Genomic DNA, 115,343 nt, shown 5'->3' on the forward strand with positions numbered 1-115,343 from the left:
CAGGAAGTTGCCAAGAAATTAGAAAAAGAAATTCCTGAATCGGTTTGGGCACAAGTGAGTTTATTCAAAAATTATCTCGATAATAATGATGGTGCCAATGCGGTAAAGTCGATGAATATGGTTTTGGCAAGTTCCAAAATTGATTCAAAAATAAAACATCGAATCTTGAATGAATTCTTGCTTTTTACCAATGTCAATCCACAATACGTACCTGATTTGGATAATGCAATCGATTATTTTAAAAAAGATACATCCGTAAATGTTGCCAAGGAAATAGGCAAGTTTTATCACAATAAAAAGCAATGGGAAAAGGCAATTAAATATTATGACCTATCGCAAAAAAATAGTTCAGAAGTTGATTTGGAGACCAATTTGCTTTGGCTTCAAGCCAATACCGAACTCAAACAGTTTGAACCGGTAGTCAAAAAAGCAATGGCAATGATCGATACCTATCCTGCAGAACCTCAGTTTTATTACTATGCAGGCATGGCCAATAACCAGTTGCAGTTATTCAAGAAAGCCAAAGATATTCTCGAAATGGGTTTAGATTATGTTGTGGAAAATAAAAATTTAGAAATCAATTTCAATATACAACTCGGAGAAGCGTATAACGGTTTAGGAGATGTAACCAAAAAAGAATTATATTTTTATAAAGCCAATCAATTATTAAAAGAAAAAAAATAATGAATCGATTTCTAGTAAGGGTACTTTTTGTTTTTATGGTTTGCTTAAGCAGTTCACTAACATTGGTGTCCTGTAAAGCGAAAGCAAAAGTTGTTAATGAAAATAAAAGTACAGGTATTAATCGTATGAGTGCAGAGCGAATTATAAAAAATCACTATGCCAATAAAAACGATTTTAAAACATTATATATAAAATCAAATGTAAAATATAGTGATGAAAAACAAACTCAAAATTTAACTGCTGAAATTAAGATTAAGAAGAACGAACAAATTTTGGTGAGCATACGTTTTCTTGGAATTACTATGGCCAAAGCCATGATAACTCCAACTACAGTAAGTTATTATGAGAAGCTTAACGCCAGTTATTTCGAAGGCGATTTTAGTACATTGAGTCAATGGTTGGGTACTGATTTGGATTTTAATAAAGTGCAAAATATTTTGATTGGTCAAGCAATGGATGATTTAACCAAGGGGAATTATAAAGATTCATTAGTTGATCAGACTTATCGATTGGAAGATATTTCGAAAAATAATATCAAGAAATATTTCTTTTTTGACAAAGATAAATTTTTGCTAAATAAGCAAGAGATTAGCCAAACTGTTGAAAACAGAAAGATAGAGGTATATTATTCAGATTATAAAATGTATAACGAATCTCCAATTCCATCGGATATTGCTATTAATGCTGAACAGGAAAAAGGTAAAACAGAAATTAATTTAGGATACAGCACAATAACCATAAATGAAGAACTTACTTTTCCATATAGTGTTCCAAATGGTTATAAAAGAATTTTAATTAAGTAAATTTGAACAAATATAATTGTAAGATGCGAAAATTTCTCTTAGGCCTATTTTTTTTATGTACTACCTCAGTAATGTGGGGGCAGGAATCGCAACAAGAAAAATTAGAAAAACGTAAAGCGGAAATTCAACAAGAAATTTTGGATAATGAAAAATTACTGCAAACGGTAAAGAAAAAAGAAAAGTCGGCCGTCAATGTAATTATTTTGCAAAGCAATAAAATAAAGTTGAAAGAAAAATTGATTCATACTACGGAGAAGCAGACAAAGATCCTTGGTAATGATATGTATATCAATCAATTAAAAATTAATAAATTGAACAGAGAATTGGTTATTCTTAAAGAAGATTATGCCAAGATGATTGTCAAGTCTTATAAAAGTAGATCGGAGCAAAGTAGAGCGATGTTTTTATTGTCATCAGAGAACTTTTTGCAAGCCTACAAAAGAGCTCAGTATATGAAACAATATACGAGTTATAGAAAAATGCAGGGTGAAGAAATCAAATCCAAAACAGATGAACTTTTAGGTTATAATGAAAAACTGAATATTCAAAAAGCAGCCAAGAAAAAATTGTTAGCTGAAAATACCAAAGAAAAATTATCTCTTGAAAAAGAAAAAAGAGAACAATTGAAGTTGGTGAATTCAATTAAAAAAGACAAGAAAAAAATCACGGCCGATATTAAGAAAAAACAACAGGAATCAAGAGCGATTGACCGTCAGATTGATCGTTTAATTCGAGAAGCGATTGCTGCGGCCAATAGAAAAGCAGCTAGTGAAAATCCAAATGCTCCAGTAGCAGCCTACACTTCTTCAAAAATTGTATTAACGGCTGAATCCAAAATATTGGCAGATAACTTTAGAGCCAATAGAGGAAAATTGCCTTGGCCAGTAGAAAAAGGCTTTGTTTCACTTCCATTTGGGGATCAACCACACCCCGTTTATCCAAGTCTTGTGGTCCACAATAGTGGAGTGGAAATTACCACAGAACAAGGGGCAAATGCGAGAGCCGTTTTTGGTGGTGAAGTGACCAGTGTTATTGTTCTGTCTCCTGTGAACAAAGCAGTCATGATTCAGCATGGAGATTGCTTCACCGTATATCAAAATTTAAGTTCTGTTTTTGTGAGCAAAGGAGAAAAAGTAAATATTAAACAAAGTTTGGGAAAAATACGAACCAATGGAGAAGGAAAAACTATCTTGAAGTTCACTATTTCACAAAACACAACCTACAACAACCCTGCATCTTGGTTGTATAATATGTAGTTTTTGTAAGTACAAAAGCAGCACTAATTTATTTGCAAAAATAAATTAGTGCTGCTTTTTAATAAAATCATTCATTAAATTTGCACCATATATAATTTGCGATGTTAAAATATTTTCTGAGTTTTATTTTTCTAATAACAACGGCTTCACTTTGGAGTCAAGACAACCAACAAAAAAAATTAGAAGAGCGTAAAGTTAAAATTCAACAAGAGATTCGTGAAAACGAAACTAAACTTCAAACGGTAAAGAAGAAAGAAACAACGGCGACCAAAGCGATTGTTTTACAAAGCAACAAAATCAAACTTAAGGAAGAATTAATTGCTACTACCGAAAAACAAACATCACTATTGGGGAATTCAATTGTTTCCAATCAAGCTCAAATAGCAAAATTAGAAAAGGAATTACAATTGCTTAAAGAAGATTATTCTAAAATGATTGTTCAATCCTATAAAAGCCGTTCTGAAGAAAGTCGGGCGATGTTTTTGTTGTCATCAGAAAGTTTTTTGCAAGCTTATAAAAGGGCACAGTATATGAAACAATATACAAACTATAGACACATGCAAGGACAAGAAATAAAATCCAAAACGAATGTGCTTTATACGTTTAATGCCAAATTGGATGTTCAAAAAAGTGCGAAAGAAGAACTCATAGCCGAAAATGATAAAGAACGATTGTCTCTGGAAAAAGAAAAACAGGAGCAATTAAAATTGGTTGAGTCCTTAAAGAAGGACAAAAAGAAAATTATTGCTGAGATCAAGAAAAAACAGCAAGAGGCTAAAACGATAGATAAAAAAATTGACAAATTAATTCGTGAAGCCATTGCCGAAGCCAATAGAAAAGCGGCTAGGGAAAAAGCAGAAAAATTAGCAAGAGAAAAAGCTAAAGCAGTCGCAATTGCAAAAGCCAAAGCAGAAGCAGCCGCCAAAGCCATTGCCTTAGAAAAAGCCAAAGCATTAGAAAAGAAAAAGGAAATAGAGAAAGCCAATGCATTAGCAGCAGCACAAGCAAAAGCCAATTCGAAACCAAAACCAAAACCGATTCCGATTCCAAAGGAAGTTGAAAAAGCCATTGCACAGGAAGCGCCAGTCGTTGCGAAGGAAACAACGGTCGCTCATCCAGCCGTAGCTGTTTCAAACACAAAGATAGATTTGTCGCCTAAAGACAAAGTAGATTCGGATAATTTTAAAGCGAATAAAGGGAAACTGCCTTGGCCGGTAGAAAGAGGATTTATCTCTTTGGGTTATGGTGATCAATTCCATCCAGTATATAGAGATCTGCAAATTCACAATAGTGGATTGGAATTTACTACTGATTCAGGTGCCAGTGCCAGAGCCGTTTTTGCTGGAGTGGTAACGAGCGTAATTATTATTTCACCCGTAAATAAATTGGTGATGTTACAACATGGAGATTTTTTTACCATATATCAAAACTTGAGTTCGGTTAATGTAACTAAAGGAGACAACGTGAGTATAAAACAAAGTTTAGGAAAAATAAAAACGAACGGAGAAGGGAAAACAATATTGAAATTTGCTATCACACAAAACACGACTTATACCAACCCGAGGTCTTGGCTTACGGGTAAATAGCAGAAATAAATTAATAAAATTTAAACATTCTTCTAAAAAATATAAATTATATTTGATAAAACTTAAATTTGAAAACTATGAATTCGAATAACCCTTTTTTAAATAACAAAACATTTTCAACTGCAGTTTCAAGAAAAGACGATGTGCATCAAGCCACTGTTATTGATGAGAATCAAGACATGACTTTGGCTGGTACAATCAACAGAAGTTTAATTCTTTTTTTATTGCTTATTGCTTCGGCAACGGTAATTTGGTGGGCTACTTTTAATGGGATGAACCCAATAGTTCCTGCATTTGGAGGAGCTATAGTTGGATTGATTTTAGTTGTAATTTCCGCATTCAAACCTCAATATTCTCCATATTTAGCCCCAGGTTACGCACTTTTTGAAGGATTGTTCATCGGTGGAGTTTCAGCTATTTTTGAAGTTCAGTATCCTGGAGTCGTAACACAAGCCGTTGGTGCGACTTTTGTCACTTTTGCTGTTTGTTTAGGTTTGTATAAATATAAAATTGTAAAAGTAACTGAGCAATTCAAATCGGTTGTTGTTGCAGCGACATGCGCAATTGCCACTTATTATTTAATTTCTTGGTTGTTCTCAATGTTTACCAGTTTTACGCCTGTACTTTATGGAAACTCTATGATGAGTATTGGTATTAGTGTATTTGTGATCGTAATTGCAGCATTAAACTTGTTCTTGGATTTTGACAGAATTGAAAAAGGAGTAGAGCAAAAAATGCCAAAATTCATGGAATGGTACGGAGCAATGGGTTTAATGATAACTCTAGTGTGGTTGTATATTGAATTTTTAAGATTGCTATCCAAACTGTCCAAAAAATAATATTCAAAAATTATTTTATATAATGATACCCTTCAGAGATGAAGGGTATTTTTTTTTAAAATAATAATCAGTGTAAATCAGTTAAATCCGTGTCATCTGTGGGCCAATTGATTTTGGAGCAGAAAGATTTGTCCATTTAGGAAATATTGTCCCGCTATCCGTTGCAATCTTATAAGCCGAACACCGGCTTATAAGGATTTTCACTTCTATCGGGGCTAAGGGGAGGTATTTAGCTTTTAAAGGATTATTTTATAACACTATAAAAGGGATTGTAGCCATCAAATCATTAAATTTGCAATCTTATTTAGAGACATGTTAGAAAAAGAAACAATAAATTTCGAAAAAACAGCTATTGTTGGTATTGTTACCCAAAACCAAAGTGAAGAGAAACTCAATGAATATCTTGATGAATTGGAGTTTTTGACGTTTACCGCTGGAGGTGAAGTGGTTAAACGTTTTTCGCAAAAAATGGAACGCCCTAATCCTAAAACTTTTGTTGGAACAGGAAAACTAGAAGAAATTTGTCTTTTTGTAAAAGAAAATGACATCTCGACTTTGGTATTTGATGATGAATTATCACCTTCTCAACAAAAGAATATTTCCAAAATAATAGATTGTAAAATATTAGATAGAACTCATCTTATCCTTGATATTTTTGCTCAAAGAGCCGAAACCTCTTATGCTAGAACACAAGTAGAACTAGCACAATGCCAATATTTATTGCCTAGACTTTCCGGAATGTGGACACACTTGGAACGTCAAAAAGGAGGTATCGGAATGCGTGGACCTGGAGAAACTGAGATTGAAACAGACAGACGTATTGTACGTGATCGTATAGCATTATTGAAAGAGAAGATAAAAACTATCGACAAGCAAATGGGAGTGCAACGTAGTAATCGTGGTGCGATGGTACGTGTAGCTTTGGTAGGATATACGAATGTTGGAAAATCAACTTTGATGAATGCCGTTGGAAAAAGCGATGTATTTGTAGAGAACAAACTTTTTGCGACATTAGATACTACCGTTCGAAAAGTTGTTATCAAAAACTTACCTTTCTTACTATCGGATACCGTAGGGTTTATTAGAAAATTACCAACTCAATTGGTTGACTCGTTCAAGAGTACATTGGATGAAGTTCGTGAAGCCGATTTGTTATTGCATGTTGTCGATATTTCACATCCGGAATTTGAAGATCATATAGAGTCAGTAAACCAAACGTTGTTAGATATTAAGGCGAACGATAAACCTGTTATAATGGTGTTCAATAAAATTGATGCCTACAAACATTTGACGATCGATGAAGCTGACTTAATGACTGAAAAAACACCAAGGCACTTTACGCTTGAGGAGTGGAAACAAACTTGGATGCACCGATTGGGAGAACAGAATGCTTTGTTTATTTCGGCTACCCAAAAAGAGAATTTCGAAGAATTCAGGGAGCGTGTTTATGAAGCTGTTCGACAAATTCACATTACCCGTTTTCCATACAATAAATTTTTATATCCAGATTATAAAGATGCCGTGGAGAAGGAAGAGAAAGATGAAGATAATGAATAAAAAAAAGACCTTTTAGCAATTGTTAAAAGGTCTTTTTTTTGTTCTAAAAATTATAATTCAGGCCGACACCAAATACTTCTTTGGTTTGGAAGCCGGCAAAAGCATCATCATCATAAATGGCTTGAAAATTTAAATTCGCCGATAGTATTTTGTTGATTTTCATCACTATAATCAAATCGTAATTGATGTCAATATTTTGTGGGTCTTTCAAATAATTAGAATATAAATTCAAAAGATTTTCGGCTGTAACGTTTTCCATTATCGTGAATTTATAATATGCAGTGGCATTGAAACCCAGTTGATATAACATGCTTTTATTGGCATCCACCCCAAAATAATCACCATCTACATAACCGAGTATTGAAGTATAACGACTATCCACAAAAGTAAGTTTGGACGTTAATGGTGCCAAATTAATTTTAAAATTATCAGTCTTTTTCCAATACATACCTGGGCCAAATAGTAAGTAACCTGGCGACATGAAGTTGGTGTGTTCTTCTCTTATTTCAGCGCCATTTGCATCTTTGGTATATAAGTATCCTTTGGTAAATTGGGTTCTAAAATTAACCAAAAACGAATAATACCAGTATCCTTTTGTTTTTTTGGCTAGAATGGAATTTATTTCGATCTGATCATCCGTTTTCTTTTCAAAATTGGAGTTTTGTGTTTGCAATAAACCATAGGAAGCTAGAATTCTATTTTCCCAGGAATAATCATCTTTTTTATAATCGATTTTATAATCCAATCCCAAGTTGCCCGAAAAGCTATTTTCACCTCCAGCAATCCAGTTGTTAAAGTTGGCTTGGTTAAAAAGAAATGTAACTTTCCCAGTTGACTTCCAGCCATTCGGGATCGTATCATCTATAGTTTTGGCTGCATCTTCTGTTTTTTTTATTAGATCTTTTTCAGAAGATTGGGCAAGGAGCAGAGTTGAAAGGGGAAGCAGACAGACTAACAATATGATTTTTTTCATTGTAAGAGTATTAGTTCTAATACAAATATAATGAAAAGAATAAATAGCTATAATTCAATAAGTTAAAAAATGATGTTATTTTTTAGCCGATTTGTACAAAGGGACAGCCGAACAAGCTTCTCCATACATTATGCTTCTGGCGTAAGGTTGCAGGTATTGTGCCGCCAAAACATAGGCTCGCATAGGAACTGGTTTTTTCGAACAGCCTTTTATGATAACAGGTTTGTTCTGATATGCACTATAATCGATTTTTGGAAGTAATTCTTCGTACAAAGCAGAATCCAAATCGTCCATATAACCATTTACGATTTTTTTGGCATAGGGAGCCAAATGCATAGTGACTAAGATTATCGCCCATTGAGGGATAATAGCATCCGTACCACATGAAACTGCTACATATTGATCTTGATATTGTAACCAATCTTGATTGTTTAGCTGTTCCCTAAAGTCTTTTTCTTTTAACAAAAAACCCTCAAGAAGCCATTGTGAAATATCGATTTGCACGCGAACTCCTGCTGGATAATAGTCTTCAAGATCGAAAACTTCCAGGACACTATTCGCTACTTTATTGATTATTTCTTCCATACAATGTTTAAAGTTTAAGGTTTAAAGTTTCAAGTTTTCTAACCTGAAACTTTAAACTTGAAACAAATTTTAAAGCATTCCCAATTCTAATTTTGCTTCTTCGCTCATCAAATCTTTGCTCCATGGCGGATCAAAAGTGATTTCTACTTCAGCATCTTTTATGTGTTCGATTGATTTTACTTTTTCCTCTACTTCTCTAGGTAAACTCTCTGCTACCGGACAGTTTGGAGAAGTAAGTGTCATTAATATTTTTACTTCATAATCGGTATTAACCATTACGTCATAAATTAATCCTAATTCGTAAATATCTACTGGAATTTCTGGATCGTAAATGGTTTTTAATTTTTTTACGATTGATTCTCCTAATTCTGCGGTGTTTATTTCTTGTTCCATAATTTTAGTTTTTTTTCTGGGCATCAAATGCCAAAGCATACATTTTAATATTTTTTATCATCGAAACCAAACCATTGGCCCTTGTTGGCGAAAGATGTTCTTTCAAACCTATTTCATCAATAAAATCAGTATCTGCATTTAATATGTCAATTGCCTTTTGGTTCGAAAAAGCACGGATCAAAATAGCTATGATTCCTTTAGTCAAAATGGCGTCACTATCGGCTGTAAAGATGATCTTGTCATCGTTTTGTTCTCCTTGTAGCCATACTTTGGATTGACATCCTTTGATTAAATTATTGTCTGTTTTGAATTCTTCCTTAATTAAAGGAAGATTTTTGCCTAAATCAATAATGTATTCATAACGTTGCATCCAGTCGTCAAACATGGAGAATTCATCTATGATTTCGTTTTGTATTTCTTTTATTGTCATTCTACTTTTTTTGAAAAGGATAGTATTGTGTTTACTAGGTTCTTTATTTTTTCAGGAGGATATCCATTATCGAAAGTCTGACTTTCATAGGTTTTTCCTTTATATGTTATTTTTAAATTTGCCATTGCTGCTCCATCATGAAAACGCTTTTGGGTAGGAGCTTTTAGATTCGGAATTTCCTCCAGATCTACTTTCTGAAATTCATTTATCAAAGCATTCAATTCGGCATCCGTGAGAGAGTTTGAAACAGGTTTTCCATCTCTTGTTTTCGTTACGGACACTGTTTTATTTTCTATAACGGTGTTATTATACAATCCTCTTGAATTGGCCGTGTACTCAATTTTTGCTGTACTTAAATCCATATTATTTTGACTTTGGCAGTTTTTCCCAAGTATTAACGTCAAAAACAAGAGTGTTATAATTTTCATACTTTTTTATTTTAAGATAACATCATTTGTGCTTTTTTTACAGCTTCGACCAATGTATCAATTTCTTCTTTAGTATTGTAAAAAGAAAATGAAGCTCTAATCGTTCCCGGAATACCAAAGAAATTCATAATTGGTTGGGCACAATGGTGACCAGTTCTTACGGCGATTCCCAATTTGTCAATGATGGTTCCAATGTCATAGGGATGAATACCATCAATGTTAAATGAGACCACTGAAGTTTTTGCTTCAGATGTGCCGAAAATTCTCAAACCATCAATTTCTAATAATCGCTTTGTGGCGTGATCCAATAATTCCAGTTCTTGCTTCTGAATGTTTTCAAAACCAATTTCATTCATATAATCAATCGCTGTTCCTAAAACAATTCCGCCAGCAATATTAGGTGTTCCCGCTTCAAATTTATGTGGTAAATCGGCATAGGTTGTTTTTTCAAAAGTAACCTCTTTAATCATTTCACCACCACCTTGATACGGAGGTAATTTATTTAGCCAAGCTTCTTTTCCGTACAAAACTCCTGTTCCTGTTGGACCACACATTTTATGTCCCGAAAAAACATAGAAATCACAATCCAAGGCCTGAACATCAGGTTTTAAATGTGGTACGGCCTGTGCGCCATCAATCAAAATAGCAGCTCCAACATCGTGGGCTTTATCAATCATATACTTGATAGGATTGATAGTTCCCAACGCATTTGAAATATGGTTTACCGTTACGATTTTGGTTTTTGGTGAAAGTAACTTATCGTATTCGCTTATTATCAATTCGCCATTTTCATTCATCGGAATGACTTTGAGTGTGGCTCCTGTTTTTTCACACAACATTTGCCAAGGCACAATATTGCTGTGGTGTTCCAATGCTGAAACCAACACTTCATCACCTGGTTTTAAAATGGAAGCAAATCCATTGGCCACTAAGTTGATGCCAAAAGTAGTCCCCGAAGTAAAAAGTACTTCGTGAAGGAATTTAGCATTGATATGATTTTGGATTTTTGCTCGGGAAACTTCATAGGCATCTGTTGCTAATTGGCTCAATGTATGAACTCCTCTATGAATATTTGCATTTATTTCTTGATAATACTTTTCAATTGCATCAATAACCACTTGCGGTTTTTGTGAAGTGGCTCCGTTATCGAAATATACTAAAGGCTTTCCGTTTACTTTTTGTGAAAGAATAGGAAAGTCGGCTCTTATTTTTTGAATATCTAACATTGCTTTATTTAGAATTTTTCTAAATACAAAAGTAATACAATTGATTTAGTTTTCTAAGAAACAATAGTTAATAATTGTAAAAATAGTATGAAAGTGAAGGGTGTTGTTACTAAAGGGAGAAGGAATTTAGTTGTTTGAAGTTAGTATTACTTTTTTTACTAAATTGGTAGAATTATCTTTCATTATGAAAAAGTATTTTAAAATAGGAGTTTTTATCTTTTTTCTGTTTTTGGTTTATTTTGGTTTTGCCAATTATCCCAAGCTAGAATTGATATCTGGATTTTCGGCTAAAAGCGTTGCTTCTGGACATTTCATTGACAATCGTTCATTGGATGTCATTGAAAAAAGCGACAATGATTTTGATGTGATAGGTTGGGCTACCAATGAAATCAGCGAATCAGGAAAATTTGCAACAGCGAATGTTTTAGGTTTAAAAAATCGAAAAGCAGTTTACAGGGAAGGTTTGGGTGCGACATTAATCGATGATGCTTTTGATGTTACGAAACCGTATGAAATTCCGAAAAGAACTAAATCAAATAATAAACTTCCTTTTCCTTATGGAGATTTAGTACCCAAAGACACGGTTTTTGAAAATGTGAATTATACCAAATTGAATAAGGTTGTTGCCAATGCATTTGATGCGAAAGGGAATAATTATAAAAGAACGCGCTCAGTTTTGGTTATTTATAAAGATAAAATTATTGCGGAGAAATATGCTGATGGTTTTACAAAAAATAGTGTCATTCTCGGTTGGTCCATGACCAAGAGTATTACGGGAACACTTTTTGGAATACTTGAAAAACAAAGAAGATTTGATATTTACAAACCTGCTCCCATTGCCGAATGGCAAAATGATAATCGAAAATACATTACGACCAATGATTTATTGCATATGAATTCCGGTTTGGAATGGGACGAGTATTATGACAGAATCTGTGATGCCACAAAGATGCTTTTTCAAGACAAAGACATGACACAATCGCAATTGATAAAACCAGCAGTATTCAAACCAAACACACATTGGAATTATTCTTCTGGAACAACCAATTTGCTTTCGGGAATTTTGCGGAAGCAGTTCAAGACACACCAAGAATACTTAGATTTTTGGTATTCGGCATTGATTGATAAAATTGGGATGCATTCAATGCTTGTAGAAACAGATATGGCGGGGAATTATGTTGGATCGTCTTATGGTTGGGCAACTACTCGTGATTGGTCAAAGTTGGGTTTGTTGTATTTACACAAAGGCAATTGGAACGGAGAACAATTATTTGATCCCAATTGGGCAAAGTATGTTTCGACTCCCACAGATACTTCACATGGAAGATATGGAGCACAATTTTGGCTCAATGAAGGATACTATTTCCCAAATGCTCCCAGAGATTTGTATTATTGCAGTGGTTTTCAARGCCAAATGGTAGCTATCATTCCGTCGATGGATTTGGTAATTGTACGAATGGGTTTAACAGAAGAACCTCAATTTGATTTTAATGGATTTTTGAGCGGAATTGTGGGGAGTGTGATGAGATAATTTTAACCACAAAGCAAACAAGGTAAAAGTGCAAAGAGCGCAAAGTATTATTTGTACTTTGCGCTCTTTGCGTAAATATTAGCGAACCTTGCGGCTAAATGCTATAAATCAAATCCAATTTTAACGCCCAATTTCATGGCGATGATTTTGGTGATTCGTTGTTTCAATTCAGGTATTTTTATGTTTTCGATTACGGCATTCGAGAAAGCGTACATCAATAATGCTTTGGCTTCTTTTTTAGGAATTCCACGTTGTTGCATATAGAACATAGCAGTTTCATCCAATTGACCAATAGTACAACCGTGTGAACATTTTACGTCATCGGCAAAAATTTCAAGTTGCGGTTTGGCGTTAATTGTTGCTTTATCGCTCAACAGAATGTTGTTGCTTTTTTGGAAAGCATTTGTTTTTTGAGCTTCTCTTTCCACATATACTTTTCCGTTGAAAACTCCTGTCGAGCGGTCATTGAAAATTCCTTTATAATCTTGGAAACTTTCACAATTTGGTGTTGCGTGGTTCACTAATGTATAGTGATCAACGTGTTGATTATCACCAATAATAGTGATTCCGTTCAAGGTACTAGTCAATCTTTCTCCAAAGTGGTAGAAATTCAAATTGTTTCTGGTTAAGTTTCCTCCAAAAGAGAAAGTGTGAACCGAAACGTGACTTTCCTGTTTTTGGGAAACATAAGTGTTGTCAATCAAATTGGCTTCTAGGTTGTCATTTTGAATTTTATAATAATCCACAATGGCCCTTTTTTGAGCAAAAATCTCGGTAACCGAATTGGTTAAAACTGGATTTTCGTTTAAACTTTGATGACGTTCTATGATTTGTACGTGTGAGTTTTCACCAACAATAACCAAGTTTCTAGGCTGAACCAAAAGTGCATTTTCGCCCCCTGTCGAGAAATACATTATCTCGATAGGTTTGTCGGCAACTTTGCTTTTTGGGATGTTGATGTAAGCTCCTTCATTGGCGAAAGCCGTATTCAATGAAGTCAAACTTTCATCTTTACTAGCTATCTGATTGAAGTAAGTGTCAATAATCATTTTGTATTTTGGTTTGTTTAATGCCGATGACATTAAGCAAACATCAATACCGTCGTGAGTAGTTGAAGATAAATGCGAACTAAAAACACCATCTACAAAAACTACTTTGTAGGTGTCTATTTCGTGTAAAAAGTACTTTTTTACATCGCTATATTGAATGGCATTTTCTGTTTTTGGAAAAACGCTAAAATCATTTTTTAAGATAGCGTTTAGCGAAGTGTATTTCCAACTTTCTTCTTTTTTGGTTGGAAATCCTTTATTTTCGAAGTTTTTTATGGCTGCAGTTCGCACATTGTGAAGTTCCGAATGAACATCGACGCGCTCTTCAAAAGCCATAAAAGACGATAGTAATTTTTCTTTTAATTCCATTTTTGTTAGTTTCAGGTTTCAGGTTTAAAGTTTCAGGTTTTGCCTATTGGAACTTATTCCCTTTGAAATCTTTCTTGTTAAGATAAGTGATGAAGTTTTTTATTTTACCACTTAAGTTTTCATAATCCTTTTTTAAAAGTTCAAATTTTTGTTCTGAAATATATTCAAAATCAAAAACTCTATAAAGTTGAGATCGGGTTTCTCCTGCAGAACCTTTTGCTATAGATAAAAATTGTCTAAATTCTATATTGCCATCTCTTTCGAAACCTTCTGCAATATTATCCATTACTGAACCAGATGAAGCTTTTATTTGATCTTTGAACCGATAGTCATTTTTCAATTCAGTTTCAATCGAAATGATATGAATTTCTTTTGTTAGTCTCCTAGCTTCCTGCCAGATTTCTAAATCTTCAAACCGGTTTATTGTAGCCATAGATTTTGTTTTGTTTGTTTCAGGTTTTGTTTGCTTCAGATTTGCAACCTGAAACTAAAAAAACTTGAAACTTGAAACAATTTTTAATTCTCTCCTTTAATCCAATCGTATCCTTTTTCCTCTAACTCATGTGCTAATTCTGCTCCGCCTGATTTTACAATTTTTCCGTTGTGAAGAACGTGAACAAAATCTGGAACGATGTAATCCAATAATCTTTGGTAGTGAGTAATTACAATGACAGCATTTTTATCGCTTTTCAATTTATTTACACCATTGGCAACAATTCTTAAAGCATCGATGTCAAGACCAGAATCGGTTTCATCAAGGATAGCTAGTTTTGGTTCTAGCATTGCCATTTGAAAAATTTCGTTTCTTTTTTTCTCACCACCAGAGAAACCTTCATTAAGTGAACGAGAAAGAAACTTTCTGTCGATTTCCAATAATTCTGATTTTTCACGAATTACTTTTAGCATTTCGTTGGCTGGCATTTCTTCCTGACCGTTTGCTTTACGTGTTTCGTTGATAGCGGTTCTCATGAAGTTCGTTACCGAAACTCCTGGGATTTCCACTGGATATTGAAACGAAAGGAAAACACCTTTGTGTGCTCTTTCTTCTGGAGCAAGATCAGAAAGATCTTCACCGTCCAAAAAGATTTCCCCATCGGTTACTTCGTAATTTTCGTTTCCAGCAATAATAGCCGAAAGTGTACTTTTTCCAGCACCATTTGGTCCCATTATAGCATGAACTTCTCCTGCGTTTACTTGAAGGTTTATCCCTTTTAATATTTCTTTGTCACCTATTGAGGCATGTAAATTTTTTATACTAAGCATGTTTTTTTTGTTTAAAGTTTAAAGTTTAAAGTTCTCATGGTTACTGAAACTTTGTACCTTTAAAATCTTTTTTGTTTAAATATGATATAAAATTATTTATTTTTCCACTCAACTTTTCATATTCAAAAATTAAGCTGTCTAATTTTTCTTGGTTGATATAATCATTATCAAAAACTCTATAAAGTTGAGATCTTGATTCTCCAGCAGATCCTTTTGCTATCGATAAAAACTGTCGAAACTCTAAATTTCCATTTCTTTCAAATCCTTCGGCTATATTATCCATAATAGAACCCGAAGAAGCTTTAATTTGATCTTTTAGCCTAAAGTCTGTTTTTAAATCTGTTTCCTTGGAAATTACAATTACTTCTTTCGATAATTTTCTAGCATCTTGCCAAATTTCTAAATCTTCAAATCTTTTTATTGTAGTCATATGTTTTGTTTAAAGTTATTTTGTTTAAGGTTTTTAAAGTTAAGTGGCTCAACTTTAAACCTTAAACTTTAAACAAATATAATTATCCTACAGAACCTTCTAAACTTATTTCCAACAATTTTTGTGCTTCTACAGCAAATTCCATTGGCAATTTGTTCAACACGTCTTTACTGAAACCATTTACGATAAGCGCAATTGCTTTTTCGGTCGGGATTCCACGTTGGTTGCAATAGAAAACTTGGTCTTCACCAATTTTACTGGTCGTAGCTTCATGTTCTACTTTTGCAGTTGGATTTTTGCTTTCGATATAAGGGAAAGTATGTGCACCACAATGGTTCCCCATTAACAGTGAATCACATTGTGAAAAGTTTCTGGCATTTTCTGCTCTAGCTCCAATTTGAACCAAACCTCTATAACTGTTTTGTGATTTTCCAGCAGAGATACCTTTAGAAATAATGGTTGATTTGGTGTTTTTACCCAAATGAATCATTTTAGTTCCTGTATCGGCTTGTTGGTAATTATTAGTAACAGCAATTGAATAAAATTCTCCAATAGAGTTATCTCCTTTTAAGATAACAGAAGGATATTTCCAAGTAATTGCAGATCCTGTTTCTACTTGTGTCCAAGAGATTTTTGCATTTTTCTCGCAGAATCCTCTTTTGGTTACAAAATTGAAAACCCCACCTTTACCTTCTTTGTTTCCAGGGTACCAGTTTTGAACGGTAGAATATTTAATTTCGGCATCGTCCAAGGCGATCAATTCTACCACAGCGGCATGCAATTGATTTTCGTCTCGAGTTGGAGCAGTACATCCTTCTAAGTATGAAACATAACTGCCTTCATCTGCAACCAATAATGTTCTTTCGAATTGCCCAGTTCCAGCTTGATTGATTCTAAAGTAAGTCGATAGTTCCATTGGGCAACGAACGCCTTTTGGAATATAGCAGAAAGATCCGTCTGAGAAAACAGCCGAATTCAAGGCAGCATAAAAATTGTCTCTTTGAGGAACAACAGTACCAAGATATTTACGAACTAATTCAGGGTGTTCTTTGATGGCTTCAGAAATACTCATAAAGATAATTCCTTTTTCACCTAATGTTTTTTTGAATGTTGTAGCTACAGAAACGGAGTCAACTACAATATCCATGGCAACATTATTCATCTTTTTTTGCTCATCAATAGAGATACCTAACTTTTTGTACATTTCTAAAAGTTCTGGATCAACATCGTCCAATGTTTTGTTTGGATCTGCTTTCTTTGGAGCTGAGTAATAAGAAATGGCTTGGAAGTCGGGTTTTTGATACTTAACGTTTGCCCATTCTGGCTCAATCATTTCTTCCCAAGCTCGGAAAGCCTCAATACGCCAGTCAGTCATCCATTGTGGTTCGTCTTTCTTTTGAGAAATAGCTCGAACAATATCTTCATTTAGACCAATAGGAAACGTCTCCGATTCTAATTCAGTATAAAATCCGTACTCGTATTCTTTGGTCTCTAATTCGATTTTTAAATCGTCTTCGGTGTATTTTGACATATTTTTTTTGTCTTAAAAGTATTAAAGTCTAAAGTGGTAAAGTCATTGTAAGTCTTTCGACTTTATGATTTTGTCCTTTCGACTAAAGTGAAAATGATTCCCCGCAACCGCAAGTTCTATTAGCATTTGGATTGTTAAAAACAAATCCTTTCCCGTTTAATCCTCCAGAAAATTCTAATATAGTTCCTGCTAAATAAAGGAATGATTTTTTTTCGACAGCGATAGTGATATCGTTGTCAACGAATATTTTATCGTCTTCGCCTTTGGTTTTGTCAAATTTTAAATCATAAGACAAACCAGAGCATCCACCGCTTTTCACGCCGACTCTCACGTAGTCAACGGCGGCATCAAAACCATCGTCTTTCATCAAATCGATGATTTTCTTTTTGGCAGTATCAGAAACTTGTATCATGTTTAGGTAATATTTGTTTTATGTTTTGAACATAAATAGCTTAAAATGAATCTCTAAAAAGAGAACATAATTCTGTAAAGCTTTTTTATGTACTATCTTTATTTCGTCTAAATTAACTGCAAAGATACTATATAAAATGCTTTTTCCCATAACTGATAACATTTATATAACTAATGCCAAAATAGAAATTTGTTATATATGGTTAGAATTAAGCCATCGGATTTTGCTAAATTGCAGGTTATTTTCAACTTTAAGACATAACTAATGAAACTTTATCCAATAGAAACAGGCAATTTTAAACTCGATGGCGGAGCTATGTTTGGTGTTGTGCCCAAAACTATTTGGAACAAGACTAACCCTGCCGATGAAAATAATCTGATAGATATTGCCGCCCGCTGCTTGTTGATTGAAGATGGAAACCGATTGATTTTGGTTGACACTGGAATGGGAAATAAACAATCCGACAAGTTTTTTGGATATTACTCGCTTTGGGGTACCCATTCGATGGACAAATCGTTGGCACAATACGGTTTTCATCGCGATGATATTACCGATGTTTTTATGACGCATTTACATTTTGACCATTGTGGAGGAAGTGTACAATGGAACAAAGAAAAAACAGGTTACGAACCAGCTTTTAAAAATGCAAAATTCTGGACAAACAAAAATCATTGGGAATGGGCAACAAAACCTAACGCCAGAGAAAAAGCCTCTTTTTTGTCAGAGAATATTTTGCCGATGCAAGAAAGTGGTCAGTTGCATTTTATTGCAAAACCTGATGGCGATTTTGCAGTTTCAAAAGAATTGGGATTTGGAATTTTTTATGTTGATGGACACACCGAAAAAATGATGATTCCACATATTCAGTATCAAGATACAACAATTGTTTTTTGTGCCGATTTGATTCCAACGGCGGGGCATTTGCCTTTGCCATATGTAATGGGGTATGACACAAGACCCTTATTGACCATGCCTGAAAAATCTAAATTTCTGAATGCCGCTGCTACTGATAACTATTATTTGTTTTTGGAACACGATGCGCATAACGAAATTATAACCGTTGAGCATACGGAGAAAGGCGTGCGATTGAAAGAAGTTTTTACGTGTGACGAAATTCTTTAAAATACTAAAGTTCAATCTAAATAAAAACCCCATTTTCAAATCGATTTGAAAATGGGGTTTTTATTTGTTATTACATTTGTGCAATTACAATACTCAGGATTGAAAACGCCCCAACGCCCCACATCATTGGCGTTACTTCTTTGGTGTTTTTGGTAAATAGGGCCAGGATAATATAACAGGCAAAACCATAAGCTATTCCATTACTGATACTATAAGTTAAGGGCATCATAATCATTGTTAAAAATGCAGGAACACCAATATGTAAATCATCAAAATTGATTCTTGATAAATGTTTGGACATATAAATCCCAACGAGGATCAAAGCCGGCGCTGTTGCATATGCAGGAACGATTCCGATAATAGGAGAAACAAATAAGGCTAAAAAGAAAAACAGAGCCACAAAAACGGAACTTAAGCCCGTTTTCGCTCCATTTGCAATTCCTGTCGCTGATTCTATAAATACCACAGTATTGCTTGTGCCTAAAATTCCGCTGCACATAGTAGCAATACCATCGGCTTCCAATACTTTTTTGAGATGAGGCATTTTACCATTTTTACCAACCAGATTTGCTTCATAAGAACAGGCAATTGCAGTTCCAATTGAATCAAATAAACTCACAAAAAGGAAAGAGAAAATGGCTGAAGCAAAACTTAACTTTAAGACTCCTAAGATATTTAATTGTCCAAAAATTGGAGTAATGGATGGAGGTAACGAAAAAACGTGAGTGGGTAAATGGACATTGGAGTCGAAACCAATTCCCAAACAAGTTCCAACAATGATTCCAATCAAGATAGCGCCTTTTACTTTGTAAATTTCTAAGATTACTGTTATGAACAAAGTGATCAAACCTATAATTACGGCAGGGGTAAATTTGCCCAATGTGACTAAAGTTTCTGGATGGGCAACAATAAGTCCTAATTGTTTGAATCCAATAAAAGCAATAAAAAAACCGACACCACATCCCATAGCTACTTGTAATGAGGGAGGAATTGCTTCAACAATTTTATGCCGAATACCAAAAAAAGATATGATCGTAAAGAATACTCCCGAAAGAAAAACAACACCCAAAGCATCTTGCCAGGAGACTCCTTGACCAAGAACTAAGGTAAATGCAAACATGGCGTTTAGTCCCATCCCGGGAGCCATTGCAAAAGGAACTTTAGCCCAGATTCCAACTAATAAAGTTCCAAAAATTGCAGCAATGCAAGTAACCGAAATCAGCGCTTCCTTTGGCATACCCGTCATCGATAGTATGTTTGGGTTTACAAAAATGATGTAAGACATAGACAAGAAAGTAACGAGACCACCTGAAAGTTCCTGTTTTATTGAAGTTTCACGCTCTTTTATTTTAAAATATTTCAGTATTTTGCCCATTTATTTTTCGAGTTATTGCTGCGGAAATTTAAAATTGACTTTTCGAAGTACTCAAATTTACGATAAAAAATAAAACCCCCATTTTCAAATGAATGAAAATAGGGGGTTTGTTTTTTTGAATTTTTTAGAAATTAATTCGTTTTAAACTTCCAAACTTGACCTATAGTTTCTCCGCTTTTATTGTCTTTCACAACTACTTTCCAAAAGTATTCCTTTGCAGGTTCTAACGTAACGTCAAGGGTTTTTGCTGCTGTGTTTTCGCTTATTTTTGATGTAGGAGGATTAGTGGTTCCAAAATACACATCATAAGAAAGAATATCCGATGCATCAACATCGGAAGCATTCCATTTTAAAGTGGCTGTTGTTGTATTCAATACGGTGTTAATAGCTGGGTCTACTAATTCTGGAGAAAAAGGCAAATGGTTGACTACTGCATCAGCTGCTGTATAAAATTTAAATGTGGCTGAATAATTACTTGACAATCCTTTGCTGTCGGTTGCTTTTATTCTCCAATAATAGGCTATTCCTTTTTCTAATTGAGTACCTTCAGTATTTATAGCATTTTCTATGGTTTTAACAATTTGAGAAAACGTATTGTCTTTTGCTACTTGTATTTGATAGGTTATTGCATCATTATTAGCATCCGTGGAGGGATTCCATTGAAAACCAACTATATTATTAATACATAATTTATTATCCGTTGGAGCAACCAATGAAGGGATTGTGGGTGCCGAGTTTTTAACTGCTGGAGTTGTTACTGGATCATCTCCACCACCGCTACAAGAAATAAATAGTAATCCAACTATTGAGAGGTATATGAAATTCTTCATTTTTTTAATTTTTTATAATTTTTAGATAGTCTGGGGTGTCTAACTCAATTTTCGCAACATAAATTCCTGTAGGTTGATTTTCAAGAGTTAATTGTACTTTTCTGTTCTTGATAGCGTAGGTTTTGTTTGATATTAAATGACCATCGATCGAGTATAATACTATTACGACTTCTTTTTTAGAGGTTGGTATTTCAATCTCAAAACTTCCAGATGTAGGATTTGGGTAAGCAGAAATAGCACCTTCTAATCCTATAATTTTTTTGGCATAAATACCCTCACAGTCTTTGGCTGTTTTCACTTGAAGTAATCCTCCTTTTTTGGTTTCTACAGAAAAGCTTGAATCAGTAGTTTCAAATTGTTCTACGCCATCTACAAAAACGGTATAAGGGGCAGTTCCTTCGGTAATTTCTACAGAAACTTTGTTAGCAACTATACTAGATTTTCCAGTAATGATTGCTCCTTTAGGAATGATTACTGTGAAGTTTTGTTCGAAATTTTCACCAGGAATAGTAATGGAAATAGTATAGGTTCCAGGAGTTAAATTAGGAAGATTTAAACTGTTATTGGTAAAAGAATATAGAGTTCCATTAATGCTAGCTTTATAAGTATATGCTGCTGTTGAACTAATGTTTATTTCACCATTATTTGAGTTAAGGCAGGTTTCACCTTTTGACTCAATAGTAAAATTGTTTGAAGGTAACGATAATGCAATACATTCAACACTATTGAAAGAGGCAGTAGCATCTTTCTTAGTTGACCAATTGGTATTAGAATAAGTAACATCATCAACAAGAATGCAGTATAAGTTTGGATTGTGAGCAATGTTAGTATTGACAGTGGTTAGCAAATTATTAGTGCCGTTTTTTAGGTTTAAAGATTGAAGATTATTATAATAACAATCAAATTTTGTTAAAGCATTATTTTTAGTAACATCTAGAGTGGTTAATTTATTATTGCTACATATCAAAGTTGTCAAAGCAACATTTTTAGAAACATCCAGTGTGATTAATTGGTTGTTGCTACATTTTAAAGCAGTCAAAGACACAAAATCCTGTATTCCTGACAAATCAGTAATCGAACTTGAAGAAACGTCAAGTGAGCTTACAGATGCTATGCTTCCAGTTAAAACTTTACCGTTTTTACCATCAGTGTCAATGCCCAATGCAATCAATTTGTCTTCAAACATAGCATCTGGAATTGCCGTAGAGTAGGCACAGTCAAAACTATAACTCGCTGTAGCGTCTTTATAAAAAGACCAGTTTGTATTAGAATAGTTGACATCATCTACTTCTATGCACTTTAAATCTGGATTATTGGTAAAATTTTTGATGCTTGGACCATTGTTAATTGCGTTATTTCCGTTCTTAAGATTTAATGAAACCAATTTGTTGTTTGGGCAATAGATTTCGGTCAAGCTTGTATTCTTAGAAAAATCAAGTGTTCTAAATAAATTGTCATTACAATGAATAGTTTGTAGTTTAGTATTGTACACTAAATTTAACATAGTTAATTTATTAGCAGCAATGTTTAAACTTTCTAGATAATGATTATAAGAAAGATTTAGCTTTGTTAATGCATTATTGTCACAACTTAAACTCTGTAAAGATGTAAAATCTTCAATTCCTGTTAAATCTGAAATGCCAACATTTGATACATCCAAAGAGGTTAAGGCAGCAATACTTGCAGTGAGAACTTTACCGTTTTTACCATCAGTGTCAATACCCAAAGCTATTAATTTGTCTTCAAACTTAGGGTCTGGAATTAAAGTTGAGTTGCTACAATTATTACTGTAATTAGCACTTGAATCTTTGTAATTTTTCCAATTTGTATTTGAAAAAGTAATATCATCTACTTCAATGCAACTTAAATCAGGATTATTTGTAAAATTTGAATAACCTATTTTAGTATTATTTCCGTTTTTAAGATTCAAACTTTTTAATTGATTGGATTTACAAAATAATTGACTAAGTTTAGTGTGTTTTGATAAATTTAAATCTCTTAATTGATTATAATCAAAATCTAACATGTATAACAATAGGTTATTAGAAACATCTAATTCTGTTAACAGGTTCTCACTGCAACTTAAATATCCTAATAATTTATTATTTGAAACATCTATATTTGTTAATAGATTACCACCACATGATAATGTTTTTAAAGAAACATTTTTCGAAACATTTAGGACTGTTATCGAATTTTCCCAACAATACAAAGCTGTTAAATTTACGTTTTTGGAAACATCCAATACTTTTATTTTATTTTGTTGACAATAAAGTGTTTCTAAGGCTATGTTTTCTGAAATATCGATAGATTCAAATTTTCCTTTCCCTGAGGCTCCTGTTTTAGTAGGGAAGTAAGAAATTGATAAATATATTAAAGCTATGTTTTTTGTAACATTTAAACTAGACAAAAGATTTGCACTACAATCTAATGTTTTTAATAAAATATTATTAGAAACATCAATAGAAGGCAATTGATTTGAATAACAATTAAGTTCTAATAAAGCTACATTTTTAGAAATATCTAAATTGGTTAATTTATTATCGTAACAATTTAATGTTTTCAAACTTACAAAATCTTGAATCCCTGTCAAGTCAGCAATCGAACTATTAGAAACATCTAGTGAGGTTATAGAAGCTATACTTTCTGTAGCCACTTTCCCGTTTTTTCCGTCTTTATCAATTCCAAGAGCGATTAGTTTGTCTTCGAATTTAGCGTCTGGAATAAGCGTATAAATAGTACAATCGAGACTAAAATTAGCTGTTGTATCTTTGGTTGTAGCCCAGTTGGAAGCTGCTGTAACATCAGCTACTTGTATACAAACCAATGTTGGATTATTAGAGCAATTTAGGGTTGTGATTGAAGCGTTTTTAGAAAGGTCTATTTTGGTAAATAAATTTCCAGAACAATTAAGAGTTGTCAATGCAGTAAATCCTTCAATACCTTTCAAATTAGCAATAGCGCTATTAGATACATCTAATATAGTTACGGACATTATACTTGCAGTTACTATAAACCCATTTTTACCGTCAGTATCAATACCTAATGTTATTAATTTATCTTCAAATTTTGGATCTGGAATTAGTGTAACTGTCGAGCAATCATAAGGAGAAAATAAGGCAGAAGCATCTTTCCTATTTGCCCAGTTGGTATTTGAATAAGCAGCATCATCAACAGTTATACACCTTAGGTCAGGATTGGATGAAAGAGTTATATCTGTCAACAAAGTGTTTTTGCCATTTTTTAGATTCAAGCTCAAGAGGTTGTTTGAAGAACAATTAAAATATGTTAAAGCTGCGTTTTTAGAAATATCAAGTGTAGTTAATTGATTGTTGCTACACCCTAAAGAAGTTAAAGCGATATTTTTAGAAACATCCAACGAAGTTATTTGATTATTCCAACATTGTAAATTAACTAAAGCGAGATTTTGAGAAACATCTAGAGTTGTCAACTGATTACTGGAAGGATATAAATTGGTCAACGCTAAGTTTTTAGAAACGTCAAGAGCTGTTAATTTATTATTTCCACAATTTAAATTAGTTAAAGCCACAAAATCCTGAATCCCTGTTAGGTCAGCAATAGAACTATACGAAACATCCAATGAAGTTAATTTGTTAATATTATTTGTTAACACTTTTCCATCAGTGGCCCCAGAATCAATACCTAATGCGATTAATTTATTTTCAAAATTTACATCAGGTATCATAGTGTATTGTGCTCCAATTGTTGCTACATCAATCACAGAAACATTGTCAACTAAAATTTCTGAATTAAGTGTTCCAGTAGTCCATATATCTACCTCGATATTTTCGTTTACAGTTGCAGTATAGTCAAATTCAATTTTTCGCCATTCACTACTAGAAAACGTAGCATCTGTTTTTTTAATGATTTCCTCTTTAAATGTACTTGGCTTGTGATATAAACTAAGATCAATTGCTGAAAAACTTCCCGAAACTAATTTGTGATACAAAGTAATACGGTAGGTTTTGTTGGCTACAACAGGAAAATATTCACTGTTAATATAATTAAATGTCCCATCAGTAATCATCATATTGGTGCTTGATGTGCCATTTTGAGACGAAGTGCTTTGCGAGGCAAAACCGCTGAAGTACCTGAACCAATTATCAGGTTGTGAGGATGAATTCCAATTTTCAAAATCCCCGTTGGGGATTAAATTGGTTTGTGCATTAATGGTAAGTGAGAATAGCAAAAAAAATAAAAGTAATTTTGTTTTCATAGGTTAATATTTATTAAAATATAGCGATGCAAGAGTACGAAATTTAACTTATTTTTACATAATTTTTTTCAGAATATACATATTTTTTTATTTTTATAACAAAATATTTGCAGAAACATTTTATCATAAAAAACCGTTAATGATTGATTAATATCTAATTTACTTCCACTATTTTTGGAGTTCATTATTTTAAATTCAGAAAATCTACATATGAAAAAAATAAATTTAACCTCAATAACGTTAATAGCCGCTTTGTCTTTATGCCTTTCGGCAAATGCTCAAACAGCTACAAAGTCAATTGATTATGTTGGCAAAAAAGGAGAATTGAGTGAACCTGAATTGCAAAGATGGTCGCATCTGGATTTAGCCAAAGACAGTATCCCAGGAATGAGCGTGGATAAAGCTTATGCCGAATTACTTAAAGGTAAAAAAGGAGTCAAAGTGATTGTTGGAATTATAGATTCTGGTGTAGATATTGACCACGAAGATTTGAAATCGGTAATTTGGACTAATAAAAAAGAGATTGCCGGAAACGGAATTGATGACGATAAAAACGGTTATATCGATGATATTCACGGCTGGAATTTTCTAGGGAATGATTTACATGAAACTCTAGAGATGACCCGTATCATAAAAAAGGGTGATGATGGATCGGCGACCTACAAAAGCGCATTGGCTGCTTATGAAGAAAAGTATAATAATGCAATGAAAGAAAAACAGCAAATGGATTTCTTAACTGCCACTGATAAGGCGATTCAAAAGCATTTGAATAAAGAAAACTATACTGTTGAAGATTTGAACGGAATCGTTACTACAGATCCCGATTTGAGCAAAAGTAAAATGATCATGACCCGTATTTTGACTAATGCAGGTCCGACTTTCAGAGCTGAAATTGAAGATTACACAAAATATGTTTACGATCAATTAAACTATAATTTGAACAAAGAGTTAGATGGTAGAAAAGTGGTGGGCGACAATCCAGAAGATATTAAAGATACCAAATACGGAAATAATATCGTTTATGGTCCAGACAAAGAAGAAGCTCTTCATGGAACTCATGTTTCTGGAATTATTGCACAAGTAAGAGGAAATAACATAGGAGGTGACGGAGTTGCCGATAATGTAGAAATTATGGCTGTTAGAGCTGTTCCAGATGGAGATGAATATGACAAAGATATTGCATTGGCAATTCGTTACGCTGTAGATAATGGAGCCAAAGTAATCAATGGAAGTTTTGGAAAAAGTTATTCTCCACACAAACAATGGGTTTTTGACGCTATAAAATATGCCGAAAAGAAAGATGTGTTATTTGTACATGCCGCTGGAAACGATGGAGATAACATTGATTTAGCTGAAAATATTAACTTCCCAAATGACTCCGAAGACAATAAAATAGAATTTGCGTCCAATGTACTTACTGTAGGTGCTTTGAGTAATAAATATGGACAAAATGTAATTGCAGATTTTTCAAATTATGGTACTGTTAACGTAGATGTTTATGCTCCTGGAACAGAAATTTATGCAACTGTTCCAAATAACAAATACAAATATGAGCAAGGGACTTCTATGGCGTCACCAAATGCTGCTGGAGTTGCTGCTTTGATTCGTTCCTATTATCCAAAATTATCTGCCAAACAAGTGAAACAAATCTTGATGGATTCTGGAACACCACTTCCTGCGAATGTACTTTTAGGAGAAAATCAAGAACAAAAAACAGCTGCTGATTCATCAAAATCAGGCAAAATGGTAAATGCTTATAACGCATTATTGATGGCCGAAAAAATGTCTAAGAAATAATTTAACTACTATTAATCCAATGGAAGAGTCAAAAACTCTTCCATTTTTTTATTTTTAATACCATGCGCAAACTCTTTCTATTTGCTTTTTTTTCAGTAAGTCTGGGTAATTTATTCGCCCAAAAAGCGGGTTACTGGCAACAACAGGTTGATTACAAAATGGACGTCACGATGGATGTCAAAAACTATCAGTACAAAGGAAAACAAGAACTGGTTTACACCAATAACTCTTCAGATACATTGAAGAAAGTGTATTATCATTTATATACTAATGCTTTTCAACCGGGAAGCGAAATGGATGCAAGACTACAATCTATCAAGGATCCAGATGGTCGTATGGTAACCAAAATAAAAGTGGATGGCAAAGACATAAAAGAAAGCCGAATTAAAAACCTTAAGCCGAATGAAATTGGGTATTTGAAAATTTCAAATTTCAAACAAGATGGTGTTACGGCTGTTGCCAAAGTGATAGGTACTATTTTAGAAGTGACTTTGGCAAAACCTATTTTACCAAATTCAAAAACAACTTTTACATTGGATTTTGATGGTCAAGTACCTGTGCAAATTCGCCGTATGGGACGAAATAGTGTAGAAGGCATTGAATTGTCGATGGCACAATGGTACCCAAAAATGGCAGAGTTTGACTTCGAAGGTTGGCATGCCGACCCTTATATTGCCAGAGAATTTCATGGTGTTTGGGGAAATTTTGATGTGAACATCACAATTGATAAAGATTATACTTTGGGAGGTTCCGGTTATTTGCAAAACCCAAACGAAATAGGCCATGGTTATCAAGATGCTGGAACTACAGTAGTTTATCCAAAAAAAGAAAAAACCTTGACTTGGCATTTTATAGCTCCAATGGTACATGATTTTACTTGGGCTGCCGATAAAAATTACCAACACGATATAGTAAAAGGACCAAATAATGTCGATTTGCATTTCCTTTTCAAAAACACGACTGAGGTAACCGAAAATTGGAGAAAACTAGAGCCTTTGATGGTAAAGGTGATGGATTATTACAACAAAACTGTTGGAAATTATCCATACAAGCAATACTCGTTTATACAAGGAGGTGATGGCGGAATGGAGTATGCCATGTGTACTTTGATGTTGGGCAACGGAAAACTTGAAGGACTTTTAGGCACAGCAACACACGAAATGGGACACTCTTGGTTCCAACATATTTTGGCATCCAATGAATCTAAGCACCCTTGGATGGACGAAGGTTTTACCACCTATATTGAAGATTCGGCCCTGAATGAATTGAAAGACAAAAAAGAAGAAAACCCATTCAAAGGGAACTATGCTGCTTACTATAAATTAGTAGAATCTGGAAAGGAACAACCACTTTCCACACACGGAGATCGTTATGATGAAAACCGTTCTTATAGTATTGCGTCTTATGTAAAAGGAAGTATATTCCTGTCTCAGTTGGTTTATGTGATTGGACAAGATAATTTGAACAAAACGGTAAAAAAATACTACCAAGATTTCAAATTCAAGCACCCATCGCCAAACGATATCAAGAGAACTGCCGAGCGTGTTTCGGGAGCTAACTTAGATTGGTACTTGGTGGATTGGACAGAAACATTAAACACCATCGATTACGGAATCAAAGAAGTAAAAGAAAACGCAGACAAAACAACTGTAACTCTAGAACGTATTGGTAGAATGCCAATGCCTATTGATTTATTGGTAGAATACACAGATGGTACTCAAGAGATTTTTTACATTCCGTTGCGCATGATGAGTTTCGAAAAAGAAAACCCAACTCCTGCCATTACAAGAACCGTTCTAAACGATTGGGCTTGGGCGTATCCTACTTTTGAGTTTAATATTTCAAAAAATAAGACATCAATCAAGAAAATCACCATCGACCCAAGTGGTTTAATGGCAGATGTTAAACAAAGCAATAATGTTTACGAACTGAAATAATTTTTTGTAAACAAAGCATAAAAGCTCTTTTAAAATGTAAAGTTTTAAAAGAGCTTTTTTAGTTAAAATCATTGGGGCGTGCCACCATAAAGAAAAGGGACCAAATCACTTAACGGTGATTCGGTCCCTTTTCTTTATGCTGTCGGGCTATCCACGCTACTTCGGTAGCTTGCTCCTATCCCTCACGCAAATACTGCTAAGCATCGTCTACTTCCCTTCAATCTTGTCTTCCTGTAAAAGTTAGACACTTCAGCTAAGATTCTAAAAATTAATGCTATGTTTGTCAGACAAGACTACCAAGTTTTGGATAGATATGTGAGACTTTACCATATATGTAAACGAATTATCAACAAACCAGACACACTATAACATCCTAAAATAACACTCAAATATGAAAAAAGTAACGACTCTGTTAACATCAGTTCTCTTAATTTGCTTTGCCTCTACAACTTTTGCTCAAGTAACATCTGAAAAAATTGATTTATTAATGAACGATGCCTTAATGAAATTTAAAGTAGCTGGCGCATCAATTGCGGTTGTTAAGGATGGAAAAGTAATTCACCTAAAAGGATACGGCCTTAGTTCTATTGAAACAAAAAAAGCGGTAAACGAAAGCACCAATTTTCAAATTGCATCCAATAGCAAGGCATTTACGACGACGGCACTTTCTATTTTGGAGGATGAGGGCAAATTGAAGTGGACGGATAAAGTAAAAGACTATATCCCTGAATTCAAAATGTATAATGATTATGTAACAGAGAATTTTAACATACAGGATTTATTAACGCATCGCAGCGGCCTCGGATTAGGTATTGGCGATTTGATGTTTTTTCCTGATGGGTCAAATTTCACCATTAAGGATGTGGTGAGCAGTTTTCAATATTTCAAACCGGTTTCTGCTTTCCGAACCAAATTTGATTATGACAATTTACTCTATGTCGTAGCAGGAGAAGTAATTGCCAGAACAAGCGGTATGAGTTATGAGGCATTCGTGCAAAAACGAATTATTGAGCCTCTGCAAATGAGCAATACTTTTGCAGCAAGCGATTTAATCAAGGACAAAAGTAATTTGGCAGTAGCACACTCATCTGAATCTGGAACTATAAAAACAATTGAAAACTTTGGAGTACAGATGAATAGTGCTGCAGGCGGGGTAATATCAAACGCTTCCGATATGGCAAAATGGATGTTGGTGCGTTTGAATAAAGGTAAATATGGAACTGATTTGAAATCAACACTGTTTTCTGAGAAAAACTACAATGAAATGTGGCGCATACATACCGTTGAAGAAGCAAATCCAAATCCTAGATACTCTTCTCATTTCTGCGGTTATGGATTAGGTTGGGAATTGGAAGATTCAAAAGGAACTCTAAAAGTATCACATACCGGCGGCTTACCTGGAATGCTTTCGGTTGTGACGATGTATCCAGATCTGAACTTAGGTATCGTGATTTTGACCAATACCGAAAATGGTGGTGCTGGACTTTTTTCTGCAGTTTCAAGTACCATTGCTGACAGCTATTTAGGTCTGGACGATTTTGGATGGACAGATAAAATGGTTGAGTGGATGAAGCAAGATAGAAGTAAAGGTGATGAAGTAACCCAAAAAGTTTGGGAAAAAGTAAAATCTGCAACGAAAGTAATCGTAAAAAATGAAGATTTTATAGGCACTTACACAGACAAGTGGTTTGGTGAAATTGAAGTGTTTGAAAAGAACAAACAATTATGGTTTAAATCACTTCGCTCCCCTAAATTGAACGGTCCTATGGCTTTTTATAATGCCAATACATTTGCTATAAAATGGGAATATCAGGCTATGAATTGTGATGCCTTTGCTATGTTTTCGCTTGATGAAACAGGCAAAGCGCAATCCATTAAGATGAAAGGTATTTCGCCAAACATTGATTTTAGTTTTGACTTTCAAGATTTAGACTTAAAAAGAGTCGAAAAATAAAGGCCTGCCCCGAACAAGTATTTACGATAAAAAAGAAGCCACTTCAATAACGAAGTGGCTTTTTGCTTTTATAGTGTCACTAGTGTAATCACAATTATGTTTGTTTGTTTTTACAGCAATAGTTGCTTGGTTCTTGCGAGGCACTAAGCACCCGAGCGAAGCGAACGGAGCGTTAGCTAATCTCATTTGTTATATCCATTCCAATAATTCAACTTCCCACAATTTACAAGTTATTAGTTATAAAAATCCTACAAATAAATAATTATTTCATTTCTGTTTTCTTACATTTGAATATATTAACCAAAAAATGTAACTAGAATGAGTAATTTAAATCCAAACAGGTTAAACCTAACCTATGCTGTTGCCGACATGACCCTGATGAAAAACAATGCCAACGCAACCATTGCCAAAATCCCGGTTGGGGCAACCCTTACCGAAGAAGAACGCGCAAGCGGTGGCGACATCAATGTGGACAACAAAATTTTTGTGGATGGTGCGTTGAATGAACTAAATTCCAATGGAGCAGCTATTATGCCCGCTTGGTTCAGCACTGCTAATTTGGCTAACGATGTCGCTTTTTACGACCAATCTGAGGAATTGATTTCACTGTATCAAAGCATTATCCTAAGACTTAAGGATGCCCAGCGTATTGCAGGCAGGGAAGCCTTGATTAATGCCCGAAAAGCCTACGAACAATACAAATCGGCTGCCGATGGAGGTGTTGCCGGTGCTCAGGCCAGCTATGACAAACTAAAAGTTAGGTTTGAAAAAAATGCTACCAGCGTACCTCAGGAACAGTTGTAATAATACTGTTTAGAATTGATAAAATATTTTTTCGATTTCAGAAACCAACAGCCTCGCTGTTGGTTTTTTTTATCCAATATTATTACAAATATAGATTCATAATTGGTATTTTTTTATAGTACTACTATAAAAATATATAGCAGTACTATGTTTTATTATAGTGTCGCTATATAATTATATAGCTAAGCTATATTTATTTATAGCAACACTATCCGTTTTATATATCGAATCTATATTTTTATATAGCGTGGCTATAGTATTTTATAGTGAAGCTATCTTTTTTTACAACTACACAATATGATTTATACTACAAACAATATTTTTAATTATAAATAAATTCGTATTTTTATCAAAATCATAACAAATAAAAAATTATGCTAACAATTCATATTGGCGAATTACTCTCAGAATACTACAATCGCAAACGCATTTACAAAAGTGTCCTGGCACGAAAAACAGGTATTGGCTATCAAACTATTTTACAACAGTGCAAGGAAAAAACCATGCAGGTTGATGCATTGGTAAAAATATCGGAAGTTTTAGGACACAACTTTTTTATGGACATAGCCGTGCAGTTCCCGAAAACGTTCACTACCAATGCTCCTATTGATGCAACCTCCACCAACGAAATTGAGGCTTTGAAAGAAAGAATAAGACTTCTTGAAAATGAAAATCAAGTTTTATTGAAGGTGATTGGGGTGAAAGGCTGAGTGAGAAAGTACTATTTTCAAGCTCCCGAAGTTTTATAGTTGAAAATAAAAAGATATTTAGTTATATGCAATTTCAAGAAGGACATCATACTTATTATATTTATATAATCACCAATAAAGCAAAAACTGTTTTATACACTGGTGTAACAAATCATTTGAAAATACGTTTAGTACAACACAAAGACAATATTGATTCAAAAAACAAAACATTTGCCTCAAGCTATAATGTTCGCTTTTTACTTTACTACGAAAAATTTACTTGGATTCAAGAAGCTATTGCACGTGAAAAAGAAATAAAGGCTTGGAGAAGAGAAAAGAAGTTGGATCTCATTAAGACGATCAATCCTGAGCTTAATTTTTTGAATCATTTGTTTGAATAGGATTTGTTCCAATTAAGATTGTGAATGTTCGAATAGTATTACAAAGTAATTTCTGCAATTTTATTTCTCAATCCACTTCCCTCAATATTGTCATCCCGAGGAACGAGGGATCTCCACAATACTATTCGGCAAAGCGACTCTTTTTTATTTAGATTACGGAGTTACTAGCGGAGATCTCTCCTCCGTCGAAATGACAATATTGGGTGTAAACGTTGTGAATACTTTAGTTTAGTCCTAAATGTGAACGTCATTTCATATTCCTTTTTTGAAGTTTCATTCCTAACAATGACATTTTTTAAACACCCCAATTATTCCCAAACTTGTCATTTCGACGGAGGAGAAATCCCCGTAAGTAATTCCCCAGTGTAGAGGACTTGCTTTGTGGAAATACTTGTGAAGATCCCTCGTTCCTCGGGATGACAATATTGTGTGTAAACGTTGTGAATACTTTAGTTTAGTCCTAGGAGTGAAAGTATTTATATTCCTTTTTTGGATGATGATAAAAAAGCAAAATCTCTTCCTTTAGCCCCGATTGTAGTGGAAATCCTCCCGATTTTTCTTCGGGAGATTGTAACAGAAAGCGGGACTATATATCCTATTATGCGGAATCTTTCTGCTCCAAAAAATAATAATTAAACTCGGATTTAGTCTTATTTACATCTGCCAGGCCCACAACTACTAAATTTCCCCCAATTTGCATTATAAAATCTCAAAAATTCACTAATTTTGCGCCCGATTTGAGTTCTTCCATTTAGAACTCACCACATATTTTCTCACTTAAACGTTTATAGCATGCAACTGTATAACACCTTAAGCGCAGAAGAAAGAGCCGAGCTTATTGATCAAGCCGGAAAACAACGCCTTACGTTGTCTTTCTATGCGTATGCCAAAATTCAAGATCCAACACAATTTCGTAACGATTTATTTGTAGCCTGGAATGCACTCGATGCGTTGGGTAGAATTTACGTTGCCCATGAAGGCATCAACGCCCAAATGAATGTTCCTGCCGAAAATATTGAGGCTTTTAGAGAGACTCTTGAAGTTTATGATTTTATGAAAGGAATTCGTTTGAATGTGGCCGTAGAACATGACGATCACGCCTTTTTGAAACTAACGATTAAAGTCCGTCACAAGATTGTTGCCGACGGTCTGAACGACGATACATTTGATGTAACGAACAAAGGAATTCACTTAAAAGCCAAGGAATTCAACGACATACTAGATGATCCAAACACAATTGTAGTTGATTTTAGAAATCACTATGAAAGTGAAGTGGGTCACTTTAAAGGTGCCATAACTCCCGATGTTGAAACTTTTAGAGAGAGTTTACCGATAATCAACGAGCAGCTTCAAGACCACAAAGAAGACAAAAATCTGGTTATGTATTGCACCGGTGGAATTCGTTGTGAGAAAGCAAGTGCTTATTTCAAACACCAAGGTTTCAAAAATGTTTTCCAATTGGAAGGCGGAATCATCAATTACGCCAAACAATTAAAAGAAGAAGGCTTGGAAAGCAAGTTCATTGGAAAGAATTTTGTTTTCGATAATCGTTTGGGCGAAAGAATTACAGACGATATTGTTTCTCAATGCCACCAATGCGGAAAACCGTGCGATAATCATACCAACTGTGAAAACGACGCATGCCATTTGTTATTTATTCAATGTGACGAATGCAAAACGGCCATGGACAACTGCTGTTCTACCGAATGTCTGGAAATTATACACATGCCTCTAGTCGATCAAGTAAGATTGAGAACTGGAAAGCAAGTTGGAAATAAAGTTTTTAGAAAAGGAAAATCGGAAAGTTTAAAATTCAAACATTCTGGGGAATTGACAGATACAGCTTTGGCAACTGCTCCAAAAACTACTGATATTCGCAAAAAGATAAAAATCAAAAAAACACTACTAGGCAAAGCGGAACATTACTACGTAAAAGCGCAAGTGGGGCTTTTCACTATCGAAAACCAAGAATTGAATTCGGGTGACAAAATCTTAATCGTTGGGCCAACAACCGGAAACCAAGAAATGGTTTTGGATAAAATGTTGGTCAACGGAATCGAAAGTACTCAAGCTATAACTGGGGATAAAGTGACATTCACAGTTCCTTTCAGAATTAGATTGTCAGACAAATTGTATAAAATTGTAAATTAGCTGAAATTCTAAGCTAATTTCTATGCCACACTCTTTCAATAAATTATGGATTCATGCCATTTGGGCAACCAAAAATCGTCAGGAATTAATAGATTTTTCAATAGAAAAAATAGTATATGATTGCATCCGAGAGGAATTAATAGAACTTGGATGTCCTGTTAGAATTATTAACGGTATGCCGGATCATATTCACGCATTGTTTTTGTTGAATCCTCAAAAATCAATTACTGACGTTATAAAGCAAATAAAAGGAAGTTCTTCGCATTCTATTAATGGCGGAAATCTTATTCTTGAAAAATTTGCATGGCAAACAGGTTTTGCATCATTTTCTGTCAGCGAATCCCAATTGGAAATTGTTTATAATTATATCAAAAATCAGAAACAACACCATCTAAAGAAAAATGGTCAAGACGAATTTGATGAATTTATAAAATTACATGGATTGAATAATTCTGATGATTGACTATCCAGTTTCCCACGGTTGAAACCGTGGGCGATGGTTGGAAAACGTAAACGAGCGTAATACCATAGCCAACGGTTTCAACCGTTGGAGACAATGCAGAGAAATATCAATATAAAAACAACAATACATTTCCCACGGTTGAAACCATGGGCGATAGTTAGAAAACGTAAACGAGCATAATACCATAGCCAACGGTTTCAACCGTTGGAGACGAACGAAATAAAAAACACATGGCAACAAACAACAAAATTGAACTTATGGCTCCCGCAGGGAACTTTGAGTCGCTTCAGGCTGGACTAGATAATGGTGCGGATTCTGTTTATTTTGGCGTAGAGCAATTGAACATGCGCGCTCGTGCCACGGTAAATTTCACAATGGAGGATCTCCCGGAAATTGCCCGTCGTTGCGAAGCCAAGAACGTTAGAAGTTATTTGACGTTGAACACCATCATTTACGACCACGACTTATCGGTAGTAAAAACATTGTTGAACAAAGCCAAAGAAGCCAACATCACCGCAGTAATTGCCTCCGACCAAGCCGTAATCTCGATGGCGAGGGGAATTGGGATGGAAGTTCATATTTCGACACAACTGAACGTAACTAATATCGAAACCATTAAATTCTACAGCTTATTTGCGGATACTATGGTTTTGAGCCGTGAATTGAGTTTACGCCAAGTAAAAAAAATCACGGAACAAATCGTAAAAGAACAAATCAAGGGACCAAACGGCAAATTGGTGGAAATCGAAATCTTTGGTCACGGTGCATTGTGCATGGCGGTTTCGGGGAAATGCTATTTGAGTTTACATTCGAATAACTCATCGGCAAACCGTGGTGCCTGCAAACAAAATTGCCGCAAAAAATATACTGTTATCGACCAGGAAACTGGTTTTGAAATAGAATTGGACAACGAATACATGATGTCCCCAAAAGATTTGTGCACGCTTGATTTTCTGGATCAAGTAATTGATTCGGGTATTCAAGTTTTGAAAATTGAAGGTCGAGGCCGTGCTCCAGAATATGTTGCAACCGTAATAAAAACCTATCGTGAGGCTATTGACAGTTATAATGAAGGCACTTTTACCAAAGAAAAAATCGCTGTTTGGATGGAAGCCTTGAACACCGTTTACAATCGTGGTTTTTGGTCGGGTTATTATCTTGGACAGGAATTGGGAGAATGGAGCGATGTTTCGGGATCGATGGCAACACAGAAGAAAGTATATGTTGGGAAAGGAACCCATTTTTTCCCAAAAGCCGAAATTGGTCAATTCAAAATCGAAGCTTACGACATTAAAATCGGAGACAAAATATTGGTTACCGGCCCAAGCACAGGTGCACAGGAAATGGTTATTGAAGAAATGTTCGTAAATGACGTAACAGCTGAAAAAGCAACCAAAGGAGACGATTGTACTTTCAAATTGCCTTTCAGAATCCGTATGTCTGACAAATTATACAAAATAGTCGAAGCCTAATGGTTATTGTAACGCTACAAAGGGACAAGTGCATTGGGTGCAATTACTGTGTGGAAATGGCGCCAGTCCAGTTTCAGATGTCCAAAAAAGACGGAAAATCGGTGTTGATCAAAAGCGTAAACGCCAAAGGTTTTTACACTTTGAAATCACCCGACCACACCATAACCGAAAGCTGTGAATTGGCGGCAAAAGCCTGTCCGGTGAAGATTATTTCGGTGAAGGAAACGTAGACGATAAAGAGTTACTCATTTTACAAAAAATCATTGTAGCTTTGGCAGAAACCATCGATTGATGAAAGCAATTGACACAATGGAAATAGAGTAATTATGGATGAAGATTTAAAAAAGTTTGTATTATATACTGCGCCTAGCGGAGAAATACGCGTTGACGTTTTGTTGCAAAATGAAATGTTATGGCTTTCACAAAAAGCAATGGCGTTATTGTTTGACTGTAGTACGGACAATGTTTCATTACACTTAAAAAACATTTTTGAAAGTAATGAATTAGAAGAAAATTCAGTTACCGAGGTTTTCTCGGCAACTGCATCAGATGGCAAAACATACAAAGTAAAGCATTATAGTCTCGATGCCATAATTTCTGTTGGTTATCGAGTAAACTCTTCCAAAGCCACACAATTTCGTATTTGGGCAACCCAAACCTTAAAAGAATATATCATAAAGGGTTTTGTTTTAGATGACAATCGTTTAAAACAAGGTCAGGCTATTTTTGGTAAAGATTACTTTAAAGAATTACTGCAAAGAGTTCGTTCGATTCGAGCGAGCGAAAGGAGGATTTACCAGCAAGTAACCGATATTTTTGCTGAGTGCAGCATTGACTATGACAACAATGCCGATATAACTAAAAATTTCTATGCCACCGTTCAGAATAAATTCCATTTTGCAATAACAGGTAAGACTGCAGCCGAAATAATATATAAAACCGCCGATGCCGATAAGGAAAATATGGGATTAACCACTTGGAAAAATAGTCCAACCGGAAGGGTTTTGAAATCTGATGTGGTTGTTGCCAAAAATTATTTGCAAGAAAAAGAAATTAAGCAACTGGAACGTACCGTAACAGGTTATTTTGATTACATAGAAGGATTGATTGAAAGAGAAAACACTTTTACTATGATTCAATTGGCCGAAAGTGTAAATAAATTTCTAGACTTCAACGATTATAAAGTTTTGGACGGTAAGGGAAAGATTTCTAAACTACAAGCTGATAAAAAAGCAATTGCTGCATATGATACTTTTAATAAAACACAGAAAATAATTTCTGATTTTGATAAAGAAATAAAAAAACTAAAGTAAAAAACCCTATTTCATTTATGTCGAAATAGATTTTTACACTTTGAAATCACTCTACCAAACCATAGCCGAAAGTTACGAACTGGTGGCAAAGGCCTGTCCTGTGAAAATCATTTCGGTGAAAGAGACTTAGAAAAATTAAGGTTTTGGATAAATCCAAAGGGAATTTAAGCGATTCAATAAAATTGTATCTTTGATTATAACAAACTGTATAAATCAATGATTAATATGTTAAAAAACAGTTTCAATACCACAAAAAACCTCAAATCATTTGCAACGTATTGGTTGTGTTTATTGTCTTATTGTTCATTTTCTCAATCGGTGGAAAAACAAACCATTCGGGTCGAAAAAATGGAGTATGCTTACAATCCCACTTTTGAAGAATCAAGTGATGGGTCTAATCCTTTTACTAATTCTCGGGTTGTTTTGGCAACCAATTCCGAAATAGCTGACAAATTGAAGCAAAGTATACTGACTGCAATAAACAATCGTTGGAATGCTGATGTTTTTAATCCTCAATGGAGCATAAAAGAAATACCCTACTATGGCAAGGCTCCAAAATTTAAAACCAATTTAAAAAAAGGAATACCCGGCAGCTGGCATTTGTTTCTTCAAGTAATTGATAATGGTCCTTATCCAATAACTTATAAAAACAGTTCGCCTTTTGAAACAAAGCCAGTTATTGAAACTTTAGATAATACTCCATTTTACATGCAGTTCAAAGTATTGATTGTTGATGGAAGTAATCAGTCCGTGATTTTTTCAAATGAAATGACGGTCGAAATGCAACGGACACCTACGCCCGCTGATCAAATTTTACTGCAAAAACTCCCTGCTTTTACGCCATCTTTTCTTGAAGCTTTTGATAAAGCCGTTCAAACATTATTTGCCGTTACTTCTCAAAGTGAATTAAAATTGGAGGTAGCTCCAGCTTGCTTATTTTTAGATACTGATAAAACATTGGCGAATGCCCAAAAACTAAATTTCGTCACAAAAGATGATTCCATTATTGAACTGATTCAACTCAAACAAGAATGGATCATTCAGAATAGCAGAACCCGAAAAACGAAAAGAAAAAATAATTTTGGCAACAATTTATTCAACTCAACATTGACCACTTTAACGGGTATAGGCACTGATAAAATAAGAGCAATGGGGTTTGCTACAAAATTTGGTTTCATCGACAAGAAAGATAACGCACATTATTTTTGTGAAGTTCCTTTTATTGAAGAAACTCGAGAAGAGAAAGAGCGTGAAGTATCAAGAGATGCTAATGGAACCAAAGAATACAGCAACTATCTCAATGGCAACTCAACTGTAAGTCGATCTTTGGACTCCAACAAAATCTGTTATTTGATTCGTGAAAAAGACACCATTGGACATTTTAAAATTACAGTCGGAGATCGTGCTGATTCCAAAAATCACTTCTCACAATATTGGGATGGCAAAAACGAATCCACTATCAGTAAGATGCCTGAATTTTGGAATAATACATTTTCGGGACAAAATGGACATACAACACCATTCAGCCTTGAAGGAGAATTAAACAAGGTGCCTTTTATCATTGAAAACAGCAAAGCAGGGAACCAAATGGACATTGAAATCAGGGGCCAAGAAATCATGACATTGAAAATTTACAACGGCAAGCCCGTTTTTGGATTATTGTATGCCAATCTTGTTGATGAAAAAACGTTTAATCTTTTAATGATGCTTTCGACTATGCCTTTTGGTTCCATACTTTAAAAAACATTTTATAAAACATACTTTCCGCATTATACTTATGCTTTTCTTTAGTATAACTTTATGATTTTTTGCCTTTTTTACCCCTTGTAACATAAAGCAAAAAAATAGTACCTTTACAGATTAAACGTAATTCGAACTTAAATTGCTTTAATAGCAATACTACATATATTATTATGGCATGTACAAGTTGTTCAACTTCAGACGGTGGTGCACCAAAGGGTTGTAAAAATAATGGGACTTGCGGCACCGATAGCTGCAATAAATTAACGGTTTTTGACTGGCTTTCGAACATGAGTTTGCCAAATGGCGAAGCTCCTTTTGACTGTGTGGAAGTTCGTTTTAAGAACGGTAGAAAAGAGTTTTATCGCAATACCGAGAATTTAACATTGAGTATGGGTGATATAGTGGCGACTGTCGCTTCACCAGGACATGATATTGGAATAGTGACACTTACAGGAGAATTGGTAAAAATTCAAATGAAGAAAAAAGGAGTCAATCCTTCGAGTAATGAAGTTCCAAAAGTATATAGAAAAGCTTCCCAAAAAGATATTGATATTTGGACCACAGCCCGAAATAAAGAAGAACCTATGAAAGTTCGTGCTCGCGAATTGGCGATTGCACAAAAACTGGAAATGAAAATTTCGGATATTGAATTTCAAGGTGATGGTTCCAAAGCCACTTTCTATTATACAGCCAATGACAGAGTCGATTTTAGACTTTTAATCAAAGACTTTACTAAAGAATTTAGCACAAGAGTCGAGATGAAACAAGTAGGTTTCCGTCAAGAAGCAGCTCGTTTGGGAGGAATCGGTTCTTGTGGTAGAGAATTGTGTTGTTCTACTTGGTTAACGGATTTCAGAAGTGTAAACACTTCGGCAGCTCGTTACCAACAACTGTCTTTAAATCCACAAAAACTGGCAGGTCAATGTGGGAAATTGAAGTGTTGTTTGAACTACGAACTAGACACTTATATGGATGCCTTAAAAGATTTTCCAGAGTTTGACACCAAATTGGTTACCGAAAAAGGAGATGCTATTTGCCAAAAACAAGATATTTTCAAAGGATTAATGTGGTTTGCCTACACCAATAATTTTGCCAACTGGCACATCCTAAAAATTGACCAAGTCAAAGAAATTATTGCTGAAAACAAACTGAAAAACAAAGTTTCTTCTCTTGAAGATTATGCTATTGAAGTTGTTACAGAACCGGAACAAAATTTCAATAACGCAATGGGGCAAGAAAGTTTAACGCGTTTTGACCAACCTAAGAAAAAGAAAAAACCAAACAAAAAACCTAGAGTTGCCGGTGAAAATGTTATTGTTCCTAACAATGCCAACAAACCAACTGTTCAAAAAAACAATCCACCGAGCAATACAAATGCTAATGCAAACGTTGCAAACAAAGAGAATCCAACTAAGGAAAATCCGAACGGCAATAACGGCAATAGAAATCGCAATAAAAACAATCGTAAGAAACCAAATAACAACAATAATCGTCCTGCTCCTAGTGCCGAAAACAAGCCAGAGCAGCCTAGAAAACCAATAATTATTAAAAAAAATGAGAATAAAGAATAGTCTTTTGCTGCTTTTGGTAGCAGTACTCCTTTTTTCATGTGATAAAAAAAGGGTTTTTGATGAGTATAAATCTGTGGGAAGTGCTTGGCATAAAGACAGTATAGTCACTTTTGACCTACCCGTTTTGGATTCGACAAAAAGATATAATTTGTTTGTAAATTTGAGAGACAACAACAATTACAAATACAACAATCTCTTTCTAATTGTGTCCTTGGAAAGTCCAAACGGCTACACTAAAGTTGATACTTTGGAATACCAGATGGCAGAGCCAGACGGAACATTGTTGGGCGATGGTTTCACTGATATCAAGGAAAGTAAGCTCTATTACAAAGAGAATGTTCGTTTTAGAGGAAAATATAAAGTACATATCAAACAAGCAGTAAGAGAAAACGGAAAAGTGCCTGGAGTTACTTTTTTAGACGGAATTACCGAAGTAGGTTTTAGAATAGAAAATAAAGATTAGAACACGATTATGGCTATCAAAAAAAGTAACACTCAGGCAAAAAGCGTCGTTAAAGATGTTAAATATTATTCCAGAAAATTTTGGAAAATTTACTTTTATGGATTGGGAATCATTGCTTTGTTTTTCCTGTTTGCCTCATGGGGTTTATTCGGATCCATGCCTTCATTTGAAGATCTGGAAAATCCAGATTCCAATCTTGCCACCGAAATCATCTCTTCAGATGGAGTGGTTCTTGGTAAATATTTCAAACAAAACCGTTCTGCATTAAAATATTCTGATTTACCAAAAAATCTTGTTCAAGCTCTAGTGGCAACCGAAGATGCCCGTTTTTACGAGCATTCCGGTATCGACGGAAGAGGAACACTAAGAGCCATTGCCAGTTTGGGAACCAGTGGAGGAGCCAGTACATTGACCCAACAATTGGCCAAACAATTATTTCACGGTGAAGGATCAAAATTTTTACCTTTTAGAATTGTACAAAAAGCCAAAGAATGGATTATCGCCATTCGTTTAGAAAGACAATACACCAAAAATGAAATCATCGCAATGTATTGCAATGTGTATGATTTTGGGAACTATTCCGTAGGGGTTAGCTCTGCTGCAAAAACCTATTTTTCAAAGGAACCTAAAGATTTAACCATTGACGAATCGGCTATTTTAGTGGGTATGTTCAAAAACTCAGGACTTTATAATCCTGTAAAAAATCCAGTTGGGGTAAAAAACCGTAGAAATGTGGTGCTTTCTCAAATGGAAAAAGCAAACCTCATCACTGAAGACCAAAAACATCAATTGCAAAGCCTTCCAATCACATTGCATTTCAAATTGGAAAGTCATAGAGAAGGGACTGCAACTTATTTTAGAGAATTCCTTCGTGATTACATGAAGAAATGGGTGGACGAAAACAAAAAACCTGATGGTTCTGATTATGACATTTACAAAGATGGTCTTAAAATCTACACCACTATTGATTCAAGAATGCAGGCTTATGCCGAAGAAGCAGTTGCTGCCCACATGGCCAATATGCAAGAAGAGTTTTTTATTCAAAATAAAGACAATAAAAATGCTCCCTTCATAAACATTTCAGAAGCAGAAACCCAACGTATTATCAATCAAGCCATGAAATCGTCCAGTAGATGGTCCACTTTAAAGGATCAGGATAAAAGTGACGAAGAAATCATAAAATCCTTTAATGAGAAGACAAAAATGACGGTTTTCACCTGGAAAGGAGAAAGGGACACCATCATGACACCAATGGATTCCATCCGTTATTACAAACACTTTTTACAAGCAGGAGTGATGTCCATGGAACCACAAACGGGTAATATAAAAGTTTGGGTTGGAGGTATCAATTACAAATATTTCCAATATGACCACGTAGGACAAGGAGCCAGACAAGTAGGTTCTACATTCAAACCTTTTGTGTATGCAACAGCGATAGAACAATTAAACATGTCTCCTTGTGATTCCATACTCGATGGTCCTTTTATAATTCGAAAAGGCCGTCACCATGTAACCGAAGATTGGGAACCTAGAAACTCAGATAACAACTACCGCGGAATGGTTACCTTAAAACAGGCATTGGCATATTCCATCAATACGGTATCCGCAAAATTAATTGACAAGGTAAGCCCAGAAGCCGTAATTGAACTAACCCATAAATTGGGTGTAAAATCAGAAATCGTTACTCAACCTTCTATCGCTTTGGGAGCTGTGGAAATTACCGTAGAAGATATGGTTGCGGCCTTCAGCACATTTGCTAATCAAGGCGTTTATACCAAACCTCAGTTCTTGTCCAAAATCGAGAACAAAAGCGGCGAAGTAATCTACGAACCCATTCCAGAGTCCCATGATGTTTTGAACAAAGACATTGCATTTGCCATCATTAAACTACTGGAAGGTGTTACCGAAAGTGGTTCTGGAGCAAGATTGAGAACTCAAGGTGGAGGTAATGGGGACAAGCGTTGGACCGGATATCCATATATGTTTACTAATCCAATTGCCGGAAAAACAGGAACCTCACAAAATCAATCCGATGGTTGGTTTATGGGAATGGTACCCAACCTAGTTACAGGTGTTTGGGTAGGCTGTGAAGACCGTTCAGCACACTTCAAAAGCCTTACCTATGGACAGGGAGCCGCAATGGCATTACCTATCTGGGGGTATTTTATGAATAAATGTTATGACGACAAGACCTTAACAGTATCCAAAGAAGATTTTGAAAGACCAAAAAATCTTTCCATAAAAGTAGATTGTTATGCCCCAAGAGCAGCAGTAGTCAAAGATACCACCGCAACTCCAGAACAAGATACTGAAGAATTTTCATTGTAAAGAAGTATTTCATGCCAACAATGGTTTATTAGAACCTTTGGGGCGTGCCACCATAAAGAAAAAGGACCAACTCACTAGTACCGGTGATTCGGTCCTTTTTCTTTATGCTGTCGGGCCATACGCGCTACTTCGGTAGCTTGCTTCTGTCCCTCACGCAGCTCACAAGAACTTTAAGGAAGTGAGAGGATTTTGTTTTTAATAAAGTCAAAAACATTGAATTAGATTAAAAATTATTCTGCTGTTTTTGTAATCTTTTTTTTGCTTATTTTTGGAAAGGACAAAACGAAACAAATAAAAAAATCTTTATGAAAGTTACTATTTGCACTATATTCTTTATTCTAATTTCACATACAACTTTGTTTAGTCAAACTATTGACAAACTAAAAATTGACAACACTGAAATGCCTAAAGAGTATTCTATTTCAGAAACTCCAAATTGCATTTCAATTCAAGCGTGTATGTTTTATAAACAGACTGATATGTACAGTATGTTTCTTGGAAAAATAAAAAATAAATCCGTTCAAAATTTTGAATGTAAAAACGATAGCGGAAGTATAATGTATTTTGAGTTTGAAGAGGATTTTAAAGGAGAAGGTTTTTTAACTGGATTGTTATGGGGACAAGCAAAAAAACCAACAGCTGAACACCCAGAACAAATCTTTACAAAAGGTAAATTTTTAGTTATTTGGAGTTTTAACGACAAAAGTGAACTTCAGAAAATATCTGAAACCAAAGTGAAACAAGTACTAAACTAAAAATATTACCACCAACAGGTACACCGGATTTGAGCAATACATACAAAACTATGAATAAAAAGCTTTACAGATTCAAAAAACAATTCTTTGACATTAACGGAATATACAATATTCCAGGAATTGTTATTTGCTCTGGATTCGGTCTTTGCTTTGAAACACATTGTTGCAAAAATTGCGGAGAAATATTCGTGCTCGATCTGGAATTGCTTTATTATAAAAAAATAAATATTAACAACTTGATAGAAGGCAAACAATGCCCCAATTGTTTCGTAGACTTAAATAGCAATCTAGTCAAATATCCTGAAAATATTTTTCACAACGGGAAACTTTTGCAAAATGCTTATAGTATTGATTTGAAACATTTTGAAAATAGCGAATTATTGGAAGTTTATGAATTAGAATAAATCAGCACAGTCGTTAACAGCAATTTTGAGTAAGCGAGGATTTTAAATTAAACTCAAACTCCTTTTGTATATTTAGCTTAGTAATAAAATGATCTAATCGAACTCAATTCGATCTAATTTTCCTGTCACCCCGCAATAAATAAAACCAAAACAAATTCTCCTTTTAGATGGATTCTGTAAATAAAACAATTCATAAATAACTTTTCATTAATTATCCTAGTTTATTTTTGCCAATTATATACCCGTTTTTATACGTGTTTTGTCTAAATTGCGTCTAGAAACAAATTACAAAGGGTATGCCAGAAAGAGATCCAGAAAACAATGCCGAAAAAGCGCGTTTACAACTAAGAACCGATAACAAAGGCTGGAAAAAATGGGGTCCCTATTTATCCGAAAGACAATGGGGCACCGTGAGAGAAGATTATTCCCAAAGTGGTTATGCATGGGGAAGCACTACTCACGACATGGCTCGTTCCAAAGCGTATCGCTGGGGAGAAGAAGGGATTGGGGGTATTTCCGACAACAAACAACACATCTGTTTAGCTTTTGCATTTTGGAATCACAAAGACCGAATCCTAAAAGAGCGCTTCTTTGGATTAACCCCAGCCGAATCAAATCATGGTGAGGATGTCAAGGAAATTTACTTCTACCAAGATTCCACTCCTACCCATTCCTATCAAAAGATGCTTTATAAGTATCCTCACGCCGTTTTTCCTTATGAAAAATTAATAGAGGAAAGTAAAAAGCGTAGCCGTCTGGAACCTGAATATGAATTACTGGACACAGGCGTTTTTGACAAAGACGAATATTTCGATATCACCATAGAATATGCCAAAGCCGATGAGCAAGACATATTAATCAAGGTAACGGTAGAAAATCGTTCCAAAATAATGGCTCCCATTACGGTATTACCTACCATCTGGTTCAGAAATACTTGGAGTTGGGGATATGAAAATTACAAACACAAGCCTACTTTAATAGGAGTTGAAAAATCACATATAGAAGTTAATCACCGATTGGTGGGACATTTCAATTTGTATGCCGAAAATGCCAAAGATCTTTTGTTTTGTGACAACAAAACCAATTTTGAAAAATTATATAAATCGCCCGCTCAATCCGCTTATGCCAAAGATGGAATAAACGATTATATCATCAATCAAAAACGAACTAGCATAAATCCAGACGCCATTGGTACCAAAGCATCGGTGCATTATGATGATTACATTCCGCCACTTGGCAAAAAAGAATACCGTCTTCGCTTTACAAATACCAATCCGGATAAACCCTTTGAAGACTTTGATGCTATTTTCAAACAAAGAATTGAGGAAGCAGACCAATTTTATGCGCCACTTCAAAAAGGAGTAAAAGACGAAAAATTAAAATCCATTCAGCGACAAGCCTACGCTGGTATGCTTTGGACGAAACAATGGTATTACTATAATGTTTTTGAATGGCTAAAAGGCGATCCATCAACACCCCGACCCGATGCCAATTGAAAAGAGGGACGCAATAGTGCCTGGAAACACATGTACACGTCCAACATTCTCTCTATGCCGGACAAATGGGAATACCCTTGGTTTGCCGCTTGGGACCTGGCTTTTCATACCTTGCCTTTGGCTAGATTGGATCCTGATTTTGCCAAAAGGCAATTATCGGTTATCCTTAGGGAATATTATATGCATCCCAATGGACAAATTCCTGCTTATGAATGGTCGTTCTCGGATGTCAATCCGCCTGTTCATGCATGGGCAACATGGAAAGTATATGAAATTGACAAAGAAGCCAATAATGGTGTTGGAGATACTGTTTTCTTGGAACGTATTTTTCACAAACTGCTGCTCAATTTTACGTGGTGGGTAAATCTAAAAGATAAAAATGGAAATAACGTCTTTGGGGGAGGGTTCCTCGGAATGGATAATATTGGAGTGTTTGACCGCTCAGCCGATTTGCCAACTGGAGGCCATCTCGAACAAGCTGATGGTACGGGTTGGATGGCGATGTACTGCCTGAATATGTTGCGAATAGCCTGTGAAATAGCACTAAAAAATCCTGTTTATCAAGATATGGCATCCAAATTCTTTGAGCATTTTCTCCAAATTTCGGGAGCCATGCAATCTTTGGGTGATAATAAATTGAACCTTTGGGATGAAGAGGATCAGTTTTATTATGACATGTTACACAAAGAAAATGGTGATGCCCAACTACTAAAAATCCGTTCGATGGTTGGGTTAATTCCACTATTTGCGGTCGAAGTTTTAACACCCGAATTACTGGAAAAATTACCCATATTCAAACGCCGTGTCGAATGGGTCTTGAAAAACCGTCCTGATTTAGCTGGTTTGGTTTCCAGTTGGTATAACCCAGGGAAAGGAGAAACCCGTTTGCTGTCTACACTTAGAGGCCATCGTATGAAAATGATTCTCAAGCGTATGTTTGACGAAAAAGAATTTTTGTCTGATTATGGCGTACGCTCCTTATCCAAATACCACAAAGAACATCCGTATAAATTTAAACATGAAGGTGGAACCATCCAAGTAGATTATACACCAGCCGAAGCCACAGGAGATATGTTTGGAGGAAATTCCAATTGGAGAGGCCCAATTTGGTTTCCTATGAATTATTTGATTTTGGATTCATTGGAAAAATTTCACAGTTATTATGGCAAAGATTTCAAGGTCGAATTTCCAACCGAATCGGGTAAGCTGATGAATTTACAAGAAGCCGCCGAAGGTGTTGCCGAAAGATTGTTAGCACTATTTGTTCCTGATGCCAATAAAAAAATTCCAATGTATGGCGAGTACAAAAAATTTCAAGAAGATACTCTTTTCAATAAGAACCATTTATTTTTTGAATATTTTGATGGAGACAGCGGTAAAGGTTTAGGCGCTAACCACCAGACGGGATGGACTGGGCTTATCTCTGAAATTATTAGACATTTAAATGAGGTACCTGAATAGGTGATTTTTTAGCTTTTTGTGAAGATACCTATGCAAAGACTCATAAATTCAATAAAATTTCTAAGTTTATACTAATGCTGTTAAATGCGGGTGAGGGATTACTTCACTATACATTTATTATCAGAGGAGTTCAGTGAATTTCATTTGAAGCAAGCTACCAAAGTAGCGCGTATAGCCCGACAGCATAAAGAGAAGGGACCGACTCACCGTTGTGATTTGGTCTCTTTTCTTTATGGTGGCACGCCCAATAGATTATAATGGTGTGTTATTGTAAATCGGTGTTGTATTGAGGCGCTAGATTTTTTAGCATATCGACAGTCATCATTTCCAGGTCAAATTCGTGGTTCCAACCCCAATCTTCTCTAGCGCGGGAGTCGTCGATACTGGCAGGCCAACTGTCGGCAATTTTTTGACGGAAGTCGGGTGCATAGGTTACCTCGAGTTCCGGAATGTGCTTTTTGATTTCGGCTGCAATCTCGGTTGGAGTGAAACTCATGGCGGCCAAATTATAGGAAGAGCGTATTTTAATTTGCTCAATAGGTGCTTTCATGATATTGATGGTGGCAGCAATGGCATCGTCCATATACATCATTGGCATTTTGGTTTCGGAGTTCAAAAAACATTCGTATTTTCCATCGCTTAGTGCTTTGTGGTAAATATCTACGGCATAATCCGTTGTTCCTCCACCAGGCAATGTTGTCCAGCTGATTAGTCCTGGGTAACGAATACTTCTCACATCGACACCAAAAATGTTATGGTAGTATTCACACCATCTTTCACCAGCCTGTTTGCTGATTCCATAAACGGTTGAAGGTTCCATAACGGTGTATTGTGGCGTATTTTCCTTTGGGGTTGTTGGGCCAAAAACGGCTATACTGGAAGGCCAAAAGATCTTTTTTATTTTTCCGGCTTTCGCCAAATTCAAAACGTGAAACAACGAATTCATATTTAAATCCCAAGCAAAGGCAGGGTTTTTTTCGGCAGTTGCCGAGAGTAGGGCAGCCATCAAATACACATCTGTAATTTGGTGAAGTTCTACCAAATGTTCGATTTGGTTAAAATCTAATGCATTGATTACCTCAAAAGGGCCAGAATTCACGACATCGTTATTTAGCTTACGAATGTCGGAAGCAATAACATTCTCGGTTCCATAAATGGCTCTGAGTTCGTGGGTCAATTCGGTACCGATTTGCCCGCAAGCGCCAATAATTAAGATCTTTGGATTCATTGTATGTTGTTTTGAAATGCAAATATAACGATTTCGTAAATTATCGAGAATAAAGATAATCATTTTTATAGATATTGTAAAAAAATAGCTAAAAGCGGAGGAAGGTCGTAATTATTGGTGTTAATATTCTGTCATTAAAATTGGCATTGTGATTGAAATCGTGATTGAATTTACCATTGTCATTGCCATCGATATTGTCATTCAGGACAAACGCATGAGTTTAAAAAACGACCGCAGATTCGCAGATTTATTTCTTAAAAAACTAAATTTTATAATTTTTGAAAAATTAATTTACTTCCTCAGTTCGCTTCGCTCGTGTTCGCTAATTCCGCTGAAAGTGGTTAAAATGTGGATAAAAAATTATTTTAAAATTTGCGAATCTGCGGTAAAAATAATTCATACGCTTGCTTTGAATCGCAATTGATATTCTGATTGCCATTGTAAATTTACTTTGTAACTTTGTGACTCAAATAATTTAGGAAATGAATAATAAATTAACGCTACTTTTTTTGGTGATCTTGATGCAGTTTTCGTGTAAAAATGACAACGAGGAACGTCTTGCCGATAACTTAAGGGATGCAAAAAAGAAAGAATTAATTTTTAAAACCATAAATAAAGGGTGGAATTTTATTGACACCCCAATCAACGCGACTTCAGAAGCTACTTTGAAGACTTGGCCGGAGTGGAGAGCTTTTATGGAAGAGTTGGCTGTTAAGCCAAAGAAAACAATTACGGCTTTTCAAAAGAAAGCCAAGGCGCTATCGACTAAAGTGATGGCTTTGAATACCAATATTCCAACTCAATTTGACAACCCACAGATAAGAAGCCGAATTGCAACTTTGATTACCCAAGTTCGAATGTTGGATTTATACATTAATCTTGATAAAGTTTCGGATAAAAAAGTAACGGAACGTCTTGCGGAAATTAATTTGGAGTTGGTTTCATTGCAAAGACAAATGGATAAAATTGTTGAAAAAAGCAAAATCCCAATGGAAGTTGGAGAGTCCGAATTGTTGATGATGTTGGATACCACAAGAGCCATTCAAGCAGGAAATCCAGGAATGCCTGGAAGTATGGCAACACCAGGAAATCCGCCACTACAAGGTAACCCGAAAACACCAGGCAATCAAACAATACCTGGAAATCCAGGAGGGGCAACCAGTCCACAAAAACAACATATAGAAACACCACAACAAAAACAACAACACGAATCACGCATTGAGTAAAGCAACTATATATTCGGTTTATGATTCTTCTCCAAAAACGGCTCAGATTGTAGCTAGTTTGTTGGAAAATAATCAGGTAAAAATGCAATTGGACGGTTTGCTGGGATCGGCGGCTTCCTTTGTGATTCAGTCTGTTTTCAAGAAATCAGAACTTCCATTTTTGGTGGTTTTCAACAACAAGGAAGAAGCGGCGTATTATTTGAACGATTTGGAACAAATGATAGGCGAGCAAGATGTGTTGTTTTATCCAGGTTCTTTCCGTCGTCCGTACCAAATTGAAGAAACCGATAATGCCAATGTTTTGCTTCGCGCTGAGGTGCTCAACCGAATCAATTCCCGCAAAAAACCAGCCATAATCGTTACCTATCCCGAAGCGCTTTTTGAAAAAGTGGTGACCCGAAAAAATTTGGATCAAAACACTTTGAAAGTAAGTTTGGGCGATAAAATTTCGATTGATTTCCTAAACGAAGTATTGTTTGAATATGAATTCAAAAGGGTTGATTTTATCACGGAGCCAGGAGAATTCTCCGTTCGCGGGGGAATTGTCGATGTGTTTTCGTTTTCGAATGACAATCCGTACCGAATCGAGTTTTTTGGCAATGAAGTCGAAAGTATCCGAAGCTTTGATGTTGGCACGCAATTGTCATTAGAAAAACAGAAAAAAATTACCATTATTCCGAATGTAGAGAATAAGGTTTTTCAGGAAAACAGGGAGAGTTTTCTAGATTATATAGCTGAAAGAACGGTTTTGTTTTTTCAGAATACCGAGAATCTTTTATATGAATTGGATAAGCAATTTGGAAGAGCCGAAGAAGCTTTTGAGAAATTATCGAAAGATATCAAGCACGCCACGCCAGAACAATTATTCCTGAACCAAAAGGAATTTGTAAAAAGGGCGTTGGATTTTTCTGTAGTGGAATTTCATTCCAAGCCTGTTTTTAAAACGACCAAGAAGTTTGAATTTCACATTCAGCCGCAACCGTCATTCAACAAGCAATTTGATTTGTTGCTGAATAATTTGAGTGATAATCATTTTAACGGCTACCAAAATTATTTGTTTTGTTCGAATGAAGCGCAGACGAAACGTTTTCACGATATATTCGAATCTTTGGATGAAGCCAATTCGGAGAATATCCGCAAGCAATACAAAACGATTGTGTTGCCATTGTACCAAGGTTTCATCGATCAGGAAAACCAAATTACCTGTTATACTGACCATCAGATTTTTGAGCGCTACCATAAATTTAGCATCAAAAACGGCTATTCCAAAAAGCAGAATTTAACCTTAAAAGAACTTACGACTTTGTCCGTTGGGGATTATGTAACGCATATTGATCACGGTATCGGGAAGTTTGGCGGGCTGCAAAAAATACAGGTCGAAGGCAAAACTCAGGAAGCCATCAAGCTCGTTTATGCCGATAATGACATCGTGTATGTGAGCATTCACTCGCTGCACAAAATTTCAAAATACAATGGAAAAGACGGAACGCCGCCCAAAATTTATAAATTAGGGTCTAGTGCGTGGAAGACTTTAAAACAAAAAACTAAAGCGAGGGTCAAACATATTGCATTCAATTTGATTCAGCTGTATGCCAAACGGAGATTGGAAAAAGGATTCCAGTTTGCTCCCGACAGTTACTTGCAAAACGAGTTGGAAAGTTCGTTTATCTATGAGGATACGCCCGACCAAATCAAATCGACCCAGGAAGTTAAAGCCGATATGGAAAGCGAGCGCCCGATGGATCGCTTGGTTTGCGGAGATGTAGGATTTGGTAAAACCGAGGTTGCGATTCGTGCGGCTTTCAAGGCTGTGGACAATTCAAAACAAGTGGCGATTTTGGTTCCAACTACTATTTTGGCGTACCAACATTACCGCACTTTTACCGAAAGATTGAAAGATATGCCGGTTTCTATTGGTTATTTGAACCGCTTTAGAACCGCTAAACAAAAAGCCGAAACCCTAAAACAATTAGCCGAAGGCAAACTCGATATTGTCATTGGAACACATCAATTGGTCAACAAAAATGTGGTTTTCAAAAACCTCGGATTGTTGATTGTCGATGAGGAACAGAAGTTTGGCGTTAACGTAAAAGACAAACTTAAAACCATAGCGGCCAATGTTGATACCTTGACTTTGACGGCAACTCCAATCCCGAGAACTTTGCAGTTTTCGTTGATGGCAGCGAGAGATTTATCGGTAATTACAACACCTCCGCCAAACAGATATCCTATAGAAACGAATGTGGTTGGGTTTAATGAAGAGCTGATTCGGGATGCGATTTCGTATGAAATTCAACGCAACGGCCAGGTTTTCTTTATCAATAACAGAATCGAAAATATCAAGGAATTTGCAGGAATGATTCAGCGTTTAGTGCCCAATGCCAGAGTGGGAATTGGTCACGGGCAAATGGAAGGTGCAAAACTAGAAGAATTAATGCTAGCCTTTATGAACGGTGAATTTGATGTCTTGGTGGCGACCACTATTATCGAAAGTGGATTGGACGTTCCAAATGCGAATACCATTTTTATCAATAATGCGAATAATTTTGGTTTGTCTGATTTGCATCAAATGCGTGGGCGAGTTGGACGTAGCAACAAGAAAGCGTTTTGTTATTTCATCTGTCCGCCGTATTCTCATATGACTGAAGATGCCAGGAAACGAATTCAGGCTTTGGAACAATTTAGCGAATTGGGAAGCGGTTTGAATATTGCGATGAAAGATCTTGAAATTCGTGGTGCAGGAGATTTATTGGGAGGAGAACAAAGCGGTTTTATCAACGATATTGGTTTTGATACCTACCAAAAGATCATGAACGAAGCCATCGAGGAATTGAAGGAAAATGAATTCAAGGATTTATACCCTGAAGAAAACAATATCGAAACCAAGGAATATGTAAAAGACCTGCAAATCGACACTGATTTTGAGTTGTTGTTTTCAGATGAATATATCAATAATGTCACGGAGCGTTTGAGTTTGTACAACGAGTTGGCCGATGTGAAAAACGAAGAAGAACTAGTTGTTTTCCAAAACAAATTGATCGACCGTTTTGGCCCAATGCCTCCAAGGGCCCTTGCTTTAATGAACAGCATCCGCATCAAATGGATTGCCACAAGAGTGGGTATAGAAAAATTGGTGATGAAAAAAGGCAAAATGATTGGTTATTTTGTCTCCGATCAACAATCCGATTTCTATCATTCGAAACGTTTCCATAAAGTGATTCAGTTTGTGCAAACCCACAGTAGTATTTGCGTGATGAAAGAAAAACAAACCCCAAATGGCTTGCGTCTTTTGTTGACTTTTGATAATGTAAAATCAACCAGAAGAGCTTTGGAATTGATGGAATTGTTGGGAGGGGAGTAAAGGATTTTCGATTCAATATTCATTTGCTATAGCGTATTGTATTTTATAAAATAAAAAAGACCTCTAGAAATTTTCTAAAGGTCTTTTTCGTATTATAAAATGTTATTGTATAATTAATTAGCCAATGGATTGGATTGAAGTTCGGTTAAAGGAACTGGATAAAAATTGTTTTTTGCAGGATCAAAACCATTGCGTCCAATAGCATCAAGGGCTGCTTTTGTTTTTCCCCAACGGCGTAAATCATAGAAGCGGAAGTTTTCTTGAGGGAACTCAATAATTCTTTCGTGCTCAATTTGAACTTTCACCTGATCATAAGTGGTTCCTGTCATTCCTGGCATATCGGCTCTAGCACGTACCTGATTGATTAAAGGTATCGCTGCGGCTGTTTGCCCCGATTCATTTAGAGCTTCTGCTTGCATTAATAATACATTAGAATATCTCATAAGAGGAATATTTAGGCCAATGAATTCTTGATCCATTTTTTCCTGAGTAGTTGGAATGAATTTACGGAATACAGGTTTGTCGGTATCACCAAAACGTTCATCGTATGTTTTTCCAAACAAAAGAGGATTGGCAGGATCATTAAAATAAGGATCCTTAAAGAATATGGTACTGTACAAACGAGAATCGTAGCCGCCAGTAGTAGCTATTTTTCCCTCTTTTTTATACTCGTCCATCAACATTGGACTTGGTAGGATTTCATCCCATCCACCCAGTTCACTTGCTGCCATCCAGTAATGAATAGCCGTACGATAGGAAGCTCCATTTGCTGTATTTTCAGAAAATTGTAATTCAAAAATGGATTCTGGTGAATTCTCATTGCTTCCATCAAACATACTGCCGTAATTCTTCACAAGGGAATATCCTTGAACCTTATTTAAGGCAGTAATAGATTCGTTGAGGTATGCTTGTTTTTGAGCGGTTTCTTCGTAGGCACGTGTTAAATAAGCAAAACCAAGATAACTATTCGCCGCTCCACTGGTAGCACGACCTGTATTATCACTCGGCTGTACTGCTGGGAGTATAGCTGCGACAGCTTTTAGCTCACTGGTGATGAAATCCCAAGCTTCAACACGAGTCGATAAAGGAGCATTTAGTTCGGATTGATCTGTGATGTATTTTTTTCGAATAATAATTTGATCCCAATTCAGCAATAATTTCATGTGGTAATAAGCACGGAGAAAACGGGCTTCAGCATCTATCTTGGTTCTGTCGCTTTCGCTTATAGTTGATGAAGGTACTTGTTTCAATTTATCGATAACTTGATTGGCATTGCTTATTCCTCTATAATTGTTATTCCAATAGCTAGTAAATTGACTGTTCCCATTGGTGTAATTAAAAGCGTATAGTTCTACCCAGTTTTGATAATTTTGAGCATCACTTCCCAATAGGCAAATGTCTTCGCGGTATGCTTCGACGGACCATTTTACTTCCGAAAATGCCCATTCATCAGTTGAGCCTTCCAGCTGGGCGTAAGTTGCCGCTAGGCCTGCTTCGGCATCAGATTTGTTTCTCCAAAAATTTTGAGAAGTAAGTTCATCTGGTGATTGTTGATCTAAAAAATCACTGCATCCAACTAAAGTGAATAAACTTACGATTGAAAATATATAAAATGTCTTTTTCATAATTGTGCTTTTAAAGATTTTATTAAAAATTAAATTGGACACCCGATACGAATGATCTAGTAAAAGGAAATACAAAACGATCTACACCAGTATTAAGAACTGATGATCTTGAAAACTCAGGATCAATACCTTCATAGTTAGTGATTGTAAATAAATTTTCGGCACCTACGTAGAATCTCAATTTGTCAATTTTTGCTCCTGCTAAGAATTTCTCAGGGATGGTATACCCAAATTGTAATTGACGAAGACGTATAAAATCACCGCTTTCAAGAAAACGTGTTGATTCACGACTGTTTCCGTTTGGATCTGATAAAACGGCGCGTGGGATGTTACTATGATTCTCAGGAGTCCATGCATTAAGAGTAGTAGCTAGCATGTTTGTGCCATTATTCATAGATTCATAAAAGTATCTGTTTCCATTATATAGTTTGTTTCCCCAAGCACTTCCTATTAAAGCTGAAAAATCAAATCCCATATAATTGGCTCCCAAAATAAGATTGGCTTCCAGTTTAGGCAGTCCGGTTCCAGAATACACTTTATCCTCTTCATCAATAGTTCCGTTACCATTTATATCCTTGAAACGAATATCTCCAGGTTTTGCGTCTGGTTGAATTAAATTTCCATTTTGACTATAGGCGTTTACTTCATCCATAGATTGGAAAATACCATCGGTTTGATATAAATAAAACGCACTAATTGGTTTTCCTACGTGAGCTTGAGTTGGAAAATGTTCAGCTCCAAATTTTAAACCTTCTCCATAAATTACTTGACCTTCATTGGCGAGTGACACGACTTTATTTTCAAGGGTAGTTAGATTGAATCCTACATTATAGTTGAATTCATTTACTTTATTACGGTAATTAATTTCAAACTCAAATCCTCTATTACTGATTTCACCTACGTTAAGAATTGGATCATTGATTCCAGCCGAAGGAGCAATTTTTTTAGTAATCAACAAGTCTTGAGTTGTATTGTAGTAATAGTTCATAGATCCGCTTAGTTTGCCTCCTCGAACTGTATAATCAATTCCAATATTTTTAGAGTCTGTTGTTTCCCATTGTAGATCTTTATTTTCTAATGTAGTTGCAATACTTCCTGGCCAAGGATTGTTCCCATTTCCTTGTACATAACCATATTTTAAATTATTTCCGGTAGTGATTAATGCACTGGAAGAATAATAACCTAATGCTGATTCGCTACCCAATTGTCCCCAACTCGCACGTAATTTTAAATTAGACATGAAGAAATTTTCAGGATAGAATTCTTCTTTTTCAATTTTCCATCCCAAAGCAATTGATGGAAATGTACCGTAACGACTGTTCTCTCCAAATTTTGAAGAGCCATCATGTCTCAAACTCATTTGAAGAAGGTAACGGTCTTTATAGGAATAATTTAAACGACCAAAATAGGATAATCTATTGTATTGGAATTTTGAACCATCGGCATTATAAGTACCCCCTTTTCCGGCGCCAATAGTTTCAAAGCTTGGATCCAAGAATCCAGCAGCTTGTTCTGAAGTTACAATTTGCCCATTTTCTACCGTATAGTTAGTAGTCTTTCCTTCTACTTCTACCCCTGTCCATTCTGAAGACATTTCGTTTAAGGTATTACCCAACATTAAATTGAAAGTATGATCTCCAAAAGTTTTATCAAGGGTAAGTATGTTGTCTAAGATTTGGTTATCCCAATGTGTATTTGTATTACTTTGTACTGTATATAAATGTGGCTCTTTATTATTGGCAATATAAGGTGGATTATGTGCCGTTAATTGGTTATTTGTTACGCGATACGAATAAGCAACTTTATATTTTATCCAAGAGGCGATGTTGGCGGTTACTCCAAAATTCACGGTAAAATCTTGTCCTTTATCTATTTTTGAATTGAAATTTTGCTCGGCTACAGGGTTAGTGTATGAAGGTAAGCCGTTTTTATTTGTTAATCCATATCCGTAAGTTTCATTGGCATCATATACAGGAACTAATGGCGAAATGGAATACACCTCTTTCAATTGGAATGTTGGAAGCTCACTTTGTGTTCCTATATAAGCCATTTTGGCGTCGATATCAAAAATTGATTTTTTGAAACTAAGCCTTGCACTTGCGTTTTGTCTTTCAAAATCATTACCAATTACAATTCCTTCTTCTTTGACAAGGTTACCATATAGCGCATATTTTACGTTTCCGTCTTTACCTTGTATTCCTAAACCGTAGTTTTGTGCCAGTCCAGTGCGGAAAACTTCGTCTTGCCAATTGGTATTGGCCGTTGCCGGAGTAGTGATGTAAGCTGGTAAAGCTACCGGTTGACTTGAATATTGATTGTAATTATCATAAATGTTTTTGGTCACCGTTTGGTATCCTTTTGCATCAAGCATTTCAAGTTGATTGGCAGTAGAAGAACTATTTAAATAAGCTGTAAAATCAACTTTTACACCATCTTTTTGTCCATTTTTTGTGGTTACCAAAATAACTCCATTTGCGGCAAGTGATCCGTAAATAGCTGCCGCAGCTCCATCTTTAAGAACCTCCATTGATTCAATATCGTTTGGGCTTACAGTATTAATTGATCCTTGAAAGCCATCAATAATATATAAAGGCTCCGTGTTTCCAAAGGTATTTACCCCTCTTATTTTTACACTTACGCCGCCACCTGCTAGTCCACCTGTTTTTTGAACGCTTACACCAGAAACTAATCCTTGTAGCGCCTCTGCAGCACTAGCGGTAGTTCTACGCTCTATACTTTCTTTTTTTACTGATGAAATGGCTCCAGTAACATCACTCTTTTTCATTTTTCCGTAACCCACAACAATTACTTCGTCCAATTTATTGGTTTCGTCATGTAGGGAGATATTAATTTGGGTTTGATCTCCTACAAGTTCCGTTTGTTCTGTAAATCCAATGTATGAAAATGTTATACTTGGAGCTACTACCGTTGAAGGAATTGTCAGGCTATATGAACCATCAAAATCAGAATTTGTATTGATTTTAGTTCCTTTTACAATAACATTTACATTTGGTAGCGTGTTACCTTTTGTATCGGTTATTTTTCCTTTAATAGTAATAGTATTTGTAGCACTTTTGTTTTGATTGTTATCCTGTGCATGAATGGCATTAGGCAATCCAATGCATAAAAAAAGAGCGATATAAATGGCACTCCTATATAGTGGTATTGATTGTTTCATATGAGATAGTTTAAGATTATAGTTTGAAAAATTGGAAGATATTTTATCTCCATTTGCTAATTGTTATATTTTTTTCACCTCCTTTTTTATAAAATATAAATTGATTATTGATACTATTTTGATTTTTTTTATTTGCCTTAAAAATGATATTAATGTCATTTTATAAAATAAATAGAGGATAAACAAACTCTAAAAAATCGACTTAATTGGTAGTGTTTGATGATAAATATGGTTGTTTTGTTTCTTTTTTATTTTTATATATAAATAATTTTTTTAACGTTAAATTGAATTTTCATCAATAATGTATTCTATTTTTTGACAATATTCTTTGACTTAGCTTCTTTTTTATATAAAGATCGGTTTCAAAAATAGAGAAGTTTTAAAATAGCCGCATACTAGTACCTACCAGTTTGTTTGGCGTAAAAGCAATACAGAAGAAAATGAATAATTCTTGCAAAGTTTGAGTTAATATAGTATCATTTGTGATTGGTAAGCGTTTGGTTATTGTTTCATAACGGTCCCGAATTTTGAACTGTTTTTCAACGTTCTTAATTTTGAAAATTATTGAAATGCGGGAAAAAATAGTTTGATTAGTTTTGTGTTTAAAATAGACTTTTCCATAATTTATGATTGCATATTGTAATGGCAAAGGAGTATCAGAACATTGTTTTTTCACGTCTTTTGCATTTCAATTTCGACCCTACCAGTAAAGAGAATTTTTGATTTCTGTAATTTTAGAATGTATCTTTCCTGTTGTACTTAAAGAGTTAACAAGAGGTCATCAATTTTTGTGAATTAGGTTATGATATTTTGTAAAGAATAATGTATTTATTACACTTTTTTAATTATATAATAGTAGATTGGGTAGTTTATTATGATGGAATCATAAATTAATGGAAACCGACTTTGTTAAAAAAAGGATTGATTTAAAATAAAAAAATAAAGATTAAGGTTGTGCATTTAGATTGTATTTTAGCATAAATAAGAATAAACTGGTAGGGTTTTAATAAGATGATATTATTTTCTACGATTTAAAAAGAAGGTTGCAAAAACAATTTTTGAGTTGTCTATAAATCGAATTAATCTATAAATTGGATATCACCTTGAGCAGTTTTGTTTTAAACAATCCATTGGGTTGGATTTAAATATATTAACTTAGTTGTATTGAAAATTCTCAAAGCATCATGAAAAAAATAATCATAATAACTGCAATTTTAATAGTTACGTTCAGTAAGACTTATGCACAAGGAATAAGTTTTAAGGCTCCGGATTACGAATTAATCAAAAAGAATATTCAGGATAAAAAATCGAATTATTATTATCCAAAATTATTGGAAAGAATGATTTCCAATGATACATTATTGACTAATGAGGATTATAGGCATTTATATTTCGGATATGTTTTTAACCCAAAATACGATGCCTATTATAGGTCGCCAGATGAAGAAAAATTAAGCAAATATTTCACCAGTGATTCGATATACGAAAAGGATTATGACGAAATAATAAAATTATCAGAGCATTCTATTAGCTTATTTCCGTTTGATTTGAGACAGATGAATTACCTAGGATATATTTATCATTTAAAAGGAGATAATGTTGCCGCCAAAAAAATGTCAAATCGATTTCAAAACATTTTGGAAGCGATATTGTCATCCGGGAATGGAGAGAAATGTGAAACAGGAATGCACGTTATATCGGTTAGCCACGAATATGTTTTTTTGAATATGTTTCGATTGGAATCTATTTCCCAAAGTCTAGAGGGAAATTGTGATTATTTAGCTTTTGAAAAAGGAAAGTACAAGATAGACGGAGTGTATTTTAATATTCAAAAAATGCTAGAAAACGAAAGTGAACATTTAAAATGAAATTTTAGCTAAATTATCATTTTAGGTAGGACTTGCATTAATTTCCAAAATTTGTAAAATCTGTTTTTTTTTTGATCAATCTTTGGAATTTAAAAGATAGTGTAATCGTTTTTTTAAATCCGTATATTTGATTTTTACAAATTCATATCCAATGAAATCAAAATCAATAGAAGAGTTCTATCAGGAAATTACTGGAGACTCTGGTATGGAACCGAATTCATTATTACCCGATGGTATTCAAAAAGAAATTGGGCATTTTAATGTTTTCAATATCAAGGAGCTTTATGAAAGGTTAAAGGAAAAGTCTTTTATGCCTTATGACCGAAGAGCCTATTATAAAATAAGTTTGATTCGGGGAAAAAATAGAGTGGAGTATGCAGACCGCATAATTGAGATTGAAGAGAGTGCTCTCTTATTTGCCACACCAAAAATCCCTTACAATTATGTTCCATTAGATACAACACAGCAGTCGGGACATTTTTGTGTTTTCACGACTGAGTTTTTGACCAAAGACAAAAGCGGAATCGACTTGGATAAATTGCCTATTTTTCAAACAGATGGCTATCCCGTTTTTCAGTTGACAGAAGATGATGCCATTGCAGTTGATTTGATTTTCAAAAAGATACATCAAGAAATCAATTCGGATTATGTGTATAAATATGATTTGATTCGAAACTATGTGGCGGAGCTGATTCATTTTGGACAAAAGCTGCAGCCTGTGACTGCTTTGTATTCTAAGCATAATTCAGCAGCCAGGGTTTCTTCCTTATTTGCAGAATTACTCGAAAGACAATTTCCTATTGAATCCCCTCGACAACGTTTGGAATTAAAATCAGCCAAAGATTTTGCGGCCCGTTTGGCCATTCACGTCAATCATCTTAATAAAGTTTTAAAAGAGAATACAGGGAAAACAACCACAGAGTTAATCAGTGACCGATTGATTCATGAGGCCAAAATTCTATTGAAAGAAACCGACTGGAATATTTCGGAAATTGCCTATTCACTAGGTTTTGAGGAACTGGCACATTTTTCAAATTTTTTCAAAAAACAAACCACACTGACGCCATTATCTTTTAGGGTTTAAGTAATCTGATTTGAATTTTGCAAACTCTCGATTGATATTTGCAATAGGAGAGCTATACATCTGAACTAATTTTGTCTTATCAAATTAAAACAAAATTAAAGATGGAAATTAGAAACAATAAAATAGCATTAGTTACAGGAGGAAGCCGCGGATTAGGAAAAGATATGGCTTTGAATCTTGCCAAAAAAGGTCTTGACCTAGTACTAACTTACAACAGCAAAAAAGAAGAAGCTGACAGTGTTGTAGATGAAATCGAAAAATTGGGACAAAAAGCAGTAGCCATTCAATTGAATGTTGCTGAGGTAAGTGGTTTTGATTTGTTTTTTCAAAAGGTTGAAACTGCTTTGAAAGACACATTCGGAACTGATAAAATCGACTTTTTGATCAACAATGCTGGTGTTGGTCTTCATGAAAGTTTTTCGACAACAACCACAACCCAATTTGATGATTTGGTTAATATTCAATTCAAAGGGCCTTTTTTTCTAACTCAAAAAGCATTGGATATTATGAATGACGGTGGCGGAATTGTAAATATTTCATCAGGATTGACCCGTTTTTCATTTCCTGGATATGCTGCCTATGCAAGTATGAAAGGAGCTATGGAAACTTTGACCAAATACCAAGCAAAAGAATTGGGAGCTAGAAAAATCAGAGTGAATATTGTTGCGCCAGGCGCCATTGAAACCGATTTTGGCGGTGGAGTAGTTCGTGATAACGAACAGTTAAACCAGCAGATTGCTTCGATAACCGCATTAGGAAGAGTAGGTTTACCAGATGATATTGGAAGTGTAGTGGCCTTTTTGTGTACTGATGATGCCAAATGGGTAAATGGACAACGCATAGAAGTTTCGGGAGGAATGAATTTGTAATTAGAGTATCGTATGAAAAACAAAAAAAGAAGCTTCAAAAGCTTCTTTTTTTGTTTCTTGTTGCAACGACTGTAACTCAATCCAAAGCATTTACGCTTGCAGCAGTCGTATTACCGGAGATTCAAGTTACAGATTCATTTGTTGCAATTTTTACATTTTCTTCAATCCTTTCATATCGGTATCTGTTGCTTCCTTGATACTGATTGCAACTCCACCTCCAGGAGCGATGTATTGTTTCAGAACTGTTTTTGGAGTCACGATGACTTTGGTAACGGTGTAACTTTGCGGTTTTTGGTTCCAGCTGGCGTCTTTGGCATCGGCATAAATGGTGGCGATGTAATTTTTGCCAGTAGGCAGATAATCAAAAGCGATGGTGGCTGTTCTTGCATTTTCGTCGGTGATTCCACCCACGAACCAAGCCGCTTTTCCTTTAGCTTTACGGGCAATGGTAATGTAGTCACCCGGCTCGGCTTCTAGGATATAACTGTTATCCCAATCTACTGCCACATCTTTGATGAACTGAAAAGCATCTGGGAAACGATTGTAGTTATCCGGAATGTCAGCAGCCATTTGCAGTGGGCTGTACATAGTCACATAATACGCTAATTGTTTGACCAAAGTGGTATTCACGCGTTGGTTACCTCCTGTTTTGTAATAGGTAAGATCAGTTTGGAAAATACCTGGGGTAAAATCCATTGGTCCACCCATCAAACGGGTAAAAGGTAAAATAGTAGTATGCTCAGGATTTAGCCCTCCCATAGCTTCAAACTCGGTTCCTCTTGCAGATTCCTGTGCTACCCAGTTAGGATAAGTACGATTTAAACCGGTAGGACGCACCGCTTCGTGACTGTCAATCATAATTTTATAATCGGCTGCACGTTCGGCAACGTGTATGTAGTGGTTGACCATCCATTGTCCATCATGATGCTCGCCACGCGGAATAATCTGTCCTACGTAACCAGTTTTTACGGCATCGTAACCGTTGTCGTTCATAAACTGAAAAGCACGATCCAATCGGCGTTCGTAGTTGGTTGCAGATCCTGAGGTTTCGTGATGCATGATAATTTTTACCCCTTTTGCGGCAGCGTACTCATGAACGACTTTGACGTCAAAATCTGGATAAGCCGTTGTGAAATCAAAAACTTCCTCTTTCCAATTACCAATCCAGTCTTCCCAACCAATGTTCCAGCCTTCGATAAGGATAGCGTCAAAACCATTTGCGGAAGCGAAATCAATATACTCTTTGGCATGCTCTGTGGTTGCTCCGTGTTTTCCATTAGGCGTAAGCTTTGTGAAATCTTGGTTTAATTTTACGTTGTTCTCAACTCCATAGGCCCAAGTGCTTTTTCCAGCCACGAAATATTCCCACCAAATTCCAATGTATTTCGTTGGTTTTATCCAGGAAACATCTTTGTAGCTTGTCGGTTCGTTGAGGTTTAGGATTAATTTGGAAGCCAGTATTTCGGTGGCTTTATCGCTTACGACAATCGTTCTCCAAGGCGTTTGGGTATCGGTTTGCATGTAGCCTTTGTTGCCCATGGCATCCGGAGTGAGATGACTGCTCATTTTGAAAGTAGTTGCATCCACATTCAGGGACATCGCCGGATAATTAATCAAAGCTGCCTCGTGGATGTTGATGTACAATCCATCATCGGATTTCATCATCGATGGGGTTTGCACGGCTAGCCCTTGAATAGGCTGTTGCGCACTGATAAGCGCAGTGGCTTTTTTCATCAGCGAAGGAATCTCCGAGATTTTAGAAGTGGTATAGGCATATTCATTGGTGTCATAATCTCCCGGAATCCAGAAAATTTTGTGGTTGCCGGCCAATTGAAATTCGGTGTGTTCCTCTTTGATTATAAAATATTTCAAATTGTCCTGTTTTGGGAATTCATATCGAAATCCTAATCCGTCATTGAACAGACGAAAGCGAATACGGATGTAGCGATTGTTGTTTTTGGCCTGAGCCAAAGTAACCACCAATTCGTTGTAATTGTTACGAATGGTTTTTTCCTCACCCATAACTGGATTCCAGGAATCATCCACCGATTTTTGTTCCGAATTTGTAATCGAAAAACCGTCCATAAACGAAGGGGCATCTTTGATCTCGAGTCCCAAAGAGCTGGGATTGATTACTGATTTTCCTTTGTAAGACAATTGGTATGAAGGTACTCCATTTGCGGTAAGCTCAAATTTGAAGATAAGATTCTTATTAGGTGAATTTATTTCCTGCGCCTGCATTAAAAATGGGGCAAGACAAATCAATAAGAATACATGGAGATGTATTTTTTTTAGGCTATAAATCATTTTTTTGGTTTTTGAAATAAAAAGAGAATTGTAAAGGCGCACAAAGACAAATAGTTTCGAAGTATTAAAAATTTAAACAACCATACAATCAATTTAAACAAAAAGATATATGAATTAAATCTTAGCAGTCTTTGTGGCTTTACAATATGTTGAAGATTGCAAATCGTCTTAATAAATATTTACCTACATCAGGTTCTGTTGCAAATATAAGCAACAAGACTTGATAAGACCATTTGCAATCCTACCAGTTTATAAATTAATTTTTTAGAACCATGTATTGATATGGCTGTAAAGTGATTTCAGACGCAATGGTTACTGGAGCACCTCCAAAAGCATCTTTCCAAGCTATTTTTGAAAGTGGGGCAGGAACAATATATTTAGCGGCAGAACTGGTCAAGTTAGAGAGTACTAACACTTTTTCAGAATCAGTTTCCATAGAGAATACACTTATTGCATCATTGCTATATCCTTTATAAGTTCCTCTTTTTATGGCATTGCTGGAATTTCTAAAAGTGATTATTTTTTTGTATTCAGCAAGCATGCTTGCATCGGCAGTACTCCAATCGATAGGAACATTATGAAAATAATCGATTTTTTGGGCATATCCAATTTCCTGAGCGTTATAAATCATAGGTATTGATTTCATATATGCAGCAACTACAAAAGTAGCGATAGAGCCTTGTTTGCCTCCAAATAATGTTAGCGGCGTGCCATCGGACCAGTTAACATCATGGTTTGAAGTGTATCTTACAATGCGTTGTGAATTGTCATAATTTGTAGCATATTCAGCGGCATTTGCATCTTGCAAAGAGGTTGCCGGTTTTCCTTCGCTAAACACTTTTTTCAAAGCATCAAAATAAGCAAAGCCAAAAGTATAATCAAAACCAGCCACAAAATTGGTAACTTTTGTTCCTTCTGCAAGCATTAGGAAATTTTGATTTTTAATTTTTCGTAAAGAGGCATTGGCTTCTGTCCAAAAGCTTTGGGGAACATTATCAGCATAATCACAACGGAAACCATCAATGTTTGCAGAGTAAACCCAATATGACATAGCGTCAATCATTTCCTTTTCCATTTCAACATTGTTGAAATTCAATTGGGCTACATCACTATATCCTGGAGGTGAAACAATTTTGCCTTCGCTGTCTTTTTGATACCAATCTGGGTGAGCGGTAATCCAGGCATTATCCCAAGCAGTATGGTTTGCAACCCAGTCTAGTATTACTCCCATATTTTTTTTATGAGCTTCATCTACCAAAGTACGTAAATCTTCCAATGTTCCAAATTCGGTATTTACTGCTTTGTAATCCTTAACAGCATACGGAGAGCCTATGCCTTTGAGAACTCCAATGGGATAAACAGGCATTAAATAAATAACATTAGCACCTAGTTCCTGAATATGAGCCAGTTTTTCCTGAACTCCTTTTAGGTTACCTGCCTGACTAAAAGCGCGAATGTTTACTTGATAGATTATGGCATCTTCTTTGGCTGGCATTTTTTCAAATGCTGTTCCATATTGTGGATATGTTGGTGCAGGTGTTGACTCATCATCTGAAGAATCGCAGGATGCTAATACTGAAGAAAAGATAAGTGCAAAAACTATGTTGATATATAATTTCATTTGTTTAATTTTTTAATAATAATCGTTATTTGTTTTGTAATGGATGCACCCCTCCTCTTTTTAGGGAAGAGGAATGCATTTTAACTAACCAAACCATTTCATTTAATATAGATTATTTTTTGTTAGATTTTAGTAACCGTGTAAGTTGCAGTTGCAGGATAACCATTTACGGCTGGGTTGACATCATTTATGGTAAAAGTGATTTCATAAGTTCCTGCTTCCCCCACATAATGCGCTCCTGAATTGTCTAAATACATGATACCTTCATCATTGTTTTTGGCTCCGTAGTTAATTGTCCAAGCGTCATTAAGTCTGAATTTTACATTTCCAGGGATTAAGTCTAAAGTCACTTTCCATTTTTTATTGACATGGTCATAAGCCATAGGAGTACTCGTGTTCCAACTTCCTGGTGTAGCATCACCAACAACACCCCAAGAATAAGGAATAGAATTCCATTTTAGGGTTTTAAGGTTTACAGTCATTTGATAAGAACCTGCGCCTGGCATTTGAAAATCGGTATCACTCATGTTTTTTAAATCTTGATTAGAAGCTCCTGCACCATAAAATTGAGCCCAGTTTCTTTCTTGGTTTAATTTGAAACCTAAACCAGCCCCAACAGGAATAGACACATAACCTTGATATATACCTACTGATATTGGATCAAAGGATGCCGCATTATCTACATTCCAGCCTTGGTAACTTCCAGGCATAATTATTTGTCCTGTAGGTTTAGCTTCATAAGGAGTAACAGTCAAAATTATTGGTTCAGAATATGCTGAGTGATCCAAATAGGATTCTACACGAACAGCAATTTTTCCAGCTGCGTCTATTGGTAAACCAAGTAGTATTGCTATTTTATTAAGCTCTACGCCCAATAAAGATTTACTCAATACATCTTCACCAATTATAACACGAGTAGCTTTACCCCAGGCTTTTTCTCCAGTAATGTCTGCTGGTATGTCAAATTGCAAAGCATAAGTAACCGGAGCTTGTATAGGATAAGCCACAGCTGGCCAAGAAAGGGCAACTACAGGTTCAGATGAATTGTCATCTGAGATAACGATAGTTTTTGTTGAAGCTTCTACTGTCGATGTAAAGCTAACCTCTTGTAACGTGGTTAATTCGGCTGTTTCTTCACAAGATGCAGCAAGCAGCGCTACAGCGCAAAGTACGAGTAACTTATATATATATGTTTTCATATGAGTTCTTTTTTAGTAACCTGGATTTTGTTTTAAACCTGGATTTGCATTAAGCGCAGCAGTAGGAATTGGGAACAATTTTCTAAATGGCTGTGAAGCACCTCTAAATTCATTTGGCAATAAAAAGGTATCAAAACGAATCATGTCTTGTCTTCTATGTCCTTCCCAGTTCAATTCGAATCCTCTTTCGTTATAAATATCAGTAAGAGTAGGATTAGCATCTAGTGCATTAAGACCAGCTCGTTGTCTTACAGCATCGATAAATGGTTTTGCTGCCGTTGCATTTCCTAGCCTAACATGACATTCAGCGGTCATTAACAAGACATCGGCATATCTAAAAATTGGAAAATCATTAGAAGCTCCTCCTCCAGTAGTTATTCCTGCAGGATAAAATTTAGTATTACGTACTCCTGCTTGCGCTGGTGCTCCAGGATTGTCTAATGAACCTATTTCAAGAGTGTAATTAACGCCTCCAGGCTGTTCACCAATTAAGAATTGTTTTTTACGAATATCTGAATCGGCATATTTTAAGTAATACTCTTTTGGAATAACAGTTCCATTCCAGCCATTGTACCCAAACAAGGCATAAGCATTGGCTCCGGCCATACTACGAACCGTAAAAATATTACGAGAAACAACGTCAACAGTAGTGTAAATAGATAATATAGTTTCATCTTCTGGAAGTACGTCTCCAAACAATTCAAAATATTTATTCCCTAATGGGCTTGATGCATTTGCACTTCCTGAGTGAAGAGAGAATCCACCTTCATTTAATTTGTTGCAAACAGCAAGACATTCATTCCATTTTGGAGTTCCTGTATAAACTCCTGCATTCAAATACACTTTAGCCAATAACATATAACCAGCCCATTTGTTGAAACGTCCATAGTATTCTCCACCTTTAGTACCCGAAAGTAATTCTACATTATCGTTTAATTCTTTAACAATAAAATCATAAACAACTTTGCGATCGGCTTGAGGAATTTTATCTACGGTAATGTCATTTGAGGTATAAAAAGGCACATTGCCATAATCGTCCATCAACAAATAATAGAAAAAAGCTCTTAATACTTTGGCTTCTGCAATTTTTGAAGGATCGGCGTTTGCTTTTTCTAATTGATCTACGGCTAAGTTGGCACTAAATACAGATTTGTAAAGCCATTTCCATGTATTATTTACCATTAAGCTTGATGGTAACCATTCGTGTTTGTACTGTTGCGCAAAATCCAATTGCCAGTCTCCTGTATTTCTATGAGGAATAACTTGTTCGTCACTCGACATGGCATTTAGGTCATACCAGCCATTATCGGCACCAGCATATCCAACACCATCCCAGTTTCCTCCAACTTGTGCATAAACGGCTGCTAGAGCTATATTTGCACCTTCGGGAGAACCATAAAAAGTTTCCGTTTGATATTTATCATAGACTTTTTCATCTAAATCGGTGCAGCTCGCAAATGATAAGAGACTTAAACTTCCTATCAATACTATATTTTTGATTTTCATTTTCTTTTACTATTTAAATTTAACACTTAAACCTAGACCAAAACTTCTGGTACGAGGATAGATCCCTATATCATTACCAAAGTTGGAACTTCTGTCACCACCATTACCTTTTAAATTGATTTCTGGATCCATACCAGTATAATCAGTAAATAGTAATAGGTTATTACCATTTAAAGTAAGGCGAAGTGATTCAAGGTATTTAACATTTTTGAAATTAAAATTATAGCCAAGAGTTATATTGTCTAATCGTATAAAATCACCTTTTTCAAGCCATAAATCAGATACATATTGAGTGGTGAACATTCCTAGAGGAATTGAGCTTGTTAAAACATTAGATTTACCAATGCTTTCTTGATAACTTAAACTTTTGTTCAAACTATTATAGATTTTATTACCTCCAGAACCTCTCCAAAGCATTGAAATATCAAGGTTTTTATATCTAAAGGTAGGATTGAATGCAAAAGTATAAGTTGGCATTGCAGAACCGTTGTATGCCCTGTCAGGACTTGTTGATCCTTGATCGATAATGCCATTTCCATCTCGGTCTAGCACCTTCTCAGCATTAGCATTGTCCTTTCCTATACTATGCAAAGTGTAAAATGAACCTACTGGTTTTCCTTTTACCAAATAAGAATTTGGAGCACCCCATTCAACAAAATCTGTATTCAATGGTACCCCATTGATAGACCCGCTTAAATTTAAAACTTCATTTCTCATAAAAGAAACATTCCCTGCCAGAGTAAGGGTAGTGTTTTCGTTACTGATTAAATCATAGCTCAATGAAGCTTCTATTCCTTCGTTCAAGAGACTACCTACATTGGCATATACTTTATCATATGGATAAGGAGGCTGTGGCACGGTGTAATTAAATAAAAGGTTCTCTGTGGTTGCAGTATAAGCATCAATAGAACCTCTAAGTCTATTCTCCAAAAGAGCAAAATCAATACCAATATTGGTTTGTTTTTTGGTTTCCCATTTCAAATCAGGATTAGCATTTTGAACCTGAATGTAATTAGTGATTTGTGAACCTCCAAAATAAGTAAGATTTGGATTTCCTTGCCCTACTAATGAAAGGGACTGTTGCGGATATAATCCTTGTTGGTTACCAGTTTCTCCATATCCTCCACGTAATTTTAATTGAGAAAAGAGAGTTTGATTAGCCATAAAAGATTCTTTATCAATTGCCCATCCTAAAGACACTGATGGAAAGTTCCCCCATYTATTATTGTCTCCAAATACAGATGAACCATCTTTTCTAATACTTCCAGTAAGTAAATAACGGCCTAAATAACTATAATTAAAGCGAGTTAAAAACGATATAAGGGTTCTGTCATTTTTATAAGAAGTTATATCACCTGGTTTTGCATTAGAAAAATCTCCTAATTGCAATGCATTATAAGTAGCAATATCATTTATAAAACCACGAGCTTGAGCAAAATTTCCTTGATAGGATTGATTTTGCCACTCATAAAGAGCCAATACATCCAGATTATGATTCCCTAATGTTTTTTTATAATTAACGCTCATGTTCATAAGCTTTTCATTTACCTTATTGTTACTGATATTGGCAATACCTTTTTGATCAATAGCATCGGCATCTGTTGATTCTGCTGGGAGATAGTAGCCGTGAGTAGTATTGGTATTTCTCCAACTTCCAAAACCTGCTACAGTTACACCGTCAATGATTTCTAGTTCTGCTTTTAAACTTCCAAATAAATTGTTGTTTTCATCATGATTATTAACCGTTTCTGCCGCAGCATATGGATTTAAGTAATGGAATACGTTAGGGTCAGTAAAATAAGTGCCATCAACATTATAAACAGGATTTGTAGGGCTCACAAAATAAGAGTTTGTAATTAAGTTGGACTTAAATGCTGCTCTCCCAATTTCTCCAATACTATTATCTGTTTCAATAATACCACTGTTAAGGTTAAAAGTCAATTTTAATTTATCATCCAATGCCAACTGAGTAGCTTGTATGCGTCCGATATATTTATTGCTTTTTGAATTTATAACTACACCTTCTTGTAAAATTGCGGTAATAGAAGCTCTATAATTAAATTTATCTGCTCCACCACCAAAGGCCAAAGCATGAGTTTGAGTAAACCCAGTTTGTGTCAAAATATTGAACCAATCGGTACTTGCGCCATGATTTGCTGATGCAGGAACGCCTATTAATTGTGCCTGTTGCCACCATTGATCAGCATTAAGAACCTCTAATGGATTTGGAATTTCATCTACAGACATTGTTCCTGTATATTCTACTGATGTTTTACCAGCTTTGCTTTTTTTGGTTGTTACAAGTACAACCCCAGCAGCACCTCTTGATCCATAAACAGCAGAAGCCGATGCATCTTTCAAAATATCTATAGATGCAATTTCACTTGGTGGAATTTGGTTTAATAAATCAAGATTTCCTTGAACTCCATCAACAACTACTAATGGATCACTTCCTCCAACTAATGAAGTTAATCCTCGAATTCTAATATTGGGTGTAGATCCTGGCTCACTTCCAACTTGATTAATGTTTACCCCGACCATTTTACCCGAAATCAATTGTAATGGGTTTACAATAGTTCCTTGATTCATGTCTTTTTGGGCAATTGATGAAACTGCTCCTGTTACGTCTCTTTTGGACATAGTACTATAACCTACCAATACTACTTCTTTTAGAGATGTTGTTTCAGGTTGTAACTGTATAGTAATGTTTTCCTGGTTGGCAGGAACAACTTTTTTAATATAGCCCATGAAAGAAATAACCAGCATGGCTGAATTGTTTTGTACCGTAATTTGAAAGCTTCCGTCGAAACCCGTCGCTACACTGTTTTGTGTGTTTTGCTCAGTAACGGTAGCACCAGTCAATGGCATTCGATTCTCGTCTACCACTTTTCCTTTTACAGTTTGCTGTAGAAAAGGCAAACTTTCGGTTATGGCGAAAGTGGGTTTTTTGAGCATAATTTGTGTGTCCCTAACTATAATCTCTGTTGGAATACCTTTAAAAAGATAATCCAATACGACTGTTATGTTCTGATTTTTTACGTGAATAGACACCACGCGATCTAAATCGATATCGTCTAATTTGTAAATAAATTTAAAGTCTGTTTTTTGTTCAATGGTTTCAATAACCTTTTCCACAGTGGTATTGTTCAATTCCAAGCTCACTTTTGTCTTTTGGGCATAAGAATCGGCTCGGGAATTAAAAATAGCGACTAAAAGCAGTAGTGTTGTTAGTTTCAATTTCAGGTCAATTTTGAACAACGAAAATTGCATTCCGTCATTCTTTGGTTTTTTTTTCATAATTTTGTTAATTGATTGTATTTAATCTGTTAGGTTCAATCGCTTATAAATCGGAAATTGTTCGCAGCTCTTTCCGATTTTTTTATTTTATCATATTCAACTTTTCATTTTTCATTGGTTTTTAAGGGTTATTTAATAGTTATTACTTTGTTTTTGGTGGTATAATCGAAGCCATATACATCTTTGAAGTAAGTCAATACTTTTTCTATAGGTTTGTCTCCAAAACTAGCATTGAATCTTTCATTGGCTAATTTGTTGTTTTTAATTTCAATGGTGACATCATAACGTCTTTCCAATTTTTTACAGATATTATTAAAGCTCATATCACGAAACATTAATCCTCCATTCATCCACGAGGTATACATATCGGTATTAACTTCTTTAGTATTGATGTGATTGTTATTTTTATTGAAGCTTCCTTTGTAGCCTGGTTTAAGAATAGTGTTTTTATCGGCATTAAAAGTTTCATTTGCAGAGTACATTCCTACTGAACCTTCTACCAACACAACATCTGTTAAATCATCTTCTGGATAACTGGAAACATTAAAATGTGTTCCCAAAACTCTAACATTCAATTTATCGGCATTTACGATAAAAGGATGTTTTTTATCTTTTGCAACATCAAAAAAGGCTTCTCCATCGAGAAAAACTTGTCTGTTCTGACCAGCAATGAATTTTACTGGATATTTTAAAGTGGTTCCTGAATTTAAATGCACAATAGTTCCGTCTGATAATTCTAATTCAAATCTTTTACCATTCGGAATTTTCAAAGTATTGTACACCAGATTTTCAATTGATGCTTCTGTATCATAAGCAATTTTGTTTCCGTTTTGGTTTCCTACAACATTTCCGTTAGCATCGGTAACCTGACTTTTTTTGCCTTCCGAAATAACTTGGATTTCTCCATTTTCTAATTGTAAGGTGATTTCATTACTGTTGATGATGGGATTGTTTTTTGGTACAGCAACACTGTTTTTATAAGTAAGGCCAATTGATAACAATACAACAACAGAGGCAGCAATAGCCATGTATTTCTTGAAAGGGAATTTTCTTGGTTCTACTTCCATTTCTTTAGTCTCTTGGGCTTGAACTAAAATTTTGGAGAAAATTTGGCCAGCAGTATTTTTATCCATTTCTGGAGTTTCACCCAACAAGGCTTTTACCTCTTCAACGGTTGGGAAATCGGAGGTGAGATTGTTTTTTCTACAATAGTCAATCACTTCATCCGTTTCGTCGGCGGTGCATTGGTTTAAAATAAACTTATGAAGTAATTTTTTTATTTCCGAATTTTCATTCATCGTGAATAGGTTTTTTGTTTGCTCTTTATATAATACAGTTGAAAGGCAGTTGACTACTACTCAAACGTTGTAAGTTTTTTAATTTTAACATAATAAAATATTATAAATAAATCAACATGCTGATTTTTAATATTTTACTAATAAAAAATATTTTGAATTAAAAGCAAAAAAAATCACTCGCGAGGAGTGATTGTAGTATAAATAGAGTTTAAATTTAAGTGAATCCATCATGAACCTGAAAAAAGACTCGCATGGATTCGAGTGCTTTGCTCATTTGATTCTTGACGGTATTTACCGAAATTCCTAGTTCTTGACTTATTTCTTCGTATGTTTTGCCCTCTTTTCTAGACATTTTAAAAATGCGCTTTCGTTTGGGCGGAAGTTGTTTTATGGCCTGCTTTTTTAGTTTTTTGCAATCTGCTTCGCGAATGGAATAATCTCCCTCCACATGTGATTTCTCACTGGTGTAAAAAACTTCCTCTTTCAACAGCACATCATTTGCTGCTTTATTCAAAAGGTTAAAAGCTTGATTTCTGGCAATGGTAAAAAGATAAGATTTGAATGATTGTTCCAGATTTAAATTTTCTCGATGCAACCAAATCTTCAAAAAAACATCTTGTACATTTTCCTCGGCAAGTTCTTTGGATTTTAAAAGACTGATGCTATAGCCATAGATGTCTTGGTAATAGAAATCATATAGTTTACGAAAAGCTTTTTCGTTGCCATTTTTGAGTTCACTTACCAACAATTGTTCGCTAAAGTCTTTTGTTGTTGACATTGATTTATTAAACCTTTATTTTTTTGGGATTATAATAAGGATATTCTTAGTTTAATGCTATTAATAGCTTCAATTATGAGCAAATATATAAAAATATTATTCGCAACAAGATTTTAATAAAAAAGTTGCTTTTGATTTTGAAGAGCAAGGAAGGTGTTTGAAAAACAATAGTACACAGTATTTTATGGATATACCTTAAATGTTGTTTGATTTGTTATCAACTGTTTATTATTCGCTAATAATTAACGATTTAGCTGTTGTTTCAGAATGGGTATTAATCTGTTAAAGGGCATTAATTATTTTAAAAAAAGTAAGAAATTAAGGGAATTAAATATTCTCAATTAATGAAATTTAATCCCTTAATTTTTTATATAAAAACCAAATGTGAGATGTTATCGAGTCACTTCCTCAATCAAATAAAAAATGGATTTAAAGTCAATACCGCTCATTTTTTCAAAACCAATTTCGCAGGTTCGGCTGGTGGAATAACCTTCTTTGCAGTTGGTAGGAATTTGTGCTTTTAATTCGCGCAATCCGTGTTCATTCAATTCTGGAATAAGGAAACCTCTATCTCCGGCAAAACCGCAACAATTGCTGTCAATTAAGGTAACTTTCTCGGCACAAAGTTTAGATAAGGATACCAATTGTTCTGTTTTTCCAATTTTTTTAACGGAGCAAACAGGGAAGACCGCTACAGTATCTTTTTTGTTTTTTACAACCAATTGCGGCATTACATAATCTAACATGAATTCGATGGGATCGACGATTTTTAAGGTTCTCGTAAATTCTTCTTTCGAATGGTAAAAACAAGGGCTCATATCATACAAAACGGGATATTTTCCGTTTTCTGAAGCTTTTAGAAGGTCGTTTTCCAATGCCACGGATTGTTCATGGTTGGCTTCGGCAAAACCTTTGCTTGAAAAAGGCATTCCGCAACAATGAGTATCTATGGACTCTGGATAAATTATAGTGAATCCGGCACGAACCAATAACTGATGTGTCAATTCGGTCAATTGAAGATCATCAGAGTCTTGGAAACGATTTTTTCCCATGCTTCTGTTGATGCAGGAAGGAAAGTAAACGACTTTTAAATCAGCGGTTGTATTCATTGCTTTTTCATTAAAGGTTTGACCGCAGATTCGCAGATTTTCAATTATAATTTTTCAAATCTTTGGCTAAAAATTAAAAAATAATCTGCGAATCTGTGGTTAATTTTTTGTATTTATTTTATCAGCTCCTTTTGGCATTTCGGGAATCCATTTCGGGACTTTCCCAAAAGTGATAAAATGGGACACATTTGACAGTGCGGTCATAACGGTGGTTCCAAGAATAGCGTGAAAAAAGGAAACAATTTTTAATCCGGTTCTCAAAATCGATGTAGTTCCTGCCATGTGTGTGCCAATATATGCAGCCACTTTTTTATTACCTGAATCCAGTTCTTTGGCACGCCAAGTTTTTACAAATTTTCCCGTATCGATATGAACGGGACATGCCAAGGCACAAAGACCGTCGGTGGCGCAGGTTTCGTCCAGCTGATAGGTAACGTCTTTTCGAATGTCAGCTAATCTGCTCGGATCTTCGTTTGTGCTTTCTAATCTGCTTATTTCCCTAGCAATCACAATACGTTGGCGCGGAGATAAAGTCAATCCTTCGGATACACAATGTGGCTCACAAAAACCGCATTCCATACATTTATCAACAATGTTATTGCATTCGGGAAGTGGTTTTAAATTTTTGAGATGCGCTTTGGGATCGGGATTGATTAATACATCCGGGTTAATTTTATTATTGGGATCAAAAATGTTTTTGATGCGCTTCATGATTTCGTAGGCTGTTGGTCCCCATTCTTTTTCCACAAATGGAGCCATATTACGACCCGTTCCGTGTTCGGCCTTTAAGGAACCTCCAAAACGGTCAACTACCAAAATGGCCAATTCGGACATTAGTTTTTCGTAACGATCCACTTCGGCTTGGTTCGAAAAATCTTGGGAGAAAACAAAATGTAGATTTCCTTCCAAGGCGTGACCAAATAAAACGGCATCGTGGTATTCGTATTTTTTGAATAAATCCTTAAGTTCTAAACAAGCATCAGCCAGTTGTGGTAAAGGGAAAGCAACGTCTTCAATTATTACCGTTGTTCCGTTTTTTCGAAGTCCACCAACAGTTGGTAATAAACCTTTTCGGGCTTTCCAGTTAAAATAATATTGTTTTGGATCACTCGTAAATTCATATTCTGTATAAGTTGGAATGGATTGAATTTGTAATCGAATTTGTTCTTGTTTTTGTTTTAAAAGAACTAAATCATTGTCTCGGCATTCAACCAATAAAGCGCAAGCCGATTCGGGTAAATTTTTGAAATAATCAGGTGCATCATCATCATTCTCGACTGAGCGAATCGATTCTCTGTCCAATAATTCTACTGCTGCAACGGGACTTGATTTCAACAAAATAGTGGCATTGCAGGCATCCTGAATCGTGTTGAAAAAAATCAAAGAACAGGATTTGTATTTTTCGTCTATAACTGTTTTGAAAGTTACATTCGAAATAAAAGCCAAAGTTCCTTCAGATCCCACCATTAGATGTTTTATGATATCAATTGGCTCCTGATAATCGACCAAGGCATTGATACTATAACCAGTCGTATTTTTTATCTTGAATTTATTTTTGATTTGATTGTAAAGCGTTTCATTGTCTTTAATTTCATCTCTAAGACTTTCGATTTCTTGAATTAAAGCAGTTTGATTTTTCTTGAAAGCTGTAATGCTTTGCGCATCGGCGGTGTCCAAAATAGTTCCGTCATGCAATACAATTCGAATATCCGCTATGGTTTGATAGGAGTTTTGTGCAGTTCCGCAACACATTCCGCTGGCATTATTGGCTACTATTCCCCCAATCATGCAAGCTCCGATAGATGCCGGATCAGGCCCAATCTTCAAACCATGTGGTGCCAGATAATTATTGGCTTTGGCCCCAATAATACCAGGCTCGAGTTTTACTTTTTGATTGTTGTCCAAAAGTTCATAGTTTTTCCAACCATGTGTGGCAACCACCAAAACAGAATCAGTTATGGCTTGGCCAGACAAACTGGTTCCTGCAGCTCTAAAAGTCAAAGCAATGTCAAGTATTTTGGCCTGTTTTATAATTTCAATGACTTCCGATTCATCGTGTGCTAGAATTACGATTTTTGGAATTAGTCTATAAAAACTGGCATCGGTTCCATAAGCAAGGGTTTGCAGAGGATTGGTCAAAATGCGTTTGGAATCAATTGAGACGGATAAAATGTCTTTTAACTTTTGATAAGAAGGAGCTAACATAGCATTTGTACTTTAAATGTTTATTTTCCAAAGAAATACACCATTAAACCGGCGACAATTATATAAAATATGGCATAAGGTAGTGCTTTTTTCATAATATCTCCTTCGTTTCCCTGCTGATTACATGCCGAAGTTGCAATGGCAATACTTTGAGGGGATATGATTTTTCCGCCGGTGGCTCCAACGGTATTTGCGGCCGCGAACCAACTCGGTTCACCTCCAATTTGGTTGGCAACATGGGCTTGAAGTTTACCGAATAATATATTGGAAGAAGTGTCGCTACCAGTCAAAAAGGCACCTAGACAGCCAATTGCCGGCGCAAATAAAGGGTAAAAGGCACCCGTTGCAGTGGCGATGGCGGTTCCCAACACTACAATCATACCAGATAAATCCATTATGGTGGACAGAACAATAAGGCTAGTTACGGTTATATATGTTTTCTTTAATTGAAGAAACGTTTTTCCAAGAACCTCTAATAGCTCTTTTAACTTTGCTCCCTGCAGTAATCCGCCAATTACCGAACCTAAAAACAGCAGGACTCCACCATCTGTTAACCAAAATATCTTTATGGTTTTTTCGGAACCATTAATGGTTAGATGTATTGGAGTTGCAGCTATAGATTGCAGAAAAGTTCTAAAGCTGTTGAATAAGGGACTGGTCCCAATAATGAACAGAAGAATCAAGCCATAGACAGTCCATGCGTTCATAATCTCTTTGGAGCTTTTGCTTTCCAAGGCAGCATTATCGTCCTTTTTGGTAGCTATTTTTGCCCATATAACAATTACAATAATCGAGGCTATGCTTCCCAAAATGGCAGGAGTTTCTATACCAATATAGATAACCGAGAAATATTGTACGGCAATTGATACCGCTCCAACAACCAAACTTAAAGCAATATTTTTGGACAATGATTTTAAACTGGAATCCGTCAGGAATACAATAAGGAATGGAATAATTATCATTAGGGGAGACAATTGTAATACGACTTGACTTCCTAAATGCTGCAAATCAGTATGGCCTATTTCAATAGCGATTGCTTTTACAGGTATTCCAACAGCACCGAAAGCAGTGGGGACACTATTGGACAGTAAACTGACCAATGCGGAGAAGAGTGGTTTGTATCCCAAGCCAATCAGGATAGCTGCAGGTATGGCGACTGCCGTCCCAAAACCGGCCATTCCTTCAAGCAATCCACCAAATCCCCAAGTGAGTAATAAAACCTGAATACTTTTATCGGTGGAAATATTGGAGAACTGAAATTTTAGTACCTCCATTTTTTTGGTATAAACCAACACGTTATAGCTGTAAATGGCCATTATGATGATTAAAATGATGGGAAAAATGGCTTTTAAGGTTCCATATACTATTGAAAGGCCAATGGAAGAAGTCGAAAATTTAAACCCAAATGCTGCCAAAAGAATTGTGACTATTAAAGTGTATAGAGCACTTTTGTCACCAGAAATTTTAAGAAAACCAAGTAAAATTATTAAAAGAAAAACAGGAGTTAAGGCAAAAAAAATAGCTAAATAATCCATAGTCGTAAATTTTTAATAAAAAAGAGTTCTATAAAATTAATAAAAAAATAGCTATATAATTAACTCATTTATAATATTTTACTTAAAAAGTATAAATAAAAAAAAGGCAAAACTATGAGTCTCGCCTTTGAACTATTTACCTAAATTAATTAAGATTTAGTTTTTCAAATCTTTTATCACTTTGAAAGCTACATCCACTTCATTTTCACTAACCATAATCGTAAATTCATTTGAAGTTGAAATTACCTCATTGATAATAATTCCTTCCCAAGCCAAACGTTGGAAAATGAAATAATAAATTCCCGGTACAACAATATTCTCTTTTGGTAATTTCACTGTTATTGAAGCCAAATTATCCAATTTCTGAATCAATTTTTCAGAAGCAAAATGTTTTTCAACCAAGTGATTGACACTGTTACTAACAACAATATTAGTTTCATTTACTCCTTTGGATGAGGTATAAAAAATATCCGGTAACGAATTGATGTCAGTAATCAAATCGGCTTGTTTGTTTAAGACAGTGTCTGAAACTGCATATGTATAATCCGTCAAAGCAGATCGTACGGTGATTTCACCTATGTTTTTTATTACTTTATTTATTTTGTGATTTAGCCTAAAATCTAACTCTTCAGTCAAACGTTTCAAAGCCATCACCACAGCTCCTTGTTTTACTTCTTTTCCAAATTCACTTTCCAATTCAGTCATGATATTTCTTGACAAAGAAGTCAAGTTGATAATCCCGAGTGACAATGCATTCAGTAAAAAAGGCTTTGTTTTGATATAATTTTCAACGATTGAGGAAACTGTTTTCATAATGTATAGTGGTTTGTACGTAGTTAATACTTAGTTTTTGGTTTTAAAATCGGTACAAATATACGTAAAAAACAATTTGTTACAAATATAACAATGTTAAATTTCTTTAAAAATGAAAAAAAGCGTCTATAAGGTGTTCAATTGCAAATGATTTGCCTTCTTTGTGGATCGCGATGATGTCAAAACGCACATTCAAATCCAAATCTCTTTCGATTACGTAAGCATCTACGGCTTTTACCAAGAGTTGAATTTTTTTTGGTTTTACAAAATCTTGTGGCAAGCCAAATTCGAGAGACGAACGCGTTTTTACTTCTACAATGGCAAGTGTGTTATCTGTCTTGGCAATAATATCAATTTCGGCTTTCTGGAAAGTCCAGTTGGTATTCAGAATAGTGTACCCATTTTTTTTAAGGTAATCTACCGCAAGATCTTCTCCTAGTTTTCCCAGTTCATTGTGTTCAGCCATTTTTTTGAAGTTAGGGTTGGATTATTATTTTGGAGCAGAAGCATTAGGCATTTTAGGAAACATCGTCCCGCTATTCGTTACAATCTCCCGAAGAAAAATCGGGAAGATTTTCACTGCACACGAGCGAAGCGAACTGGCGAAGCAATCGGGGCTAAGAGTTAGCATTCTGTCTTTTTTGCCATCATTTTAAAAAAAGTGATAATCGAACACAGTTTATAGTAGTTACTTATTAGGATTGGTAGTAATCTTCAAAAGTCTATTATCTATTTTTTATCTTCAAAAATCACAGTATTGCAATTCTCATTCACATCCATACTCACAATATTACCCATAATCAAGGCTCTGTTGTCGTGAACGTGCCCTGCCGGGAAATTATAGAGTACCGGAATATTATATTTTTTGGTTACATCCTGAACAATTTCATTGGCGTTTTTCCCCCACGGAATGTCATTATCTTTCATCTTGGTCATTCCGCCCACAATAATTCCTTTGATGCTTTCGAGACAGCCATTGCGTTTTAGGTTCATCATCATTCGATCAATGTGGTAAAGATATTCGTCAAGATCTTCTATAAACAAAATTTTATCKTTACAGTCAATTGCAGATTTAGATCCTAATAAACTATATAAAATAGATAAATTTCCGCCCACCAATTCACCGGTAGCTTTTCCGAAACGATTCATCGGGAACGGGTCAATTTTATATGCTAAATGATCGCCAAATAAAGCTGTTCTCAAAGACGAAATCGATTCGGGAGCTGTTCTTTCAACGCTTACAGGCATAGTGCCGTGAATCGATTTATAGCCCATTGTATTAAGATGATTGTGCAAAACCGTAACATCGCTAAATCCCACAATCCATTTTGGGTGCTGTTTGAATTTGGTGAAATCCAATAAATCAATCATACGAACCGTACCATATCCACCACGGGCACACCAAATCGCTTTGATATTTTGATTGTCCATCTGTTTTTGAAAATCGGCGGCACGTTGTTCATCAGTTCCTGCCAATTGATTAAGGTCTAGTCCGATAGTGCTCCCAATTACGACTTCCAATCCCCATGAATGCAATAAGTCTATAGTGGGTTTTAGGTTATTGTCAACGTTTTTTCTTGCGGTTGCCACAATTGCAATGGTATCTCCTTTTTGTAAATAAGGTGGTGTGATCATAGTAGTTTGAGCTTGACTGTTTATAGATTGTAAAACAAAAATAAGCAATAGTATCGGATACAAAACACATTGTTTTTGATTAAAAGAAAATGGATTGGTATACATGCTGAGCTTTTTGAAAAATGAATTGTTATAGAGATTCAGAGTTAAAGCAAAGATATGCATTTCTTAAAGACAACAAATAATTGTAATCAAATTACTATATTTACTAAACTAAAACCTTTTCAAAAAGAGTAATGACGACCAAAAAAACTTGTTTCTATCTGATTTTATTTCTTTTAATTTCAAAAAGCAATGCCCAAACTAAAGCCTTTGTGATACACACAGTGGCTTTTTACAATTTTGAAAATTGCTTTGACACGATTAATGATCCGATTACCAATGACGAGGAATGGACACCGACGGGTACACAACATTGGAACTCCCAAAAATACCATCATAAATTAGAAAATTTAGCATGGGTTTTGTCTGAAATAGGAACTTCCGAAAATCCTAATTCCCCAACATTCATTGGCGGAGCCGAAATTGAAAATCTAGGTGTTCTAGAAGACTTGATTAAACAGCCCAAATTGATTGACAAAGATTACGGAATTATCCATTTTGATTCACCGGATAAAAGGGGAATTGATGTTGCTTTATTGTATCAAAAGAAACAGTTCCAGCCAACGAGTTACATAAATATTCCGTTGTATGTATATAAAGGAGAACAGCCTATTAAAGAAACTCTTAAAGCAGATTCTTCAGAGAATGTAGAAACAGATGATGTTATTCAGGTCAACACCAAGAATTATCGGGTTTATACCAGAGACCAATTACTTGTAACTGGTTTTTTGAATGGTGAAGAAATTCATATTATTGTCAATCACTGGCCGTCACGTTCGGGAGGCGAAAAGAAAACAAGTCCGTTTCGGGAAGCTGCAGGAGCTTTGAATAGAAAAATTATTGATTCTTTGCAGCGCATTAACCCCAATGCAAAAGTTATAACCATGGGAGATTTAAATGATAGCCCTTTTAATAATAGCGTAAAAAAAGCGCTTGGAGCCAGAGGGAAAATACAGGAAGTCAAACCGCTCGGTATTTACAACCCATTCGAAGAAATGGCCAATAAAGGATTAGGAACGATTGCTTTCAGAGATTCTTGGGATATATTTGACCAAGTGATGGTTTCTCAATCGTTCTTGCAAAAGGATTATAATTCCTTTCAATATTGGAAAGCGGGAATTTACAACAAACCATTTTTAATCCAAAAGAGCGGTAAATACAAAGGATATCCATTGCGGCATTCGCTTACTGAAATTGGTTTTAGCGACCACTTCCCAGTTTATGTTTATTTGATAAAAGAAAGAAAGTAAAACCAGTCTTAGCTTATAATTCAAAGCGTTTTCCTTGTTCAGGGTATATGAGTTCTACTCCTAAATTATTTCCTTTTTGCAATTGTTCTTTAATTTTTACAATATTTTGACTTGGTGGTTTCAAATGGGTAATGATAATTTTGAAATTCTTTAAACTTCCTTTACCCGTTAATTCCTCCAGTTTATGAAGTTCTGTAATTAAATGATTGGGAGTCAAATGTCCAAATAATAAATTATCAGGTTGTTCATTTGGGAATGAAACTTCTATAAAAATCCCTTTTAATTGTTTGCTTTTAATTAAAGGAGTGATTGTTTTCCATAATTCACTTAAATCATTGCTCTTTTCAACTGAATCAGGCCCAGTATCACCCAAATATAAAACAGCATCTCTCCCGTTTTGGATTAAAAAAGCAGTGCTTTCAAAAGGATTCACGTGACTTAGCGAAAATGCTTTTACAGTCATTGTTGTATTGGCAATTTTGGTTTCTTCCCCAATGGCAAGGGTTTGAAAATGATATTTTTTCAGTTGAAAACCTGGTCCTGCATCACCAAAATTAGCCCAAGTCTCTCCGTTGAAATAATGCTTTTCCATCATCTCCATGCATTTTTTTGTAGCATAAACCGTTTTGGAAGAATCAGCTGGTGAATTAATTATCAACCCCGAAACATGATCCAAGTGTGCATGGGAAATACAATATCCTTTAATGTACTTTCTTAAAACGGCACTCGTTGAAACGTTGAAGACTTTGTTGGTTATGGCTTTTTCAATTCCCGCATTCAGGGTTCCCGCATCGATACAGATATAATCGTGAGTATTTACTGGAGCAACCAAATAGGCCGAAAGATTTTTTTCGTCGATTCCACCTTTTACGCCCAACGGAACAACATCGAAAGCCGCTTTTTGAGCAAATAATGGAAGGGATATTAAAAAGAAACTAATAAGAGAACGGTGTATAAATGTCATATTCGAACGATATTATTTTAATATTTTGTAAAATTAGTTCTTTTTTTTAAGGAAATCTTTTTTGCTAAAATTATTAAAAATAAGTAAAAACCTAATAATTAAGATTAATCTATGATCCAATAATGGTACTATATTAACTCTAACTTTGTATGAGTTATCGATTGTTTAATTATTGTTTTTTTCTTCTCTAAAAGAGGTGCTTAATTGGCTTTATAAATTTTTTATATGCTCTTTATTATATATTTTCGTGATTAAATAATATCTTTACAAAAAAAATATAACAATTTTTAATAAAAAAGTTACAATGATAACAATTGCAGAACAATTTGGAATGAAAGAGGCATTAGCACAATTAGGTGTAAAAACCATAAATGAAGGAAGTTCGACAGGGATTAATCATTTTTCAAACGGAGCAATCCTAGAAAGTTTTTCGCCAGTAGATGGTAAATTAATTGCTTCTGTAAAAATGAGTACACCAGCAGATTACGAAAAAGTAATGCAAACTGCAACCGAAGCTTTTAAAACATTTCGATTGATGCCAGCACCACAACGTGGAGAAATTGTGCGTCAGTTTGGAGAGAAATTGCGTCAAAATAAAGAAGCTTTAGGTAAATTGGTTTCTTATGAAATGGGTAAATCATTACAAGAAGGATATGGCGAAGTACAAGAGATGATTGACATCTGTGATTTTGCAGTAGGATTATCACGTCAATTGCACGGATTGACAATGCACTCTGAGCGTCCAGGACACAGAATGTATGAGCAATACCATTCATTGGGAATTGTGGGAATCATTTCAGCTTTCAATTTTCCAGTAGCTGTTTGGGCTTGGAATACAGCATTGGCTTGGATTTGTGGTGATGTTTGCGTTTGGAAACCATCAGAGAAAACACCATTGTGCGGAATTGCATGTCAAAATATTATTGCAGAAGTAATCAGAGAAAACAACCTTCCTGAAGGAATTTCATGTTTGATTAACGGAGATTATTCAATAGGTCAGTTAATGACTGCCGATAAGCGTGTGCCTTTAGTTTCGGCTACAGGATCTACTCGTATGGGTAAAATTGTGGCACAAACAGTTGCAGGTCGTTTGGGTAGATCATTATTGGAATTAGGTGGTAACAATGCAATTATTGTAACTCCAGATGCCGACATTAAAATGACAGTTATCGGAGCTGTTTTTGGAGCAGTAGGAACTGCAGGACAAAGATGTACTTCTACTCGTCGTTTGATTATTCACGAAAGTATTTACGATAAAGTGAAAGATGCTGTTGTATCTGCTTACGGACAATTGAGAATTGGAAATCCATTGGACGAGAAAAATCACGTTGGACCATTAATTGACAAACAAGCAGTTGAAATGTATTCAAGTGCCTTGACGAAAGTAGTTGCCGAAGGAGGTAAAATCTTGGTTGAAGGTGGAGTACTTTCTGGAGAAGGTTACGAAAGCGGTTGTTATGTAAAACCAGCTATTGCTGAAGCACAAAATTCATTCGAAATTGTACAACACGAAACTTTTGCTCCGGTTTTATATTTGATAAAATATTCTGGAACTGTTGAAAATGCAATCGATGTTCAAAACGGAGTTGTTCAGGGATTATCATCTGCGATTATGACCAACAATTTGCGTGAAGCAGAACATTTCTTATCTGTTGTAGGATCAGATTGTGGAATTGCAAATGTGAACATTGGAACTTCTGGAGCCGAAATTGGTGGTGCTTTTGGAGGAGAAAAAGAAACTGGTGGAGGTAGAGAATCAGGTTCTGATGCTTGGAAAGTTTACATGCGTCGTCAAACAAATACGATCAATTACACCACAAGTTTGCCTTTGGCACAAGGAATAAAATTTGATTTGTAGATAATTTTAAGGCATAAAAAAGTGGCTTGTTTTGATTAACAAGCCACTTTTTTTTGGTTTTAATCTAAATTAAACGAAGCACCTATGCTAAAAGTAACTTGATTGTTTAAATGATCGAATACTTCTTTATCATTACTGTATTTTGCAATTGGGAAGCCAAGCTCAGTAAAAACACCAAAACCATCCGTAAAAAAATAACGACCACCAAGATGACCGCCAAAATTGTGCAATCCTAAGCTCAAACCTGGATATATATCTAATTGTTCTACTCCAATTACACTGCTTAAATTAGCATTAATTCTAAATTTTGCATCAAAACGATCTTGAAATTCTGGTTTTACGTCAAGGTAAGTGTTTTCGCCATAGATGCCTGAAAAATCATCTACTCCCAATAAATAAGTAGCAACAAATCCATAAGAGAAATTTTCACCAAGTCCAAAATCAGCAGATGCCTGAATCCCAGAACCTCCATCTTGGAAGTTTGCACCAATATTAATTTTAGCATCGCCTTTTCCTTTAAAAGCTTGTTGTGCATTAGTTAAACCAAAAGAAGCCAAGAATAAAAGTGTTATAATTTTTTTCATAAAATAAGTAATAAATTTTCCGCGAATATAATACTTAGATTTTATTTCTTCCCTTTTCAGTAGGATATAAACTAGGTAGCGCTTCGCTTTGCCAAAATTCTTTAGTGTCAACATCTAAGATAGTCAGCGGACCTTTGAAGGCTGCACTTGTGTCAATATTCCAGATATTGGCTTTTTGTACAGGAGTGGTTTTCCCTATGCGCGAGACAGGAGTATGGCCGATATAAATTTCTTTGTATAGTGTAAAACGTTTAGGATAAAGCAAATGGTCTGGTTTTATATTCGGATCCAATGATAATGCGGTTTCCCAAAGGGTTCGATCCCAATAGAACAACTTAGGGAAATACTCAAAATTAACTCCATTCATATTGGTGAAACCTGCATGAATAAACATTCTATTTTGTTCGTCCAAGTAGTAATCTTTTAAAGACTTCAAGAATTTTATATGCTTTTTTTTAGTTTCTCCGTCTACATTTAGGTAAGCCAAAATAGTGGCTTCACCGCCATGTTGGTTCCATTGTTCATTGTCTTTGCTGTCTTCGAGCCATTCTCTCAGTAATTCGTCGTGATTGCCACGAATGCAGATAACATCATGAGTTGTTTTCAGTTGTATCAAAAAATCAATGACTTGTGGAGATTGACTCCAACCATCTACATAATCTCCCAGGAAAATGAGTTTGTCTTTTGGACTTACGTTAGCTCTTTCAAAAATTTGATGCAAAGCTCTCAAACCACCATGTATGTCACCAATAACTAATGTTCTCATTTATTCTCTATTTCTTCTTTTACAAAAATAAGAGAAAAGAAGTGTTGGTTCGACATTTTTTTGAAAGAGATGTTAGAAGTATCTTAATTAAAACAGTTTTAAGTTTTTATTAAGAATAAAACCGTCAAATTGCTATTTATATCCGTTGAATTCCAAGTTGATACAGAATGATGGTATTGTATTTTTAATTACTTTTGAGTTTGAAAAAAATCATTGTTTTTGGTGATTGTATGCTGTAGGGAAATATTATAATTTTACTAAAATTTTTTAAAATGAATGCACTTCTCACTATATTGCTTTTAATGACCAATTTTATTTGTCAAGTTATTATTGATGTGGTTGCTTGGGTAGCAGGTTTGTTTAGCTAATTAAAGCAGATCAAATTACAATAAGAACCTTTCTTATTGTACATCATATTTCATTTTCCTTAAAATCCGTAATGCTTCTTTAAACGAAAGATAGACCTGTGTAAACGGTTTTAATAGCGTTTTGGCATCAATCAATTTTTGTTTGGCATCTTCAAAACCATTGAGATAACAAATCATAAAAGTGGAAGGCAAATGATCCAAATCTTTTCTTTCCCGCTCGGATAATCTGATGTTTTTTTCAAGCTTATTCAAGAGAGCCATATTTGAATTATAAATATGGTACAACATTTTCCTATTGTATTCTGGCGGTTCAAAAAGTATTTTCCTGTCAATTTTATAATATCCATTATCGTGAAAATGGATGGTTTGTTCCTCCAGAGGATAATAACTGGTTCTGTCATTCAAGCCCAAAGGAACGTATTCTATTATCGTAAAACTATCGTCGTCATACGTAATTTCAACTACATCTTGAGCTGAATAGAATAATTTGATTTGTTCGTTAATCAGTTCAATATCGACTCTTGAAAGAAAGGTTTTGTTTCTAGATTTTTTGGCAATTCCTGCCCAGCAAATGACAAACAACTCTTTGAAAACTTTATATTTTGGAGCCATGTCCTTATGACGATAATTCATAAAATCTATCACACCATCGAGAGTGTATTCAATGCTGTTCCTTGAATTATTTTCGATGCCGATAACTGTTTCCGTATTTTGAAAATTTTTCTCGAATTCTCCTTCAATTGGCATCGTATTACTGCCCCGACGAATGAAAACACTATTGGCAGGAATCGTATGTATACCTTTTTTGAAAGAAGATATTTTGCTGTTAGGTTTTATGGTTACAAGTCCAATTACTTTGTCTTTTGGCAAATTAGGGAAAGGCACGTTTTCGTATTGAATTTTGGGAGGATTTTCAAGAAATGCATTTACTAAATTCTGAATCCTGCTGTCATCAAAAAAATCATCTCCCACAATTTGATTGTTCTCATCTTCAACCCCAACAACTATATAAGAATTATTGGTTGGATTTGAATTGGATAAGGCGCAAATGTGTTTCAAAAATTTGGCTTTTCCTTCTCTGGAATGCAAATTTAGCTGTCGTTTTTTATCATAAAAACTGCACTCATCATTGTGAGCCAATAGGTTTTTGATAAGAAGACGCTTGTTTATCATTTTTTCTAAATTTGCAATCTAAAATCGTTATTCAGGACCTGACTTTTATGGACAGGTTAAGCAATCTTCAATAGTCTAATTTACATCCTTTCCAGTACTCGCTGTCCAAAGTGAGAACCAATCCTGTAGTTCCATTTCAATAGTGGTCGCCAGCATTAAACGGGCAAGTCTGTTTTTGTCGGAAGTACCACAAACCGGTAAAATTCCAGCAGGATGTTTCAGTATCCAAGCCAATAAAATAATATCGTCGGAGACATCATATTTGGACGCCAATTCATTTGCAACTTTTTGAATGCGTTGTGATTGCTCGTTATCTTTTCTAAAAACAGTTCCAAGAGGTGACCAGCACATGGGAGTGATTCGGTTGGTTTGCATATGATCCAAACTTCCATTAATCATTGGTTCCAAATGGGTAATGGAAAACTCAATTTGATTGTAGTTTATTTTGGTTTTTGTCTCAATCAAATCGCTTTGGCTTGGTGTAAAATTTGAAACGCCAAAATCCAAAATCTTTCCTTCAATTTTTAACGTTTCAACTGCTTCTGCAATTTCATCGACTTGCATTAATGGACTTGGTCGATGTAACAGTAAAAGATCCAAATAATCAGTTTGCAAATTTTTTAAAGACTGCTCGGCCGAGGCTATAATGTAATCTTTAGAATAAGCATAATGTTTGATGGTATTGTTTCTTTTTTCAGACATCATTTGTATGCCGCATTTAGAAATCAACTGAATGTTTTTACGGTCAATTTGGCTTTCGCCAAAAGCTTTTCCAAAGTCTTCTTCTGTAGTATAACTTCCATAAATATCGGCATGATCGAAGGTGGAAATACCACTTTCGAGACATGAATTCATTAGTTCTATCATTTGTGAAGTAGAGCAGTTTTTGCCCCAAACACCCCAAGTCATCGTACCTGCAATTATCTTTGAAAATGGAATTTTACTCATGGTTTTATTTTGTTATTCCCCCGGGTGATTTTGGGGGTAAATCTATGATTTTGATGTTTATTTTTTTTAGTTCTTAAAAATAGGTAAATACTATCATAATTCGTCCTTAAAATTAGGGGATTGGTAGAAGTTTTAACCATTTTTTAACATCTTACTTCTAAAAAAAAATTCAATTTGCACCATCAAATAGAAGAGATAAAAACTTAAGGGAATAAATATATAAAAATGGAAGAAAATACAACGACTTTAGACATTAGAGCAATCAATGAAAAAATCGAAAGAGAGAGTGCTTTTATAGACCTTCTCACTATGGAAATGAACAAAGTTATTGTGGGACAAAAACACATGGTCGAAAGATTGTTAATTGGACTGTTGGGCCAAGGACATATTTTGTTGGAAGGAGTTCCAGGATTGGCAAAAACATTAGCCATTAATACTCTTTCACAAGCCATTCACGGTTCTTTTAGCAGAATCCAGTTTACTCCCGATTTATTGCCTGCTGATGTTATTGGAACCATGATTTATAATATTAAGCAAAATGAATTCTCTATCAAAAAAGGGCCGATTTTTGCTAATTTCGTTCTTGCCGATGAGATTAACCGTGCTCCTGCCAAAGTGCAATCGGCTTTATTGGAGGCGATGCAGGAAAAACAAGTAACCATTGGCGACACTACTTTCAAATTAGACCGACCATTTTTAGTTTTGGCAACTCAAAACCCTATTGAGCAAGAAGGAACTTATCAATTGCCAGAAGCACAAGTCGATCGTTTTATGTTGAAAACAGTTATCGATTATCCAAAAATGGAAGATGAGCGTTTGGTTATTCGTCAAAACCTTAAAGGAAGTTATGAGAAAGTAAACCAAGTAGTGTCTGTAGAGCAAATTTTGCGTGCTCAAGAAGCGGTTCGTGAGGTTTACATGGATGAAAAAATCGAGAAATACATACTGGATATTATTTTTGCAACTCGTTATCCAGATAAATATAAATTGGCTGATTTAAAACCTTTAATCAGTTTTGGAGCATCACCACGTGGAAGTATTAATCTTGCTACAGCCGCCAAATGTTATGCTTTTATCAAACGTCGTGGATATGTAATTCCTGAAGATGTTCGTGCCGTAGTTCATGATATTTTGCGTCATAGAATCGGAGTTACTTATGAAGCCGAAGCCGAAAACATTACATCGGTTGACATTATCAATAAAATCATAAACGAAATCGAAGTACCTTAAAAATTTGTTTAATGTTTAAAGTTTCAAGTTGTTTGGAAACGGACTTGAAACCTTAAACTTTTAAACTTTAAACAAATTAACAATGGATACAAAAGAGCTTTTAAAAAAAGTACGTAAAATAGAAATCAAAACCCGAAGATTGAGCGATCATATCTTCTCGGGTGAATATCATACATCGTTCAAAGGGCGCGGGATGACTTTCAGTGAAGTGCGTCAATATCAATTTGGCGACGATATACGTTCCATCGATTGGAATGTAACCGCTCGATACAACGAAGCTCATGTCAAGGTTTTTGAGGAAGAAAGAGAATTGACCATGATGTTGATGGTCGATATTTCGGGGTCTGAAAGTTTTGGTTCTAAAAACCAGTTTAAGAGAGAAATTGTTACTGAAATTGCTGCAACAATGGCATTTTCGGCTACTCAGAATAATGATAAAATAGGATTGATTTTGTTTTCGGACCAAATCGAATTGTATATTCCACCCAAAAAAGGGCGTTCGCACGTGTTGCGTATCATTCGTGAATTGATAGAATTTGAACCTAAAAGTTATAAAACAGATATTGCACAAGCTTTGAAGTTTCTATCGGGAACCCAAAAAAAGAAAGCAATTGTATTTGTCATTTCTGATTTCATGTCAGGAGACTATGAGCAAACACTGAAGATTGCTTCAAAGAAACACGACATAACAGGCATTCGCGTGTATGACATTCGAGAAGAAAAAATACCAAACTTGGGAATGGTGTCGATGATTGATGCAGAGACTGGTGAAACGCGATTGATTAATACAGGTTCAAAATCGGTGCGAATGAATTATGAGAAATACTATTATGATAATGTGAACTATTTTAAGGAAACTTTCAGTAAATCGGGTTCGGGTGTTGTAAACACGAGAGTGGACGAAAGTTATGTCACCAAATTATTAGGCTATTTTAAATCACGATAAGACGAAACCTAGCCGCATCAGTTCTGGAATATCCATTGGAACTGAAAAGGTTAATTAGAAAAAAAATGAAAATTAAACTTTACCTACTATTACTGCTGATTTCGACTTCTATTTTTGCACAACAAAAAGTAGTTACCAGTATCGATACCACAAAAAATAAAATTGGAGCTGAGTTTAAATTAACTTTAAAAACTTCGGTGGATACTTTGTCTAAAGTTGTTTTTCCAAAACTAAAAAACATTGGAGCGCTGGAAGTAATTCAGTCGTATCCAATTGACACCATCAAAAAAGATGACCGATACGAATTAATCAAAAAGTACGGTTTGACTCAATTTGATTCGGGGAAATATACAATTCCAAGCATAAAAATTCTGATTAATAATAAAGAGTTTTTGACTGACTCCATAAAAGTTGAGGTTGCCAATGTTCAGGTTGATACGTTAAGACAAAAAATGTATGACATCAAAGATATTGTTAAAGCTGAAGATTCATTGGGAGATTGGTGGAAATATCTTTTGGGTATTTTATTGATTTTAGGAATTGGAGCTTTCGTTTATTGGTACACAAAAATTCGCCAAAAGAAAAAAATTGAAGAAGAAGTTTATAAAACACCAATAGAAAAAGCAACAAGTTTGCTTAATACTTTAGAGAAAAAAGAACTTTGGCAACACGGTGAGGTAAAAGCATATTATAGTGAATTGACGGATATTGCCCGAAATTATATTGAAGAAGCGATAGAAATTCCGGCAATGGAAAGCACTACTTCAGAATTGATAGAGGGACTTAAAACGGCGTCATTGAAAAAGAAAATGAAGCTTTCCCAAGAAACGATTGAGAATTTGTTTACCGTTTTGAAGCAAGCCGATTTAGTAAAATTTGCCAAATCAAAACCTTTGGAATTTGAAATTACTGAAGACAGAAATAGAATTCAAAAAGCAATCTTAACACTTGATGAAGCTATTCCAGTTGAAGTGCCAATTGAAGAAGACACTATCTTGAATGAAGCCCAAAAGCAAAGACAAATCCAAATTTTACTTAGAAAAAAGAGAAATCAACGTATTGCAATTGCTGTTGGATCTGTTGTTTTTTTACTTTTTGCCACAACAACTTTCTTTATAGCAACCAAAGGATTTGATTATGTTAAAGACAATATTCTAGGACACCCAACAAAAGAGTTGTTGGAAGGAGAATGGATTAAAAGTGAGTATGGAAATCCAGGAGTTATTGTAGAAACTCCAAAAGTCTTGAAGCGAATGGATTTGACAAAATCATTGCCAAAAGACGGAATGGCTCTTATAAAAGAGATGCAATCTTTTGGATATGGCAGTCTTTTGGATAATTTTTACATTATGGTATCTACCATTAAATATAAAAAAGAAGGAGCGTTGGATTTGTCTAAAGCTATAGAAAGTTCTTTGAAAATATTGGAAAGCCAAGGAGCGCAAAACATGATTGTTAAAGAAGAGGATTTTCAGACCAATAAAGGAATTACAGGTAAAAAGGGATACGGTACTTTTTCAAGAATTGATGGTAATAGTCAAACTAGTGCCAAAATATATTATGAAATCGTGCTTTTTGGGCAAGAAGGAGGATTGCAGCAAATTATGATCCTTCATGAAGAAGGTGATAAATATGCAACGGAATTGACAGACCGTATTATGAATTCGGTAGAACTTAAATCAGCGAGTAACTAATGGAAAAAATAACCTTTTTAAATCCAGAATTCTTTTGGTTGTTTCTTTTAATTCCATTAGCAATTGTCTGGCTAGTTTGGAAAAGAAACCAACAATCTGCCACCCTAAAAATGAGTTCACTTCAAGGGTTCAAAGGAACAGAATCTTTATTGGCAAAATTAAAACCAGGGCTAGACGTTTTGCGATTATTGGCATTATCATTATTGATTGTGGCAATGGCTAGACCAAGAACAGTCGACATTAGTAACAAAACAAAAACGACAAAAGGGATTGATATAGTTTTGGCGATTGATGTGTCCGGAAGTATGTTAGCAAGAGATTTAAAGCCCGATCGAATGCAAGCTCTTAAGAAATTAGCGGCAGATTTTGTTGATGAAAGGCCCAATGATAGAATTGGACTCGTGGTCTATGCTTCTGAAGCGTATACAAAATCACCGGTAACAAGCGATAAAGCTATTATTCAAGAAGCAATAGGAAGTATTAAATACGATAATGTTTTACAAGACGGAACAGGAATAGGAATGGGATTGGCGACAGCCGTAAACCGACTCAAAGACAGTAAAGCCAAAAGCAAAGTTGTTATTTTGATGACGGATGGTGTCAACAATGCTGGATTCATCGAGCCTGACACTGCATCTGATATTGCACAACAATATGGAATCAAAGTTTACACTATTGGTATTGGTACCAATGGTATGGCAGAATCTCCTTATGCACTTGGACCAAATGGGCAATTGATATTTCGAATGATGAAAGTGGAAATTGATGAGCAAATGATGAAAAGTATTGCCAGAAAAACAGGAGGGAAATATTTTAGAGCGACCAGTAATGATAAACTAGCTCAAATTTATAGTGAAATCAATAAACTGGAAACCACTGAAATCGAAGAATTAAAATTCTATGATTATGACGAAAAGTTCAGACCTTTTGTGTTATTGGCTGGATTTTTATTGTTGCTGGAAATAGGTTTGCGTAATACAGTGTATAGAAGTTTTATTTAGGTTTAAACACAAAGTACACTAAGAATGCGCAAAGAGCACAAAGTGAATAATATAAAAGACACAAAACAGAGATGAGCGAGAATGATATATCAAAAATTGTTTTTGAAAGTGCATTAAAAGTTCATCAAACTTTGGGTCCGGGGTTATTAGAAAGTGCTTATGAGGAATGCTTGTTCTATGAGTTAAAGAAACACAATTTAAAAATTGAGAAGCAAAAACAATAGCCTCTGGTTTATAAAGAAGTGAAGTTGGATGCAGGTTATAGAATTGATATTATTATAGAAGATAAATTTATAGTTGAGATTAAATCAGTTGAAGCTTTAAATGATGTGCATTTGGCACAACTGTTAACCTACTTAAGATTATCAAATTGTAAATTAGGATTGTTAATTAATTTCAATGTTAATTTATTGAAAAACGGTGTTAAAAGAGTAATAAACGGAACTTTATAAAAGACGGTTTGCAATTAATTTTGTGAACTTAGTGAAAACTTAGTGACCTTAGTGGTTAAATAAAAATGGAATTAGACGAACAAAAATATTTATACTTTCTTTTTATACTGCCTGTTGTCGCGGTACTTTTTCTATTTAATTTATATTGGAAAAGAAAGAAACAACGCGAGTTTGGAGATTTGGAAGTTATCAAAAGACTGAGTCCAGAACGTTCTATTTTCAAACCTTTTTTGAAATTGGGCGTTTTGCTTTTGGCATTAATTGCTCTAGTTATTGGATTGGTAAACCCTAAAATTGGAACCAAAGTTGAAACCGTAAAAAGAGAAGGAATAGACATTGTGTTTGCAATGGACGTATCCAAAAGTATGCTTTGCGAGGATGTTGCTCCCAGCCGTTTGGAAAAAAGTAAGCAAATCGTGTCGCAAATTATCAATCAACTAGGGAGCGATAGAATAGGAATTGTGGCTTATGCAGGAAGTGCTTTCCCAGTATTGCCCATAACGACTGATTACAGTGTAGCCAAAATGTACTTGCAAAGCATGAATACCGATATGGTTTCCTCTGTAGGAACATCGTTTGACGAAGCCATTAGGATTTCATCTACTTTTTTTGATGATAAAAAAACAAGCAAGCTGCTGATTATGATTTCGGATGGAGAAGATCATTCTGAAGGAGCCGAAGCCGCAGCAGAAGAAGCGAGTAAATTGGGAATTAAAATTATAACCATCGGAGTTGGAACAGAAAAAGGAGGAACTATTCCTTTGAAAAGAAATGGAATTGTAGAAAGTTATAAAAGAGACCAAAACGGGGAGATTGTGATAACGAAATTGGTTTCAAAAAATCTCGAAGCAATTGGAAAAGCGACAAAAGGAGGTTACGTAAACGGAAACAATACCAAAGAAGTACTGGAATACGTAAAAGCAACTTTGGATAAAATTCAAAAGACTGAATTCGAAGCTACTCAAATGGCCGACTTCCAATCGCAATTTCAATGGTTTTTAGGAATTGGATTTGTATTGTTGTTTTTGGATCTTTTCTTTTTAGAGAGAAAAACCAGTTGGGTAAACAAGTTGAATTTATTTAACGAGAATAAATAAAGTATTAAAATCAAGGTTGACTAGCTGTTTAATCATTAGTAAATACTTTGAAAGGAACATTTAAATGAAAATGAAAAATAGAATTATATACTTACTACTATTGCTTTTAACTTTTGTGGCCAATGCCCAAGAGAAAGACAAAGTTTTGCCTGAAGCAAATGAGGAATACGTAGCAAAGAATTTTGTGGATGCTGAAGCCAATTATAGAATTTCACATTCTAAATTCCCGAGCAGAACAGTAGCGTCATATAATTTAGGGAATTCTATTTATAGACAAAATCAATTTTCGGAATCCAAATTCGCGTATGCGAATGCTTTGAAAAGTTTGAAAACAAGATCTCAAAAACACAAAGCTTTTCATAATTTGGGGAATGTTTTCATGAAAGAGAAGGATTATACCCAAGCTGTAGAAGCTTATAAAAATGCCTTAAGAAATAATCCCGAAGATGAAGAAACACGCTATAATTATGCTTTGGCCAAAAAAATGCTAAAAGATAATCCACCTCCAAAAGACGATAAAAATAAAGATAAGAATAAAGACAAAGACAAGAATAAGGACAAAGATAAAGACAAGGATAAAGACAAAAAGGACGACAAGAAAGACGGCGATAAAGACAAAAAGGACGATAAGAAAGACGGCAATAAAGATAAAAAAGACGACAAACCGAAAGACGACCAAGGGCAACCAAAACCTAAGCCAGGTGGTATTTCAAAACAACGTACCGAAAATCTTTTGGATGCCGTAAACAATGAGGAAAAGAAAATTCAGGATAAGGTAAATGCCAATAAAGAAAAAGGCTCACCTAGGAAAACAGAGAAAGATTGGTAGAATTTTAAACAATCAATAAGAAATTAAAGTTTTTAAATTTTCGATTAAACATTAAATACAAAAAGATTAAACAAGTAATGAAAAGATATTTAATTCTATTCCTATTAAGTTTTCAGGGACTTTTGGCTCAAGTACAATTTGAGGCGAGAGTAAGCAAAACGACGCTTGGACTCAACGAGAGACTACGTATCGATTTTGTGATGAATATTGATGGAGATAATTTTGTGCAACCTTCTTTTGACGGCTTTAGAATTATTGCCGGACCAAGCCAGCAGGTAAGTCAATCTTGGATAAATGGAAAAACATCTTTCGAGAAAAGCTATTCCTATTTTCTATTACCCAACCAAAAAGGAGCATTGGTTATTAAGCAGGCAATGATTGAGTATAATGGGCAAATTTACAAAACGCAACCCATTAGAATCAATGTGACTGCGGCTACAGAACAACCAAGAGATCCAAATGACTCGCAAGTTTCTGCCGATGATAATCTATACTTAGTAGCCGATATCTCAAATACAAATCCATACATTAATCAACCTATCACGGTTGTGTATAAATTGTATTTTAATAATATAGGGATTAGAGGTTTTGAAGAACTCAGCAAACCAAAATATAATGATTTTTGGAATCAGAACATTGATATCAAACAATTGGTTCCTGAGGAAGGAATGTTCAAAGGAGAGCAATACCGTTATGTTGTTTTACGTAAAACTGTTTTATATCCACAAAAATCTGGAAAGCTGACGATAGAACCACTTTCGTTAAATATTGGAGTTCAATTGCCAACCAATCGTAGAGATATATTCGGGCGAGTTATATTGGTTGAAGACAGTAAAAGAGTTTCTGCAGGAACCAAAACGATTAACGTAAAACCTTTGCCAGAAGCAGGGAAACCTTTAGATTTTACAGGTGCAGTTGGAAAATTTGATTTCAAGGCAATTCCATCTAAAACTACATTGAAAAATGGAGAAAGTTTGGATTTAGTTTTGAGTGTGGTTGGAACTGGAAATCTTAAATTGTTTACTTTGCCTAAGCCTGAAGTACCTAATGCATTAGAAATGTATGATGCCGTACATGATGAGAAAGTAAGCACACCATTATCTGGAATGACGGGTAAAATCTCAGATTCCTACACTATTATACCACAATACAAAGGTGATTATGTTATAAAACCGATGCATTTTTCGTATTTTGATTTAGGAACAGGAACCTACAAAACAATAAGTTCTTCTGAGATTAAAATCAATGTTCTTGATGGACCTACTCAAACAGCAGAGACATCTGCAACAGCAAGCGCTGGGAAAAACAAAATAGATGGAGTTGAGCAATTTAAATATATCGATTTAAAAACAAAACTTGCCACAAAAGATGAACCCGTATTTTTCGGTTCTAATAAATTCTATGGATTATTATTTTTACCGTTCTTGTTGCTTCCTATAATTGTGTTGTTCAAAAAGAAAAAAGAAGCAATCGACAGCGATGTTTTTGGAAACCGAATCAAAATGAACAACAGATTGGCTAAGAAATATTTATCGGAAGCTAAAAAACAAATCAACAATAAAGAGCCTTTCTATGTTGCATTAGAAAAAGCAATGCATAATTTCTTAAAAGCCAAGTTGCATATCGAAACTTCGGAAATGAGTAAGGATAATATTCAAGAACTGTTGTTGTCTAGAAAAGCCAAGCCTGAAGTGGTTAATGATTTTATTGCACTTACTGAAAACTGTGAGATTGCAAGATACGCGCCATCATCAAGTGCAACAATACAACACGATTTTGATAAAGCGGTAACCATTATTTCTGAATTGGAAAAACAGATTTAATTTTTGGTTTTGAAATTGATATTCGATATTTATATTTATTAAAATGAAAAACATTTTTTACATACTATTATTAATCTCACAAGTTTTCTATGCCCAAACGGGTTTTGAAAAAGGAAATCTTTTGTACCAAAATGGGAAGTACGCTGATGCAGCCAAAGCTTATGAATCTGTTTTGGAAGCAAACAAAGAGTCTGTCGAATTGTATTTTAATCTAGGGAATTGTTATTATAAATTACACCAAACGGCACCAGCGATTTATAATTATGAAAAAGCCTTGGTTTTGGATCCTTCCGACAAAGATGCTTTAAACAATATAAAATTTGCCCAAAAACAAACTATTGACGAAATAAAAGTTGTTCCAAAAGTAGGTTTTGCAAAAATGCTTCGCGATTTTACCGGAATTTATCCTTTCGATACTTGGGCTTGGATTACAATTGGCTTTGCGTTTTTGTTCTTGTCGTTTTTTATGGGTTATTATTTTTATCAAACAGTAGCAGTAAAAAGAATTTTCTTTTTGGGAATGTTTGTAATACTATTGCTTCTTGTAATGAGTATCTCGGCAGCTTTCTTTGAAAAAAGCCATTTCGATAATGAAAGACCAGCCATCGTTTTTGCTGAATCAGCAGACGTAAGAAGCGAACCTCAAAACGCAAGCGCAACTACTTTTGTTCTGCACCCAGGCACTAAAGTGTTTGTGGAAGAAACATTAGGATACTGGAAAAAAATTCAACTGACTGATGGAACCGAAGGTTGGATTGATAGTAGGTCGATTAAAGAAGTGAAGGATTAGTGTTCAGGTTGCAGATCGCAGAAAAGCAGATTTCAGTTTGATGAATTTGTCTAAAAAAAAAGAATAGCCCATAGTTTCAACTATGGGCTATTCTTTTTTTTTGTGTTCAGTAATAAGGAATCTTAGTCTGAAATCTACCTTCTGCAAACTATTACCTATTTCCTAGCTTTATCGTACCATTTCTCAATAGATGGAAAAACAAAGTCTGCTATTTTTTGAATTGGGTTAAAGAAAATCGATTTGTCAAGAGTTTCTTTTTTGGCCAGATAGTTATGGTAGTTTATTTTTTCGAAAAGCGTAAAAAATATACTGATGATTAAAATGGTTTTCAATACCCTGAAAAAACCGCCGCCAAGACTGTTAATCCAACCTAAAAAGGCAAAATCAGCTACATTGGTCAAGAGCTTTCCAAGCATATAAATGCCAATAACCACGACAATAAAAGTCAGTATAAAAGCAAAAATTTGGATAGTATAAGGATTCCAATGCAACCAACCCGATAAAATAGTTGTAAGCACATCCGAAAACTTTATGGCAACGTAAATTCCCAAAATAAGAGAAAAGAATGAAGCCATTTCCACAAAAAGCCCGTTTCTAATTCCTTTATACAACGAAAAACACAACAATCCGCCAATGATAATATCAAAAAAGCTCATTTATTTATTTTAAAAATTAAAGGGGCAAAGATAAAAGAATTGTTCGGTAACCATTGTCAATTTTCTAGTTCTTATCTTTGCGTAAAATAATTTGGTTATCTTTTTTGAAAATCAACAATCAACAATAAAAATGTCAAGAGACACACAACTAAAAGAACGCTGGGAACGGCTTGTCGATATACTTTCCAATCAATTTTCACAAGGGGAAGATTTGGATTTGGATGCCATAATTTATTTAATAGGAGTACAGGAATTAGGGAAAGTACATCGCGAATACAAAAAAGACGAAAAGCTCAATTTGATGCATATAGCTATTTGTCGATTATTGGAACCTTACGGATTCTACGAATTCGAATTTTTTGACGAAGAAGGTTGGCCACATTACAAAGTAAAAGAACAATTGCCACCATTAAAAGCTGGAGAACAATCCGTTTTAATGAAAGAAGCAATCGTCAATTATTTTCTGGAAAGAGAAGTGATTGATTAAATTTTGATGACAGATTCCAGTTTTAAGATTTTGGAACGGAAACTTTATACTTTAAACGGGATACTTGAAACAAATTTCCTAAATTTGCACTCTCAATTACGGAATGAAAATGATAGACAAGATAAAAGAATATATTGGTGAAGCTCAGGCGTTCTCCACACAAAATACAGCAGAACTAGAAGCATTTAGAATAAAATTTTTGGGAACCAAAGGTTTGTTGAAAGATCTTTTTGCTGAATTCAAAAACGTGCCTAATGACCAAAAGAAGGAATTTGGACAAGTAATCAATTTACTTAAAACTTCTGCCGAAGACAAAGTAAAATCCATTCAGGAAGCTTTGGCTGACAAAGAAGAGTTCAAAGGAATTTACGGAGATTTAACCCGTACGGCCGAACCAACAATTATTGGTTCTCGTCATCCTATTTCATTGGTAAAAAACCAAATTATTGATGTCTTTTCAAACATCGGATTCAACGTTTCCGAAGGTCCGGAAATCGAAGACGATTGGCACAATTTTACCGCATTGAATCTACCGGAATACCATCCGGCGCGTGATATGCAGGATACCTTTTTCATCCAGACAAATCCTGATATTTTGTTGCGTACGCACACTTCATCCGTACAAGTACGTTATATGGAGAACAACAAACCGCCTATCCGTACGATTTCCCCGGGAAGAGTTTTCCGTAATGAGGCTGTTTCATCGCGCTCACACTGTATCTTTCACCAAGTGGAAGGATTGTATATTGACAAGGACGTATCTTTTGCAGACTTGAAGCAAACGCTTTTGTATTTCACCAAAGAGATGTTCGGGAAATCAAAAATTCGTTTGAGACCTTCATACTTTCCTTTTACGGAACCAAGCGCCGAGGTTGATATTTATTGGGGTTTAAAGACCGAAACCGATTACCGTATCACCAAAGGAACAGGTTGGTTGGAAATTATGGGTTGTGGAATGGTAGACCCAAATGTTCTTAAAAACTGTGACATCAATCCAGACGAGTACAATGGTTTTGCATTCGGAATGGGAATCGAACGTATCGCGATGTTATTGTATCAAATTGGTGACATCCGTATGTTTTATGAAAACGACGTGCGTTTCTTGGAACAATTTAAATCAAGCATATAAATTATAAGGAGCTATTTCCAGCTGTCCACTGTATCTTTTCCTTTTTAAAGAAAAAAGGAAAAGGATGCCGTTTCCATCTGGGCTAGGGCATTCCGTATTCAACACGTTTAGTTTAATACAAAAACAACAATCACAATAATATTTCCAAAAGAATGAAATCCGACATCACCATCCCCGAAGTAGAAAACGTATTCCTTGCTGCCGTTCAAGAATGGAGCGATGATTTTATGGAGAAAGTTTGGTATGCCTATTTAATAAACGATAGCGATTTTCAACTTGACAGCGTTATGGTAGTCTCCAAAGCTTTTGGAACCATAGACGGAGAAATGAAAAAAACTTCTCTTTTGCGTCACGCTTTTATGGAAGTTCCAGCAGTTTCAGTGGTGAAAATCGAAATGATTGAGAAAAGTGTATTGGCACTCAACAATGAGTTTATGGTGACCTATTTTATCGGAAACACATTATACGACAAAAAGTTTATTTTCAAAGCCAACAGTATCAATGAGACAGATGTAGAGGAAGTGCCACTCCTGTTTGTTGATGGAGTGATGGTGAAATAAAAGTAAAAAAGGCATTTTCTAATTTAAGAAAATGCCTTTTTTGTTTGTTTTTAAATCTGAATTCTGCAATCTTTAGTCTAATTCTTCGGTCAATTTTTTAAACACGGCTTTGGCCTCTTTTCCTTCGTACAAGATGCTGTAAACAGCATCAATAATAGGAGTTTTGGCACCATAGCCTTGGTTGAGTTTATAGGCGCTTTTTACGGCATAATAACCTTCGGCAACCATACTCATCTCCATTTGCGCAGCTTGTACGGTGTATCCTTTTCCAATCATATTACCGAACATTCTGTTTCTGGAAAAAACAGAATAACCCGTAACCAATAAATCACCCAAATAAGCAGAATCATTGATGTTTCGTTTCATTTTATGCACTTTCTTGATGAATTTTTTCATCTCACGAATGGCATTACTCATAATAACCGACTGGAAATTATCACCATAACCCAATCCGTGTGCTATTCCTGCAGCAATAGAATAAATGTTTTTCAGCATTGCTGCGTATTCAGTTCCAATAATATCATCAGAGATTTTCGCTTTGATATAATTTCCTGATAAATTTTTAGCAACTATGGAGGCTTTGTCAGGATCACCACAGGCAATAGTCAAGTAAGAAAGTCTTTCCAATGCTACTTCTTCTGCGTGGCAAGGTCCTGTAATTACACCAATATTGTAATAAGGAATGTCGTATTTGTAATGAAAATGTTCCCCAACAATCAAACTAGTTTCGGGAACAATTCCTTTTATAGCAGAAAAAATTATTTTGTCTTTTAGAGAAACCGTTAATTTTTCGAGTTCGCTATTCAAAAAAGCAGAAGGGATTGCAAATATGATGTAATCAGCATAGGCAACAGCTTCGTTGATATCGTTGGTAAGTTTTAGTTTTTTGTTGTCAAACTCAACAGAGCTTAAGTAATTGGGATTGTGTTTGTAGGTTTTAATGTGTTCTATAGCAGCATCATTTCGCATATACCATGAAATCTCGGGAAGATTTACGCACAACATCTTAGCAATAGCAGTAGCCCAGCTTCCGCCACCAATCACTGCAAATTTTAAATTATCGGCCATTTTTTTATTAAATTTCATCAAAAGTACTTAAAAATATACCAATAACACAAATTAATTTTTTTGCCAAGCCTAGAATTTGTGGGGTTTTATAAAGTTTTTGCCAAAAAAATAAATTATTTATAATTTTTTTTGAATTTATACAATATATACACAATACTTGCGTTGTAAGTCATTATAAATAAATTGTTTAGAATTTAAATATGAAGATTGAGTTAGTTAGTTTTGTTTTAGTATTTTAAAAAGGCGTTCTTATGGTTAAGTGAACGCCTTTTTTATGAGCTATTTCTAACTCGATTAATAACTTGTCAAAACAATTTCCTTCACTTTTTCTAAAGTAATATTTTGTTTTTCTCCCAATGCTTTCCATCCTCTTTTTTCAAAACGATCGACTATAAAATCGGCAGTTTTTTCAATATTTTCCGCATTTTCAGAGAGTAGAGTTTTCATTCCCATAGTATGGAAGAAAGCTATGGTTTTCTCAATCGCAGCCGAAGCAATTTCTTCGTCGGTTCCCGTTAAAAGAAACACGCGTTTTCCGTATTGGGCCAGTTTTTCCTTTTTAGTTTCAAACATTACTTTGTATAGGTTGGGACCAATGATAGCAAGTGTTCTTGCGTGGTCAATTCCATAAAGTGCTGTCAATTCGTGTCCAATCATATGAGTAGCCCAGTCTGAAGGAACTCCTTTTTGAATTAATCCATTCAAAGCCATCGTACAGCTCCACATAAAATTGGATGCCAAAGCATAATCAGATGGATTTTCTACTACATCAGGGCCAATTTGAATTAAAGTTTGCAAAATACTTTCTGAGATTCGATCTTGTAAAAACCCTTCGTGTACATAGGTTAGGTATTGTTCAAGAACATGTGTATAAGCATCTACAACACCGTTTTGTAATTGTCTTTTAGGTAAGGATGTAATTACTGTAGGATCACAAATAGAAAACTTTGGAAACATAGCCGAACCTCCGAAGTCTAATTTTTCTTGAGTTGTTGCAATCGTCACCACCGAACCCGAATTCATTTCACTGCCCGTAGCAGGTAAAGTCAAAACAGTTCCAAACGGAATCACGGTAGCTCCTTCTTTAAAAATAATCCTCTTTTTCAGAATGTCGATTGGATCTCCTTCAAAAGGTACCGCAGCCGAAATAAATTTTACGCCATCAATAACGCTTCCGCCACCAACAGCCAGAATAAAATCAATTTTTTGCTCTCGGATAATAGCGACAGCTTTCATCAAAGTTTCAAAATGCGGATTGGCTTCAATTCCTCCGAATTCAACAATGTCATAACCTTCCAGACTTTTACGAACTTGCTCGTGAACTCCATTTTTAAAAATGCTTCCTCCGCCATAAGCAAGAAGGATTTTGGTATTGGCAGGAATTAATGTCGATAATTTTTCAATTTGCCCTTTTCCAAAAACTAATTTGGTAGGATTGTATAATTCGAAATTTAGCATAGTGTGTTTTTTTAGTTTCTAAGTTTCTGAGATGCTGAGGTTCTAAGTTTTTTTAATCTTAGCAACTCAGTCCCTCAGAATCTTAGCGTCTTTTTTTTATTTTTTTGAATTCAATTGAGTCAATAATTTTTCGGCCACAAGTTTGGATGAAGCTGGGTTTTGACCTGTAATCAATAATCCATCTTCAACAGCGTACGGATGCCAATTTTCTGTTTTACTATAAATTCCTCCATTTGTTTGTAGTGCATCTTCCAATAAAAAAGGAACAATTTTGCTTAGTCCAACAGCTTCTTCTTCGGTATTGGCGAATCCTGTAACTTTTTTGCCTTTTACCAAAAATTGTCCATTTACTTTTACATTTTTTAAAACTGCAGGAGCATGACATACAAAAGCTACAGGTTTTTTATGCGTATAGAAAGACTCAATTAAAGCAATGGAATATTTATCTTCAACCAAATCCCAAAGTGGACCGTGACCTCCTGGGTAAAAAACAGCATCATAATCTGCTTGATTAACATCGGCTAGTTTTTTGGTGTTTTTTAGTTTTTCCAATAAAACGGTATCGGCATCAAATCGTTTAGTGTCTTCGGTTGCTGATGACGGATCGGCACTTTTTGGGTCAATTGGAGGTTGCCCCCCTTTTGGTGTAGCGATGTCAATAATCACACCTTGGTCTAGTAAAGCATAATATGGAGCAGCCAATTCTTCTGTCCAAAATCCAGTTTTTTCTCCTGTGTTACCCAATTGATCGTGACTGGTAACTACAAATAATACTTTTTTCATCTTTTTATTATTTTGTTTTTGTGCAGTTGCCATAAAGCAGCTCACGGTTAATGCTAGAATAGTTAATACTGTAAATTTTTTCATGGTTTAATTTTTAGTTCAGCAAATTTATGGTGAATATGATATCAGTAAAAATAATTTAAATTATGTTTGTGATAAATATATTTATATCATGGTCAATCTGGAATGGTACCGAACCTTTAAATCTGTTTATAAAAACGGAAATTTTTCATTGGCTGCCAAAGAATTATTTATAAGTCAACCTGCTGTTAGTCAACAAATAGTAATGTTGGAGGCGCATATAGGTTACAAACTTTTCAATCGAAAGTCCAAAGGGGTTGAACCAACAGAGTACGCTAAGTTACTCAATAATCTAATTATTGACGCTTTAGACAGATTGGAAAATGTTGAGAACGGATTTCGTGCCAAAGCTTTTAATGCCAATCGATTATTTACTGTTGGTATTTCCAGACATTTGATGAGCAGCATAGGGAGTTCATTGCTCGCAAAATTTGATTTTATCGATTTTACGTTTCATAACAATGATGCACTATTTGATTTGGTGAATTCCAAAAAATTAGATTTTGCCGTAGTAACCAAGAAGTTCGATACTTTTGATACAATTCAGAGAAAAGTGGGTGACATCAAACAAGTTATTGTGGGGTCTACAGATATTGATAGCTCAGTATTGAAAGCAAAAATTAAAATTAAAGATTTAATAGCTATCGAAAATTGGTTGAACGAGCAAAAATGGTACAGCCATGATGCAGGAATTCCGCATATTAAATTATTTTGGTTACATGTTTTTGCTAAAAAAAGGCCTTCAATTGTGGCCAATTATATCATTCCATCAGAATATGAAATGCTTGAAATCCTTAGTAAAAATGTAGGAGTTGCTATTACTTGGAATGTTAATGCCAAAAATTTGATCCAGGAAAAGAAACTACAACTGATATGGAATAGTAAAGAAATGCCAAACACTGAAGTCTTTTTATTATCAGGGAAAAACAATAATTTGAGTTCTGTTTTTCAGGATATAGAAATGGAATTGAAAGCAGTTTTGAGTTAATTATTTTTTGTAAAAATTATTATGATCAATGTAATCCCAAACTTTGTGAGGTAATAAAGGCTGAACATTTTTACCTTTTTTGACATTGTGACGAATGTCAGTCGAAGATATTTCTACTACAGGAGCATTAATTAAATGAATCCTCGGGTGATTTTTTAAATCTAAATTGTCGGTTTCTGATGAAATGCGTGGATAAACGTAGATGTCGTGGTGTTCCAAAATAACTTCGTAATTCTTCCATTTGTGCAACGACTTTAAATTGTCTTCGCCCATAATTAAGGAAAACTTGTGATCGGGAAATTTTTCCTGTAAATGGACCAGCGTATTTACGGTATAATTGGGTTGTGATAATTTGAACTCAATATCCGAAGGTTTTATTTTTGGGAAATCTTCTGTGGCGAGATAGACCATTTGCAAACGGTGGTAATCGTCAAGCAAAGTCGCTTTTTTTTTGAGCGGATTGTGCGGCGTAACGACCATCCAAACCTGATCCAAATCGGCATGTTCCGCCATGTGATTGGCAATGATAAGATGCCCAACATGAATGGGATTAAACGTTCCGAAATAAAGTCCGATCTTCATATAATTTTGTTTCGCAAAGGTTCACAAAGAAAAATAAGATTCACAAAGAATTTTTTTAAGTTTCGCGAATCTTATTTTTCTTTGTGAATCTTAGTGTTATAATTTAATCGTTCACAAAATCCTTTACCAATTGATAGGCTTCTTCGAGGGCAACAGGCAAATCATAGTTTTTTATAATCACGTCAAATTGCGGTGCGGTAGCCAATTCTACAGAAGCTTTGGCGATTCGCATATTGATTTTGTCTTCGCTTTCGGTGGAGCGTTCTTTCAATCTTCTTTTAAGTTCATCAACACTTGGTGGTTTTACAAAAACAGCCAAAGTTTCCTCTGGGAATTTATGCTTGATGCGCAAACCGCCAGCAACGTCAATATCAAAAATCACGTTTTTGCCTTGAGCCCAAATGCGTTCTACCTCACTTTTTAGCGTGCCATAAAAATTATCGCGATAGACTTCTTCCCATTCCACAAAATCTTCTGCTTTGATGTGTTTTTTAAATTCATCCAAAGACATAAAGTAATAATCCTTTCCACTTACTTCTTCACCACGTGCTTCACGCGTAGCTGCCGAAATGGAAAATTCCAAATTCAAATCTTCCTTTCCTAATAAATGTCTAACTATAGTGGTTTTCCCAGATCCCGATGGTGCCGAGAATACAATTAATTTTCCCTTTTTCATTGTTTTATGCTTTTCCTGCAAGGTTTTTTTTGAACCTTGTAGGTATGGTTTTAAAATAAGAAACCTACAAGGATTGAAAAAAACCTTGCAGGTTGACTTTATAGTACATTAAGCACCTGTTCTTTAATTTTTTCCAATTCGTCTTTCATCTGAACCACTAATTTTTGCATTTGCGCGTGATTCGATTTGGATCCCATAGTGTTGATTTCACGTCCCATTTCCTGAGTAATGAATCCTAGTTTTCTACCGTTGGCTTCCGTTCCGTTGATGGTTTCAAGGAAATAGTCCAAGTGGTTGGTCAAACGTACTTTCTCTTCAGTTATGTCCAGTTTTTCTAGGTAATAAATTAATTCCTGTTCGAAACGGTTTTCATCTACGTTTACTTTTAATTCTGCAATGGCAGTTTGCAAACGGTCTTTTATCGCCTGAACACGCTCCGGATCCAGTGCCAAAGCTTCATTCATATATTGACGAATGTTACCGATACGCAATTGAAATTCATTTTCCAATGATTGGCCTTCGTCTTTTCTAAAATTCAAAATGTTTTGCAACGCTTCTTCGATTACGGTTTGGATCTGAATCCAATCATTTTCGTCGATTTCCTCACGTTCTATTTTCATAGTGTCAGGCATACGCACGGCCATTTTCATCAATTCGGTTTCATCGGCATCAGCATACACTTCTCTCAATTGTTTGATGTAGGCTTTTACAATAGGTACATTGACCTTTGTAGAAGTCTGTTCTGCGGTACTTTCGATAAAAATAGAAAAATCTACTTTACCTCTTTCTAGTTTTAGAGCGATTTGGTTGCGTAAACCCAGTTCCATTTCGCGATAAAGAGAAGGCATTCGTACATTTAAATCTAAACCTTTGCTGTTTAAAGATTTTACTTCTACTGTAATTTTTTTGGATGGTAATTGCAAAGTCGCTTTACCAAAACCAGTCATCGATTGTATCATATATTTTTCTAAAAGTGTTCAAAGATAATAAAAAAGTGGAACGCTGCTTTTAAGTCTTAATTTAGGAGCAGAAACATTTGGCATTTTAGGCAATATGGTCCCGTTTTCCGTTACAATCTTATAAGCCGAACCCCGGCTTATAAGGATTTTCACTTCAACCGGGGCTAAAGGGAAAGATTTTCCATTTTTGTAATTATTTTAAAAGGAAAAAACAGTTCATAATTGAACTCAAGTTTTTACTTCTTTTGGGTAACCAAATATACTCCGGAAAATATCAATAAAGCAGAACCAACTTTAGCCAAACTCAAGGCATCTTTTCCTAAACTTATAGCAAAAACAGAAGCAAATAAAGGCTGTAAGTAAATAAAAACGGCTACTGTAGTGGGTTTCAATTCCTTCATCGAAAGCAGGTTCAACAAATAGGTCAAGAAGGTAGAAATCACGACCACAAAACTTATTTTCCAATAAATTTCAGTTGGAACAATAGTCCAATCAACAACTGAAAATTCACTCCATCCAAAAGGTAAAACCATTATAAATCCAAACAAATAAATCCATTTCACGAAGGTGAAGGCATTGTATTTATTCATTAATTTTTTAACGATAATCAGGTAAAATCCATACGAAATAGCATTAATCAAAACCAGAAAATTACCCAGCCCAGATTGAGAGGTGTCACCAATAGACTTTCCGTAAAGGATTAGAGAAGCAGTTCCAACGAGGCCAAGGAGAATTCCAAACACCATTCTTTTTTTCATCCGCTCTTTCATGATAATGGCCGAAAGTACCAATACAATCATGGGGGTCGAAACCATTATTACGGCCGCCGAAATAGGAGAAGTTAGACTCAATCCTTTGAAAAAAGTCAACATATTAAACGCTACCCCAAAAAAAGCAGCAGCTATAATTCTAGGGAAATCGTTGAGTGCAATTTTTTCTTTGGGCATAAAAAGCCAAACCAACCAAAAAAGGAGCATGGAACCACCGGCACGCAAAAGGATGAATCCATAGGCATCGATGTATTTTGGCATGACATCTTTGGCAATGGTAAAAGTAACTCCGTAAATTATGGAAACAAAAGTAGCACCTAATAAGGCAAGATTTCTTTTTGACATTAACCCAACGCTTTCATTACTTGAAGAATATTTTGTTGCGTGTTGCCAATGTATATTTTGTCATTTATGATAAAAACAGGACGGCTCAAGAAAGTATAATGTTCCAAAATGTATTTTTTGTAATCATCTTCGGTGAGGGATTTGTTTTTTAAATCCATCGATTTATACAATTGTGCCTTTTTACTAAACAAAGCTTCGTAACTTCCAGAGAGACGATACATTTCTTCAAGTTCTTCAACAGTGATTGGGTTTTGCTTGATGTCATGAAAAACCAAATCATGGTCTTTTGGAAGTGATTTTATTATTTTTCGACAAGTGTCACAAGAAGCGAGATAGTATATTTTGTTCATTATTTTTCTATTTTCTAAATGCAAAGGAAAACATTTGACAGTTAAAATGTTTAATTTTATGCAAAAATTAAACTTATGAAAGATACATTTGAAGTTAACAGCACTAGCAGAAAAATGCTAAATGCTTATTTTGAAAATTACACATTAGAACAATTAAATAAAATTCCAGAAGGATTCAGTAATAATTTAATTTGGAACATTGGGCATGTTGTTGTGACACAGCAAATATTAGTTTACAAATTATCAGGATTGCCGATGATGGTTTCTGATGTAATGGTAGAAAAATATAAAAAAGGTACTAAGCCAGAACAAGATGTTACACAAGCTGAGGCAGATGAAATAAAAAATTTGTTGTTTGATACTTTGCATAAATTGGAAGTAGATTACAATAATGGCATTTTTGTAAATTACCAAGAATATCCAACATCTACTGGATATATTTTGAAAAGTGCTGTAGGAGCTATTGAATTCAACAACTTTCACGAAGGATTGCATATCGGAATAATGATGAGTATTAGAAAGTTTGTATAAACTTTTAGAAAAATAAAAGGTTAGATAAGACTAACAAACAATCAAAAAAATAAACAATGAAATTCAATACCAAAGTAATTCATGGTGGTCAACATCATGACCCTAGTACAGGCGCAGTAATGCCTCCTGTTTATCAAACGTCAACCTTTGTGCAAACAAGTCCGGGGAAACCGTTAAATCCAGATTACGAATACAGCAGAGCGGCAAATCCAACACGAACTGCTTTGGAAATGGCATTGGCCAGTATTGAAAATGGAACTCGTGGATTGGCTTTTTCATCAGGACTGGCAGCTACAGATTGTCTTTTAAGATCGTTTAAGGCGGGTGATGAAATCATTGCTATGGATGATTTATACGGAGGAACCTACAGAATGTTTACCCGTATTTATAAAGATAGCGGAATTGTGTTTCATTTTGTGGATATGAATGATTTGGATAAATTCAAGTCGTTAATTAATGAAAACACCAAATTAGTTTGGGTAGAAACTCCAACTAACCCTTTAATGAAATTGGCCGACATTCAGGAAATTGGCAAAATCACTAAGCAGAATAATATTCTTTTTGCAGTCGATAATACTTTTGCGACTCCTTATTTGCAAAAACCATTGGATTTAGGAGCTGATATTGTTATGCACTCGGCTACCAAATATTTGGGAGGACATTCGGATGTAATAGCAGGTGCTTTGATTGTAAAAGACGAAGCGTTGGGTAATCAATTGCATTTTCAACAATTTGCTACAGGAGCGACACTTGGACCAATGGATAGTTTTCTGGTGTTAAGAGGAATTAAAACGCTGCATTTAAGAGTTCAAAGACATTGTGAAAATGGAACTAAAATAGTCGAATTCTTGAGTAATCATCCAAAAATTAAAACTGTTTATTATCCGGGATTGCCAAGTCATCCGTATCACGAGATTGCAAAAAAGCAAATGAGCGGTTTTGGAGGAATGGTGACTTTTACTTTTGTATCTGGTAAAAAAGAAGAAGCAGTACAGTTTTTGGAAAAACTTAAAGTCTTTACACTGGCAGAATCTTTAGGAGGTGTAGAATCGTTGGCCAATCATCCGGCATTAATGACTCATGCATCTATTCCGGAAGACAAACGAAAAGAAGTTGGAATCACTGATGACATGGTTCGTTTGAGTGTTGGTATAGAAGATGCTGAGGACTTAATTGCCGATTTGAATCAAGCATTAGCATAAGATAAAAAAAATCCCAACCTTGAAAAGAGTTGGGATTTTTTTTAATGGCCTAAATAATAAATATAACCTAAGCCAACAAAAGTAAGCCAGTCATTTTGTTTGTTTTCCTTGAACAAATCTTTATTGGGATTAAGGCCATCAACCCAATCTGAAGCGAAATATTGGGCTCTTGTATCTAGAATAAGATCGGATAATGCTGTCAACTTATAGCGAATTCCAAGATTAAGGGTTGCAGAAAACACGGCTTTACTTTCATTTGAATATCCATGAGGATGTCCATCTGATGGGATTAAATATTTTATAGGAGTAACACTTGGATCGCCCACTTCTCCCAAAGTAGATGTAGCAGTAGCGTTATAGTAACCAATTTGTGGTCCTAAACTAATATAAGGGGCCCAGCTACCAATCTCTCTTTCAAAATCGTGGATATGCTTGAAATTATATTCAAGTTGCATTCCAAAATTAAACAATTCAGTAGAACCTCTCATTGCTTTAAGACGTTGGGATACAATAGAATTTTTTTCAACCCATTCACCATAGTGCTTTAAATTGGTGTTGCTGTACGAAAGTTCAGATCTTACTTTGAAATGCTCTTTAAAATAGTCATTCAAGTTATCAGTATAGGAGAAGTTCATGTAATCAACAAGGGCAATTCCAAATCCCTGGTTTTCTAAATTGTTTCTGGTGTTATCTCGTTGTCCGTAGTCGGATCGAAACTCAACTCGACCAGCAATAACGCCAATTTCGTGCGTAATTCCAAATTGGGAAAAGGAGCTTTGGGGAAGCCCTATTAACAAGAATAATACAAATAGTTTAAGTTTGATCATAAGTAGGTGGTATATTCGAAACGGAGCAAAGATATAAAAACTACTACTACAGAGAATAATAATAATATCAAAATAAAAAATAAGTGCATATTATTCTATTCTTTACGAAAACTACATCGATTTCGTAAAAACAGTATGCCTTGTGTTGAATTTTTTATAAATGATTAATAAAAAGATAATTTTATTGTAATGACACGTAAAAAAAGTTAAAATATTTGAATAAGATGTATCTTTGCAAAACTAACGGAAACGTTTTTGAAACGTTTATAATTTTATGATCATGTCACAAAGTATTACAGATTTTATCGAATTGGTTGCCAAAAAAAATCCGAACGAGCCGGAATTTATGCAAGCTGTTACGGAAGTTGCTGAAACAGTAATTCCTTTCATCGAACAAAACAAAAAATACCAAAATAAAATGATTTTGGAAAGAATGGTCGAGTCAGATCGTATCATTATGTTCCGAGTAGTTTGGGTAGATGACAAAGGTGACACACAAGTAAATAGAGGATACCGTATTCAAATGAATTCGGCTATTGGACCATATAAAGGAGGAATTCGTTTCCATCCTTCAGTAAACTTAAGTATTTTGAAATTCTTGGCTTTCGAGCAAACTTTCAAAAATAGTTTGACAACATTGCCAATGGGTGGTGGAAAAGGTGGAGCCGATTTTGATCCTAAAGGAAAATCAGACAACGAAGTAATGCGTTTTTGTCAATCTTTCATGACTGAATTATCGAAACATATTGGTGCTGATACTGACGTACCTGCTGGAGATATTGGTGTTGGTGGAAGAGAAGTTGGATACATGTTTGGTCAATACAAAAGATTAGTAAATGAATTTACTGGAGTTTTAACAGGTAAAGGAATTTCTTTCGGAGGATCATTAATCCGTCCAGAAGCTACTGGATACGGAGATGTGTATTTTGCACAAAGTATGTTGGCTACCAAAGGAGAAAGCTTTACTGGTAAAACAGTAGTAATCTCTGGATCTGGAAACGTAGCTCAATATGCAGCCGAAAAAGTAATTCAATTAGGAGGTAAAGTAGTGACTATGTCTGATTCTGCAGGATATATCTACGATGCTGATGGAATTGATACAGACAAATTAGCTCATGTAATGGAAATCAAAAATGAGTTAAGAGGAAGAATCAGCGATTACGTTGCAAAATATCCAAATGCAAAATATGTAGCTGGTAAACGTCCATGGGAAGTAAAATGTGATGTAGCCTTGCCTTGTGCAACTCAAAACGAGTTGAACGAAGACGAAGCCAAATTGCTTGTTGCAAACGGATGTACTTGTGTTGCCGAAGGAGCAAATATGCCTTCTACACCAGAAGCTGTTCACGTTTTCCAAAAAGCTAAAATTTTATTCGCTCCAGGTAAAGCATCAAATGCTGGTGGAGTAGCCACTTCAGGACTTGAAATGTCTCAAAACTCATTGCGTTTAAGCTGGACTTCAGAAGAAGTAGACGAAAGATTAAAAATGATCATGAAAGATATTCACGCTTCATGTGTGAAATATGGTACTGATGCAACTGGTTATGTTGACTACGTAAGAGGAGCCAACATCGCAGGATTTGTAAAAGTTGCCGATGCTATGCTTGCTCAAGGAGTGGTATAACATTCTTTTAATACTATTAAAAAGCCTTTTTTCTGTAAAGATTAAAGGCTTTTTTTTATGCTTATAAAATTCAGTTCTAACAGCATTTGGGCGAAACCCCATTATGAAAAGGGGGCTGCTTTACATTGCGCTTATTCGCCCCCTTTCCATAATGCGGTCGGGCTATCCACGCTACTTCGGTAGCTTGTTTCTATCCCTTTCGCGAACACACAAATTCTAGGGAGGCGAGAGATTTATTTTCTTTCAAGGCCAAAAGCCAAATTAGATATTCAAAAAATCTTTTAAAAAATCACAGGTATTATTCAATATATTTGGGAATAATACACGAAGGTTATTGAGTATCTGAGTTCATCCAGTTTTGGGTGGATTTAATTATTCCCTAACTCCTTAATAATATTAGAACTTTAATACAATTAAATAAAAATATAAATTACAATGATAGATTACCACTTTAGAAAAGCTGAAATTTCTGAAATCCCTCAAATATGGGACATTTTGCAAATGGCTATAATAAGGAGAAAAGAAGAAGGAAGTGAACA

General features: G+C 35.1%; 97 protein-coding genes and 1 pseudogene (2 of these 98 cut by a window edge). 51 read left to right on the forward strand and 47 right to left on the reverse strand.

Annotation, left to right across the window (positions count from 1 at the left end):
* The 6 genes from AC1DY0_RS02085 to hflX all read left to right on the forward strand — a co-directional run.
* Positions 1 to 684, forward strand: partial view of a tetratricopeptide repeat protein gene (locus AC1DY0_RS02085; RefSeq protein ID WP_477187030.1) — the 3' portion only. The gene continues 669 nt to the left of window position 1, outside the view; 684 of the gene's 1,353 nt are visible here — the last part of the coding sequence; the start codon falls outside the window, past its left edge; it ends in the stop codon at positions 682 to 684.
* Entirely contained in the window at positions 684 to 1,487 is an 804-nt protein-coding gene (lolB1, locus tag AC1DY0_RS02090) for a lipoprotein insertase outer membrane protein LolB1 (RefSeq protein WP_477187031.1), read from the forward strand. Before AC1DY0_RS02085 ends, lolB1 begins: the two co-directional genes overlap by 1 nt.
* Before the next feature lie 23 nt (positions 1,488 to 1,510).
* On the forward strand, positions 1,511 to 2,743 hold the full coding sequence (locus AC1DY0_RS02095; protein ID WP_477187032.1) for a murein hydrolase activator EnvC family protein: 1,233 nt from the start codon (positions 1,511 to 1,513) through the stop codon (positions 2,741 to 2,743).
* A 101-nt stretch (positions 2,744 to 2,844) separates the two neighbouring features.
* The gene (locus AC1DY0_RS02100; protein WP_477187033.1) at positions 2,845 to 4,329 is read left to right on the forward strand and encodes a murein hydrolase activator EnvC family protein; all 1,485 of its coding nucleotides are present in this window, start codon (positions 2,845 to 2,847) and stop codon (positions 4,327 to 4,329) included.
* 77 nt (positions 4,330 to 4,406) lie between these two features.
* Positions 4,407 to 5,168 carry a Bax inhibitor-1/YccA family protein gene (locus tag AC1DY0_RS02105; RefSeq protein ID WP_477187034.1) on the forward strand — a complete coding sequence of 254 codons (762 nt, stop codon included), beginning with the start codon at positions 4,407 to 4,409 and terminating at the stop codon, positions 5,166 to 5,168.
* 312 nt (positions 5,169 to 5,480) lie between these two features.
* The gene (gene hflX, locus AC1DY0_RS02110) at positions 5,481 to 6,725 is read left to right on the forward strand and encodes a GTPase HflX (RefSeq protein ID WP_477187035.1); all 1,245 of its coding nucleotides are present in this window, start codon (positions 5,481 to 5,483) and stop codon (positions 6,723 to 6,725) included.
* Positions 6,726 to 6,768: 43 nt separating this feature from the next.
* On the opposite strand, the gene AC1DY0_RS02115 is transcribed toward hflX, so the two are convergent.
* The 6 genes from AC1DY0_RS02115 to AC1DY0_RS02140 form a co-directional block, all read right to left on the reverse strand.
* Positions 6,769 to 7,698, reverse strand: a complete 930-nt coding sequence (locus AC1DY0_RS02115) for a DUF3078 domain-containing protein (protein WP_477187036.1) — start codon at positions 7,696 to 7,698, stop codon at positions 6,769 to 6,771.
* A 75-nt stretch (positions 7,699 to 7,773) separates the two neighbouring features.
* The gene (locus AC1DY0_RS02120; protein ID WP_477187037.1) at positions 7,774 to 8,283 is read right to left on the reverse strand and encodes a DUF2480 family protein; all 510 of its coding nucleotides are present in this window, start codon (positions 8,281 to 8,283) and stop codon (positions 7,774 to 7,776) included.
* 69 nt (positions 8,284 to 8,352) lie between these two features.
* The gene (locus tag AC1DY0_RS02125) at positions 8,353 to 8,676 is read right to left on the reverse strand and encodes an SUF system Fe-S cluster assembly protein (protein WP_111408563.1); all 324 of its coding nucleotides are present in this window, start codon (positions 8,674 to 8,676) and stop codon (positions 8,353 to 8,355) included.
* 4 nt (positions 8,677 to 8,680) lie between these two features.
* Positions 8,681 to 9,106, reverse strand: coding sequence for a SufE family protein (locus AC1DY0_RS02130; RefSeq protein ID WP_077374865.1), 426 nt, complete (start codon positions 9,104 to 9,106; stop codon positions 8,681 to 8,683).
* A complete protein-coding gene (locus AC1DY0_RS02135) occupies positions 9,103 to 9,534 on the reverse strand; it encodes a hypothetical protein (protein ID WP_477187038.1) in 432 nt (143 codons plus the stop codon). The genes AC1DY0_RS02130 and AC1DY0_RS02135 overlap by 4 nt, the downstream gene beginning before the upstream one ends.
* An 11-nt stretch (positions 9,535 to 9,545) precedes the next feature.
* The gene (locus AC1DY0_RS02140; RefSeq protein ID WP_477187039.1) at positions 9,546 to 10,760 is read right to left on the reverse strand and encodes an aminotransferase class V-fold PLP-dependent enzyme; all 1,215 of its coding nucleotides are present in this window, start codon (positions 10,758 to 10,760) and stop codon (positions 9,546 to 9,548) included.
* 184 nt (positions 10,761 to 10,944) lie between these two features.
* Here AC1DY0_RS02140 and AC1DY0_RS02145 point away from each other — a divergent pair, with 184 nt between their 5' ends.
* Positions 10,945 to 12,291: a serine hydrolase domain-containing protein gene (locus tag AC1DY0_RS02145; RefSeq protein WP_477187040.1), complete on the forward strand. Its 1,347-nt coding sequence runs from the start codon at positions 10,945 to 10,947 to the stop codon at positions 12,289 to 12,291.
* 101 nt (positions 12,292 to 12,392) lie between these two features.
* On the opposite strand, the gene sufD is transcribed toward AC1DY0_RS02145, so the two are convergent.
* The 6 genes from sufD to AC1DY0_RS02175 form a co-directional block, all read right to left on the reverse strand.
* Positions 12,393 to 13,709, reverse strand: coding sequence for a Fe-S cluster assembly protein SufD (sufD, locus tag AC1DY0_RS02150; RefSeq protein WP_477187041.1), 1,317 nt, complete (start codon positions 13,707 to 13,709; stop codon positions 12,393 to 12,395).
* Positions 13,710 to 13,752: 43 nt separating this feature from the next.
* Complete coding sequence (locus AC1DY0_RS02155) at positions 13,753 to 14,142, reverse strand: four helix bundle protein (RefSeq protein ID WP_477187042.1); 390 nt, start codon at positions 14,140 to 14,142, stop codon at positions 13,753 to 13,755.
* Positions 14,143 to 14,225: 83 nt separating this feature from the next.
* Positions 14,226 to 14,972 carry a Fe-S cluster assembly ATPase SufC gene (gene sufC / locus AC1DY0_RS02160; protein ID WP_477187043.1) on the reverse strand — a complete coding sequence of 249 codons (747 nt, stop codon included), beginning with the start codon at positions 14,970 to 14,972 and terminating at the stop codon, positions 14,226 to 14,228.
* A 40-nt stretch (positions 14,973 to 15,012) separates the two neighbouring features.
* Entirely contained in the window at positions 15,013 to 15,402 is a 390-nt protein-coding gene (locus AC1DY0_RS02165) for a four helix bundle protein (protein ID WP_477187044.1), read from the reverse strand.
* An 82-nt stretch (positions 15,403 to 15,484) separates the two neighbouring features.
* Complete coding sequence (gene sufB / locus AC1DY0_RS02170; protein WP_477181936.1) at positions 15,485 to 16,933, reverse strand: Fe-S cluster assembly protein SufB; 1,449 nt, start codon at positions 16,931 to 16,933, stop codon at positions 15,485 to 15,487.
* An 82-nt stretch (positions 16,934 to 17,015) separates the two neighbouring features.
* Positions 17,016 to 17,345: a HesB/IscA family protein gene (locus AC1DY0_RS02175; protein WP_077374886.1), complete on the reverse strand. Its 330-nt coding sequence runs from the start codon at positions 17,343 to 17,345 to the stop codon at positions 17,016 to 17,018.
* Between the two features lie 264 nt (positions 17,346 to 17,609).
* Between AC1DY0_RS02175 and AC1DY0_RS02180 the strand changes: the two genes are divergently transcribed.
* Positions 17,610 to 18,467, forward strand: coding sequence for an MBL fold metallo-hydrolase (locus AC1DY0_RS02180; RefSeq protein ID WP_477187045.1), 858 nt, complete (start codon positions 17,610 to 17,612; stop codon positions 18,465 to 18,467).
* Positions 18,468 to 18,537: 70 nt separating this feature from the next.
* On the opposite strand, the gene AC1DY0_RS02185 is transcribed toward AC1DY0_RS02180, so the two are convergent.
* From AC1DY0_RS02185 to AC1DY0_RS02195, 3 genes are all read right to left on the reverse strand, one after another.
* Entirely contained in the window at positions 18,538 to 19,842 is a 1,305-nt protein-coding gene (locus AC1DY0_RS02185) for an NCS2 family permease (RefSeq protein ID WP_477187046.1), read from the reverse strand.
* Positions 19,843 to 19,973: 131 nt separating this feature from the next.
* Positions 19,974 to 20,672 carry a glycoside hydrolase family 78 protein gene (locus AC1DY0_RS02190; protein ID WP_477187047.1) on the reverse strand — a complete coding sequence of 233 codons (699 nt, stop codon included), beginning with the start codon at positions 20,670 to 20,672 and terminating at the stop codon, positions 19,974 to 19,976.
* Between the two features lie 4 nt (positions 20,673 to 20,676).
* Positions 20,677 to 24,909, reverse strand: coding sequence for a T9SS type A sorting domain-containing protein (locus AC1DY0_RS02195; protein ID WP_477187048.1), 4,233 nt, complete (start codon positions 24,907 to 24,909; stop codon positions 20,677 to 20,679).
* 210 nt (positions 24,910 to 25,119) lie between these two features.
* On the opposite strand from AC1DY0_RS02195, the gene AC1DY0_RS02200 reads away from it, so the two are divergent.
* The 3 genes from AC1DY0_RS02200 (at position 25,120) to AC1DY0_RS02210 (ending at position 30,597) form a co-directional block, all read left to right on the forward strand.
* Complete coding sequence (locus tag AC1DY0_RS02200; protein WP_477187049.1) at positions 25,120 to 26,706, forward strand: S8 family peptidase; 1,587 nt, start codon at positions 25,120 to 25,122, stop codon at positions 26,704 to 26,706.
* Positions 26,707 to 26,768: 62 nt separating this feature from the next.
* Positions 26,769 to 28,643, forward strand: a complete 1,875-nt coding sequence (locus AC1DY0_RS02205) for a M1 family metallopeptidase (RefSeq protein ID WP_477187050.1) — start codon at positions 26,769 to 26,771, stop codon at positions 28,641 to 28,643.
* A gap of 391 nt (positions 28,644 to 29,034) precedes the next feature.
* Complete coding sequence (locus tag AC1DY0_RS02210; protein ID WP_477187051.1) at positions 29,035 to 30,597, forward strand: serine hydrolase; 1,563 nt, start codon at positions 29,035 to 29,037, stop codon at positions 30,595 to 30,597.
* A 21-nt stretch (positions 30,598 to 30,618) separates the two neighbouring features.
* Here the strand turns inward: AC1DY0_RS02210 and AC1DY0_RS02215 are convergent, their stop codons facing one another.
* Positions 30,619 to 30,783, reverse strand: coding sequence for a hypothetical protein (locus AC1DY0_RS02215; protein WP_477187052.1), 165 nt, complete (start codon positions 30,781 to 30,783; stop codon positions 30,619 to 30,621).
* A gap of 132 nt (positions 30,784 to 30,915) precedes the next feature.
* Here AC1DY0_RS02215 and AC1DY0_RS02220 point away from each other — a divergent pair, with 132 nt between their 5' ends.
* From AC1DY0_RS02220 to AC1DY0_RS02295, 16 genes are all read left to right on the forward strand, one after another.
* A complete protein-coding gene (locus tag AC1DY0_RS02220; RefSeq protein WP_477187053.1) occupies positions 30,916 to 31,401 on the forward strand; it encodes a hypothetical protein in 486 nt (161 codons plus the stop codon).
* 374 nt (positions 31,402 to 31,775) lie between these two features.
* On the forward strand, positions 31,776 to 32,111 hold the full coding sequence (locus AC1DY0_RS02225) for a hypothetical protein (protein WP_477187054.1): 336 nt from the start codon (positions 31,776 to 31,778) through the stop codon (positions 32,109 to 32,111).
* A 65-nt stretch (positions 32,112 to 32,176) separates the two neighbouring features.
* Positions 32,177 to 32,491 carry a GIY-YIG nuclease family protein gene (locus AC1DY0_RS02230; RefSeq protein WP_477187055.1) on the forward strand — a complete coding sequence of 105 codons (315 nt, stop codon included), beginning with the start codon at positions 32,177 to 32,179 and terminating at the stop codon, positions 32,489 to 32,491.
* Positions 32,492 to 33,283: 792 nt separating this feature from the next.
* Positions 33,284 to 34,642 (forward strand): oxygen-dependent tRNA uridine(34) hydroxylase TrhO, encoded by a 1,359-nt coding sequence (gene trhO, locus AC1DY0_RS02235; RefSeq protein WP_477187056.1) that lies wholly within the window; start codon positions 33,284 to 33,286, stop codon positions 34,640 to 34,642.
* 22 nt (positions 34,643 to 34,664) lie between these two features.
* Positions 34,665 to 35,105 carry an IS200/IS605 family transposase gene (gene tnpA / locus AC1DY0_RS02240; RefSeq protein ID WP_477187057.1) on the forward strand — a complete coding sequence of 147 codons (441 nt, stop codon included), beginning with the start codon at positions 34,665 to 34,667 and terminating at the stop codon, positions 35,103 to 35,105.
* A 230-nt stretch (positions 35,106 to 35,335) separates the two neighbouring features.
* Positions 35,336 to 36,577 (forward strand): peptidase U32 family protein, encoded by a 1,242-nt coding sequence (locus tag AC1DY0_RS02245; protein WP_477187058.1) that lies wholly within the window; start codon positions 35,336 to 35,338, stop codon positions 36,575 to 36,577.
* The gene (locus AC1DY0_RS02250) at positions 36,577 to 36,807 is read left to right on the forward strand and encodes a ferredoxin (RefSeq protein WP_477187059.1); all 231 of its coding nucleotides are present in this window, start codon (positions 36,577 to 36,579) and stop codon (positions 36,805 to 36,807) included. The genes AC1DY0_RS02245 and AC1DY0_RS02250 overlap by 1 nt, the downstream gene beginning before the upstream one ends.
* Before the next feature lie 96 nt (positions 36,808 to 36,903).
* A complete protein-coding gene (locus AC1DY0_RS02255) occupies positions 36,904 to 37,890 on the forward strand; it encodes a virulence RhuM family protein (RefSeq protein WP_477187060.1) in 987 nt (328 codons plus the stop codon).
* 216 nt (positions 37,891 to 38,106) lie between these two features.
* Positions 38,107 to 39,630, forward strand: coding sequence for a hypothetical protein (locus tag AC1DY0_RS02260; protein ID WP_477187061.1), 1,524 nt, complete (start codon positions 38,107 to 38,109; stop codon positions 39,628 to 39,630).
* A gap of 173 nt (positions 39,631 to 39,803) precedes the next feature.
* The gene (locus AC1DY0_RS02265; RefSeq protein WP_477187062.1) at positions 39,804 to 41,204 is read left to right on the forward strand and encodes a PSP1 domain-containing protein; all 1,401 of its coding nucleotides are present in this window, start codon (positions 39,804 to 39,806) and stop codon (positions 41,202 to 41,204) included.
* The gene (locus AC1DY0_RS02270; RefSeq protein ID WP_326400390.1) at positions 41,188 to 41,667 is read left to right on the forward strand and encodes a gliding motility lipoprotein GldH; all 480 of its coding nucleotides are present in this window, start codon (positions 41,188 to 41,190) and stop codon (positions 41,665 to 41,667) included. Before AC1DY0_RS02265 ends, AC1DY0_RS02270 begins: the two co-directional genes overlap by 17 nt.
* Before the next feature lie 9 nt (positions 41,668 to 41,676).
* Entirely contained in the window at positions 41,677 to 43,995 is a 2,319-nt protein-coding gene (locus AC1DY0_RS02275; protein ID WP_477187063.1) for a penicillin-binding protein 1A, read from the forward strand.
* Between the two features lie 305 nt (positions 43,996 to 44,300).
* Positions 44,301 to 44,750, forward strand: coding sequence for a hypothetical protein (locus tag AC1DY0_RS02280; RefSeq protein WP_477187064.1), 450 nt, complete (start codon positions 44,301 to 44,303; stop codon positions 44,748 to 44,750).
* 50 nt (positions 44,751 to 44,800) lie between these two features.
* Positions 44,801 to 45,154, forward strand: a complete 354-nt coding sequence (locus AC1DY0_RS02285) for a hypothetical protein (protein ID WP_477187065.1) — start codon at positions 44,801 to 44,803, stop codon at positions 45,152 to 45,154.
* A 296-nt stretch (positions 45,155 to 45,450) separates the two neighbouring features.
* Positions 45,451 to 46,650 (forward strand): hypothetical protein, encoded by a 1,200-nt coding sequence (locus tag AC1DY0_RS02290; RefSeq protein ID WP_477187066.1) that lies wholly within the window; start codon positions 45,451 to 45,453, stop codon positions 46,648 to 46,650.
* Positions 46,651 to 46,704: 54 nt separating this feature from the next.
* A complete protein-coding gene (locus AC1DY0_RS02295) occupies positions 46,705 to 48,111 on the forward strand; it encodes an MGH1-like glycoside hydrolase domain-containing protein (RefSeq protein WP_477187067.1) in 1,407 nt (468 codons plus the stop codon).
* A 265-nt stretch (positions 48,112 to 48,376) separates the two neighbouring features.
* On the opposite strand, the gene AC1DY0_RS02300 is transcribed toward AC1DY0_RS02295, so the two are convergent.
* Positions 48,377 to 49,339: an L-threonine 3-dehydrogenase gene (locus AC1DY0_RS02300; RefSeq protein ID WP_477187068.1), complete on the reverse strand. Its 963-nt coding sequence runs from the start codon at positions 49,337 to 49,339 to the stop codon at positions 48,377 to 48,379.
* 482 nt (positions 49,340 to 49,821) lie between these two features.
* Between AC1DY0_RS02300 and AC1DY0_RS02305 the strand changes: the two genes are divergently transcribed.
* Both AC1DY0_RS02305 and mfd read left to right on the forward strand, forming a co-directional pair.
* A complete protein-coding gene (locus AC1DY0_RS02305) occupies positions 49,822 to 50,565 on the forward strand; it encodes a hypothetical protein (protein WP_477187069.1) in 744 nt (247 codons plus the stop codon).
* An 82-nt stretch (positions 50,566 to 50,647) separates the two neighbouring features.
* Positions 50,648 to 53,926: a transcription-repair coupling factor gene (gene mfd, locus AC1DY0_RS02310; protein ID WP_477187308.1), complete on the forward strand. Its 3,279-nt coding sequence runs from the start codon at positions 50,648 to 50,650 to the stop codon at positions 53,924 to 53,926.
* Between the two features lie 113 nt (positions 53,927 to 54,039).
* Here the strand turns inward: mfd and AC1DY0_RS02315 are convergent, their stop codons facing one another.
* Both AC1DY0_RS02315 and AC1DY0_RS02320 read right to left on the reverse strand, forming a co-directional pair.
* Positions 54,040 to 55,551, reverse strand: coding sequence for a RagB/SusD family nutrient uptake outer membrane protein (locus AC1DY0_RS02315; protein WP_477187070.1), 1,512 nt, complete (start codon positions 55,549 to 55,551; stop codon positions 54,040 to 54,042).
* 22 nt (positions 55,552 to 55,573) lie between these two features.
* Positions 55,574 to 58,729, reverse strand: a complete 3,156-nt coding sequence (locus tag AC1DY0_RS02320; RefSeq protein ID WP_477187071.1) for a SusC/RagA family TonB-linked outer membrane protein — start codon at positions 58,727 to 58,729, stop codon at positions 55,574 to 55,576.
* 1,184 nt (positions 58,730 to 59,913) lie between these two features.
* On the opposite strand from AC1DY0_RS02320, the gene AC1DY0_RS02325 reads away from it, so the two are divergent.
* The 3 genes from AC1DY0_RS02325 to AC1DY0_RS02335 all read left to right on the forward strand — a co-directional run bounded on the left by AC1DY0_RS02325 (position 59,914) and on the right by AC1DY0_RS02335 (position 62,550).
* On the forward strand, positions 59,914 to 60,597 hold the full coding sequence (locus tag AC1DY0_RS02325) for a DUF4919 domain-containing protein (protein ID WP_477187072.1): 684 nt from the start codon (positions 59,914 to 59,916) through the stop codon (positions 60,595 to 60,597).
* 151 nt (positions 60,598 to 60,748) lie between these two features.
* The gene (locus tag AC1DY0_RS02330; protein WP_477187073.1) at positions 60,749 to 61,681 is read left to right on the forward strand and encodes a helix-turn-helix domain-containing protein; all 933 of its coding nucleotides are present in this window, start codon (positions 60,749 to 60,751) and stop codon (positions 61,679 to 61,681) included.
* Positions 61,682 to 61,782: 101 nt separating this feature from the next.
* Positions 61,783 to 62,550, forward strand: a complete 768-nt coding sequence (locus AC1DY0_RS02335; protein ID WP_477187074.1) for an SDR family NAD(P)-dependent oxidoreductase — start codon at positions 61,783 to 61,785, stop codon at positions 62,548 to 62,550.
* A gap of 150 nt (positions 62,551 to 62,700) precedes the next feature.
* Here AC1DY0_RS02335 and AC1DY0_RS02340 read toward each other — a convergent pair whose 3' ends face one another.
* From AC1DY0_RS02340 to AC1DY0_RS02400, 13 genes are all read right to left on the reverse strand, one after another.
* Complete coding sequence (locus tag AC1DY0_RS02340; protein ID WP_477187075.1) at positions 62,701 to 64,857, reverse strand: glycoside hydrolase family 97 protein; 2,157 nt, start codon at positions 64,855 to 64,857, stop codon at positions 62,701 to 62,703.
* Positions 64,858 to 65,113: 256 nt separating this feature from the next.
* A complete protein-coding gene (locus AC1DY0_RS02345) occupies positions 65,114 to 66,478 on the reverse strand; it encodes an alpha-amylase family glycosyl hydrolase (RefSeq protein ID WP_477187076.1) in 1,365 nt (454 codons plus the stop codon).
* A 122-nt stretch (positions 66,479 to 66,600) separates the two neighbouring features.
* On the reverse strand, positions 66,601 to 67,677 hold the full coding sequence (locus tag AC1DY0_RS02350; RefSeq protein WP_477187077.1) for a SusE domain-containing protein: 1,077 nt from the start codon (positions 67,675 to 67,677) through the stop codon (positions 66,601 to 66,603).
* A gap of 12 nt (positions 67,678 to 67,689) precedes the next feature.
* A complete protein-coding gene (locus tag AC1DY0_RS02355; protein WP_477187078.1) occupies positions 67,690 to 69,183 on the reverse strand; it encodes a RagB/SusD family nutrient uptake outer membrane protein in 1,494 nt (497 codons plus the stop codon).
* 9 nt (positions 69,184 to 69,192) lie between these two features.
* Positions 69,193 to 72,480, reverse strand: a complete 3,288-nt coding sequence (locus AC1DY0_RS02360) for a SusC/RagA family TonB-linked outer membrane protein (RefSeq protein ID WP_477187079.1) — start codon at positions 72,478 to 72,480, stop codon at positions 69,193 to 69,195.
* Positions 72,481 to 72,608: 128 nt separating this feature from the next.
* A complete protein-coding gene (locus AC1DY0_RS02365; protein WP_477187080.1) occupies positions 72,609 to 73,778 on the reverse strand; it encodes a FecR family protein in 1,170 nt (389 codons plus the stop codon).
* A gap of 214 nt (positions 73,779 to 73,992) precedes the next feature.
* Positions 73,993 to 74,556, reverse strand: a complete 564-nt coding sequence (locus AC1DY0_RS02370; RefSeq protein WP_477187081.1) for an RNA polymerase sigma factor — start codon at positions 74,554 to 74,556, stop codon at positions 73,993 to 73,995.
* A gap of 392 nt (positions 74,557 to 74,948) precedes the next feature.
* Positions 74,949 to 75,665, reverse strand: a complete 717-nt coding sequence (locus AC1DY0_RS02375) for a heterodisulfide reductase-related iron-sulfur binding cluster (RefSeq protein WP_477187082.1) — start codon at positions 75,663 to 75,665, stop codon at positions 74,949 to 74,951.
* A 99-nt stretch (positions 75,666 to 75,764) separates the two neighbouring features.
* Positions 75,765 to 77,870 (reverse strand): FAD-binding and (Fe-S)-binding domain-containing protein, encoded by a 2,106-nt coding sequence (locus AC1DY0_RS02380; RefSeq protein WP_477187083.1) that lies wholly within the window; start codon positions 77,868 to 77,870, stop codon positions 75,765 to 75,767.
* A gap of 20 nt (positions 77,871 to 77,890) precedes the next feature.
* On the reverse strand, positions 77,891 to 79,405 hold the full coding sequence (locus AC1DY0_RS02385) for an L-lactate permease (RefSeq protein ID WP_477187084.1): 1,515 nt from the start codon (positions 79,403 to 79,405) through the stop codon (positions 77,891 to 77,893).
* A gap of 156 nt (positions 79,406 to 79,561) precedes the next feature.
* Positions 79,562 to 80,218, reverse strand: coding sequence for an aspartate kinase (locus AC1DY0_RS02390; RefSeq protein WP_116796690.1), 657 nt, complete (start codon positions 80,216 to 80,218; stop codon positions 79,562 to 79,564).
* Positions 80,219 to 80,324: 106 nt separating this feature from the next.
* Positions 80,325 to 80,684, reverse strand: coding sequence for a YraN family protein (locus tag AC1DY0_RS02395; protein WP_477187085.1), 360 nt, complete (start codon positions 80,682 to 80,684; stop codon positions 80,325 to 80,327).
* A 263-nt stretch (positions 80,685 to 80,947) separates the two neighbouring features.
* Positions 80,948 to 81,958 (reverse strand): S66 peptidase family protein, encoded by a 1,011-nt coding sequence (locus AC1DY0_RS02400; protein ID WP_477187086.1) that lies wholly within the window; start codon positions 81,956 to 81,958, stop codon positions 80,948 to 80,950.
* Positions 81,959 to 82,089: 131 nt separating this feature from the next.
* Here AC1DY0_RS02400 and AC1DY0_RS02405 point away from each other — a divergent pair, with 131 nt between their 5' ends.
* A complete protein-coding gene (locus tag AC1DY0_RS02405) occupies positions 82,090 to 83,205 on the forward strand; it encodes an endonuclease/exonuclease/phosphatase family protein (RefSeq protein ID WP_477187087.1) in 1,116 nt (371 codons plus the stop codon).
* A 13-nt stretch (positions 83,206 to 83,218) separates the two neighbouring features.
* Here the strand turns inward: AC1DY0_RS02405 and AC1DY0_RS02410 are convergent, their stop codons facing one another.
* A complete protein-coding gene (locus AC1DY0_RS02410; RefSeq protein WP_477187088.1) occupies positions 83,219 to 84,169 on the reverse strand; it encodes an MBL fold metallo-hydrolase in 951 nt (316 codons plus the stop codon).
* 304 nt (positions 84,170 to 84,473) lie between these two features.
* Here AC1DY0_RS02410 and amaB point away from each other — a divergent pair, with 304 nt between their 5' ends.
* The gene (gene amaB / locus AC1DY0_RS02415) at positions 84,474 to 86,027 is read left to right on the forward strand and encodes an L-piperidine-6-carboxylate dehydrogenase (protein WP_477187089.1); all 1,554 of its coding nucleotides are present in this window, start codon (positions 84,474 to 84,476) and stop codon (positions 86,025 to 86,027) included.
* 59 nt (positions 86,028 to 86,086) lie between these two features.
* On the opposite strand, the gene AC1DY0_RS02420 is transcribed toward amaB, so the two are convergent.
* The 4 genes from AC1DY0_RS02420 to AC1DY0_RS02435 form a co-directional block, all read right to left on the reverse strand.
* On the reverse strand, positions 86,087 to 86,611 hold the full coding sequence (locus tag AC1DY0_RS02420) for a DUF6646 family protein (protein WP_477187090.1): 525 nt from the start codon (positions 86,609 to 86,611) through the stop codon (positions 86,087 to 86,089).
* Between the two features lie 34 nt (positions 86,612 to 86,645).
* Positions 86,646 to 87,377 (reverse strand): metallophosphoesterase family protein, encoded by a 732-nt coding sequence (locus AC1DY0_RS02425; RefSeq protein ID WP_477187091.1) that lies wholly within the window; start codon positions 87,375 to 87,377, stop codon positions 86,646 to 86,648.
* Between the two features lie 401 nt (positions 87,378 to 87,778).
* Positions 87,779 to 88,918, reverse strand: a complete 1,140-nt coding sequence (locus tag AC1DY0_RS02430) for a DUF5929 domain-containing protein (RefSeq protein ID WP_477187092.1) — start codon at positions 88,916 to 88,918, stop codon at positions 87,779 to 87,781.
* A 75-nt stretch (positions 88,919 to 88,993) separates the two neighbouring features.
* Positions 88,994 to 89,866: an aldo/keto reductase gene (locus AC1DY0_RS02435; protein WP_477187093.1), complete on the reverse strand. Its 873-nt coding sequence runs from the start codon at positions 89,864 to 89,866 to the stop codon at positions 88,994 to 88,996.
* A gap of 225 nt (positions 89,867 to 90,091) precedes the next feature.
* Here AC1DY0_RS02435 and AC1DY0_RS02440 point away from each other — a divergent pair, with 225 nt between their 5' ends.
* The 9 genes and pseudogenes from AC1DY0_RS02440 (at position 90,092) to AC1DY0_RS02480 (ending at position 99,728) form a co-directional block, all read left to right on the forward strand.
* Positions 90,092 to 91,096, forward strand: coding sequence for an AAA family ATPase (locus AC1DY0_RS02440; protein WP_477187094.1), 1,005 nt, complete (start codon positions 90,092 to 90,094; stop codon positions 91,094 to 91,096).
* An 82-nt stretch (positions 91,097 to 91,178) separates the two neighbouring features.
* On the forward strand, positions 91,179 to 92,042 hold the full coding sequence (locus AC1DY0_RS02445; protein WP_477187095.1) for a DUF58 domain-containing protein: 864 nt from the start codon (positions 91,179 to 91,181) through the stop codon (positions 92,040 to 92,042).
* A gap of 65 nt (positions 92,043 to 92,107) precedes the next feature.
* Positions 92,108 to 93,736, forward strand: a complete 1,629-nt coding sequence (locus AC1DY0_RS02450; RefSeq protein ID WP_477187096.1) for a hypothetical protein — start codon at positions 92,108 to 92,110, stop codon at positions 93,734 to 93,736.
* Positions 93,736 to 94,737, forward strand: a complete 1,002-nt coding sequence (locus AC1DY0_RS02455) for a vWA domain-containing protein (protein WP_477187097.1) — start codon at positions 93,736 to 93,738, stop codon at positions 94,735 to 94,737. Before AC1DY0_RS02450 ends, AC1DY0_RS02455 begins: the two co-directional genes overlap by 1 nt.
* A gap of 71 nt (positions 94,738 to 94,808) precedes the next feature.
* Positions 94,809 to 95,189, forward strand: a pseudogene (locus AC1DY0_RS02460) (GxxExxY protein).
* 65 nt (positions 95,190 to 95,254) lie between these two features.
* Positions 95,255 to 96,286: a VWA domain-containing protein gene (locus tag AC1DY0_RS02465; protein ID WP_477187098.1), complete on the forward strand. Its 1,032-nt coding sequence runs from the start codon at positions 95,255 to 95,257 to the stop codon at positions 96,284 to 96,286.
* Between the two features lie 70 nt (positions 96,287 to 96,356).
* Positions 96,357 to 97,115, forward strand: a complete 759-nt coding sequence (locus tag AC1DY0_RS02470; RefSeq protein ID WP_477187099.1) for a tetratricopeptide repeat protein — start codon at positions 96,357 to 96,359, stop codon at positions 97,113 to 97,115.
* A gap of 77 nt (positions 97,116 to 97,192) precedes the next feature.
* Entirely contained in the window at positions 97,193 to 98,938 is a 1,746-nt protein-coding gene (locus tag AC1DY0_RS02475; RefSeq protein WP_477187100.1) for a BatD family protein, read from the forward strand.
* Positions 98,939 to 98,981: 43 nt separating this feature from the next.
* Positions 98,982 to 99,728, forward strand: coding sequence for a tetratricopeptide repeat protein (locus AC1DY0_RS02480; protein WP_477187101.1), 747 nt, complete (start codon positions 98,982 to 98,984; stop codon positions 99,726 to 99,728).
* Positions 99,729 to 99,883: 155 nt separating this feature from the next.
* Here AC1DY0_RS02480 and AC1DY0_RS02485 read toward each other — a convergent pair whose 3' ends face one another.
* Positions 99,884 to 100,384 (reverse strand): CvpA family protein, encoded by a 501-nt coding sequence (locus tag AC1DY0_RS02485; RefSeq protein WP_477187102.1) that lies wholly within the window; start codon positions 100,382 to 100,384, stop codon positions 99,884 to 99,886.
* Between the two features lie 130 nt (positions 100,385 to 100,514).
* On the opposite strand from AC1DY0_RS02485, the gene AC1DY0_RS02490 reads away from it, so the two are divergent.
* From AC1DY0_RS02490 to AC1DY0_RS02500, 3 genes are all read left to right on the forward strand, one after another.
* Positions 100,515 to 100,871 (forward strand): hypothetical protein, encoded by a 357-nt coding sequence (locus AC1DY0_RS02490; protein WP_111408279.1) that lies wholly within the window; start codon positions 100,515 to 100,517, stop codon positions 100,869 to 100,871.
* 109 nt (positions 100,872 to 100,980) lie between these two features.
* Entirely contained in the window at positions 100,981 to 102,000 is a 1,020-nt protein-coding gene (gene pheS, locus AC1DY0_RS02495; protein ID WP_477187103.1) for a phenylalanine--tRNA ligase subunit alpha, read from the forward strand.
* Between the two features lie 152 nt (positions 102,001 to 102,152).
* A complete protein-coding gene (locus AC1DY0_RS02500) occupies positions 102,153 to 102,560 on the forward strand; it encodes a hypothetical protein (RefSeq protein ID WP_111408278.1) in 408 nt (135 codons plus the stop codon).
* Between the two features lie 72 nt (positions 102,561 to 102,632).
* Here AC1DY0_RS02500 and AC1DY0_RS02505 read toward each other — a convergent pair whose 3' ends face one another.
* The 3 genes from AC1DY0_RS02505 to AC1DY0_RS02515 all read right to left on the reverse strand — a co-directional run bounded on the left by AC1DY0_RS02505 (position 102,633) and on the right by AC1DY0_RS02515 (position 105,953).
* The gene (locus tag AC1DY0_RS02505; protein ID WP_477187309.1) at positions 102,633 to 103,628 is read right to left on the reverse strand and encodes an NAD(P)H-dependent glycerol-3-phosphate dehydrogenase; all 996 of its coding nucleotides are present in this window, start codon (positions 103,626 to 103,628) and stop codon (positions 102,633 to 102,635) included.
* Positions 103,629 to 103,922: 294 nt separating this feature from the next.
* Positions 103,923 to 105,086, reverse strand: coding sequence for an iron-containing alcohol dehydrogenase (locus AC1DY0_RS02510; RefSeq protein ID WP_477187104.1), 1,164 nt, complete (start codon positions 105,084 to 105,086; stop codon positions 103,923 to 103,925).
* Between the two features lie 96 nt (positions 105,087 to 105,182).
* A complete protein-coding gene (locus tag AC1DY0_RS02515; protein ID WP_477187105.1) occupies positions 105,183 to 105,953 on the reverse strand; it encodes a type 1 glutamine amidotransferase domain-containing protein in 771 nt (256 codons plus the stop codon).
* 88 nt (positions 105,954 to 106,041) lie between these two features.
* On the opposite strand from AC1DY0_RS02515, the gene AC1DY0_RS02520 reads away from it, so the two are divergent.
* The gene (locus AC1DY0_RS02520; protein ID WP_477187106.1) at positions 106,042 to 106,938 is read left to right on the forward strand and encodes a LysR family transcriptional regulator; all 897 of its coding nucleotides are present in this window, start codon (positions 106,042 to 106,044) and stop codon (positions 106,936 to 106,938) included.
* Here the strand turns inward: AC1DY0_RS02520 and nadD are convergent, their stop codons facing one another.
* The 5 genes from nadD to AC1DY0_RS02545 all read right to left on the reverse strand — a co-directional run bounded on the left by nadD (position 106,939) and on the right by AC1DY0_RS02545 (position 110,620).
* Positions 106,939 to 107,520: a nicotinate (nicotinamide) nucleotide adenylyltransferase gene (gene nadD / locus AC1DY0_RS02525; RefSeq protein WP_477187107.1), complete on the reverse strand. Its 582-nt coding sequence runs from the start codon at positions 107,518 to 107,520 to the stop codon at positions 106,939 to 106,941. It lies immediately after the preceding gene.
* Positions 107,521 to 107,623: 103 nt separating this feature from the next.
* Complete coding sequence (gene gmk / locus AC1DY0_RS02530) at positions 107,624 to 108,196, reverse strand: guanylate kinase (RefSeq protein WP_477187108.1); 573 nt, start codon at positions 108,194 to 108,196, stop codon at positions 107,624 to 107,626.
* Positions 108,197 to 108,294: 98 nt separating this feature from the next.
* A complete protein-coding gene (locus AC1DY0_RS02535) occupies positions 108,295 to 109,155 on the reverse strand; it encodes a YicC/YloC family endoribonuclease (protein ID WP_477187109.1) in 861 nt (286 codons plus the stop codon).
* 236 nt (positions 109,156 to 109,391) lie between these two features.
* On the reverse strand, positions 109,392 to 110,270 hold the full coding sequence (locus AC1DY0_RS02540) for a DMT family transporter (protein ID WP_477187110.1): 879 nt from the start codon (positions 110,268 to 110,270) through the stop codon (positions 109,392 to 109,394).
* On the reverse strand, positions 110,270 to 110,620 hold the full coding sequence (locus AC1DY0_RS02545; protein WP_116796717.1) for an arsenate reductase family protein: 351 nt from the start codon (positions 110,618 to 110,620) through the stop codon (positions 110,270 to 110,272). Before AC1DY0_RS02545 ends, AC1DY0_RS02540 begins: the two co-directional genes overlap by 1 nt.
* Before the next feature lie 75 nt (positions 110,621 to 110,695).
* On the opposite strand from AC1DY0_RS02545, the gene AC1DY0_RS02550 reads away from it, so the two are divergent.
* Both AC1DY0_RS02550 and AC1DY0_RS02555 read left to right on the forward strand, forming a co-directional pair.
* Positions 110,696 to 111,151: a DinB family protein gene (locus AC1DY0_RS02550; RefSeq protein WP_477187111.1), complete on the forward strand. Its 456-nt coding sequence runs from the start codon at positions 110,696 to 110,698 to the stop codon at positions 111,149 to 111,151.
* A gap of 56 nt (positions 111,152 to 111,207) precedes the next feature.
* Complete coding sequence (locus tag AC1DY0_RS02555) at positions 111,208 to 112,353, forward strand: cystathionine gamma-synthase (RefSeq protein ID WP_477187112.1); 1,146 nt, start codon at positions 111,208 to 111,210, stop codon at positions 112,351 to 112,353.
* A 41-nt stretch (positions 112,354 to 112,394) separates the two neighbouring features.
* On the opposite strand, the gene AC1DY0_RS02560 is transcribed toward AC1DY0_RS02555, so the two are convergent.
* The gene (locus AC1DY0_RS02560) at positions 112,395 to 113,180 is read right to left on the reverse strand and encodes a THC0290_0291 family protein (protein ID WP_477187113.1); all 786 of its coding nucleotides are present in this window, start codon (positions 113,178 to 113,180) and stop codon (positions 112,395 to 112,397) included.
* 280 nt (positions 113,181 to 113,460) lie between these two features.
* On the opposite strand from AC1DY0_RS02560, the gene gdhA reads away from it, so the two are divergent.
* Positions 113,461 to 114,804: an NADP-specific glutamate dehydrogenase gene (gdhA, locus tag AC1DY0_RS02565; RefSeq protein ID WP_477187114.1), complete on the forward strand. Its 1,344-nt coding sequence runs from the start codon at positions 113,461 to 113,463 to the stop codon at positions 114,802 to 114,804.
* A gap of 435 nt (positions 114,805 to 115,239) precedes the next feature.
* On the forward strand, positions 115,240 to 115,343 hold the 5' portion of the coding sequence (locus AC1DY0_RS02570; protein WP_477187115.1) for an N-acetyltransferase family protein. It continues 412 nt past the right edge of the window; only the first 104 of its 516 coding nucleotides appear in the window; the start codon lies at positions 115,240 to 115,242; its stop codon lies beyond the right edge, outside the window.

Source organism: Flavobacterium sp. P1_E4, from assembly GCF_056405915.1.

What these genes read in the sequence shown, in the direction of transcription:
- AC1DY0_RS02335 (WP_477187074.1), top strand. Translation starts at nt 61,783, where the DNA reads ATGGAAATTAGAAACAATAAAATAGCATTAGTTACAGGAGGAAGCCGC.
- AC1DY0_RS02465 (WP_477187098.1), top strand. Translation starts at nt 95,255, where the DNA reads ATGGAATTAGACGAACAAAAATATTTATACTTTCTTTTTATACTGCCT.
- AC1DY0_RS02490 (WP_111408279.1), top strand. Translation starts at nt 100,515, where the DNA reads ATGTCAAGAGACACACAACTAAAAGAACGCTGGGAACGGCTTGTCGAT.
- nadD (WP_477187107.1), bottom strand. Translation starts at nt 107,520, where the DNA reads ATGAAGATCGGACTTTATTTCGGAACGTTTAATCCCATTCATGTTGGG.
- AC1DY0_RS02175 (WP_077374886.1), bottom strand. Translation starts at nt 17,345, where the DNA reads ATGATACAAGTTTCTGATACTGCCAAAAAGAAAATCATCGATTTGATG.
- AC1DY0_RS02540 (WP_477187110.1), bottom strand. Translation starts at nt 110,270, where the DNA reads ATGTCAAAAAGAAATCTTGCCTTATTAGGTGCTACTTTTGTTTCCATA.
- AC1DY0_RS02255 (WP_477187060.1), top strand. Translation starts at nt 36,904, where the DNA reads ATGGATGAAGATTTAAAAAAGTTTGTATTATATACTGCGCCTAGCGGA.
- AC1DY0_RS02165 (WP_477187044.1), bottom strand. Translation starts at nt 15,402, where the DNA reads ATGACTACAATAAAAAGATTTGAAGATTTAGAAATTTGGCAAGATGCT.
- AC1DY0_RS02270 (WP_326400390.1), top strand. Translation starts at nt 41,188, where the DNA reads ATGAGAATAAAGAATAGTCTTTTGCTGCTTTTGGTAGCAGTACTCCTT.
- AC1DY0_RS02440 (WP_477187094.1), top strand. Translation starts at nt 90,092, where the DNA reads ATGGAAGAAAATACAACGACTTTAGACATTAGAGCAATCAATGAAAAA.
- sufC (WP_477187043.1), bottom strand. Translation starts at nt 14,972, where the DNA reads ATGCTTAGTATAAAAAATTTACATGCCTCAATAGGTGACAAAGAAATA.
- AC1DY0_RS02290 (WP_477187066.1), top strand. Translation starts at nt 45,451, where the DNA reads ATGCCAGAAAGAGATCCAGAAAACAATGCCGAAAAAGCGCGTTTACAA.
- AC1DY0_RS02225 (WP_477187054.1), top strand. Translation starts at nt 31,776, where the DNA reads ATGCTAACAATTCATATTGGCGAATTACTCTCAGAATACTACAATCGC.
- AC1DY0_RS02105 (WP_477187034.1), top strand. Translation starts at nt 4,407, where the DNA reads ATGAATTCGAATAACCCTTTTTTAAATAACAAAACATTTTCAACTGCA.
- AC1DY0_RS02425 (WP_477187091.1), bottom strand. Translation starts at nt 87,377, where the DNA reads ATGAGAACATTAGTTATTGGTGACATACATGGTGGTTTGAGAGCTTTG.
- AC1DY0_RS02210 (WP_477187051.1), top strand. Translation starts at nt 29,035, where the DNA reads ATGAAAAAAGTAACGACTCTGTTAACATCAGTTCTCTTAATTTGCTTT.
- AC1DY0_RS02380 (WP_477187083.1), bottom strand. Translation starts at nt 77,870, where the DNA reads ATGTTAGCTCCTTCTTATCAAAAGTTAAAAGACATTTTATCCGTCTCA.
- tnpA (WP_477187057.1), top strand. Translation starts at nt 34,665, where the DNA reads ATGCCACACTCTTTCAATAAATTATGGATTCATGCCATTTGGGCAACC.
- AC1DY0_RS02100 (WP_477187033.1), top strand. Translation starts at nt 2,845, where the DNA reads ATGTTAAAATATTTTCTGAGTTTTATTTTTCTAATAACAACGGCTTCA.
- AC1DY0_RS02330 (WP_477187073.1), top strand. Translation starts at nt 60,749, where the DNA reads ATGAAATCAAAATCAATAGAAGAGTTCTATCAGGAAATTACTGGAGAC.
- AC1DY0_RS02215 (WP_477187052.1), bottom strand. Translation starts at nt 30,783, where the DNA reads ATGAGATTAGCTAACGCTCCGTTCGCTTCGCTCGGGTGCTTAGTGCCT.
- AC1DY0_RS02285 (WP_477187065.1), top strand. Translation starts at nt 44,801, where the DNA reads ATGAATAAAAAGCTTTACAGATTCAAAAAACAATTCTTTGACATTAAC.
- AC1DY0_RS02430 (WP_477187092.1), bottom strand. Translation starts at nt 88,918, where the DNA reads ATGATAAACAAGCGTCTTCTTATCAAAAACCTATTGGCTCACAATGAT.
- AC1DY0_RS02555 (WP_477187112.1), top strand. Translation starts at nt 111,208, where the DNA reads ATGAAATTCAATACCAAAGTAATTCATGGTGGTCAACATCATGACCCT.
- AC1DY0_RS02095 (WP_477187032.1), top strand. Translation starts at nt 1,511, where the DNA reads ATGCGAAAATTTCTCTTAGGCCTATTTTTTTTATGTACTACCTCAGTA.
- AC1DY0_RS02205 (WP_477187050.1), top strand. Translation starts at nt 26,769, where the DNA reads ATGCGCAAACTCTTTCTATTTGCTTTTTTTTCAGTAAGTCTGGGTAAT.
- AC1DY0_RS02450 (WP_477187096.1), top strand. Translation starts at nt 92,108, where the DNA reads ATGAAAATTAAACTTTACCTACTATTACTGCTGATTTCGACTTCTATT.
- AC1DY0_RS02455 (WP_477187097.1), top strand. Translation starts at nt 93,736, where the DNA reads ATGGAAAAAATAACCTTTTTAAATCCAGAATTCTTTTGGTTGTTTCTT.
- AC1DY0_RS02375 (WP_477187082.1), bottom strand. Translation starts at nt 75,665, where the DNA reads ATGAATACAACCGCTGATTTAAAAGTCGTTTACTTTCCTTCCTGCATC.
- AC1DY0_RS02295 (WP_477187067.1), top strand. Translation starts at nt 46,705, where the DNA reads ATGCCGGACAAATGGGAATACCCTTGGTTTGCCGCTTGGGACCTGGCT.
- AC1DY0_RS02420 (WP_477187090.1), bottom strand. Translation starts at nt 86,611, where the DNA reads ATGAAAAAAATTATAACACTTTTATTCTTGGCTTCTTTTGGTTTAACT.
- AC1DY0_RS02260 (WP_477187061.1), top strand. Translation starts at nt 38,107, where the DNA reads ATGATTAATATGTTAAAAAACAGTTTCAATACCACAAAAAACCTCAAA.
- AC1DY0_RS02185 (WP_477187046.1), bottom strand. Translation starts at nt 19,842, where the DNA reads ATGGGCAAAATACTGAAATATTTTAAAATAAAAGAGCGTGAAACTTCA.
- AC1DY0_RS02135 (WP_477187038.1), bottom strand. Translation starts at nt 9,534, where the DNA reads ATGAAAATTATAACACTCTTGTTTTTGACGTTAATACTTGGGAAAAAC.
- AC1DY0_RS02535 (WP_477187109.1), bottom strand. Translation starts at nt 109,155, where the DNA reads ATGATACAATCGATGACTGGTTTTGGTAAAGCGACTTTGCAATTACCA.
- AC1DY0_RS02140 (WP_477187039.1), bottom strand. Translation starts at nt 10,760, where the DNA reads ATGTTAGATATTCAAAAAATAAGAGCCGACTTTCCTATTCTTTCACAA.
- AC1DY0_RS02395 (WP_477187085.1), bottom strand. Translation starts at nt 80,684, where the DNA reads ATGGCTGAACACAATGAACTGGGAAAACTAGGAGAAGATCTTGCGGTA.
- sufD (WP_477187041.1), bottom strand. Translation starts at nt 13,709, where the DNA reads ATGGAATTAAAAGAAAAATTACTATCGTCTTTTATGGCTTTTGAAGAG.
- gmk (WP_477187108.1), bottom strand. Translation starts at nt 108,196, where the DNA reads ATGAAAAAGGGAAAATTAATTGTATTCTCGGCACCATCGGGATCTGGG.
- hflX (WP_477187035.1), top strand. Translation starts at nt 5,481, where the DNA reads ATGTTAGAAAAAGAAACAATAAATTTCGAAAAAACAGCTATTGTTGGT.
- AC1DY0_RS02320 (WP_477187071.1), bottom strand. Translation starts at nt 58,729, where the DNA reads ATGAAACAATCAATACCACTATATAGGAGTGCCATTTATATCGCTCTT.
- AC1DY0_RS02560 (WP_477187113.1), bottom strand. Translation starts at nt 113,180, where the DNA reads ATGATCAAACTTAAACTATTTGTATTATTCTTGTTAATAGGGCTTCCC.
- lolB1 (WP_477187031.1), top strand. Translation starts at nt 684, where the DNA reads ATGAATCGATTTCTAGTAAGGGTACTTTTTGTTTTTATGGTTTGCTTA.
- AC1DY0_RS02365 (WP_477187080.1), bottom strand. Translation starts at nt 73,778, where the DNA reads ATGAATGAAAATTCGGAAATAAAAAAATTACTTCATAAGTTTATTTTA.
- AC1DY0_RS02195 (WP_477187048.1), bottom strand. Translation starts at nt 24,909, where the DNA reads ATGAAAACAAAATTACTTTTATTTTTTTTGCTATTCTCACTTACCATT.
- AC1DY0_RS02435 (WP_477187093.1), bottom strand. Translation starts at nt 89,866, where the DNA reads ATGAGTAAAATTCCATTTTCAAAGATAATTGCAGGTACGATGACTTGG.
- AC1DY0_RS02480 (WP_477187101.1), top strand. Translation starts at nt 98,982, where the DNA reads ATGAAAAACATTTTTTACATACTATTATTAATCTCACAAGTTTTCTAT.
- AC1DY0_RS02485 (WP_477187102.1), bottom strand. Translation starts at nt 100,384, where the DNA reads ATGAGCTTTTTTGATATTATCATTGGCGGATTGTTGTGTTTTTCGTTG.
- AC1DY0_RS02130 (WP_077374865.1), bottom strand. Translation starts at nt 9,106, where the DNA reads ATGACAATAAAAGAAATACAAAACGAAATCATAGATGAATTCTCCATG.
- AC1DY0_RS02230 (WP_477187055.1), top strand. Translation starts at nt 32,177, where the DNA reads ATGCAATTTCAAGAAGGACATCATACTTATTATATTTATATAATCACC.
- AC1DY0_RS02325 (WP_477187072.1), top strand. Translation starts at nt 59,914, where the DNA reads ATGAAAAAAATAATCATAATAACTGCAATTTTAATAGTTACGTTCAGT.
- AC1DY0_RS02405 (WP_477187087.1), top strand. Translation starts at nt 82,090, where the DNA reads ATGACGACCAAAAAAACTTGTTTCTATCTGATTTTATTTCTTTTAATT.
- AC1DY0_RS02545 (WP_116796717.1), bottom strand. Translation starts at nt 110,620, where the DNA reads ATGAACAAAATATACTATCTCGCTTCTTGTGACACTTGTCGAAAAATA.
- AC1DY0_RS02550 (WP_477187111.1), top strand. Translation starts at nt 110,696, where the DNA reads ATGAAAGATACATTTGAAGTTAACAGCACTAGCAGAAAAATGCTAAAT.
- AC1DY0_RS02410 (WP_477187088.1), bottom strand. Translation starts at nt 84,169, where the DNA reads ATGACATTTATACACCGTTCTCTTATTAGTTTCTTTTTAATATCCCTT.
- gdhA (WP_477187114.1), top strand. Translation starts at nt 113,461, where the DNA reads ATGTCACAAAGTATTACAGATTTTATCGAATTGGTTGCCAAAAAAAAT.
- AC1DY0_RS02275 (WP_477187063.1), top strand. Translation starts at nt 41,677, where the DNA reads ATGGCTATCAAAAAAAGTAACACTCAGGCAAAAAGCGTCGTTAAAGAT.
- AC1DY0_RS02115 (WP_477187036.1), bottom strand. Translation starts at nt 7,698, where the DNA reads ATGAAAAAAATCATATTGTTAGTCTGTCTGCTTCCCCTTTCAACTCTG.
- AC1DY0_RS02470 (WP_477187099.1), top strand. Translation starts at nt 96,357, where the DNA reads ATGAAAAATAGAATTATATACTTACTACTATTGCTTTTAACTTTTGTG.
- pheS (WP_477187103.1), top strand. Translation starts at nt 100,981, where the DNA reads ATGATAGACAAGATAAAAGAATATATTGGTGAAGCTCAGGCGTTCTCC.
- AC1DY0_RS02445 (WP_477187095.1), top strand. Translation starts at nt 91,179, where the DNA reads ATGGATACAAAAGAGCTTTTAAAAAAAGTACGTAAAATAGAAATCAAA.
- AC1DY0_RS02125 (WP_111408563.1), bottom strand. Translation starts at nt 8,676, where the DNA reads ATGGAACAAGAAATAAACACCGCAGAATTAGGAGAATCAATCGTAAAA.
- AC1DY0_RS02200 (WP_477187049.1), top strand. Translation starts at nt 25,120, where the DNA reads ATGAAAAAAATAAATTTAACCTCAATAACGTTAATAGCCGCTTTGTCT.
- AC1DY0_RS02300 (WP_477187068.1), bottom strand. Translation starts at nt 49,339, where the DNA reads ATGAATCCAAAGATCTTAATTATTGGCGCTTGCGGGCAAATCGGTACC.
- AC1DY0_RS02265 (WP_477187062.1), top strand. Translation starts at nt 39,804, where the DNA reads ATGGCATGTACAAGTTGTTCAACTTCAGACGGTGGTGCACCAAAGGGT.
- AC1DY0_RS02510 (WP_477187104.1), bottom strand. Translation starts at nt 105,086, where the DNA reads ATGCTAAATTTCGAATTATACAATCCTACCAAATTAGTTTTTGGAAAA.
- AC1DY0_RS02340 (WP_477187075.1), bottom strand. Translation starts at nt 64,857, where the DNA reads ATGATTTATAGCCTAAAAAAAATACATCTCCATGTATTCTTATTGATT.
- AC1DY0_RS02120 (WP_477187037.1), bottom strand. Translation starts at nt 8,283, where the DNA reads ATGGAAGAAATAATCAATAAAGTAGCGAATAGTGTCCTGGAAGTTTTC.
- AC1DY0_RS02245 (WP_477187058.1), top strand. Translation starts at nt 35,336, where the DNA reads ATGGCAACAAACAACAAAATTGAACTTATGGCTCCCGCAGGGAACTTT.
- AC1DY0_RS02350 (WP_477187077.1), bottom strand. Translation starts at nt 67,677, where the DNA reads ATGAAAACATATATATATAAGTTACTCGTACTTTGCGCTGTAGCGCTG.
- AC1DY0_RS02155 (WP_477187042.1), bottom strand. Translation starts at nt 14,142, where the DNA reads ATGGCTACAATAAACCGGTTTGAAGATTTAGAAATCTGGCAGGAAGCT.
- AC1DY0_RS02190 (WP_477187047.1), bottom strand. Translation starts at nt 20,672, where the DNA reads ATGAAGAATTTCATATACCTCTCAATAGTTGGATTACTATTTATTTCT.
- AC1DY0_RS02515 (WP_477187105.1), bottom strand. Translation starts at nt 105,953, where the DNA reads ATGAAAAAATTTACAGTATTAACTATTCTAGCATTAACCGTGAGCTGC.
- AC1DY0_RS02220 (WP_477187053.1), top strand. Translation starts at nt 30,916, where the DNA reads ATGAGTAATTTAAATCCAAACAGGTTAAACCTAACCTATGCTGTTGCC.
- AC1DY0_RS02315 (WP_477187070.1), bottom strand. Translation starts at nt 55,551, where the DNA reads ATGAAAAAGACATTTTATATATTTTCAATCGTAAGTTTATTCACTTTA.
- mfd (WP_477187308.1), top strand. Translation starts at nt 50,648, where the DNA reads ATGCAATTGGACGGTTTGCTGGGATCGGCGGCTTCCTTTGTGATTCAG.
- AC1DY0_RS02385 (WP_477187084.1), bottom strand. Translation starts at nt 79,405, where the DNA reads ATGGATTATTTAGCTATTTTTTTTGCCTTAACTCCTGTTTTTCTTTTA.
- AC1DY0_RS02180 (WP_477187045.1), top strand. Translation starts at nt 17,610, where the DNA reads ATGAAACTTTATCCAATAGAAACAGGCAATTTTAAACTCGATGGCGGA.
- AC1DY0_RS02250 (WP_477187059.1), top strand. Translation starts at nt 36,577, where the DNA reads ATGGTTATTGTAACGCTACAAAGGGACAAGTGCATTGGGTGCAATTAC.
- AC1DY0_RS02355 (WP_477187078.1), bottom strand. Translation starts at nt 69,183, where the DNA reads ATGAAAATCAAAAATATAGTATTGATAGGAAGTTTAAGTCTCTTATCA.
- AC1DY0_RS02305 (WP_477187069.1), top strand. Translation starts at nt 49,822, where the DNA reads ATGAATAATAAATTAACGCTACTTTTTTTGGTGATCTTGATGCAGTTT.
- AC1DY0_RS02280 (WP_477187064.1), top strand. Translation starts at nt 44,301, where the DNA reads ATGAAAGTTACTATTTGCACTATATTCTTTATTCTAATTTCACATACA.
- trhO (WP_477187056.1), top strand. Translation starts at nt 33,284, where the DNA reads ATGCAACTGTATAACACCTTAAGCGCAGAAGAAAGAGCCGAGCTTATT.
- AC1DY0_RS02390 (WP_116796690.1), bottom strand. Translation starts at nt 80,218, where the DNA reads ATGAAAACAGTTTCCTCAATCGTTGAAAATTATATCAAAACAAAGCCT.
- AC1DY0_RS02520 (WP_477187106.1), top strand. Translation starts at nt 106,042, where the DNA reads ATGGTCAATCTGGAATGGTACCGAACCTTTAAATCTGTTTATAAAAAC.
- AC1DY0_RS02475 (WP_477187100.1), top strand. Translation starts at nt 97,193, where the DNA reads ATGAAAAGATATTTAATTCTATTCCTATTAAGTTTTCAGGGACTTTTG.
- amaB (WP_477187089.1), top strand. Translation starts at nt 84,474, where the DNA reads ATGATAACAATTGCAGAACAATTTGGAATGAAAGAGGCATTAGCACAA.
- AC1DY0_RS02500 (WP_111408278.1), top strand. Translation starts at nt 102,153, where the DNA reads ATGAAATCCGACATCACCATCCCCGAAGTAGAAAACGTATTCCTTGCT.
- sufB (WP_477181936.1), bottom strand. Translation starts at nt 16,933, where the DNA reads ATGTCAAAATACACCGAAGACGATTTAAAAATCGAATTAGAGACCAAA.
- AC1DY0_RS02370 (WP_477187081.1), bottom strand. Translation starts at nt 74,556, where the DNA reads ATGTCAACAACAAAAGACTTTAGCGAACAATTGTTGGTAAGTGAACTC.
- AC1DY0_RS02505 (WP_477187309.1), bottom strand. Translation starts at nt 103,628, where the DNA reads ATGGCCGATAATTTAAAATTTGCAGTGATTGGTGGCGGAAGCTGGGCT.
- AC1DY0_RS02345 (WP_477187076.1), bottom strand. Translation starts at nt 66,478, where the DNA reads ATGAAATTATATATCAACATAGTTTTTGCACTTATCTTTTCTTCAGTA.